Source organism: Nocardia sp. NBC_01377, from assembly GCF_045040005.1.
Lineage (GTDB): Bacteria > Actinomycetota > Actinomycetes > Mycobacteriales > Mycobacteriaceae > Nocardia > Nocardia noduli.
This window is the reverse complement of sequence record NZ_CP109566.1, coordinates 1,497,266-1,612,608: the sequence shown is the minus strand read 5'-3', so window position 1 is coordinate 1,612,608 and position 115,343 is coordinate 1,497,266. Positions and strand designations below refer to the sequence as shown.

Sequence of the window (115,343 nt, the reverse complement as noted above, 5' to 3'; positions counted from 1 at the left end):
GATTCCGCGCGCGCGGCCGCGCTGTGGCCGGACTGGTGGTTCACCGTGTCGGTGATGGGGATGCTCGCCGCCCTCGCGGTGTGGATCGGTCACAGCGCCGTGGCCCGCCACGAAGCGATCGCCCTGCATCTGGCCCGCCGCCACGCCGACCGCGCCACCGACACCGCCGCATCACTGGCCGCCGACCACGCCGACGCCCGGCGGCGCTACGACACCCAGGCCGCCACCGCCCACGACCGGGGCCTGCGCGCCGAGCGCGTGCACGCCGCCCTCAACGACCGATTCGCCCGGGCACGACAGGTCGTGCGCCACCACCTGGCCCGCGCTCACGCACGCCCCGACGCCACCACCGAACTCCTTCCCCGCCACAACGATATGCCCCCGACATGAACGCCGAGCACACGAAGACACCCGCCCACGCACAGTCAGGAACTCCGATGACACAACGCATTTCGCATGCCCTCCGACTCGCGGTCGCCGTACTGCTCGGTCTGTCCGCTCTTCTCGGATGCGGCTCCCCCGCGCCCTCCCACAATCCGGTGACGTGCCCGATCGACAGCGGTTCACTCGCGCTGGCCGCCGCCGGACGCGCCAACTCGGCCACGCCCCGTCTCGACGGGGATTTGCGCACTGTGATCGCACACGCCCTCGGCGCGGGTGCGGGCCTGCACCTGATCCGTGTCGACGGCGCACCCGAAACGATGTGGCGGCGAGCATCCTTGGATCTCGCCGGTAACAGCGCCGCCCGCGAACAGCAGGTCGAGCAGACACTCGGCGACCTCACCGGCGCGCTGACCCGCGCCCGCGCCGTCACCACCCAAGCCGACGATCTCACCGCGCTCGCCGTCGCCGCCCGCGCCGCCCGCGGCGACTCCCGGCACGGCAGCCCCGTGGTGATCCTCGCCGATTCCGGTCTGCAAACCTCCCCGCCCCTGGATTTCCGGCAGCCCGGGGTCCTGTCGGCCGAACCCGCCGAGATCGCCAACTACCTGCAACGCACCGGGCAGTTGCCCGACCTGTCCGGTGTCACCGTGCTCTTCGCCGGACTCGGCGCCACCACCACACCCCAGACACCGCTCACCGACACCCAGATCAACCGCCTCACCACCACCTACACCGCGATCGCCACCGCCGCGGGAGCGACCTGTGTCGCCGTCCTGGCCACCACACCCGACACCCGGCCCCGCACCGACGTCCCCGAAGTCGACCAGGTCCCGGTACCTCCACCGGTCACCTTCACCACCAGCGACCCGCTGATACTCGGTAACGACGTCATCGGATTCGCCCCCGACACCGCCCAATTCCTCGACCCCGCCGCAGCCACGACCGCGCTCGCCCCCGTCCTCGCGCACCTGCGCACCCATCCCCACTCCACCGTCACCGTCACCGGCACCTGCTCGAGCGGCGTGCTGGGCCACTACCCCGACCGCATCGCCCTGTCCCTGGCACGGGCCCGAGCCGTCGCCGGACTCCTCACCGACGCCGGGATCAGCCCCGACCGGATCATCACCCACGGCGCGGGCACCGACTTCCCCGACTTCGTCCCCGACCTCGCCCCCGACGGAACACTGCTGCCCGGCCCCGCCGCCCACAACCGATCCGTCCGACTGACCATCACCACCTGACCGGAGACCACCCATGGCCCACCTCGTCAACTGCACACCACATCCCGTACTCCTGCACACCACCACCGGCGGCCCTGTCCTGCTTCCCGCCGCCGACCCGCCCGCCCGAGTCACCGACCACCCCACCACCGGATATCCACCGCTACCACTACCGATCCCGGTACACGACCGCGTCCTCGGCGACACCGTCGACAACCTGCCCCCACCACACCCCGACGTCTACTACATCGTTTCCCGCGCGGTCGCCACCACCTGCGGTGACCGCACCGACCTGCTCGTACCCGGCCCACTGCACCCACTACCACCCACCAACGCACCCGGCGCCACGATCCTGATCCGCTACCACCACAGCACCCCGTACCCACACACCTAGAGTCGGTCAAATGCGCACCTGGACCTTCGATCTCACCTACCGACGCGGACAACTCACCGGAAACCGCATGCGCCCACCCCGCGGCACCCAGATCCGGGAAATGGGACTCGAACTACTCGGCGAGCACGCCACCCACAACACCAGCCACGACAACGACCTCAAACCCCGCGCACTCTGGTTCGATCCCCCCGGACCGCACACCCCCGGCACCCTCCAACTCACCTGGCTGTCCGACCACTGGCCACCACCACGCACCCCACCAGCCACCGGCCGACTCAACTGGGGCCAAGGCACCAGCATCATCGAATTCGCCTCCCGCGCAACCCCAACCACCATCACCGCCATTGCCCTGCACCACCACTTCACCCACCACACCGACACCGAAACCTGGACAACCGCGCGCCTGCGCACCCGATCCGGAGTCCTGTTCAAACGCGACCACACCCACTACCTCACCGCCACACACCTCCTCGACGCCATCACCAACCGCTGGACACTACTCACCACCTGGACACCACCCGGTCTCGCCGAAACCCCCACCCCCCTCACCATCCCCCCCGACACCCTCGACCAACTCCGCGACAGCGTCACCCTGCACACAGTCCGCCACTGCGCCCCCGCCACCGCCCACCAGATCGCGACCCGACTCACCCACACCACCGCCGCCGTCATCCAACAAACACCCCTCGAATTCGACATCGACCTCCGATGCCACCACCACCACCCCGACACCCTCGCCTGGTTCCGCACCCTGTGCACCTTCACCGAAATCGCTTCCCTCGGCCGCTACACCCCCACCGGACTCGGATCCATCACCACCACCCCACAACCCTGACCCCGCCCCCACTCCACCTCTTCCCAAAAACCGCGCAGACAAAGCCCGCCACGAGCCCAGAAAGTTCCGCAGCAAACCAGCCATGACAAAGACCCGGCAAAACGGGGTCGCCGTAGTATCGGCGGAAAATACAACACATATGCTGGTCAAGGTGCATTTTCTACTACTCGATCAGCCTCTGGCACACCGAAGTAGGAGGAGCCGCAACCAGGGCTACCACCCCGCCGTTAGCTGCGGGACCTCAAATCCGCCCGAAATTCGGGGAGTTCTACGGGAACCCCGAACGGCGAGACCGCCGAGTCGGTCTGGACGCGTTTCCTGACGTCGCTCACCTGCGCCGTTCGTTGCTGGTCGACATCGGTCTCGCCTTGGCTCGAACCGTTCCGGCGACTGGCCACCTCGTTGCTGTTCCAGTCGGCGGCCTGCTCTATCACTGAGCGCCACCGCCTCGGTCGCCACGCCGGACACCGACCCGGCACTGCTGCACCGTGAACCGGCCGCGCGGGCACGCGACACTTCGCATGAGACGAGGCGGGCAACCGAGCAGGCTCGCTACAGACCGGGACGACTCCCGCGGGCCCCCGATCGGCCATTCTCGTCGTGGTCGCCGATCACCGGGTAGCAGCATCTTCTCCGTGCGAGGGTCGGCGCGCAGACCGAGCACGAATTCCTCTCGGCCCGAATGTGTTGGCGGGCGGACCTCATAGTTCGCGATCGAACCAGATCTGGTCCCGTAGCGGGATTCCGTCGATGACGGTCGGTTCGGGGTATCCGGTGTCCGGGCCGAAGGCGTCGCGTATGACATGGCTCATGCGGAAGCCACAGCGTTGGTAGAACCGCAGATTGCCGATGTCCGCAGTGGCCGTGGCGAGTTCGATCCGGCGTGCGCCGGCTCGGCGTGCCTGCTGTATCGCCCGCTCGAGAAGGCGTGTGCCGATGCCGTTTCCGCGCTGATGCTCGGCGACCGCGGTATTGAGGACTTCCCAGCGTGATCCGTCCGGATCCGCTACTGCTTGGAGGTGGCCGACGATCTCACCGTCGGTTGCGACCGCTACCCATACCTGGCCGTGATCGATGTAGTCGCGCAGTCTCGCTTCGGAGTCCTCGGCCTGCCGGAACAACCATTCGATTTCCCGGCGTGGGCCGGTGAACAGATCGATTCGCACTGTCTTCTCATTCCTGTCTCATCGGGGCCAGGTCGGCGGGGGTGGCGGCACGCACGGCAGGAACTGAATCGTTCATCTGCGTAGTACATTCGATCGCGCCCGGACCGGACAATCGAATCATCCCCGCGAGTACCTGGCCGACCTCGTCGGCCTGCTCGTAGGTGACCGCGGACGCCGAGTCGCTGGACCTCACCGGTGTGCTGTCGGTACTGGCCGAGTGGCGGGTGGTCGCCGACCTCACCCAGCGCCAGGGCACCGCCGCCCACGAGCGGATGCTCGCGGTGGTGGCCGACCTGGAACAGGGCCGCCCGGTGCCGACCACCGGCGCCGCCGAGGTCCGCGCCATGATCGCCGCCCCGCTCGCCCAGTAGCCGCTTGTACTGCCGAGCATCTTGCGGATCAGCTCGACCTGGGCACGTACCGCGGTGTTGCCGACCTTGGCCGCCGCGGTCACCAGCGTGGCGGCCTGGTAACCCAACGATGTCTCCACCGTGCTCGGGGCCTGGCAGACAGCGGTCACGGAATTGACGATGTCCATCGACGGCAGCGATGACGGCAACGGGCTGAGCACCGCACGGGCATCGGTCGGCGCCCGCTGGAACGGCACCGCCAAGGACGCTGCGGTCGAATACCTCGACCTGCTGCTGGAATTGACGCCCACCAGCAAACCGCCGCGCAACTCGGAGCGCCCGGCGCGTTCTCCCGGGTCATCTTCCGAACCCGCAACCTCGAGGTCAAAGTCACCGCCGCCGGCGACAGCCTCGCCCCCCGGCACCCGATGTGTACAAGCACGCGGAGAAAACAGCGCTCAGCGTCGCCACAGCGGTAGAAGCCCACATCGACGACCTCATGCCCTGGCCCGAATAGAGCCTCCGAACAGCACCCCTCGTCCCGACCGCTCAGCGGGACGTTTCGCCTTGCGAAAAATACCTGGACACGATCTGGGCCATGCCGATGACTTTCGGGTGAATCTATCGTCGATACCTCTGGGCGTACCGACCGATAGGAGTCCAGGTATGACGAGACCGTTTGGGTTGGGCACGACCTCGGTGCGGGCGAACGGTGTGGATCTGGGCATCGAGAGCTTCGGCGACGACGATGATCGGCTGATCCTGCTGGTCGGTGGCACCACAATGTTGTCCTGGCCCGACGCGCTGTGCGAGCGGCTCGCCTCGGACGGACGGTGCGTGGTCCGCTACGACCTGCGTGACTCCGGCGAGTCGACGACCCTCGACCCGGAGAATCCGGCCTACGACCTACGTGATCTCGTCGCCGACGCGGCCGCGCTGGTCGAGGTTCTCGGTGCCGGAACCGCCCATCTCGGTGGAATCGGCGTCGGCGGGATGGTCGCTCAGATCGCCGCGCTGGACCACCCGGACATCTTCTCCGCACTGACCCTGGTCGGCACCCGGCCGGTGGCGCCGGGCCCGGTCGACGAGGACCTACCCGACCACGACCTCGCAATCATGGGCGCGCTGTTCTCCCGCTCACGGCCGGACTGGACCGACCGAGACGCTGTTGCGGCGTTCGCCGCCTCGGGGGCCCTGCCGATGGGCAACGATCCGGAGGACGCGCGGGCGACCGCGGCCCGGATCTGGGACCGGACACCGTCGAGCGATCCCGCGGTACACCAGGCGAACCAACTCGGGATGGTGTTCTCTCGGATCGACTGCGCCCCGCGCTGGCGGGATCGGCTCGGTGAGCTCGACATACCCACGCTCGTGGTGCACGGCCGCGCTGACCCCTTCTTCCCGGTCGGCAACGGCGAGGTCCTCGCCGCCGAAATCCCCGGGGCACGACTGCTCGTCCTCGACGACATGGGTACCGCTCTGCCCCAGACCGCGGCCGACCAGGTCGCTGCCGCCATGCTCGCCCTGTCACCGCTCGAACGCTGACGGTGTGACCTGCAGAGCTATCTTGCGGTGTTCTCGCAGGGATTCTTGGTGTATATGACTGTCAATTGGACGCTATCCGGTGAGGCGAAGTTCGGTGGTCAGGACTGCGGCTCGATTCTCGATCTCGACCGCTTCGGCATTGAAGTCGAAGTACGCGTGCAGGGTCGCTGTCACCAGGTCGCCGGAAACGGGCCCGAATTCGATGCGTGTCACCTCTACCGGGCAGTGCCCGCCGCCGATGTAGACGCTGGCATCGATGAATCCGTCCTCAGGATTGACCGGGAAGGTGAATGTCTGCTGGTCCAAGCCCTGCAGGGTGGACCCTCGTAGCTCGATGAAGTCGAGCCGTACTGCGGTATCGATGATCTCCGGACCCTCCGATCCCAGCTGGAACGTGAGTGGGTCGTATATATCGGCGGCCGAGAAGGTCGCCAGCGGAACGGCAACGCTCCAGGTCTCTGCTTGCGGATCGTTCGGATCCGCGTGCCAGTATCGGATCGTTCCCTGCTGTGGCATGAGGAAGTCGTCGGAGAAGGTCAACACAGATCGACACCCTGTCATGTCCTCAATGCACTCGCCGAGGAGGTAGCGGCGTGACGAACGCGACGTCATGTCTCACCAACGATCGTTGGTGAGACGCCTGCCGTGCCTTCCCCGGATCTCCCGTAGCGGCGCGCGAGACACTGTTGTTTCACAGAAACAACCTTTATAGTTGTTTCATGGAAGCAAACATTACGGAGGTTGCGCGGCTGGCCCGTACTGTCACCCGCTTCGCCGAAGCGATGCGGCAGGGTACCTCGCGCGCGTTCGACCCGGTGCGAGTCGGCGTACTGCAGGCGGCGGTGGAGTCGGGTCCGTTGCGGGCGGGCGATATCGCCGAGCGCGTGGACGCGTTGCCCTCGTCCATCACCCGACACGTCCAGGCACTCGCCGAGTCCGAGCTGGTGAAGACCCTGCCCGACCCGAACGACCGCCGCGCGGTACTGATCGAGGCGACCGAGGCAGGCCGTGCCGAACTCGCCCAATTCATCGAAACCGGCGATCAAGTGTTCGCCGCGGTGATCGCCGACTGGTCCGAACGCGACATCGTCACCCTGACCGAGCTTCTCGACCGGATGATCGAGAACTGGTCGGCGGTGGGTGCCACACAACAGCAGAAAGCGCACAAGCGCGGTCCGGGACGATTCGGCTGGAGCCGAATCTGACACACGAAAGAAGTGTCATGGCAACGAACCAACCCTTGCATGTGATCGTCGCGGGCGGCGGAATCGGCGGGCTCGCACTCGCCAACGGATTACACCGCGCCGGCGTCAGCGTCTCGGTACACGAACGCGAGGTAGAACGCACCGACCGCCTGCAAGGCTTCCGCATCCATATCGACCCGCACGGCAGCACCGCACTCGCCGAGCTGCTCTCACCACGGCTGTACTCGTTCTTCGCCGCCTGCGCGGGAAAGGGCGGCAACGGATTCGGCTTCATCACCGATCAGATGAAGCAAATCCTGCAATTCGACCCGCGAGAGCAGCCGTTCGATCCAGCCGGCGGTGGCCACTACGGCATCAGCCGCATCACCCTGCGCCGGATCCTGCTCGCCGAACTCCACGACACCGTGCGCTTCGGCAGTGTGTTCGACCACTACGAGCGCCGCGCGGACGGCCGAGTCGTCGCACACTTCGCCGACGGCGCCACCGAGGTAGGCGACGTACTCGTCGGCGCCGACGGGGGCACCTCACGCGTGCGCGCCCAGTATCTGCCCCATGCCGAACGTATCGACACCGGCATCGTCACGATCGCCGGTAAATACGCCTTGACCGAACAGGCACGCGACCGACTGCCCCCACTGCTGCTGGCCAACCCGCTCACCGTGATACCGCCACGCGGCTGCGGCATGTTCCTCGCGCCGCACGAATTCACCCTCCCCACCGACGCCACCAACGTGCTCGGCGGCGAAGACCGACCGGTGCCCGAATCGCTGTTCGACGACACCCAGCCCTACGTGTTCTGGGCATTCGGTGCCAAACGCGAACGTTACGACACCGACCCGGAAACACTGAGCACCACCGACCTGCATCAACTCGCTGTCCGCATGACCACCGGCTGGGCGCCCGAACTACGCACCCTCGTCAACGATTCCGACCCCGAGACAGCAACAGCGATCCCGATCAAGACGTCGGTACCGATCCCGGCCTGGGAATCCACCAACGTCACCCTGCTCGGTGACGCCATCCACAGCATGACTCCCTACGGCGGAATCGGCGCCAACACCGCCTTACGCGACGCGCGTCTGCTGTGCCGAAACCTCATCGCCGCCGAGAACCGTAAACGAGGGCTGCTCGAATCCATCCACACCTACGAGGCCGAAATGACCGACTACGGCTTCGCCGCGGTTCGCCACTCGCTCACGGTCGCCGAACAGTCGGTCTCCGACAACCCGATCGCCCGAACCGCGGGAAAACTAGCATTCCGGGCCGCTCGCGCCATCCCCGCGCTCCAGCGAAAGATGTTCGCCGACATCCTGTCCTGACCACTCCCATGGGTACGCAGATCTCCATACGACCTCGAGCGAATCGGTACCGGCATCGGCTCACCCCGGCATAGGTGCGCCACCTGACAACGCGAAATCACCGCCATCTAGCGCTGCGAGTCACAAGCAGGCTCGCCGTTCCCACAGGAGGGGATGTTCGGAAACCCGTTCGACTACCGACAGTCCACCCCACCGGTTGCCAGCGGAGATGTCCCGCGCACGAAGTTTGCGGCAATGACCCGGGTATCAGTCGAATTCGAAGTCGGCGACGACGGGCGCGTGGTCGGATTCGGGGTACTTGGTATCGACAGCGAAGGCCCCCGATTCGTCGTGGAGGATCTCGTTGTGGATCTCTGATCCGCGATAGGCGGCCAGCAGATTTCGAGTGACCAACAGATGGTCGAGCATCTGGCCTCGGCCCTCGTGGAAGAGCGTGTACCGCGCCGATTCCGGGACCGTTTTCTCGATCGGCACGAGCACCCGGCCCGCCAGAGCGCCGTTGCCTGTGTCCTCGACATCACCTCGGATCGCGAGCACAGGCACATCGTCCGGTTCAGCATTGAAGTCGCCGGCCACCACGATCCGGGCGCCGGGATCGGCGTCGAGGATCTGATCGACAAGCCGACGCACCTCCAATGCCTGGGACATGCGCTTGAGTGAGGACAGGAAGTACCCTTCGGCCCAGCCGTCGGCGGAACGCCAGGTGAAGTTGTCGATCTTCTGGCCGGGAATGGTGGTGGGGATCTTGGATTTGAGGTGCACATCGATCACGTGCAGGACCCCGACGCCGACGATGTCGACCTGCACGTGCAGAATCGGCCGCTCCACCCCGATCTCGATCGCCGTGGTGTCGGGCGGGACAGCCGTCAACCGCTTGTAGGTGGGCTTGGCGACCAGGTCATTGAGCAGCTGCTGGTGCTCGAGCACGGGAAGGTGGGTGGCGACGACCAGATTGCGTTCGTCGTAGACGGCATCGTTGTCGGGTTTGCTGCTAACCAGCGTGGCGCCATCGAGGTTCGTGTCGGCCAACAATTCCCGGAGCGCCAGCAGGGCTCGCGGCTGGCCCGGCCGTTCCTGGCCATGAACTTCCTGGAAGCACACGATATCGGCGCGGAGCCGGTGGATCTGGGGTTTCATGAGGGCGATGCGTTCGGTGAGCGAGGGCCGCACATCGGCGGGGGTCTCGTCGAAGTTCTCAAGGTTGAACGTTGCGATCCGCAGCCCGGTCATGGATCTCCTCCTCGTCGATGTGGACCCACAGCGCGGGTTTCGCTGCTCGGGGTTCCCGCCCGTGCATGTTCAATCTTCGACGATCCTCGCTGGGGATCCGGTATAACTCGCCGAAATTGCAACGGAAATGCTGGTCAGAGCCTTTTCCGGGCTGATAGTCGGTGGGACTGGAGTCCGCCTCGGCAGAGAGACGGAGACAGGCCAGTCTGACACGACCAAGACCATAGCTTCGCCCGCCGCCTCTACCCGGCGAGCCTGCTCGTTGGGTAGGAGCCGACGCGCGAGCCGAACATCATGACTGCGAACCCGCGCAGCGAGTCGGCCTCTCTTGGTCCGGTCAATGTGCTATCTCGTCAACGCCTTCGCGACGATATCCCCCGTAGCGGCCTTGACGAGATAGTGAGTCGAGTCGTGTGGCGCGGCGCCGTTGTCGAGTGCGGCCGCGGTCACAGGAACGACGGTGGCACCGTGGGCAGGCGGAAAGAATGGCGCTAGGTCGAGGTGGGCGGCGACCAAGTCATCACGGTCGACGAGATTGTCCCAGCGTGTCACTGCGGTCGGCACCGAGACAGGCTGGGGCCGCAGGCGGTCGTACACAACGGTGCGCAGCCCAAGAGGCGAGCCCATCGTGAGCAGCGCGACCTCATGGTCGCAGCGGTGCAGAGCCTCATAAGCGACAACCGAACCGAGTGAGTGGCCGATGACCAGGCGTGTGTCGGGTCCGATGTGTGCGAGCACTTGATCCTGGGCGTACTGTCGGACGGCGTCGTCGGTGAAGTAGCGGGCGACTTGGGAGAGTGCCCGCCACACGAACTTCTCGGCAAGTCCGATGCCCAACGGCGCAAACCAGCGAAGCTGTGTCAGACCGTTGAGCACAGGGCGCATCGTGGCCTTGATTCCCTGCGCGCGGGCATTCGGCGGAACCGCAGTCAACTGCTGGGCGGTGCGTCGATCCCTGTCGTAGCTCGCATGCTTGGCTGCAGTGGTCAGCCATTGCTCAGCGAGCTGACCCATGAGTTCAAGTTGAGCATCGTCCACTTGTCCTGGGACGGTGCCTTGTGCGCCTTTCACTAGAAACTGGTTGCCGTAGAACGCCATGCGAGTGCTCACCTCGCCCGGTACTCCGTTGCGCCATAATCGATCAGCCAATTCCAGGTCTCCATGGTTGCGCACCCCACCGGCCAGGCCAGGCAACCATTTCGCCTCCAAGGTGTCGGCCGACTCCTGTTCCTGTGCGATGCCATGAACCAGGACGATGGTTGCCACGTGCGAATCCTTTCGACGTCGGTACACGATCGTGCCCCGCGAAGTTCGAGCTCACAAGAAAGTCTTACCTATGGCAGACAGAGTGGCCCTAATTATCGGGTCGGAAAGCGCGGAGTTCGGGCACCTCGGCTTCACCAGCGAACTCGCCACAGCGCTCTACTCGACTCTTACCACCAACGGCCGGTGGCTGCCGCTCAGTGATGGGCCGGTGCTCGACCCGACGATAGGCCAGTTCAAGCGTCTCTTGAAGGCGGCGTTCCGGCAGGCTGACAACTTCCGCGCCACATTGCTTGTAGCGTTCATCGGTCACGGCTTCACCACAGGTGATGACGACTTCTACTTGCTTGCCAGCGATTCCGAGCAGCCTATCGACTCGGATGCTGGCCTGCATCTTGTCAATGTGGTTGCCGAACAGTTGGGCCTGACCCAGACACTGGACGGGCTGATCGTGCTTGTAGACGCCTGCGAGGCGGGGAGCGGGTCGCTTGGCGCGGGCAACCGCTGGGTGCGGATCATGGAGAAAGCCGCAGGACGTTGGGAGTTGCTGGTGGCTTCGGATCGCGGCAATGCCTACGACGGCTGCTTTACCCAGACTTTGTTACGAACCTTCGATTCCGGTCTCGACACCAGCGGCACCAACCTGCTGTGCGGTGACCTGACCCCCGCGATCAACGCAGCCTGCCAGTGGCAGACACCGCGCCACCTGTCGTTCAACGGCGCCCGAGTAGAGCGAGGCGATCTCGGACTATGGCTCGTACCGAATCGGGCTCGCAGCCGTGACGCGGCAACCGGAAGACCCTCTGCAGGTTTGGTGGACCACCTGCTGTACTCGGTTACGCCGACCACGGCAGTGGAGGAGATCCTCGCGGCGATGGTCGAATCCGCAGGCGACCGTTTGCAGGCGGTCGTGGGTCCGGCGGGATCGGGCAAGTCCACCATCATGGCGCTGCTTCTGCGCCCAGCGCTGGTACCAGCGCTGGGCGGACTGAGCCCGGAATTCGTCACCGCCGCAGTATTTCTCGATCTGACCAGCTCGGTTGAGACGATGATCGCCGAGGTCACGGCCCAATTGGATACCAGATTCGGCACCGAATTCAGTTCTGCACGCGCGAGAGTGCTCGAAGCGCTGACCGATAACGAACGATTCAGCGAATTCGAGATCGCCATCGTTCGCCCACTGCAGCAACTTCGCGCACCCGGCCGACGCATCCGATTGCTCATCGACGGACTCGATCAACCAGAGGAAGCCGGCCGCGACGGCATTGTCGCCGCGGTGGCCACGCTCAGCACCGACGAACGGCTGCCTCACGTGCGGGTCATTATCGGTATTCGCTCCGGAACTGGTGTGGAAACCCGCTCCGAACTCGCCCACGCGCGGGTCTTCCCGGTGCTGTCACCGTCGCTACCGGAGGTGATTGCCGCACTTGCCAGCGCCGACAGGGAACTGCCTGCCGGCCTCGACGCGATGCTGGCAGGGATCGCCGTTGATGTGACAGGAGGCGGCTGGCTGATACCCCGGCTCCTCGCCGAGATCGACTGGACCTCCGATCAGGACCATATGATGAACCTCGACAGGTTGGTGGAGCGTCGTTTTCACACCACCGCCGGTCGTCCTGCTCACGCGGCGGTATCTGGGCCGCTGGTGGCGCTGCTCACGGCAGTTGGCGTCGGACCGGCCGCCCCGCTACTACTGCTCAGCGCTGCCCTGCGAACACTGGGCGTTTCGACCCCACTGCCCCATCTGCACAATGTCATCGTCGATCTCGGCATCCTGGTCGCTCGCGGGCATCCGGGCCAGCAGGACGAGAAAGTCGGCTTGGCGCATCTCGCATTCACCCAACCGCTGATGACCGCTGTCGGCGGAGCCGAAGTGGTGCGCACTGCCCATGTCGTGCTCGCGAACCTCCTCGCCCCCGAAACGGGACAGAAGCCCGCACACGAACCCGACATCGACGCATACGCGCTCGCCGCAGCACCACGTCACCTTTTGTCGAGCGGAAGCCCCGAGCGTGCCTTGGAATTCCTCGACCACCTCGACACCCGAAGGCGGCCGGTAGACAACCGCGATTCGTGGACCGGATGGCTGATGACCTTCGAAGAAGCACTGCCCCCCGACAACACCTACCTTCTCGCGGCCAGATCGCGGCTAGCGCACTGGACCGGACAAGCAGGAGACCCCCACACCGCCAGGGATATGTTCGCCGCGCTCGCGGCGCATTGCACGAATGTTTTCGGACCGGAGCACCAGGAAACCATCGCCGCGCGACAACAACTCGCCGACTGGATTGGCCAGCTCGGCGACGCAGAACAGTCCGTCGCGATTCTGACCGAACTGCTGTCGCTGCAGACTCGGATCACCCACCCTGAACATCGCAAAGTCGTCCAGCTGCGGGCCGACCTGGGTTTCTGGATCGGGCAGACCGGTGACATCGTCGGCGCACGCGACCAGTACACCGAATTCCTGCCCGCGCTCGAACGGGTACTGGGACCGACACATGCCGACGTGGTGCGTGCCCATGACCAGTACGCACGGTGGGTCGGCGAGGCCGGTGATCCTGCCGCGGCATTACAGATATCCACGGAGTTGGTGCCCGTCTTCGTCGAAGCGCTGGGCCCCGAGCATTCGGATACCCTGTGGGCCAGACTTAACCTGGCCTGGTGGATGGGGCGTTGCGGTGACCTCCCCGGCGCTATCGAACTCAACCGCGCAGTGGCGTGGGACCGGGAGAGAATCTCCGGCGTGGAACATCCAGCGACGCTGGTGACCAAGGCGAATCTGGCCTACTGGCTCGGGGAGAACAGAGAGTACGCGGCCGCTCGCGACCTGTGCGCAGAACTGCTGCCGATCCGGCTGCGCCTCTACGGTAAGGAAAATCTTCTTGAGACGCACATCCTCCAGGACAACCTGGCCGAATTCACTGGTCGCGCCGGTGATCCCGCAGGGGCGCGAGACGGCTACGCCGAACTGCTCCGCGAGCTCGAACAGCTGCCCGAATCCGACCACCCTGACCATCCGAGTACAGCGAAGATACGCACAGCACTAGCCTTCTGGACCGAAGCCGCCATCAGCAGCTGATCGGGGGTCCGGGAACATCGGCGAGAGAAGTCACGCTAAGGAGTTACTGCAGATAACGGCCTGTTATCCGTGAATGTTTCGATCCAGCAGTGGCCGTGCCTTTGGCGACCGGCTCGCCGGAGTGACCCGAAGTGTTGGTCGAGTGTCGGATTCGCCGGTGGTGATGGGCGGGGCCAGCGGGCCCGGTCCTGCGCCATTTTGGGACGCGCTGAAGGTGGGCAGGTGAGGACGCTATTTGCCGTGTCTGGCGTCGAGGTCGATGCGGATGGTGTCAGCCCGCGGGATGAGGAGGACTCGTTCGTGTCCGGGTTTCCACTGTTGGGGGATCAGGAAGTAGGTGTCGGCGGTTTGGTGGAGAAGTCGTATCCCGCTGTAGTAGTAGCGGTATTTCTCGCCGGGAACGTCGATGTCTCTGGTCTGTACTCCGGTGCCGGTGATGCCCAGTCCGTCGACGCTGAACACCACGACCGACGGGAGATCGCGGAACCCGGAATCGGTGGTGCTGCGGGCATCGTCGAGTCCTTGCTCGGAGGCGTATTGCCCGACGGTCCAGAACGAGCCTGCTAATCCGATTGTGAACAGCGCGATCATGATGACGACCGTGCTCGACCGGTTCGCTTCCCGGGTCCGTCGGCGTGTCAGACGGCGCGGTCGTCGCGGTGGAGTGCGCCACAGGTCGGGGTTGTTCGAGTACAGGGTGGTGGCGTAGCCCAACAGCACGCTGCCGATGACCAGAGATCCCGGCAGGAGGTAGTTGTTGTGCGGGAACCATGACGGCACACCGAGGATTCTGATGATCGGGGGCAGTGCGACCATCGCAGCGCCGAACACGATCGCTACCACATGCCAGACCTGAAGGACGCGGCGCTCGTGGCGTGTCCTGCGGGCGAGTATCACCGGCGCCTCGCGCGCCGACACCAGAACCAGCAGTGTCACCATTCCGACCACGACCGGCCAGAAGACGGGAGTGATCGAGCGTCGGAGAAAGTCGGTGACCGAGAACCCGAGCAGTCCCGGGTCGATTCCGAAATAGCCGTACCACGCCCGTGTGTAGACCGACCCGAAGTAGTACAGGACCGGCACGAGCACCGCTGCCTGCGATACCAACGCACCCCCCACCGTCAACGCAGACCGCAACGACGATGGCTCCTGCTGTCCCGTACCGCTCGGCTCGCCCTGCCCGTGTTCGATGGATTCGAGCGACCGACCGGGATGTGAAAGGGGTTGCGCGGCAGGGTCTGTAACGATCGGGGGCGTGTATGCGGCATTCGGGGTGAACGGGGCCGGTTGTCGTGGTGTGGGATGTGAGGATCGGTCCGGCAAGTATTTCGGTGGGGAGGTCGGTGTGGTTTCAGGACGGTCGGTGTGGTCGCGGGTGGTAGCGCCCACGGCGGTGACGGCGGTGTTGTCGACGGCGTTGGCGGTCGCGGTGAACATCGCGACCGGCGGCGGCCCGTGGTGGGTGTGGGCGCTGGTGGCGGTGTTGACCGTCGCGGTGTTCGCGGTGTCGTTGTGGATACAGCTGACCGGATCCGCACCGGCGGCGGGGACGCCACCGGTGGCGGGTGTCGATCTGCGCAATGCCCGTTCGGACGGGGCGATGCGGTTCGAGGGGATCCGAGCGCCGGGCCCGGCGGTGCGGGCGCGTGATCTGGCCTCGAAGGGGGACATGTCGTTCAAGGACCTCGACGCCGGGCACGGCGGTGGTGCCTCACACCCGTGAGCGGAAAGTGGGGGCGGCGGGGCGGGGGACCCGAGCGGGATGGGTCGCCGGTCTATGACCTGGACGGGGTGAACGCCGGTCGCGACTTCTCGATCACCCATACCGATAATTCCCGGCCGGTGACCATGATCAACAACTGGTATCCAGGCGCGCCGCCTCCGCTGGTGCCGGTAGCGCCGCCGTCGCCGGTGAACGACCCGGAACTAGATCCCGCGCCGACCAACAGTTTGGTGGCGCGGGTCAAGGCCTGGCTCGGGCTCGCGGCCTCGATCGGGTTGGTGCTGGTGCTGGTGCTGGTGGCCGGGGTGGTGGTGGCGTGGCTTCGCTCGGCTGACGATCCCTGTGTTGCGGATGGGCTGTCGATGCAAAGCCCGCCTGCGGAGCCCGGAAAGCCCGCAGAGCCCGCAGAGTGTGTCGGGGTCACCGGGTCGGAGTTGTCCGACCAATTCGATCCCGAGCTGAACGAGGCCATCGAAAGAATCGCGACCCAGAATCGAGCAGCGACCTACAGCGACAGCGGTAGCTACGTCGACGTCGCGCTTCTCGGTCCACTGAGTCCACCGAAACAACAGCAACCGGGGCAGCCGGAGCAGGTTAGACCGATGACCAGCGAACAGGTGCGTCAGATGCTCATCGGCGCCGCCGTCGCCCAGCAGCGGGTCAACGAGTCAGGCTCGGGGGCGGGCGAACGGTTCCCACCAATACGGTTGTTGCTGGCCAACTCCGGCCGTCGGCAGAACCTATGGGAGACCGCGTTTGAAAAGCTGGGCCGGCTGGCCGATGGCCGGCTGGTCGCGGTGATCGCTCTGGGAACCAGCGTGGACTACACCCAGGAAGCCGCGAAGAAGTTGACGGCTAAGGGAATCCCCGTCATCGGCGCGACCGTCACCGCCGACGACTTCGACCACACCAAGATCGACGGGATGATCCGCGTGGCACCCGACACCCACGACTTCGTCGCCGCGCTCGCCGACTACCTGGGACCCCGATACGGGCGCGGCTCCGCCCAGGTCGTGTGGGACAAGAATTCCCATAATGGTCGAGGCGACCTCTACGCCGGTTCGCTGAAAGGGAACTTCGAGGACCAACTCAAAACATGGATCAGAGAAGGCGAAGCCCTCGGGTTCGACGGGGAATACAACCCCAGCCCCGGACAGCCGCCCAGTAAGTTCTTCCATATCGTCGAAGGCATCTGCAAGAACCCTCCCCGCGTCATCCTCTACGCCGGCCGCGTCCCCGACCTGAAGCATTTCATCGCCGACCTCCTTGCCCGCACCTGCAAGAAAACAGAGCCCCTGGTCGTCATGACCGGTGTTCTGGCGCTGACCGACATCGACAACGACAACGACATGGTCAAAGAGCTACCCGACGCCAACCTCACGATCGTCACCGCCGGCGTCCTCGACCCCCACAATCCCGACGGCGAACGCGACGGATTCCTCCGATACCTCCAAGCCCTCAACGGATCCGGACTCCTGAACAAAAAACCCGACCACCCCGACCACCCCGACCACCCCGACCAGCCCGATGCCTACACCTGCCTGGCCCATGACGCCGTCTTCACCGCCAGACGGGCCATCTACACCGCCATAACCGCCGGCCGTGCCTCCGAGAAATACCCCACACACGACGAGGTCCGCAGCCAACTCCTCAGACTCGGCGAAATCCCCGGCTGCAGCGGCACCTTCTCCTTCGACGAACACGGCAAACCCCTAGGCACACCTACACCGATCGTCGTCATCCCCGCCGCCGCCGACCCCGCCGCCAAGACCACCCGGTTGACCACCACCCATCCGCCGCGATAACCCCACCGCCTCCGCACCACTCCACGCACCGGCTCTGGGAAACGCAGCACTGGATTGTCGATCCGGGGTGAGTTCCGCGGGGCAGGTGGCCCTCGGCGACCCGCAGCACCACCCTACGACAATGCCCAACTGAGGTAGAGCCCAAACTGACACCGCTCACGGGGAACGAACTTCGTCAGAATAGAGTCCGTTTTTCCATTACTTGACACTTGTCTGCTGGATTCTTAGAGTCCAACCTGACATATCGGATGCGGGAAGGACTTTCGGGGATGCGCGTCGGCTACATCAGGGTCTCGACCGTCGATCAGAACACCGTCCGGCAGCTCGACGGGATCGAGGTGGAGCGCACCTTCACCGACAAGGCCTCCGGGAAGGACACCGCGCGACCGCAACTCGACGAACTCCTCGCCTTCGTCCGCGCCGGCGACACCGTCCTCGTACACTCCATGGACCGACTCGCCCGCAACCTCGACGACCTGAGGCGGCTCGTGCGGCTGCTCACCGGCAAGGGCGTGCGGGTCGAATTCGTGAAGGAGTCGCTGACTTTCACCGGGGAGGACTCGCCGATGGCGAACCTGCTCCTGTCGGTGATGGGGGCCTTCGCTGAGTTCGAACGCTCCCTGATCCTGGAGCGTCAACGTGAGGGTATCGCCGCGGCCAAGACTCGCGGTGCCTACACCGGTCGCAAACCCGCCCTCACCTCCGAACAAGCTGATCAGTTGCGCGACCGCGCTGCTGCCGGAGCACCGAAATCCCTGCTCGCTAGGGAATTCGGGATCAGTCGCGAGACTGTCTACGCCTATCTGCGCGCCTGAGTCACCTGTCGGGAACCCGGGAGTGAGTGCTCCTGACTATGGCTGCCTACTCCGGCCTGGTCATCTTGCCTGGCCTCAGGCCGGGACGGTGCCCTGCACAGCCTCAGACACCGGACATGCCGAGTAACCTCGGCAAGAGAGAATTCCCGGATCGTGTGTTAGCTGGTTCCTGGCGTGGACGGAGCTGTGAAGACGGCTGCTTCGCGTGTGGGCTCGAGATAGCCGACGAAGTACTCGGTTTCCCAGGGAACACCCAGTACGAGAACGAAATCGGCATCGCCGAAGTCTTTGGCGATCTGCTTCCAATTTCGTACGAGGTACTCCACGGCGAGACAGGACGTGTCGGCTCGAACGCCGTGGCAGAAGAAGTTGACGTGACCGCCTGTGCGGTTCACCTTCTCGATCACGGCCAGGTTCTTGCATGCTTTGATCTGCTGCAGGTTGCCGTCACCGTGGCGGATCGTGACCGTCACCTCCTCGCCGGGGATGGGCACCGGTTGCTGTGGGAAGCCTTCGCCGGCAAGCGTGGCCTTCGCTGTTGCATCCTCAAGTCCGTACTTACGGACGGAGTTGCGGGAAGCCCCGCCAACGACAATGCAGCTCTTTGCCAGGGCGGTCTCCGCAGCAATGGAAGACGAGGTGTTCGGGCTGACATCGACCTGGCACTGGACTTGTCGGTGTAGCCAGATTCCATCGACCAGCCCACGCACCAGTTCGGGAAGCCGCAGGGGTGCGGCGCCGAACAGTTTGTGCACGCTCTGGGCCGCCTGAAACTCGTGAAGCGACAGGGAGTACCGGGGCCTGCCGTCGGGGTAGGGTTCCGCAAGATTTGAGAGCAACACCTGGATTTGGCGGCTTCGGCCCAAGCCGAAGAAGCGGACCATCTTGCTTTCAACGGTACGGCTGCCCATGAAGAAGAGAAATCCAAGTAGCAGCCAAAAGACAATATTCGCAAGGAGGTTCGTGGCTACCTCAAGCAGGAACGACACCCCGGGATCGTAGCTCCATGAGACTGTTACGAGCACTCAACACATCGAATACAGCCTCATCCGACCTGTGATCAGGACCGCTGCCGCGTGACGGGACCGGGTGTCTGTGGGCGATGCGGCCAGCGGTTCACCTATGCGGCAGGGCAGGGCGGCGAGACTCGTTGGGCGAATCGGTACCCCAGCCCCACACCAGTGGCGCTTCGCGCACCGTTCCACCCGCGGATCAGAGGCGTAAGAGATCATCCGGACACCGTCCGGAATTGTGTCGAGTGACTTCAGCCTGACGTCGTTCATGCCCGCGGCCCACGTCTAGATGGGCTCTACCCCAAACCGACAGCAGAAGTCCCCTTGTCGGATCTGGGCGGGTCGCTGGCTTCCATGAGCCGACTGGTCCGAGGAGTCCGTGCAGGTTCACTGTCCCCCCGACACCGCATTTACTACAGCGACGCCGGGCAGTCTGCTGTGTAGCCGCTCATGCATGCACGACGCCTGGTCTGTGGTGGCGGTGAAGGTGTCGAGGGAACTGTTTCTGACACGAATCGTCTGGTCATCAACCATTACCCTCGCCTCTTCTTTCCACGAGTTGGGCTTCCACCTTTCTTCGCGTGCCGCCGTTCTGCCCGGTTTGTTGGCTGGTACTGGACGGCGGCGAGGTTGTTGCGGGTGGTCAGGGTGTTGGGGTGATCGGCACCCAGGACCCGCTCGCTGTCGGCGAGGGTCCGCTCCAGCAGCGAGATCGCCTCGCGCACCCGCCCCGCCGCCTGGTAGGCGCTGGCGAGGTTGTTGCGGGAGGTCAATGTGTCGGGGTGATCGGCACCCAGGACCCGCTCGCTGTCGGCGAGGGTCCGCTCCAGCAGCGAGATCGCCTCGCGCACCCGCCCCGCCACCTGGTAGGCGCTGGCGAGGTTGTTGCGGGAGGTCAATGTGTCGGGGTGATCGGCACCCAGGACCCGCTCGCTGTCGGCGAGGGTCCGCTCGTGCAGCGAGATCGCCTCGCGCACCCGCCCCGCCACCTGGTAGGCGCTGGCGAGGCTGCCGCGGGAGGTCAATGTGTCGGGGTGATCGGCACCCAGGACCCGCTCGAAGTCGGCGAGGGTCCGCTCCAGCAGCGAGATCGCCTCGCGCACCCGACCCGCCGCCTGGTAGGCGTTGGCGAGGCTGCCGCGGGAGGTCAGAGTGTTGGGGTGATCGGCACCCAGGACCCGCTCGCTGTCGGCGAGGTTCTGCTCGTGCAGCGGGATCGCCTCGCGCACCCGCCCCGCCGCCTGGTAGGCGTAGGCGAGGCTGCCGCGGGAGGTCAATGTGTCGGGGTGATCGAGACCGAGGACCCGGTCGAAGTCGGCGAGGTTCTGCTCCAGCAGCGGTATCGCCTCGCGCACCCGACCCTCCGACTGGTGGGCGCTGGCGAGGTTGTTGCGCGACCGCAGGGTGTCGCGGTGGTCGGCGCCGAGGGTCCGCTCGCGGTCGGCAAGGTTCTGCTCGTGCAGTGGGATCGCCTCGGATACCCGTCCCGCCGACTCGTAGGTCAAGGCGAGGTTGTTGCGGGTGGTCAGCGTGTCGGGGTGGTCGGCACCGAGGGTCCGCTCGCGGTCGGCGAGGTTCTGCTCGTGCAGTGGGATCGCTTCTGCTGTCCGGCCTGCGGACTTGTAGGCCTCTGCAAGATCGTTCCGGGACTCCAAGGTGCTGGAATGGTCGGCACCGAGCACCTGATCGAAGTCGATGAGGGCCTGATGATGGTAGGCCAGCGCGCTCACGTGCACGCCTTGGTCGAGCAGAAACCGCCCGGCGAGGCTGCGGATCTCCGCGACAAGTAGATCCGGGGTGGCGTCGCTATGGATGTAACTGGTGAGAGCGGCGATGTGCGGCACCAATGCGCGCCAGATCGGCCAGGTGGCCGGATCCTCATGGTCGGGTAGGCAATTGCGTAATGTGCCGGTCGCGCTGGTGCGGGCCCGCTCGATCGCGGCAGGGTCGCGGTGCGGGTCGGTGGTGTCGGGGGTGCGGGCCACTGCTTGGACCAGTCGGTGGATCGACAGCCCGCTACCGCTGGGGTCGGGGGTGATCATGCTGTAGACCGCCAGCAGGCCGAGTGCGGCGTCGCTGGTCGCCGGATCGGTCGTGCTGCGGCAGAGGGTGAGGGGGATGTTGTCGGGTGCGTACCAGGCCAGGGTCCGTAGCAACTCCACCGCTGCGGGTTCGGTTTCGGCGATGCGGTCCAGGGTGACCCGCCAGATCCGGGCGATCGTGCGCTGCGGCTCGGTCCCTGCCGCGACCCGGTCGAAGGTAGGCCCGGGCTGGTCGATCAACAACTGCAGGTAGGCGCGTGGGGTGGTGAAGCGTGCCTGCGCCAGATACGCCCCGGCCTGCTGGACCGCCAGCGGCAGATACCCCAACGCCTCACACAACTCCGCGACACCATCGAGATCACGCGGGCCGCCCGCGGTGATCAACCCGGTCAACAAGCGCTGGGCTTCGTCGGAGGTGAGGACATCCAGTGAGATCACCACCGCGTCGGCCTGCCACGGCACCGAGAGACGACCGGTGATCAACACCCTGCCCGTCCGGGCCCGCGCCAATATGGCGGCGATGTCAGCGGGGTCTTCCACGTTGTCGAGGATCAGCAGCCACCCGGTATGGCTGGCCAGCCACTGCAACCCCCGCTCCGCCAGGTCCTCGACGGTCAGCGCCTCGGCCAGTGCGGGCTGCAGCCGGGCCGCGAACCCGGCCAACCCCTGCTCGACCCCTGCCGGGGAGTCCGCGCGGATCCACACGATCGGCGCGCACCCGTGCGGGCGGGTGCCGGCCCAGTAGGCGGCCAAGCTGGATTTGCCGACCCCGCCCAGACCGTGCACCGCAGCCACGACCACCGGCCCGCCAGCGGTGACCGCGGTATCCAGCTGATCGAGTTCGTTCTCGCGGCCGACGAACCATCCCGGCCACGACTCCAGATTATCGATCCCCGCGGGCGCCTCGACCTCGGCGATAGGTCGGTACGCCTCGACCGGCACCTGCATTACCCGCGTCTGGGTGATGAAATCGCGGCCGACCGCGACATCGGTGGCCGAAAGAACAGGATGGTGCGCGGTGGGTGTGGGCCCGGGTACCGCCGCGCCTACCGAGGGTCCGGCAGCTCCGAAGCGACCTGGACATCGGTCACCGAGAATTTCCCGGTCACCTTCACCTGATCGGCGATCACGCCACTGGCACCGGCGGCTTTGATACCGCGGATCTCGAGTTCCCCGGCCTCGACGCGGGTCAACTTCACACCCACGAGGTCGGCGGCCTTCGGGGAATGTTGCTCGATGACATGCCACAGCTGCTGTACCAGCGCGGTGAGTTCGGTATCGGTGTCGGCGCCGGCGGCGGTGAGTTCCTCGGCGAGCACCAGTTGCCGCGACTCCACCTGCGGGCGTGATTCGACGATCTCGACATCCACCGACGGATACTTGCGGGTCAGTACACCTTTCACCTTCTGATAGGCGTCGGTGACCGCCTGTTGCGCGGTCGCGGTCACCCCCGCCACCAGACCAGCCGACACTGCTGACGCGGCAGCTGTCGCTGCCGCCATGATCGTCGGATCCACCCCGCCGAACCTCCCACTCGGTTACCCGCTCGTTGCCGCCTGGTCGCGGCGGTCAATTGCACAACCTATCCGAACCCCTGTCTCAAAACGACATTCACCCACATGGACGCAATCGCTATAAATTCAAGCAGCACAACTTCTTTCACATCCTGGTCGGTCTCTCAGTTGGAGAGTCCCGCACCGTGACCCCGAAATTCGTCGACACACCCCAGCCCCCGCCCCGGCACATGACACCAAAGACCCCGCAGGGTCTAGCCTCCGATTCCCTGCCCTTATCGGCGGCCAGGATCGGCTGTGGGCGGTGTCGGCCGGTCGAGTCGCACTCGCGAGGAAGCTGTCCGGTCCAGAGGAGTCAACTGCAGCGATCTCTAGCCGTGGGGTGACGGCATCGGGATCTTTCTTCGCTCCGATATCGGTCGAGGTCGTCTGTCAGTACCTGTCGGTATCGTCGCCCTCGGCGCTATGGCTGTAGCGCCGAGGGCGATGGAGGGGAATCCCATGCTTGGTCTCGAGACTCGTACTCGGTTGTTCGGTGTCGCTGTTAGTGGGGCGGCAGCGGCGCTCGTGCTGGCCGCGCCTGGTGCGTCAGCGGACATCACCAACGGAAAAGTGACTGTCGCGGGCAACACTCACACTGTGGGGCAGACGTACGCCGTGTCGGCGACAGCTCTGCTTGCGGGCACCTCGGTGCGGTTCATCGACCGCAAGACTGGGAGTAACGCCGATATCACCGAAATCGGGATCGCGCCCGTAGGCCCGAATCTGGTCGCGACGATCGACTGGACACCGACTGCCACTGGATCGCGCAGTGTCATCGCCGAGCAACTCAACTTCAGCGGCGGTGTGTATTCGGTCATCGGGTCGGTCGTGGTCCCGGTCAGCTGAGAGCTGGCCTTCGCATAGTGAACGTGATGCCGGAAAGTTCAGTGCGGCAACGCAACGCTTTCCGGCGGTGCGTGCGGGCAAACCGGATCCGCTTGCACAGCATCGGTTGACAGCGGTGTATCCGCCGTCGAATAACCAGTAAGGGCCCCTGCCGAGACGATCCGGCAGGGCCCTTTCTGTGCAGTCGTCGACCACGGGCCGTGCAGGTGGATCTGGTCAGGCCGCGAGGCGAACAAGAAGACCACCTCGGCAGCTACCGCAGTGCGCTGCTCGGCGCGCTGTCAGCCGGTCGATTCGGCCGTAGACCGACACCACTGATCAACAGTCGGCTGCTTCGCGACGCAGGGACCCCGGGTGGGGAAGCAGAAGTTCTACCATTGAACTACATCGGCGTGCGTCCCACCGCACCACGAGGCGCCGATCGGGGGAGGGATCGAGATGGACAGTCTGGAAAGACGATTCGCGGACCTGCTCGAACATTTGAGGCTGCTCGACCTCGGCAAACTCACCATCGAGCACCTCGATGAACTCGAGCGCCACTACACCGCGCTGAACAACGAGCTACGAGCCACGGTCGCGGCGAACTCGGATCGTCATGACACGTTGAGCAACCTCAGCGTCCGGGCTCGCTCCCAGATCGTCGACACGCGTGCGAGGTTGTTGATCGCGCGTGAGACCGCCAGGATCGCGGCCCAACGCGAAGCACACGCGGCCCAGCACCCGACCGTGCTTGACCGCCCGGTCCGGCGCCGCGGCATCTCCCGCGGCCGGTAACAGCGCGCAGGTTCCTTCGCCGCGCAGTACCGCTCTTGTTTCTCTGTCAAGGTCGGTACCGCAGGTTGTCAGGCGGTGCGGCGGGGTGGGATGGAGGCCAGGGCGCGCATGGCGTCGGCGCGGGAGATGGGTTGGTCGTCGGACAGGGCGGCCAGTTCGATGGCGGCCCAGTCGCGGAGGAGTTCGGACCAGGTGACGCCGCGGGCTTCGGCTTCGGCGCGGATGCGTCGGTCCAGCTCCAGTGGCATGCGCAGGGACCGGACCACCATCACCTCCTCGGCGTCGGCTTCGGTGAGCACGGGTGGTGCTTCGGTGGCGGGGACCTCTTCCCAGGTCAGGTCGGGGTTGTCCATGAGGGCGTCGACCTGATCGGGTGTCGGTACCGGGTAGTGCTGTTGTTCGGTCATCGGCGGGTCTCCTCCCACTGTTGGAATTCGGCCAGTTCGGCGGGGGTCATGTCTCGTGCCGAGGCGATATGCCATTGCCAGGCCGACACCTGGTAGACGCCTACTTTCAGCGCTCTACCGGCGTTGGTGCGGCCCCATATGGTCAGGATGGACGCGCCGGTGCCGTCGCGGCCGCGGCGCGGCCAGCGTGGACGTTTCCCGGTCAGCACCTGCATCACCTCCCACGGCTGCATGCCGCGCAGACGATCCAGAGCCCATTCCGGCCAGTCGTAACCCACAACTAGGCATAATACGCGCGTCATACGCGCCAGTCGTGCAGGATGAGACCACCCAACCGACCAGACTGCGGGCGGGCAGTGCCGCACACCGGTGCTGTCCCGAGTCGATGCTTGGGACTATCCGATGAACCGTGGAGGAGCCTGATGTTGCGTCGTCGGCCCACTGTCGAGCAACTGCGTGCCAGCTTCGATCTCGAGCTCGCGAACTCGATAACGGGAGATGGTCCCCGCAGGGGATCGGGGCTTTGCTCGGAGGTGGACGACCTGATGTGGGAAATCGCCGACGCCCACCCCGACATCCCCCAGCACCTGATCGATGCGGCGCGTACAGAGTTCGAACGACAAGTGCAACGCCTGCAGAGCTACCGAGCAACCCCCGCCGCCGTCCGGGTCGAAGCCTCGAATTCCACCCCGACCGAGGAGAACCCGAGATGAGGTATCCCAAACCCACCGCCGAGGAAAAGCGGGCCATCTTCGATCACCAGCTCGCGAAGGCGATGTCGGGGCAGGGGCAGTGCATCGATCTGGGGTTTCCCGGCGACGTGGACGATCTACTGTGCGACATCATCGACGCCTACCCCGACATCCCCCAGCACCTGATCGACGCGGTACATGCCGAGTTCGAACACCCAGCGCAGACCTTGCGGGGCCCTCGAGCACGCCCGGTACCGCCCGACCCGGCAGACGAAGTGCGGGGATAAGCCCAGCCCACCCCAGGTAGGCAGCTGACTTTCCCCGCTGCATCTCGCGGTGGAACCGATTAGCGGCGACCGTGCGCTCCCGGGCCGCCGCTAATCGTCACCGGCGTATCTGTCGGTCGTCCCTGTCATCCTAGAGTTTCGATACCGGTCGGCTCGGGAGGACAGCAAGTGGTGAGGGTGGTCGCCGATCAGGCGCCGGGCGAGTTGTCGAGCGTGCAGATCGCGGCGTCGCCCATCCTGACCAGGTTCACCGCGGCCTTGGCCGACCGCGACGACCTCGCTGCCCGGTCCCGCGAAACCTACCGCGAACGCGTCGGCCACTACCTGAACTGGCTGCGCGACACCGGCGGCTTCGACGACGCCCTGCACTCGACCATCGGCCGTGACCGCGCGGTGGACGCCTACCTCGCCATCGCGGTCGCCGAACGCGGGATCGCCGGGCGCACCGTCAATCTCACCCTCACCGCGCGGTGACCGGTGAACACCTGGCCGGCGGCGGGCACGTGCAGGACCTGGACATCACCATCGTGTCCCGCACCCCCGCCACCGACTGAACCGCGCCCGGCTCTGCGAAATCCGGCCCCCCGGCGGCGGGAATCCGGGTGGCTGTCGGCACCGAATCATGGTCATGGGCGATCGGGGGAATGTCGTGGAGTTGTGGCCGAAACCGGTAGGCACCAACGACCGGTGGAAGGCCGCGCAGTTACGGATCACGCTGCAACTGGTCTACGGCCGCCCCAGCGAATACCGGCGCGCTCGCCGCCGGATCCGGGCGGGCAACGCCACCAACGGCTGAGACGTTCAGGCCGCGACGTCGAACAGCGTCAGCTCGACGGAAGCAGCGGCACGCAGTTCGGCACGTTCCCGGATCGCGCATGTCGGCCCGATACCCTCGGCGACCGAACGCGGCGAGAGCAGGCAGCCGTGGCAACGGCGGCAGTGCGCGACCAACCGCACCTCGGGGCGGTCATCGACGGCGGCCATCTGTTTCTCCCTCTGGCCAGACAGCTGTTGAACCGCAGTGTCACACAAGGTACCGACACCGCCGCCGGATCTCTCCACGGGAACGAGGCGGCGCGGGTCCACCGGAGACGGGTGTCTACTTCCTCGATCTGGACCACCAGGTGCGCAGCAAGGCGTCGAGTACGGTCGCGGCGTCGCGGCGTCGCGGCGTCGCTTCGCGTCCGGGTGTAGGACGGCATAGATTCCGGCGAGCATCAGGAGCAGTGCCCGCAGACCCACGGCGGCCGCGACCGTCCACCCGAGGACCGCGCCGTCGACCTGGGCGGGCAGCTCGGTCAGCATCGCGCACCGTTACCCGTGCGGAGCAGCGGTATTGAATTGCTGACCTTGTAAGCGAAAGGTCGTCGGTTCAATCGATCGCGTTGTGCACTGGTTCATCATCGTTAGATGAGGTCTTGCTATTCGAGGATGTCGAGCCACGACCACGGCTGGGCAGGGGTGTGCTCCTGCGGCTCCCCGCCAAAGCGAAACGCCTCTCGATCAGGCGCAACCTTTAGGAACTGATCGAACATGCCCGCTGCAGGTAGTCGAGTGGAGAGCTTCTCGACCTGTTCGTGTGCCCCGACCTCCCCCAACTCGGTCAGCAACTGCGCCACCCAGGACCGGTCGGCGAGGGTCGTGTGTGCGGCGGGATCGCGGTCCAGTAGCGCCTGTACCTGTTCGTGTAGCCCAGCGTCCTGCAACTCGGTCAGCAGCCACGCCACACCACCTGGGTCAGCAAGGGCGACCTGCGCGATGGGATCGCGGGCCAGCAGAACCTGCACCTGATCATGTGCCCCGACCTCCCCCAACTCGCCCAGCAGACAGGCCACACCACCTGGGTCAGCAAGGGCGGCGTGCGTTGCGGGGTCGCGGGCCAGCAGCACCCGTACCTGATCATGCGCCCCGACCTCGCGAAACTCGGCTAACAGCCCGGCCACGCCGAACGGGTCGTCGAGCGTGGCGTGCGTTGCGGGGTCGCGGGCCAGCAGAACCTGCACCTGTTCCTGTGCCCCGGCCTCGCCCAATCGGTGCAGCAGCCCCCTCACTTGGTCTGGGTCGGTGAGAGTGATGTTCGTCGAGGGATCGCGGGCCAGCAGGATCCGTACCTGATCATGCGCCCCGACCTCTCGCAATTCGCGCAACAGCCAGGTCACCCCGGTTGATTCATCGAGCGTGGCGTGCGTTGCGGGGTCGCGGGCCAGCAGAACCTGTACCTGATCGTGCGCCTCGGTCCTTCGCAGCTCGCGCAATAGCCATGCGACCCTGACCGGGTCGCTGAGAACAGCGTGTGCGGCGGCGCGCTCGGCCAACGCCCGCACCTGTTCAGGTGTCCCGGTCTCCCGCAATTCGGCCAGCAGCCAGGCCACCCCGAGCGGGTTGTCAAGGGTGGCGTGCGCGGCGGGGTCGCGGGCCAGCAGAACCTGTATCTGTTCGTGCGCTCCAGTCTTCTGTAACCCGCCCAAGACCCGAGCCACATTGCCTGGGTCGCTAAGAGCGGCGTGCGTGGCAGGGTCGCGGGCCAGTAGCGCCTGTATCTGTTCGTGCGCTCCGATCTCCCACAACTTCTCCAGCAGCCCAGCCACCCCACCTGAGTCGAGGGCTGTGTGTGCGACTGCCCAGGCGGCAGGTTGCGGGTCGTCAGGAAACAGGGTGTTCATAGCGGTGACGAGTGCTTGGGCGGAGCGTGGGTGGCCATGGCGGGTGGCGTTCTTCCACAGTTGGGCGGCGTCGCGGTAGATCCCGCGGTCCCAGGCAGCTTGGGCGAGGGTGTGCTGGTGGGTGTGGTGGGCGTGGGCGGCGGCTTCCCATAACCCGATCGGCGGGATCAGATGAGGGCGGGTGCGTCGGCCGTGCTGATCGAGGTAGTCGGCCAGTTGATACACCGGCTCCCCTTCAGCATCACCGACACGGTCCCGCCGCTCCCGCCCACTGCGTGCGCCCGGGGGACGAGAGCGGATAGGAGTGATCGGGCCGCGTGCTCCCTTACACGATCGGCTGGTCTCGGCCAGGGCGGCCTCGAACCAGTTCTGTTCCAAACAATCCCAGGTAGCGTCGCTGAGATAGCCGGCGGCGGCATCGCGCAGCAGCGTGAACGGCAACACGTTGGGATGCCCCATCCGCACCGCGTCCATCGCCGCCTCGATCACCGCCCGCCCCGTCGCGCTCGCCTCCTTGTCGTAGAAGTGGATCAGTTCCGGCCCACCGGCCAGATACTGGGTGATCTGCCCGTCCTCGGCCCGCCTGCATGCCAGTTTCAGCCGCAGATCCCCGTCTGCAGCGGCACGCATCGCGGTCAGATCGGCACCGGTAAATCTCGCAGGTACCTTGATCACGGCCGGATCGAACAGTTTGCGGGTCGCCGAGCCGGGATCGTTGCACAAGGTGCTGTAGTGCTCGTGCCACAAGCTGCCCAGTATCAGTACCGGCGCCCGTCGGGGATCGGCAAGGACCATGCGCAACTGCTCGGCCAGACGGCCGCGTTCCTGCTCGCTCGCGGGCAGGAAGTAGCGTTGGGTCTCGTTGAGCCACACCACCGTTCGCGGCCCGACGCGTTCCAATTGTTCGCTCAGTTCCGCGCGGCGAGACGACGATGGATGCCACAACCGCCACCCACTCCGCCCACGCAGCCGGTCCAGTGCCTCCCACAACGCGCGGGTCTTGCCGGTCGAGGAATCCCCGAGCAGGACCGCGATCCCGCTGTTCCCTTCCAGTGCCAGCTCTACCACTGCGGCCAGACGATCATCGTGGGCGCGGCCGATGTAGGGCGGCAACATCTCCATTCCGCCACTGACGTCGGTGACGGTGATCGGTTCGTGCACTTCCAGCGCGAATGGATCCCGCACCTGGGTCAGCCATACCCCTGACCGGTCCCGGGAGTCATCACCGACCCGGGTGTGTGCAGCCTTCCACGTTCGCAGTGACCCGGGCTCTGTGATGCCCCAGGCCTGCAGGACCGGAGCCAGGTTCGCCCACTGCGGGAAGGTCTTGCCGTGCACCCAGTCGTGGATCGTGTTGTGGGAGGCCGTGACTCCGACAGCCACTGCAAGTTTCTGGTAGCTGATGGCGGCGCCGGTGTGGAGCGCCCGCAGTGCCTGCTGCAAGTCTTCCCGGGTGTGGATGTCGTGCGGGTCTGTCACCACCACTCCCTCCTTTTCCTCGGGCCATGTTCGGTGTTGTTCGGCAGACTATGCTCGCCCCGGTCCGCCAACCTCGGCTTGGGCGCGATCTGCCCGCACCGGATGCACCGAATCCGACGATCGAGCCACGCTGACCAGCATGATTACCGAGATCCTCGCCAGCATCGCCGTCATCGTGCTTATCCTGCAGCACGCCGCCCGAATCCCCGCCGCGCTCACCGAACTCCTGAATGCCTGTCAGCCGCTCGTCCACGCCGCCTACGCCCTCGCTGCCACCCTCGACACAGCTGACGCCGACCCCCGCGATCCCATCCCGCCGACCCCCGATCAGCATCAGGCCCCGACCGGACCGCCTGATGCCTCTTCCAGCTAGCACAATTGGATGGTCCCGGCCAAGGTGTGGAAGCGAATTCCGCTGCCGCCGATGGGGTCTTGGAAGACCCACCACCAGCACCGACCTGATACCGCCTACTTCCTCTCATTCACACACTCTGTGTGCCTTCCTCCGCTACTCTGCTCACCGCGCTTCTACTGTCCCTAATATGGTCTCTACCTGCACGTTTCACTATGTTGATTTTGAAATGAGCACACTGTTTGCATTTAGGGTGTTAAGCAGGATGATGCTGAGGACGCCGCGCCGTTCGGCCAAGGCGCATGAGGAGGGGACCCCACGGTGAGCGATGCGCACGAGCAGATGAAGCGACTTCGAGTACAACGCGATCAGGAAGCTGGAGCCAAGGCCGCTCAAGCGACGAAAGCACAGCAGCAGAGAGAAGCCGACGAGATCAGGCAGGCCGAGATCTTGAGCGAACTCGTCATGATTCTTCGTGCTGAAGGCCGTGTTCCCTCATGCCCGCTCTACGAAGACGGCGGTATCGTTCGCAGCCGAGTACTCAAGATCATGAAAGGGCACAACTTCCGATTCATCGGCATGGTGTGGAACCTCGCAGCTGGCTGGGGCAATGTTGAGTTCTTCCCGACCTTTCCTGCACTCACGGCTGAGCAGGAACTCATTTCCGTCAGCCGGGAGGCGATGCAGTCCGATTATCGCCAGCCGCCACCCCGAGCCCTCGACCATGGTCCGGGCGTCATCATCCAACAGCAACGACGGGACGACCGCTTCGTCCACGTGCACGTCCCGGCGGGGAATCGGGCAGGTGGCGATGTTCGGCTGGTCGACCTCGACAGAGAAGGACTCGCTGGTTACTACCTCGGAGCGGTCGACAGCAATCCACGACGGATTTGAGTCCCGAGCACGGCGTCGTATCCTCCTCGAGGCGATGCCTAGTGGGCCGTATTTGAAGTTCTTCGGCGGTCGGCCTTGGCCAAGATCTGCTCTGCGGTCTTGGTCCAGACGAAGGGCTTCGCTCTAGGGTTCCAGCCGTTGATGAACTCACGGATCTTGGTCGTCAGCTCGCGGACGTTTCGGAAGGTGCCGCGGTGGATGGCTTGGCGTTCGATGATGCCGAACCACACCTCGACCAAGTTCATCCACGACGCCGAGGTCGGGGTGAAATGCACTCGGATACGTGGGTTCTCGGCGAGCCAGGCGCGGACCTCGGCCTTCTTGTGGGCGGCGTAGTTGTCCATCACCAGGTGCAGCTCACGGTCGGGATAGGCGCGGGCGACGTGGCGCAGGAAAGCGAGGAATTCCTGGTGGCGGTGCCGGGGTTTACAAACGCCGGTCACCTTGCCGGTAGCGATTTCCAGGGCCGCGAACAGGGTCGTGGTGCCGTTGCGGACGTAGTCGTGGGTTTGACGTTCAGGCAGGCCGATCTGCATCGGCAACGTCGGTGCGGTCCGGTCGAGGGCCTGGATCTGGGACTTCTCGTCCACGCAGAGCACGATCGCGTTCTCTGGCGGGTTCAGGTAGAGCCCGACGATGTCGGTGACTTTGCCGGCCAGTTCCGGATCGGTGGAGAACTTGAACGTCTCGGCTCGCCACGGTTGGACCCCGTACTCGCTCCATACCTTCGACACGGTCCCGTGCGCGATACCGAGGTGATCGGCCAGCAGGCGTGAACTCCAGTGTGTGACACCGTATTTGCGTGGCGGTGGGGTCAAGGTGGTGGTGATCAGTTTGTCCCGGTCCAGAGTCCGCGGACGTCCTGAACGGTGCTCGTCGTGCAGGCCGTCGATCCCGTGCGTCTGGTAGCGGGATCGCCAGTTGATCACGGTCTGGCGCGAGATATCGAACCGGCGAGCGATCTCGGCGTGGGCCACACCGTCGGCGGCCAGGGTGATGATCCGGGCTCGTAGAACGAGTCCGGACTTCATCGTCGTGGACCGGATCCAGGCTTGCAGGATCTCTCGGTCACCGTCACGCAACACCAGAGGGGCAGCTCGCACGTACCGATTCAACCAGATCGCTTACTGCCCAACTACTTTGGAATCAACCCACTAGTGTCGCGCGTCAGGCATTGTGGCAGGGCCCGCTGTTTGCGGGTTTGACCAGTGAGAGAGTCTGAATCATGGCGAAACCGTCGGCTGTTGCGGCCGAGGAGAAGGCGAGGATCGTGTTGTCGGTCCTGGCTGGTGAGTTGACCGTGGCCGAGGCGGCCCGGCGGGCGAAGGTGTCCGAACAGTCGGTGGGCAACTGGAAACGGCAGTTCCTCGAGGCGGGCCGTGCCGGTTTGACAGCCGGCAAGTCCGGGTCCTCGACCCGAGAGCAGCAGCTCGAAGCCGAGATCGCTGATCTGACCCAGGCGTTGGGACAGGCGCATCTGGCGACGCCGGTGTGGAAGAAGTCCGCGCAGGGCCGGTTGGGCCCTTCGAGGACCTCGAGGTGATCCGCGTCGAGGCGGGCATGCCGACCACGAGGTTCTGTGCGGTGGTCGGTGTGCCCGAACGGACGTGGCGCCGTAAGCAGGCCCGCGCCCGAGCAGGGGTCCCGGCTATCGGAGCGTGGCCTCGCCCCCGTACGGGAGAAGGCCCGTGAGGCGGTGCGCCGGCACGCGTTGGCGCATCCGGCGTGGGGACACCGCAAGGTGTCGGCGATGTGCCGCTACGACGGGCACCGGGTGTCGCAGGCCACGGTGCTGCGGTGCCTGCGTGAGGAGGGCCTGCTGCTGCCGGCGGCGTATCAGCGGGAGCGCCGCCGGCTCGCCGCCCGCCGCAAGGCCGTGTTCGCTGTCGAGCCGAACGGACCGAATCAGGTGTGGCAGTTGGATTTGCGCGAGTTCGAGACCGCCGCCGGCGGGACGTGGAGGATCGCCGGATGCCGGGACTACTGGTCGAAATATGAGTATCCCTGGCATGTGTCGCCGACGGCGAACCAGCACGACGCGATCACCGCGATCGAGCTCGCCCTCGCCGACTACGAGCAGAGGTTCGGGCACCCGCTGTCCGCGACGGTCGGCCGCGACGCCGAGAGCGTCCCGGTGCCCACGGTGACGATCGTGACCGACAACGGCGGCCCTTTCCGTTCGTTCCGTTTCGAGGCGTTCATCGCCGCGCACCCCGAACTGCGCCACGTCCGCACCCGGGTCAGGTCACCGGGCCAGAACGGTTCGCGTGAACGCGGTTTCGGTTCGTTGAAGTACGAGCGGCTGTTCCTCGAGGAGATCGACGACGTCCTGGACCTGGTGGAGCACGCCGATGCCTACCGAGTCGAGTACAACACGCTCCGCCCGCACGAGGCCATCTCCTGGAACCAGCTCCTGGCCGTCCACCTCGGCACCGCCGACCCCTTGACCCCCAACTTTCCCGAGACCGAAAACCTGCCGACTACTTGACGCGGGACAGCCGCGACAGCACGGACGACTTCTCTGATCTCGTCCACTGTCACGCCAGGATCAGCCATGACCTCACGAACGATCTCCGCGACAGCCCCACGACGCTCGTGTGACGACAAGAACGGCAACAGCGCGACACGTAGCGACATGGCGCAGTCGACCGTCGCGCTTCTCGCTCTAGCGCACACCGATCACCGCAACCACGATGCGCAAACCAGCGACAGTGACGCTGATAAACACCCCCTCCCGGTGATCGAACCCGTCAACGACCGGTTTTAAGCCTCGACCGGCAACGCTTTCCAACCTGTGACGATCCGACCGACGGTGTGATGTCGTAGGGGTCGGTTAGGGTGGACAGGTCGTACACGTTTCGTCACATCTCACACACAGCGCCAGGCAACGCTCTGGCATGCCGGGTGGGGCCGTCCATGGAGGTCGTGATCGCGCTGATGCCGGTCGAAGAAGAGGTGCCCGGCACCGTTGACCCCGCGCCACCGATCCTGTGGATGAAGATCTGCGACCCCGACACGGTGGTTCCGATCCCCCCGGCCGGAACCGACATACGCGTGTTGATCCCCGCCGACCCGAGATTCGCCAGACTGCGGGAATCTCTTCTCGCACAGCGGATCCCCTACCGCGCAGTACGATACCTGCGCGAGCAAGAGCTCATCAACGATCTGAATCCACCACGGCGACTGAGCGTCACGATAGCCATCGCCGGTCGCAGCGCGCGATCGTCGCACCCGTTGACCGGGCCCGCGGCCCAAGCCGCACGCGACGGGTTCGACCTTATGTGGCACGACCACGCCGACACCGAGGCCGGTCCGATGCGCTCGGTTCGCGCCGAAACGGTCGTTCCTGCGGAGTGGGTGCGTTTTCTTCCCTATCCGGTCATGAATCCCGCACAGGCCGAGGCGATTCCACGCATCATCCACGATGACGACCATCTGATCGTCGTCGCTCCGACCGGTGCCGGCAAGACCGTCATCGGAATGGTCGGGGTCCTGCGCACGGTCCTCGAGCAGGGTAAGAAGGCGGCATGGCTGGTACCTCAGCGCTCGCTCACCGAGGAACTCAACCGCGAGCTCGACAGCTGGCGCAGTCGAGGACTGCGTGTCGAACGGTTGTCCGGAGAACATCGCGTCGACGCCGAACGGATTCGGGCTGCGGATCTGTGGGTCACCACGACCGAGAAGTTCGAAGCCCTCAGCAGGACCGCGTCCATGCGCGAGGCCCTCGCCGAGGTCGGATGCCTCGTCGTCGACGAGATCCACCTGTTGGGCGACGGTTCTCGCGGGTCGTTCCTCGAGGCGATCCTGGCGCGCGTACGCGACGACGGATCCCGAGTCCGCATCGTCGGCTTGTCCGCGACGGTCGCCAACGTCGATCAGTTGGCGTCCTGGCTTCAGGCCAGCACGGTGCGCGTGCGATGGCGACCCACCCGATTGACCTGGCAGCTGCCGATGGTGGCCGACCACGCCGACTGGGGCGTCACCGAAGCTGCCAAGATCCGCGTGACCGCAGCGATCGTCGATGCCGTGTCCAAGGGCGAGGGCAGTGTCCTGGTGTTCTGCGGCAGCAAACGCAGCGTCCGGCGCACCGCGCTGATCATCGCCGCCAACCGCGGCGTGAACGTGTTCGACGTGGACCCCGACGACGCCGACGCCGTGCACGCCGCATGTCAGGCCGCCCGCATAGGCCTGCACTACAAGGGCTGGGAACACAAGCGCGAGGCCGAAAACGGTTTCCGCGCGCGCGAGTTGGACGTTCTCGTCGCGACCTCCACTGTCGCGGCGGGCGTGAACCTGCCGGCGCGTGCCGTGGTGGTCCAAGACACCGAGGTCGGCATGAAACCGATCGATGTCGCGACCGTGCAACAGATGTTCGGCCGAGCCGGACGCTTGGGCGCCGGCGAACGTCAAGGGTGGGCGTTTCTTTTGGTGAACGAAACCGAGCGCGCGATCTGGCAACGCCAACTCCTAGCGGGATTTCGCGTCGACTCCCAAATCCACTCGAGTGTGGCCGAACATGTCCTGGCAGAAGCGATCCAACACCGCATCGGCTCGGTCGCCGACGCCCACAGATGGTGGAAAAACACCCTGTCCTACCATCAGGGCAGCCACGACATTACACCGCTGCGCCAGGCCGTCGGATTTCTCCTCGACACGGAATTCCTTCGCCGAGTCCCCACCGGCGAGGGCGACGACGGATTTCTCGCCACCGAGCTCGGTATGGTGACCGGTCGATTGATGGTGTCCCCCACCGTCTGCCACGACCTTCGCGAGCACCTGTCCTCGATCGATCTTCCCGAATCGGCCGAGGACGCCGAGCGCCTTCTCATCGACGCCCTGGCCACGCAGGTCCCGAAACTCTCCCACGCCGCGGTGAGTGAGGCGATCAAACCCCATGTACTCCATTTGAAATGGGCACGAGGAATCGTGAGCCGCGACCATGGCGCGTTCAACGACCAGCAGCCCCACGACCTCACGACCGCGGCGTACGGTCCCGGCGACCTGGCTCGCGCGGCGATGCTCGCGGTCGCGAACTCTCCCGCCGCCTTTCGCGCCGACGCCCGCACCATCGGCGGAGTCCCCTATTCGACGATGTCGCCGGTGCTCGAGGAAGCCCCTCGATACCTGCACTGGCTGGGATGCCAGGGATTCCTCGCCACCGTCCATCCGTGGGTCGCGATCGTCGCCGCCGATCTGGGCCGACGCATCCGATGGCGTCGAGTTCAGCCGCCTCGCGGCGCGGGTCGATTGCTGTGGATGTGCGAACAGATGGCCACGGCGGCCTACGCCGAGGAGATCGTCCTGGACCTGTGGACCGCAGCCACCACTCGCGGCTTGGCGGGTCCGGACTGGAGTGAAACCGGACGCCCACGGGGGTGCCAGCTCGATCCCGCCGAATACGCGACGCTGCTCAGGGACCGCACCACCGGAAGCGTGCTCACCGACAACGACGGCACCGTCACAGCACGCAGCACCACGGCGGCCACACTCGTCACCTGGTCGGGATCGAACTTTCGCGCCGTCTCGGCACCTCACGGCCAGGACGCGACCACCACGACGCCGTCCGCGGACCAGGACAGACGAGGCGCGGCGCTGTTCACCCGCCGCGGTGACTACCGCTCGACCGGGTGGCTCAGCGACTATCACCTCCTGCGACCGCATCAGACCAGCGATCCGGTACCGGCGCCACCGTGACCCACACCATCCGCCGCCGACGCCTCCTCGCCCATCGCTCACGACGGGTGACTTCACCACATCGGCTTTGACGTCGACCGTTCACCCGACGTGCACATGCGCATCCTGATCCGCCTGATCGCCCACTGGGTGGGCCCGCCCCGGCGCGCCAACCGCGTCCGCAGGACCTGCGTGATGTCCACAGGGGCCTGCTCTCCATCTCGCCGCGACTCTGATCTCCGGCCGGGGCGAAGTGGATCTCGAGACTTGCGCGCTGTTCGCGGCGCAGCGCGCCACTGAATCCGATGACGACCGACGCGATATCGCGACGCGCCACGATCTGGGCGACCCAACCGTGCGCGTCGTCGGCGATAGCGGTCACCAGGCTCTGCAGGTCGGCGGTGCCCAAGGGCACCGCCTGGCGGGGACGTTCCTCCGGCTTCGACCCGACGGCGGAGAACATCAGGCAAAGTCTGGATCACCACGGGATCGGTACCCGGGTGCTGGTAACCCTGGGCGCTGTGACGGTCGCCGATAGCCGCCAGCCACGCCCCGAAAGTCGAGCTCTTGTCTACCGCGCCCCAAAGGCGCTAGCAGGAGTGCCACCCTTCGAGCCGAAATGGATGTCATGACCGAGTCTGTGAGCGACCCACGCTCTGCTTCCGGCCTACAGGAACCGATCCAGACGACGTCGATTCGTCCGGTTCGGGTTATGCCAGATCGCGAAGATCGGTCAATTTCGTCCAGCGGTGATGTAGTAGTACATGGGATCGATCATGTCGATGAGCTGTTCGATTTCGGTGTCAGTGAAACGATCGCGGCGGCTGATAGTGATCAGGACGAGGTCGTTGATCGCTTCGGCGATGGTGTCGAATTCGCTGATGGGTGGCGCGGCTGCACTATCGGTCACACTGCGCGACGAGTTTGCCCTCTTTAGGTCGGTGCTAGCGTGGGCTGCCCTGGTGCGGAGAATGCCGCTGGCGCCGCGTGGGCTCGCCGAAGCCGTGTGGTCGTAGAACTGGATCGCGGCTTGGAACAGCGCCGCAGGGTGCGGGTGGACAAGGGAGTGGCCGATGCTCTTGCATTTGGCCGGCTCGCTCACCGTTTCCTCGGGCTCGGCCAGCGACCGCGCTTTCACGATCAGATAACGCGCGACCAGGATGTCTCGGAAGGTGCCGTATTCGGCGGTTCGGAGCAGATCGATCGCCGCCTGTTCGTAGGCTTCTCCGGTCGAGCGGATCCGGTCTAATTCGTCGGTCGAGTCGTGGAGATCGAAACGGCGACTGAGATCGTTGAGGCGCAGTAGCGCCCGGACGTTGCCTTCGTGGCGGTGCCGTTCAGTCGTGGTTGCGGGAAAGCAAGCCAACAACTTTCGAGTTTGGTGGTCGATGTCGTCACCGAAGATGGTGGTGTACAGCTGCCGATGTTCGGGATGGGTAGCGTAGGCCATGTGGATTCGGCGTAGCCCGACGATCACGTCGGCGAGTTCGTGTGCTCGGAGAGAGTCTTGCGGCTCCCGGGTGATGCTCGGGGTGGGGCCGCACAGCTCGATCAGCGTTGTGGCGATCATGTGGTGCGCGCGCATCTCACGGTCTGGGTCTTCTTCGGCGAGAGCGCGGGCGTGCTCGGCGTGGAATCGCGCCAGTTCGTGGTGTAGCCGCCAGCCGAGGGCGGCGGCGAAGCCCATCTCGGTTTCCTTGATGGACCGGATGCGGCTCAACCCTGTGGGCTCGTAGTCGAGTTTCCGACACAACGCCATCTCGGCGGCTGCCGCCGCGCGTGTGCAGCGTATCCCCATCATGGAATCCAGTCGGACGACCGGATCGACCAAGGCGATTCCCCGGCGTGCCCAGTCGCGGGCCGCGACGACCGGTTGCTGATCGCCGCGGCGTCGATGTTGCAGGTGGCGTTCGGCCAGCTCGGCTGCCCAGAACAGCATGTCGGAGTGCTCATCGCTGGTCGACGCGTGCTCGAACTGCGCTTCCAGACGAACGATGTCGTAGTGGCGGGCAGAGAACCGCGCCTCGAATCGTTGCGCATCGACCCTGTCGTTCTGCATGCCGATGTGTTCGCCGCGCGCCGCGATGGCTGCGATCTGCTCGGGGACCGGCCGGTTGTCGGCTGTCAAGTTCTCGATGACCGCAGCGACCAGAGCGTCGAAGGACTTGAAGTGTTTCCACATGGTGGCTTTCGGGATCGGGCCCTCCGTGCCGTCGCGTCGAACATACCCTCGGGCATTGGCGCACACGTCGGCGAGAGTGAGCCGCTCGATCGGGTTGCCCGGGCGGGGCGCGGCGATCCTGTCCATAAGCACCTGCTCGGCGGCGGCCACGATCATCGCCCTGGTGTGCTGTTCGAGCGCGCGGCCGGCTCGCGCCTGGTAGCTCGAGGCGCCGCGGTGCATTGCTGTAGACGACACGGCCTTCAGTCTATTGCAGTACACATAGTTGTGCACTCGTTTATTACGGCTAATGTCGGCCATGAGGGTGAAACCGGCAACCCGTACGAGGGAGGACTCATCGGTGGAGACGACGGGGGCGAAACTTGCTCTGCTGCAACAGCATTTGGCGGCAGCGCGCGAACCTACAGGGGCGGCGGGCATCGCCAAGCGCGCTGCGAAGAACATTCGCAGCCCGCGTGAGCGTATCGAAATGCTGTTGGATCCAGGTAGTTTCATCGAGGTCGGGGCGCTCGTGCGCCAACCTGGACATATCGATGCCCTCTACGGTGACGGCGTGGTCACCGGCCGGGGCACGGTCGATGGGCGTCCGGTCATGGTGATCTCGCACGATCAGACGGTGTACGGCGGCTCGATCGGGGAGATGTTCGGGCGCAAGGTCGCGGCGGCGATGGATTTGGCGGCCGACGTCGGGTGCCCGTTCGTTGCGATCAACGACTCCGGCGGCGCCCGAGTACAGGACACGGCGACCTCGCTGGCCTGGTACGCGGCACTGAGTCGTCGTCAACTACGCATGTCCGGCGCGGTGCCACAGGTGTCTTTGATGCTGGGCAAATGCGCTGCGGGAGCAGTCTATTCACCGATCAACACCGATGTGCTGATAGCGACCGAATCCGCCTACATGTTCGTGACCGGTCCCGATATCATTCAGGAGACCACAGGTGAGGAGGTCACCCTCGAAGAGCTCGGTAGCGCGTTCAACCAGGCCCAGAACGGCAACATCCACCACATCGCTGTCGACGAGCGCGCGGCATTCGCTTGGGCGCGCGACTATCTGAGCTTCATGCCGTCCAACTGCTTCGACCAGGCACCGGTGGTGAATCCTGGTCTCGAACCCGCGCTCACCGACAGCGATCGCGAGTTGAATTCGATCATTCCCGATTCCGATCGAGCCGGCTACGACATGTACGACATCCTGGCCAGGATCTTCGACGACGGCGACTTCCACGAGGTCGGTGATGCCGCCGCCCGCAACATGATCACCGGCTTCGCGCGCGTCGATGGCCGCAGCGTCGGTGTGGTCGCCAATCAGCCACTGGTGGCCAGCGGGGCGATCGACGCCCGGTGCTCGGACAAGGCGGCGCATTTCATCCGACTCTGCGACGCCTTCGGACTCCCGCTGGTCTTCATCGTCGATACTCCGGGTGTGCTGCCCGGCGTCGAGGAGGAGAAGATCGGCGTCATCAAGCGCGGTGGCCGATTCTTCTACGCCGTCACCGAAGCCACGGTGCCGATCGTCACTGTCATCGTGCGCAAAGCCTACGGTGGCGCCTACGCCGTCATGGGATCCAAACAACTCGGTGGTGACATCAACCTCGCGTGGCCCACCGCGCGCATCGCCGTGATGGGCGCCGAGGCCGCAGTCAGCCTGACCCAGCGCCGCCAACTCGCCGCCGTCCCGGAAGACGAGCGGCCCGCCCTACGCCAGCAGATGATCGACTTCTACAACGCCACCATGGCCACCCCCTGGACTGCCGCCGAACGCGGCTACATCGACACGGTCATCGAACCGGCCCACACCCGACTGGAAATCCGCAAGGCGCTGCGTCTGCTCCGTGACAAAACCGTGTCGCACGCTCCCCGCAAGCACCATCTCATGCCGCTCTAGTGCTCGACTGGTCCGGACATCCGGTCCGCCTAGTGTCGGAACGGACGCCGACGCCGGACCAGTGCGACCAAGGCACCCTCCACCTCGAATGGGGTAGGGTGCCCGTGGGGCGTGGCGCTGAAAGCAACTGGGCCACAACGACTATCAAGATGAATTGCCGAAGGGACGCACCGATGTCCAAACCCACAGCGCCACGCTCATCCGATCCTCCCGCTACGCGGCCGGTCATACGGTCGATGCCCAGCCCTCGGGTGCTGCGTCGCATGATGAACGTGTATCCGCCGTTCCTGGGTTCCGGAATCCACGTCACTCATGTCGCGCAGGACTGGACACGAGTGGAGGTCACCCACCGCATTCGCCCATGGAACCGCAACCCGAACCAGGCGGCCTACGGCGGCACGCTCTACGCGATGACAGACCCATTCTTCGGGATGATGGCAGGCGGTCAGCTCGGCGCCGGGTATCGCATCTGGACCAGTGGCGCGAGCATCGAGTTCGTCGCACCGGGCCGCGAATCGGTGACCGCCACGATGTCGCTCTCCCCCGAGGAGGCGGCCGCGATCCGTGCCGCTACCGACCACGGCAACAAGTCGATCACCTCGCACAGCACTGAAATCATCTCCAGCGCAAACGTTCTCGTCGCACGAGTCACTCAGCAGCTATTCGTGCGCCGCGCCGCGTAAGGGGCCTGCCACGATCCTGCCCACCGCCGGAATTCGGACCGCGCCTGGCCGATGACCTGGTCGGTCAGCGGGGAGCATCGAGCGCGCCGGCAAAATGCGTGGAAGGCCACGCAGTTGCCGATCGACCGCGTAGCGGCTCAGCGCGCGCACGCGAGCGTTCTCGCCGAGTCGCCGCCTACGCGCGGAGTCGTCAAGGCCCTGCAGAGCGGCGATACAGGCGCTGATATCGGGCCGGGTCGTCGAGGAGTAGTCCATTGTGATCGTGTTCGATTTGCGCGGAGATGCCACCGCCCCGGCTCGCGAGGACCGGTTTGGCGCGCATAATGGCTTCGGTTACGGTGAGACCGAAGCCTTCCTGCAAGCTCCTCTGCACGATGATGTCCGCCGCCGACTGGGCCCAGTCACCGGCAGTGCGCCAGTTCGCTACTCTCACTGTCGGATTAGGCGACGGTGCCCACAACTAGTCCATGGAAGCGGTCGTGTGTCCGCGCGTGCGCGCAGAACGCGCGCATGACTCCGCCAATGTCCTTCAGAAGGTCCCAGCGGGGAATCTGAACCGCGCACAGCGAGTTCGCCGTGATCCCCGTCGGGTCGCCGGTGTCTCGCTCGACGATGGTTGAGACAGGTCCCGGGTAACGAATAGCGCACGCGGCGGTTGCGAGGGTGGCGCTCTTGGCGGAGCTGGGATCGATGGCGGGCAGTGCGGTGCGGCTGTTGCAGACCAGCTGCGGGGGTGCGTATTCGTTGAGGTAGAAGATGCAGCGGTCGGCGTGGCTGAGCGAGGGGCGGACAGCGATAGTACTGGTCGGCCAGCTCTTTGCGCAGACGGCTGCCGACGTGACCGTGCCATATCACCGGGTGGCCGGCTGCCGCGAGGGGTGCCGCAAGCAGCGCGGTTTGGGTGTCATGCAGTACCACGACGTCGGTGTGGTGGAGGTAGCGTGAAACCGGTGCGGCTCTCGCGAGCCGCGCAACGGTTCAATCGACTGCCCCGGTTCCTCAAACCGCGGACGCTGCTGCCAGCACCGGATTCACACAAGCCTGTCGAAAAACCTCGGCGGCCTTGGAGTTCGGTGGTCCGCCTAATACTGCAACGGCACTCGGCGCTCAGGTAAGTGGATGTCCGCGTCGCCGGTAGTGGCTGAGGCGGGCTTGGTGCTGGCGTCGTCGTCGCCAGGTCGACCATGACCAGATGTGATCGGCGGCATGGCGTGGGGTGAGGACGAACGCGATGAGCAGGCGGCGGATCTCCGGTAGCGTGAGAGCGATCATGCCCTCGTCGAGGTCACTGGTTCCCCTTTTGCAGCAAGGGTTTTCGACGCGGCGAGCCATGCCAGGGCGAGCATCGACAGGGTGATGTGGGCGTGCCAGGCCCGCCAGCTGCGGACTTGGTAGTGATCGAGTCCGGCTTCCCCTTGGCCTGCTGGAACGCCTCTTCCACATGCCAGCGTGACCCGGCCGTCCAGGCCAGATCGACCAGCCGGGCGGTGGCGGGGCCGTAACAGATGTAGTAGGCGATCTCGAGTTCGCCTCTGCTGTTGGGTGTGAGCGAACGTCGCGCCAGCAGCCAGTGTCCTCGCCCGGCGGCCCAGGTGCCCTCGATTTGGCGGCGCGCCCAGTCGTATTCGCGCGGTCCGTGCGCGCCGGCGCCGACCGAGAGCCGCTGCCAGGTGCGGCCGCCGAACTCGGCGACCAGATCATCGGCGCGCGCGACACGGTCGGCGCGGGTGGCCATCTGGTGGTCGCAGCGGGTGGCCATCACGTAGAACACGTCGTGGTCTTCGCACCAGTCCCGTAGGTAACCGGCCTGCCCGTAGGCCTCATCGGCGGTGAACCACCCGAACGGCACCTTCGCGGCCAACGCGCGTTCGAGCATGGCGATCATCAGCCGGGGTTTGGTGGCGAACTCGACCTCGTCGGGAATCCCAGCGTCGCGGCAACGCTCGCGATCGCTGGTCCACGACTCGGGAACATAGAGTTCCCGATCGATCAGCGCGTGCCCCTGCTTCGACGCGTACGCCAGGAACACCCCGATCTGACAGTTCTCCGTACGCCCGGCTGTGCCCGAGTATTGGCGTTGCACCCCAGCAGATTTGGTGCCCTTCTTCAAGAACCCGGTCTCGTCACCGGCCAGCACAGCGTCAGGGTCGCCGAGGTGTTCGACCACGTAGTCCCGCACATCGTCACGCACCCCCTCGACATCCCAATCGGCTTTGCGCAGCAGCCGCTGCATCCCGTCCGGGCACCCCTCACCAGCGCGTTCGGCCAGAGTCCACCCGTTCTTGCGTTCCAAACCGGCCAGCAGGCCCGACACGTACTCCCGCGCCCGCTGCCGCGGCTCGGACCGCGCGAACCGGGAACCTATCCGAGACATCAACGAATCCAACTCGGCCACAACACGATCCAACACCACATGCCAGATCTACCAGCACACACTCAACCGAGTGCCGTTGCAGTACTAACTCATGGGCAATAGCTGGCTTCGTCGCCTGTCGCCGGTGTCTGGAGACGGTGCGCACATCTTGATTCGCTACCCCACCTGGCGGCTCCGCGATCTCCTCCGGCCCGTTGGCCAAGGCCGTCGGCCCGGAATACGATGTTTTCTCGATGCAATACCCAGGTCGGCAAGACAGAAGACTCGAACCTCTCCTGGGAAGTATCGCTGATCCTGTCGATGGCCTGCTCCCAGAGCTGATGGAAACGGTTGGTGGGCGCAACTTCTCGTTGTTCGGACGCAGCATGGGTTCGGTCGTGGCCTTCGAGACATGTCGGCGACTCGAACGACACACCGAAGCGCGACCTCGGATGCTTCCGATCGACGTGCGCCCTCTGCGGCGATCCCGGGAGTTGACGGCGCTCACTGAATTTCCCCGCTGAGGCTCACCGAAATTCCCCATTTGTCCGTGTGGCTCCGCCGTGAAGGGCGGGCCTCCTCCAATGCTGATGGTTACCACACCTGACCAGCGCTTTCGATCGGAGGAGGCCCGCTTTTCCATGTTGACACGTGAGGAAGATGTGGAAATCAGTGCCCTACGCGCCCGAGGCTGGACGATCTCCCAGATCGCCCGCCATACCGGTCGTGACCGTAAGACGATTCGAGCTTATCTGGCCGGGGAACGCACCCCAGGGATACGGAAACGGCATCTACCGGACCCGTTCGAACCGTTCCTCGACTACGTGAGCGCCCGCCTGACCGAGGACCCGCACTTGTGGGCGCAGACGTTGATGGACGAGCTCGAGCCCCTCGGTTTCCCGTTGTCGTATCAGTCGCTGACACGCAACATCCGCGCCCGCGAACTGCGGCCGGTCTGCCAGGCCTGTCGGACCGCGACCGAACGCCCCAACGCGGTCATCCCGCATCCACCGGGTGGTGAAACCCAATGGGACTGGGTCGATCTGCCGAATCCGCCCGCCTCCTGGGGGTGGGGCGCCAACGCGCACCTGCTGGTCGGGTCACTGGCCCACTCGGGCCGCTGGCGCGGCTATCTCGCACCATCGACCGACCAGCCACACCTGATCGAAGGGCTCGACCGCGTCGCTCGCGGTCTGGGCGGGGTGACAGGGTCGTGGCGGTTCGACCGCATGTCCACGGTCTGCCATCCCTCCAGCGGTCAGCTCACCGCATCGTTCGCCGCGGTCGCGAAATATTACGCCGTGGTTCCGGTGATCTGCCCGCCCCGGAGCGGGAACCGCAAAGGCGTGGTCGAGAAAGCTAATCACACTGCCGCGCAACGCTGGTGGCGCACACTCGCCGACGAAACAACCGTCGAGCAAGCCCAAACAGGGCTGGACAAGTTCTGTTCGCTGCGCGGTGACACCCGGCTTCGGCCGACCGCCGACGGACGCGCCAGCGTCGCGACCGTCGCCGCCAGGGAACCGTTGCGACCGTTACCCGCCGAACCCTATCCGGCGATCCTCGCCGAACCTCGGGTCGCCTCGCGGCAGGCGATGATCTCCTGGCGCGGCAACCGCTACTCGGTGCCACCGGAACTGGCGTCGGCGACCGTTGTCGTCGCACAACCGCTGCGCGGCAACCACATCGACATCGCCACCACCGGCGGCATCGTGATCGCCCGCCATCAACGCGCCGCCGACGGCCTGGGCGCCACGGTCCGCGACCACGGCCACGTCGTCGCACTCGACGCCACCGCGATGGCCGCGGCCAACACCAGCCGACCCCACCGCCGCAAGCAACGCATCCCACCCGGCGCCACTGCCAGAGCCGCCGCCGCGGCGTTACGAGCCACCGCCGACCCCTCGAACGCCGCGACGGCTGCCGCCGATGCCACCCTCACCGATCTGGCCGCCTACGAGCGCGCCGCCACCGCCAGGAGCCGCAAATGAGCGCCCCCGCGCCGAAGAAGACAGCCCGCCGCACCACCAAAGCCGTCGGCGCCGACGAGACCGCGACCCGCTACCAACAACTGCGATCACATCTGGCCACTCTGAAGCTGCATGCCGCCGCCGAAGCACTGCCCTCGGTCCTGGACGACGCCACCACACAGAACCTTTCGGCCACAGCGACACTGGAGAAGCTGTTACGGATCGAGGTCGATGACACCGAAGCCCGGCGCCTGGCCGGACGGCTGCGGTTCGCGAACCTACCCACCCCGGCCTCGCTATCCAATTTCGACGTCGACGCCGCCTCCGGCATCGACCGACCACTACTCGACGAACTCGACACCTGCCGCTACCTCGAAACCGCCACCAACGTTCTACTCATCGGCACCCCCGGCACCGGAAAAACACACCTGGCGACCGGCCTCGCCCGCGCGGCCGCGCACGCCGGCTACCGCACCTACTTCACCACCGCCGCCGACCTCGCCGCCCGCTGCCACCGCGCAGCGATCGAGGGCCGCTGGGCCACCACCATGCGCTTCTACGCCGGCCCCGCCCTGCTCGTCATCGACGAACTCGGCTACCTACCCCTCCCCGCCGAAGCCGCCTCCGCGTTGTTTCAGGTTGTCTCGCAACGATATTTGAAAACCTCGATCGCGATCACCACCAACCGCGGCGTCGGCTCCTGGGGCGAAATCCTCGGCGACAACACCGTCGCCGCCGCCCTACTCGACCGACTCCTACACCGGTCCATGGTCATCAACCTCGACGGCGACTCCTACCGACTCCGCGACCACCAAGCCACCGCCGACCACCTCCGCCGAGCCACCACCGGCAACCGCCAACCCCTATAATCGACACCGCTCACGGGCGAGGAATTTCGGCGAGCACAGGTGGGGAATTTCGGCGAGCGCCGTCAGAGTGCGTAGACATCTGTTGAGCGATAGGGAACTCGCCACGCATCTGGTGGAGTTCGGTGGTGCACCATCGGCGCTGCTGGAGAATCCGGAGTTCCGCGCGTTTATCCTGTCGACCGTCAGGAACGACTACTGGGCTATCGAGACCTACCGTTGCGGGCATCGACGACAAGATCGACAGCCGAATCGTCGCGATGGTTGGCGATCACGATCCCGACGCGAGCTTCGAACAGATGCAGCGGTGGGGCTCGCACCTCCGGCGGCTTCCTACTGAAGTCCTTTCCGGGCGGGCACTTCTTCATCGACGCGAATCGCCAACCGACCAGTCGAGTGATCCGCGATACTCGCATGCTATTGAAGTGAGCCGTAGCGACTGGGTGAGCCACTCGCCCGCCCGGTCGCATGTGATTGCTCCAGTGTCCGGTTCTCGAATAGTGGCGGGTCTCGATCGCCGCGCCGACTGGCTACGAAATCGATCTCCACATCGCGGGGGATTCGCAGACCCGGCCTGCCACCCAACCTTGCAGCGGTGTGGAGAGTCTCATCGGGATCGGCCTCGCCGTGCTGCCCGGTTTTCTGCGCGGACGCCCACTGCGCGTCCGCTACTGGATCACACCGTCCAGAACGCCCGATTCAGCTCCGACCACCCTCCCGACGGTCGGCTACCGAGCATCTCAACGCTGACCCGATCCACTGCATTTCGCGCATCGGCGTCGTCCTGCGGCCACCGTCCTACAACGTCTTTCGGATACCGCGCTGAGCCTCATCGGAAACGATCGAATGTCATGCATCCTTCCTGGCGAGGATCTGGCCGAACGTGTCGAAGTCCGCACCGCGTCGGCCCCTTCACGGCCTTGGGTCGTGGAGGGGCCGATTGAGCAGATCGCCGAATGCGCGTTTCCGCCGCCCAACGTTCATGTTCCACGAGCGGCACGCCTACGTTCCTGTCGTCCTGCCCCGGATACGTTCGAATCACATGCCGGGTCGCTCCGAGATCATCGTTAGCCAATCGTCAACGATTCGTGCGGCAGATTCGGAATCATCGGACATGATCGAAAAATGATCCGCTTCGATAGTACGCACCTCATGAAATTCATTCCAGGGTTCCGCCAATGTTTGCGCGCCGTCACCTACATCAGAATTTCCGTAACCAGTAGATGAAGTAAGGCATTTCACAAAAAGCACGCTTGTATCTATGGGTCCATTATGGAACTCCGGCAGCATCTCGAACCATGTCGCTACCGCGGTCAATCGAGAATCATCAAACCCTCCGAATGCTTGCTCCTCACTCAGCGTGAATTGCACCATAGCTTCGAGAGGGAATTCGATTCGACCGCCTTCCACATTGAAGCTATCCATCAGGAGAACACCTTGCAGACCCATCTCGCCGCTCTTCGACAACAGGTGGTCGGCGATCGCATAGGCGACATTGCCGCCCGTGGACACTCCACCCAGAACAAACGGCTGGTTACCGACAACTCTTCCGACAGCCGTGGCCATCGCCTCTATGGCCGCCGATGGCGAATCGGGTAGAGACTCATCGGATTTGAACCCTGGCAATGGAACCGCCGTAACTTTACGTTTGCCGCCAAACGCGGAGGCGAACCGCACGTACTGTTGAACCCCCCCGGTAAGCACGGGCGAACATATCAGAACGATTTGCGGCGCATTTGAGCCGTCACTAAGCGAGGCCGTCGTCACCGGCACCTCAGCGGAGCCGGAAAGGGCAGTCCGTAGTCGCGCTGCAGAACGCAGGAGGTGCATACCTTCGCGAGCGCGCCCCGCGAGTACCGCTCTCTTGAACCAACCGTACAACGTCTCTTTCCCTGCGCCATCCGACATCGAGAGATCCGAAGCGGTTCCATTGTTCCCGGATTCGCTTTTCGCTCCATCGATGTCCCGTCGAGAATTCAGCTCCGAGAGGATATATCTCGCCAAGGATTTGGCGTTGTCGAAATAGAATACAGCCTCGATCGGCAACTTCAGATTGGTCGCCGAGTTCAGAAGGTTCCTCACCTCCAAGGCCGCGAGGGAATCGAACCCCAAGTTCGCGAACGGCGTATCGGTGATTGCATCTGGCTCATATCCCAGAATCTTCCCGACCGAATTGGTAACCAGTCCTGTCAGTAGCGCCTCCTGCTGACCCTCGTCGAGGCCATTCAGACGATCGAGCAAGTCGCTGACTCTTTGGTCACCGCCGCGGCGTCTGCGAGGTTTCGTAGTCAGCGTGGAGCGGTCCAGGCGCGCCGCGACCACGGCCGGTTCGTCGCCGGTGATCGCGGTGTCGAACCAGGCCAGGCCCTGCTCGGTCGACAACCCCAGCACACCGCTACGGCTCATCCGGTCGAGGTCGGCATGGTCCAGGGCTCCGGTCATCCCGGTGTCGGAGTCCCACAGGCCCCACGCGATCGAGGTCGCGGGCAACCCGTGCGCTCGCCGGTGGGTGGCCAGTCCGTCGAGGAACGCGTTGGCCGCCGCGTAGTTGCCCTGTCCCGGCGCACCCAGCACACCCGCGATCGAGGAGAACAGGACGAACATCGCCAGATCCTTGTCCCGGGTCAGTTCGTGCAGATGCGCGGCGGCGTCGAGTTTGGGCGCGAACACCCTCGCCATCCGGTCCGGGGTCAGTGACGCGATCACGCCGTCGTCGAGCACGCCCGCGGCGTGCACCACACCGGCCAACGGGAAGTCCTCGGGTACCGCGGCCAGCAGCCGGGTCACCTCGTCACGACGCGACACATCACACGCCACGACCCGTACCGTCGCGCCCAGCCCGGTCAACTCCGCCACCAACTGCTCGGCGCCGGCCGCGTCCATGCCCGAGCGACTGGCCAACACCAGCGATCCGACACCGTGTTCGAGGACCAGATGCCGAGCCAGCACCGCACCCAGACCACCGGTACCACCGGTCACCACCACCGTCCCCGAACCCGACACACCCGCCGAATCCGAGTCGGTCCGTTCCGACCCGGTCGATGCGGTCTCGGGCAGGCGTACCAGTCGGGCCGCGTGCAGGATCCCGTCACGGACCACGACCTGTGGTTCGCCCGATGCCACAGCCGCCGCGACCATCCCGATCCCGACTCCGGTGTCGATCCCGGAATCGGTGTCGAGCAACACGACCCGGCCCGGGTCCTCGGACTGCGCCGAACGAACCAAACCCCACACCGTGGTAGCGCCCAGATCGGTGGGCGCCTCCCCAGTCGCACCGACCGCGCCACGCGTGAGCACGACCAACGTGCTCGACGCGAACCTGTTCGAGATCAGCCAGGCCTGCACCGCGACCAACACCTCACACGCCAACACATGCGCACGAGCCACCACACCGGTGTCGGTGTCGGTGTCGGTGAGGTCGAGGACCACGATCGAAGGCATATCGCCGGGGGCGTCATCAAGCCGGTCGGTGAACGCCCGGGCTCCGGTGAACACCTCCACGGCCTCGGTGCTCGCGGTCGAGCCGAGCGCGAGTTGTCCGGTCGTGAGTGGGTTCCAGCGCACGACGTGCAGAGGGTCGCTGGTCGTGGCGGCGACCAACTGTGCGGGGTCGACGGTGCGTGTGACCAGGGACCCGACCGTGAGCACGGGCTGGCCGGTGGTGTCGGTGACCAGGATCGACACACCGTCGGAGCCGTCGGTGGCGGGACGGATACGGGCTCGTACCGCGCCGGCGCCCTCGGCGTGCAGAGCCACCTGCAGCCACGAGAACGGCAACCCGAGACCGGTGCCGGTGTCGGTGTGGGGATCTCGGATCGTGTCGAACGCCACCGCGTGCAACACCGAGTCCAGCAACGCCGGGTGCATCCCGTAACGGGACCCGTCTCCCCCGGTCTCGGGCAACACCGCCTCGACGAACAACTCCTCCCCACGCCGCCACACCGACCGCAAACCTTGGAACACCGGCCCGTACCCGTAGCCGTGATCGAGCAGGAACTCGTAGGCATCGGTCGCATCGACCGCGATCGCCTCGTGCGGCGGCCACACCGCCAACTCGTTGTCGTGATGTCCCAGATCGTCTGCCCGATCACCGATCAGGCCTTGGGCGTGCATCACCCATTCCCCGGACCCGTCGCGACCGTCCAACCGCGAGTGCACCGACACCGCCCGGTCACCGGATTCGTCGGGACCCGACACCACGATCTGTAGCTGGACCCCACCGGTGGCCGACACCACCAACGGCGTGAGCAGGGTCAGCTCACGCAGTACCGCGCAACCCACCTCGTCACCGGCACGCAGCACCATCTCCACGAAACCGGTACCCGGCACCAACACCACACCACCCACGGCATGATCGGCCAGCCACGGATGCGTCGACAACGACAACCGCCCGGTCAACACCACCCCGTCGGTCTCGGGCAAGACCAGCACCGCCCCGATCAACGGATGATCGGCACCCGACAACCCCAACGACACCGCATCGGTGCCACCGGTGGTGGCCGCGTCGAGCCAGTACCGTCGGCGTTGGAACGCATACGAGGGCAACGACACTCGCTTCGCACCGGGGTAGAGCGTGGTCCAGTCGACCGCGACCCCGGAGGTCTCCAGTCGTGCCAGCGTCATCGACAAGGTCGAGGCTTCGTCGCGCCCCTTGCCCAGCACCGCGGTCACGGTCGTTTCCACCGGCGATACCGCCGGTTGTCCCGCGTCACCGATGGCGGTGTGGTGGTGTTCGAGGCAGCGATCGATCAGAACGCTGAGCCCACCATCGGGACCGGCCACGACATAGGTGTCGACTCCCGACGCGCGCAGGGTGTCGACACCGTCGCCGAACCGGACCGCTTCCCGCACGTGCCGCACCCAGTACTCGACCGTGCCGGCACGCTCACCCACGAGCCGCCCGTCCAGGTTCGACACCCACGCGATGGTGGGGTCGGTGAAGGAGATCGTGGCCAGGACCGCCGCGAACTCCTCCAACATCGGAGCCATCAACACCGAATGGAACGCATGCGAGACCGGCAGCCGGTTCACCCGCCGCCCGGCCTCACCCAACCGTGTCACGACCCGCTCGACCGCGATGGTGGTGCCGGAGACCACGACCGCGTTCGGGGCGTTGACCGCCGCGATCTCCACACCGTCCTCCAGCAGCGCGGTGACCTCGGCCTCGGTGGCCTGCACCGCGACCATCACCCCACCCTCGGGCAGAGCCTGCATCAACCGGCCCCGCGCGGCGACCAGACGCGCGGCATCGGACAGGGTCAACGCCCCGGCCACATGCGCGGCCACGATCTCACCGACCGAATGCCCGATCAGATGATCCGGACGCAGCCCATGACTCTCGAGCAACCGCGCCACCGCCACACCCACCACGAACAACCCACCCTGCGCATACAGGGTCCGACTCAACACCGCCTCGTCCTCACCCCACACCACCTCCCGCAACCCCACACCAGCACCCACCCCGGCAGGGCTCCCGCCGGCAGCGGTCAAAGCCTCCTCGAACGCGGTGACGGCCTCGTCGAACGCGGCCCGGAACACCGGAAACACCTCGTACAGACCCCGACCCATCCCCGTCCACTGCGCGCCCTGACCCGGGAACACCCACACCGTTTTCCCCACCGCACGCACCACACCCGACACCACACTCGCGGAAGGAGTGTTCTCCACCAGCGCGTCCAGGCCCGCGACCAACTCCGCGGTATCGGTGCCGGTAACGACCGCCCGATGCTCGAACCGCGACCGCGACAACAACGACCAGGCCACATCGCCCGGCACCGACTCCGGACGCACCGACACCCACTCCCGCAACCGGGACGCCTGAGCCAGCAACGCCTCACGACTACGACCCGACACCACCCACGACACCACACCCGAACCGGTGTCGGAATCACCGCCGGCATCGGTGTGACTGTGGTTGTGATCCGTACCGTCGTGGCCGGTGACGCGCGGTTCGTCGGCCCGCTCAGGGATTTCGGGTGCTTGTTCGAGGATGACGTGGGCGTTGGTGCCACTGACACCGAAGGAGGACACCCCCGCCCGACGCGGACGACCCCGCCGCGTGGTCCATTCACGGTCCTCGGTCAACAGTCGGACCTGCCCGGCGTCCCAGTCCACGTGCGAGGACGGCGCGTCCACATGCAACGTCCGGGGCATCAGGCCGCGACGCATCGACTCGACCATCTTGATCACCCCGGCCATACCGGCCGCGGCCTGGGTGTGACCGATGTTGGACTTGATCGACCCCAACCACAACGGATCGTCCGCGGGCCGGTCCTGACCGTAAGTGCCCAACAAGGCCTGGGCCTCGATCGGATCACCCAACCGGGTCCCGGTGCCGTGCGCCTCGACCACGTCGACCTCGGTAGCCGCGACCCCGGCGTTGGCCAACGCCTGCCGGATCACCCGACGCTGCGAGGGACCGTTCGGCGCGGTCAACCCGTTACTGGCACCGTCCTGATTGACCGCGGTACCCCGCACCACCGCCAACACCTCGTGCCCACGACGACGCGCCTCCGACAACCGCTCCACCAACAGCACACCCACACCCTCGGCCCAACCCACACCGTCAGCGGCCTCGGCGAAGGATTTGCATCGCCCGTCCGAGGACAGTCCGCGCTGGCGTGAGAAATCCACGAACGTCGCGGGTGTCGACATCACCGTGACACCGCCGACCAGTGCCATCGCGCATTCGCCCGCGCGTACCGCGGCCACCGCCTGATGCAACGCGACCAGCGAGGACGAGCAGGCGGTGTCGATCGACACCGCCGGGCCCTCCAACCCCAGCACATACGACACACGACCCGACACCACGCTGGCCAGGGATCCGGTCAACAGGTATCCCTCCGCCCCGGAATCCTCACCACCACCGAACAGTGCGTAGCGTGCGTCGCCGACGCCCATGAAGACGCCGGTGTTGCTGCCGCGCAACGTCTCCGGGGCGATCCCGGCGTGTTCCAGGGCCTCCCACACCGTCTCGAGCAACAGCCGCTGCTGGGGATCCATCGCGAGCGCCTCACGCGGGCTGATCCCGAAGAATCCCGCGTCGAACTCGCCCGCCTCGTAGAGGAACCCACCACTACGGGTGTAGGACTTACCCGCCACCCCAGGTTCGGGATCGAACAGTCCCTCCACGTCCCAGCCACGGTCCGCCGGGAAGTCGGCGATCGCGTCCCGTCCCGCGGCCACCACGTCCCACAGCGAATCCGGCGAGGACACCCCACCCGGGAACCGGCACCCCATACCCACGATCGCCACCGGCTCCGACACCGACGATTGCAGTTTTCTCTTCTCTGCTTTCAGAACCGCGTTGTCACGCGCCGAAATCCGTAGCGCTTCAGTAAGTTTGTCAATCGAGACAGACATAACCATGATCCTTATCGAGAACTTACGCTATTTTGAATGACGTGCTTAATCAAGCTTTCAGAGTCCATCGAATCTACGAGATCATAGTCCATTTCTTCAGTTGGATACCACTCTTCGATATCGACAGTCAATTCGAGCAAGGAAGTCAGTATTCCTTTTTCTCGAAGCACACTTAACGGCACGGATGCGAGACGACGACGAATCTCTCCCTCATCGATATCACTGAAACTTTCCGCGTTCGGGTTTATTTGTTGTTGGATGTGTTGGGCGAGTGTGTGGGCTGTGGGGTAGTCGTAGACCGTGGTCGCCGGGAGGCGGAGTCCGGTCGCGGTGTTGAGTCGGTTGCGGGTCTCGACCGCGGTGAGGGAGTCGAATCCCAGTTCCTGGAAGTTGCGTTCGGGGTCGATCGCGTCGGGCCCGTCGTGTCCCAGGACGACCGCGACCTGGGCGCGGATCGTGTCGAGGATGAGCTGGAACTGTTCGGCTGCCGTCAGTCCCTCGATCCGTGCCCGGAGTCCGTCGTGACCGCCGGTGGTATCGGTGACCGCGAGGCGACGCGTGGGTGGGGCCAGTTCACCCAGCAACGGTGCCACCGCCCCGGCACGCGCTCGTGCCGCCAGCACCGACCGGTCCAGGCGCGCCGCGACCACGGCCGGTTCGTCGCCGGTGATCGCGGTGTCGAACCAGGCCAGGCCCTGCTCGGTCGACAACCCCAGCACACCGCTACGGCTCATCCGGTCGAGGTCGGCATGGTCCAGGGCTCCGGTCATCCCGGTGTCGGAGTCCCACAGGCCCCACGCGATCGAGGTCGCGGGCAACCCGTGCGCTCGCCGGTGGGTGGCCAGTCCGTCGAGGAACGCGTTGGCCGCCGCGTAGTTGCCCTGTCCCGGCGCACCCAGCACACCCGCGATCGAGGAGAACAGGACGAACATCGCCAGATCCTTGTCCCGGGTCAGTTCGTGCAGATGCGCGGCGGCGTCGAGTTTGGGCGCGAACACCCTCGCCATCCGGTCCGGGGTCAGTGACGCGATCACGCCGTCGTCGAGCACGCCCGCGGCGTGCACCACACCGGCCAACGGGAAGTCCTCGGGTACCGCGGCCAGCAGCCGGGTCACCTCGTCACGACGCGACACATCACACGCCACGACCCGTACCGTCGCGCCCAGCCCGGTCAACTCCGCCACCAACTGCTCGGCGCCGGCCGCGTCCATGCCCGAGCGACTGGCCAACACCAGCGATCCGACACCGTGTTCGAGGACCAGATGCCGAGCCAGCACCGCACCCAGACCACCGGTACCACCGGTCACCACCACCGTCCCCGAACCCGACACACCCGCCGAATCCGAGTCGGTCCGTTCCGACCCGGTCGATGCGGTCTCGGGCAGGCGTACCAGTCGGGCCGCGTGCAGGATCCCGTCACGGACCACGACCTGTGGTTCGCCCGATGCCACAGCCGCCGCGACCATCCCGATCCCGACTCCGGTGTCGATCCCGGAATCGGTGTCGAGCAACACGACCCGGCCCGGGTCCTCGGACTGCGCCGAACGAACCAAACCCCACACCGTGGTAGCGCCCAGATCGGTGGGCGCCTCCCCAGTCGCACCGACCGCGCCACGCGTGAGCACGACCAACGTGCTCGACGCGAACCTGTTCGAGATCAGCCAGGCCTGCACCGCGACCAACACCTCACACGCCAACACATGCGCACGAGCCACCACACCGGTGTCGGTGTCGGTGTCGGTGAGGTCGAGGACCACGATCGAAGGCATATCGCCGGGGGCGTCATCAAGCCGGTCGGTGAACGCCCGGGCTCCGGTGAACACCTCCACGGCCTCGGTGCTCGCGGTCGAGCCGAGCGCGAGTTGTCCGGTCGTGAGTGGGTTCCAGCGCACGACGTGCAGAGGGTCGCTGGTCGTGGCGGCGACCAACTGTGCGGGGTCGACGGTGCGTGTGACCAGGGACCCGACCGTGAGCACGGGCTGGCCGGTGGTGTCGGTGACCAGGATCGACACACCGTCGGAGCCGTCGGTGGCGGGACGGATACGGGCTCGTACCGCGCCGGCGCCCTCGGCGTGCAGAGCCACCTGCAGCCACGAGAACGGCAACCCGAGACCGGTGCCGGTGTCGGTGTGGGGATCTCGGATCGTGTCGAACGCCACCGCGTGCAACACCGAGTCCAGCAACGCCGGGTGCATCCCGTAACGGGACCCGTCTCCCCCGGTCTCGGGCAACACCGCCTCGACGAACAACTCCTCCCCACGCCGCCACACCGACCGCAAACCTTGGAACACCGGCCCGTACCCGTAGCCGTGATCGAGCAGGAACTCGTAGGCATCGGTCGCATCGACCGCGATCGCCTCGTGCGGCGGCCACACCGCCAACTCGTTGTCGTGATGTCCCAGATCGTCTGCCCGATCACCGATCAGGCCTTGGGCGTGCATCACCCATTCCCCGGACCCGTCGCGACCGTCCAACCGCGAGTGCACCGACACCGCCCGGTCACCGGATTCGTCGGGACCCGACACCACGATCTGTAGCTGGACCCCACCGGTGGCCGACACCACCAACGGCGTGAGCAGGGTCAGCTCACGCAGTACCGCGCAACCCACCTCGTCACCGGCACGCAGCACCATCTCCACGAAACCGGTACCCGGCACCAACACCACACCACCCACGGCATGATCGGCCAGCCACGGATGCGTCGACAACGACAACCGCCCGGTCAACACCACCCCGTCGGTCTCGGGCAAGACCAGCACCGCCCCGATCAACGGATGATCGGCACCCGACAACCCCAACGACACCGCATCGGTGCCACCGGTGGTGGCCGCGTCGAGCCAGTACCGTCGGCGTTGGAACGCATACGAGGGCAACGACACTCGCTTCGCACCGGGGTAGAGCGTGGTCCAGTCGACCGCGACCCCGGAGGTCTCCAGTCGTGCCAGCGTCATCGACAAGGTCGAGGCTTCGTCGCGCCCCTTGCCCAGCACCGCGGTCACGGTCGTTTCCACCGGCGATACCGCCGGTTGTCCCGCGTCACCGATGGCGGTGTGGTGGTGTTCGAGGCAGCGATCGATCAGAACGCTGAGCCCACCATCGGGACCGGCCACGACATAGGTGTCGACTCCCGACGCGCGCAGGGTGTCGACACCGTCGCCGAACCGGACCGCTTCCCGCGCGTGCCGCACCCAGTACTCGACCGTGCCGGCACGCTCACCCACGAGCCGCCCGTCCAGGTTCGACACCCACGCGATGGTGGGGTCGGTGAAGGAGATCGTGGCCAGGACCGCCGCGAACTCCTCCAACATCGGAGCCATCAACACCGAATGGAACGCATGCGAGACCGGCAGCCGGTTCACCCGCCGCCCGGCCTCACCCAACCGTGTCACGACCCGCTCGACCGCGATGGTGGTGCCGGAGACCACGACCGCGTTCGGGGCGTTGACCGCCGCGATCTCCACACCGTCCTCCAGCAGCGCGGTGACCTCGGCCTCGGTGGCCTGCACCGCGACCATCACCCCACCCTCGGGCAGAGCCTGCATCAACCGGCCCCGCGCGGCGACCAGACGCGCGGCATCGGACAGGGTCAACGCCCCGGCCACATGCGCGGCCACGATCTCACCGACCGAATGCCCGATCAGATGATCCGGACGCAGCCCATGACTCTCGAGCAACCGCGCCACCGCCACACCCACCACGAACAACCCACCCTGCGCATACAGGGTCCGACTCAACACCGCCTCGTCCTCACCCCACACCACCTCCCGCAACCCCACACCAGCACCCACCCCGGCAGGGCTCCCGCCGGCAGCGGTCAAAGCCTCCTCGAACGCGGTGACGGCCTCGTCGAACGCGGCCCGGAACACCGGAAACACCTCGTACAGACCCCGACCCATCCCCGTCCACTGCGCGCCCTGCCCCGGGAACACCCACACCGTTTTCCCCACCGCACGCACCACACCCGACACCACACTCGCGGAAGGAGTGTTCTCCACCAGCGCGTCCAGGCCCGCGACCAACTCCGCGGTATCGGTGCCGGTAACGACCGCCCGATGCTCGAACCGCGACCGCGACAACAACGACCAGGCCACATCGCCCGGCACCGACTCCGGACGCACCGACACCCACTCCCGCAACCGGGACACCTGAGCCAGCAACGCCTCACGACTACGACCCGACACCACCCACGACACCACACCCGAACCGGTGTCGGAATCACCGCCGGCATCGGTGTGACTGTGGTTGTGATCCGTACCGTCGTGGCCGGTGACGCGCGGTTCGTCGGCCCGCTCAGGGATTTCGGGTGCTTGTTCGAGGATGACGTGGGCGTTGGTGCCACTGACACCGAAGGAGGACACCCCCGCCCGACGCGGACGACCCCGCCGCGTGGTCCATTCACGGTCCTCGGTCAACAGTCGGACCTGCCCGGCGTCCCAGTCCACGTGCGAGGACGGCGCGTCCACATGCAACGTCCGGGGCATCAGGCCGCGACGCATCGACTCGACCATCTTGATCACCCCGGCCATACCGGCCGCGGCCTGGGTGTGACCGATGTTGGACTTGATCGACCCCAACCACAACGGATCGTCCGCGGGCCGGTCCTGACCGTAAGTGCCCAACAAGGCCTGGGCCTCGATCGGATCACCCAACCGGGTCCCGGTGCCGTGCGCCTCGACCACGTCGACCTCGGTAGCCGCGACCCCGGCGTTGGCCAACGCCTGCCGGATCACCCGACGCTGCGAGGGACCGTTCGGCGCGGTCAACCCGTTACTGGCACCGTCCTGATTGACCGCGGTACCCCGCACCACCGCCAACACCTCGTGCCCACGACGACGCGCCTCCGACAACCGCTCCACCAACAGCACACCCACACCCTCGGCTAGCCCGGTCCCATCAGCGGCCTCGGCGAAGGATTTGCATCGCCCGTCCGCGGACAACCCCCTCTGCCGCGAGAACTCCAGATAAGTACCCGGCCTCGACATCACCGTGATCCCGCCGACCAGTGCCATCGCGCATTCGCCCGCGCGTACCGCGGCCACCGCCTGATGCAACGCGACCAGCGAGGACGAGCAGGCGGTGTCGATCGACACCGCCGGGCCCTCCAACCCCAGCACATACGACACACGACCCGACACCACCGCGCCGGCCGCCTCGCTACCGGGATAGTCGTGATACATCACGCCGGTGAACACGCCGGTGTTGCTGCCACGCAACGTCTCCGGGGCGATCCCGGCGTGTTCCAGGGCCTCCCACACCGTCTCGAGCAACAGCCGCTGCTGGGGATCCATCGCGAGCGCCTCACGCGGGCTGATCCCGAAGAATCCCGCGTCGAACTCGCCCGCCTCGTAGAGGAACCCACCACTACGGGTGTAGGACTTACCCGCCACCCCGGGTTCGGGATCGAACAGTCCCTCCACGTCCCAGCCACGGTCCGCCGGGAAGTCGGCGATCGCGTCCCGTCCCGCGGCCACCAACTCCCACAACGCATCCGGCGAGGACACCCCACCCGGGAACCGACACCCCATACCCACGATCGCCACCGGCTCCGACAACTTGCCGCTCTCGAACCGGAGCTCTTCAACCTCTAGCGCAGATATACGCAACGCTTCGACAAGACGCGTTCGTGAATTATCCATAACGATCAATTAGCCTGTTCAGTAGAGTTGATCAAGATTTTCCAGTTGAGCAGCAACGAATGCGACCGTCGCCGCTCCTAATCACCAAGAATTCGGCTAATCAAGGCTTCTTCCTCCATCGCAGCTATCGCCGCGATAGCCTGAGAGTGCTCAGAATCTTGGGATATCCCCGTTTCAGCCATAGCCAGAAGAACATTCAGAATTCCATTCTCTGTTAATTTAGATATAGGAATCCCGTTGATAATCTCTCGAATATTAATCTCGCCATCTGCAAGATCTGCTGGAGCATTTCCGCTGATTTGTTGTTGGATGTGTTGGGCGAGTGTGTGGGGTGTGGGGTAGTCGTAGACCGTGGTCGCCGGGAGGCGGAGTCCGGTCGCGGTGTTGAGTCGGTTGCGGGTCTCGACCGCGGTGAGGGAGTCGAATCCCAGTTCCTGGAAGTTGCGTTCGGGGTCGATCGCGTCGGGCCCGTCGTGTCCCAGGACGACCGCGACCTGGGCGCGGATCGTGTCGAGGATGAGCTGGAACTGTTCGGCTGCCGTCAGTCCCTCGATCCGTGCCCGGAGTCCGTCGTGACCGCCGGTGGTATCGGTGACCGCGAGGCGACGCGTGGGTGGGGCCAGTTCACCCAGCAACGGTGCCACCGCCCCGGCACGCGCTCGTGCCGCCAGCACCGACCGGTCCAGGCGCGCCGCGACCACGGCCGGTTCGTCGCCGGTGATCGCGGTGTCGAACCAGGCCAGGCCCTGCTCGGTCGACAACCCCAGCACACCGCTACGGCTCATCCGGTCGAGGTCGGCATGGTCCAGGGCTCCGGTCATCCCGGTGTCGGAGTCCCACAGGCCCCACGCGATCGAGGTCGCGGGCAACCCGTGCGCTCGCCGGTGGGTGGCCAGTCCGTCGAGGAACGCGTTGGCCGCCGCGTAGTTGCCCTGTCCCGGCGCACCCAGCACACCCGCGATCGAGGAGAACAGGACGAACATCGCCAGATCCTTGTCCCGGGTCAGTTCGTGCAGATGCGCGGCGGCGTCGAGTTTGGGCGCGAACACCCTCGCCATCCGGTCCGGGGTCAGTGACGCGATCACGCCGTCGTCGAGCACGCCCGCGGCGTGCACCACACCGGCCAACGGGAAGTCCTCGGGTACCGCGGCCAGCAGCCGGGTCACCTCGTCACGACGCGACACATCACACGCCACGACCCGTACCGTCGCGCCCAGCCCGGTCAACTCCGCCACCAACTGCTCGGCGCCGGCCGCGTCCATGCCCGAGCGACTGGCCAACACCAGCGATCCGACACCGTGTTCGAGGACCAGATGCCGAGCCAGCACCGCACCCAGACCACCGGTACCACCGGTCACCACCACCGTCCCCGAACCCGACACACCCGCCGAATCCGAGTCGGTCCGTTCCGACCCGGTCGATGCGGTCTCGGGCAGGCGTACCAGTCGGGCCGCGTGCAGGATCCCGTCACGGACCACGACCTGTGGTTCGCCCGATGCCACAGCCGCCGCGACCATCCCGATCCCGACTCCGGTGTCGATCCCGGAATCGGTGTCGAGCAACACGACCCGGCCCGGGTCCTCGGACTGCGCCGAACGAACCAAACCCCACACCGTGGTAGCGCCCAGATCGGTGGGCGCCTCCCCAGTCGCACCGACCGCGCCACGCGTGAGCACGACCAACGTGCTCGACGCGAACCTGTTCGAGATCAGCCAGGCCTGCACCGCGACCAACACCTCACACGCCAACACATGCGCACGAGCCACCACACCGGTGTCGGTGTCGGTGTCGGTGAGGTCGAGGACCACGATCGAAGGCATATCGCCGGGGGCGTCATCAAGCCGGTCGGTGAACGCCCGGGCTCCGGTGAACACCTCCACGGCCTCGGTGCTCGCGGTCGAGCCGAGCGCGAGTTGTCCGGTCGTGAGTGGGTTCCAGCGCACGACGTGCAGAGGGTCGCTGGTCGTGGCGGCGACCAACTGTGCGGGGTCGACGGTGCGTGTGACCAGGGACCCGACCGTGAGCACGGGCTGGCCGGTGGTGTCGGTGACCAGGATCGACACACCGTCGGAGCCGTCGGTGGCGGGACGGATACGGGCTCGTACCGCGCCGGCGCCCTCGGCGTGCAGAGCCACCTGCAGCCACGAGAACGGCAACCCGAGACCGGTGCCGGTGTCGGTGTGGGGATCTCGGATCGTGTCGAGCGCCACCGCGTGCAACACCGAGTCCAGCAACGCCGGGTGCATCCCGTAACGGGACCCGTCTCCCCCGGTCTCGGGCAACACCGCCTCGACGAACAACTCCTCCCCACGCCGCCACACCGACCGCAAACCTTGGAACACCGGCCCGTACCCGTAGCCGTGATCGAGCAGGAACTCGTAGGCATCGGTCGCATCGACCGCGATCGCCTCGTGCGGCGGCCACACCGCCAACTCGTTGTCGTGATGTCCCAGATCGTCTGCCCGATCACCGATCAGGCCTTGGGCGTGCATCACCCATTCCCCGGACCCGTCGCGACCGTCCAACCGCGAGTGCACCGACACCGCCCGGTCACCGGATTCGTCGGGACCCGACACCACGATCTGTAGCTGGACCCCACCGGTGGCCGACACCACCAACGGCGTGAGCAGGGTCAGCTCACGCAGTACCGCGCAACCCACCTCGTCACCGGCACGCAGCACCATCTCCACGAAACCGGTACCCGGCACCAACACCACACCACCCACGGCATGATCGGCCAGCCACGGATGCGTCGACAACGACAACCGCCCGGTCAACACCACCCCGTCGGTCTCGGGCAAGACCAGCACCGCCCCGATCAACGGATGATCGGCACCCGACAACCCCAACGACACCGCATCGGTGCCACCGGTGGTGGCCGCGTCGAGCCAGTACCGTCGGCGTTGGAACGCATACGAGGGCAACGACACTCGCTTCGCACCGGGGTAGAGCGTGGTCCAGTCGACCGCGACCCCGGAGGTCTCGAGCGAGGCCGCCGATTTCTGGAACCGGTCCATCCCTCCCTCGTCGCGACGCAGCGAACCGACCACGATGGGAACGGCCCCGTCGTCGCGCTGTTCACCGGCCTCCTCGATGCTGGCCATCAGCAGAGGATGTGGACTGGCCTCGACGAACACGCCGTAGCCGTCGTCGAGCAGGGCTCGCACCGCACGGTCGAAACGCACCGGTTCACGAAGATTCCTGAACCAGTACTCGGCGTCGAGCCCACTGGTGTCGTGTGCCGCACCAGTCACGGTGGAGTAGAACGCCATCTCCGATCGGCGCACCTCGATGTCGGCGAACATGCCGATGAGCCGGTCACGAAGCCGCTCGACCTGCGGGGAATGCGAGGCATAGTCGACCGAGATACGACGCGCACGGATTCCGTCACGCTCACAGTCGGCCAGCAAACTCTCGAGTCGAGCGGTCTGTCCGGATACGACGGTCGTGGTCGGGCCATTGACCGCGGCGACCGCGAGCCCCTCATAGGCACCCAGTCGCTCTTCCACGGCTTCGGCCGGCATCGACACCGACACCATGCCGCCATCCCCGGCCAACTCCACCAACGCTGCCGAGCGCAGGATCACCACGCGGGCGGCATCGTCCAACGACAACACCCCGGCGACATGCGCGGCCGCGATCTCGCCCTGGGAATGGCCTACCACCGCGTCGGCGACGACCCCGACCGATCGCCACAACTCGGCCAACGACACCATCATCGCGAACAGCACCGGTTGCACCACGTCCACCCGATCCAGCGGCGGAGTGTCCGGTTCCCCCCGGACCACCTCGATCAGCGACCAGTCGACCAGCCGGGCGAACGCCTCGTCGCATTCGGCCATCTTTCGCGCGAACACCGGTGCCGAGTCCAACAGCTGCCGACCCATCCCCGTCCACTGCGCGCCCTGACCCGGGAACACCCACACCGTTTTCCCCACCGCACGCACCACACCCGACACCACACTCGCGGAAGGAGTGTTCTCCACCAGCGCGTCCAGGCCCGCGACCAACTCCGCGGTATCGGTGCCGGTAACGACCGCCCGATGCTCGAACCGCGACCGCGACAACAACGACCAGGCCACATCGCCCGGCACCGACTCCGGACGCACCGACACCCACTCCCGCAACCGGGACGCCTGAGCCAGCAACGCCTCACGACTACGACCCGACACCACCCACGACACCACACCCGAACCGGTGTCGGAATCACCGCCGGCATCGGTGTGACTGTGGTTGTGATCCGTACCGTCGTGGCCGGTGACGCGCGGTTCGTCGGCCCGCTCAGGGATTTCGGGTGCTTGTTCGAGGATGACGTGGGCGTTGGTGCCACTGACACCGAAGGAGGACACCCCCGCCCGACGCGGACGACCCCGCCGCGTGGTCCATTCACGGTCCTCGGTCAACAGTCGGACCTGCCCGGCGTCCCAGTCCACGTGCGAGGACGGCGCGTCCACATGCAACGTCCGGGGCATCAGGCCGCGACGCATCGACTCGACCATCTTGATCACCCCGGCCATACCGGCCGCGGCCTGGGTGTGACCGATGTTGGACTTGATCGACCCCAACCACAACGGATCGTCCGCGGGCCGGTCCTGACCGTAAGTGCCCAACAAGGCCTGGGCCTCGATCGGATCACCCAACCGGGTCCCGGTGCCGTGCGCCTCGACCACGTCGACCTCGGTAGCCGCGACCCCGGCGTTGGCCAACGCCTGCCGGATCACCCGACGCTGCGAGGGACCGTTCGGCGCGGTCAACCCGTTACTGGCACCGTCCTGATTGACCGCGGTACCCCGCACCACCGCCAACACCTCGTGCCCACGACGACGCGCCTCCGACAACCGCTCCACCAACAGCACACCCACACCCTCGGCCCACCCGGTCCCATCAGCGGCCTCGGCGAAGGATTTGCATCGCCCGTCCGCGGACAACCCCCTCTGCCGCGAAAACTCCACGAAAGTACCCGGCCTCGACATCACCGTGACACCCCCGGCAAGAGCCAGATCACATTCATTCGAACGCAATGCCTGTACGGCTAGATGCAGCGCCGTTAGTGACGACGAGCAGGCGGTGTCGATCGACACCGCCGGGCCTTCCAACCCCAGCACATACGACACACGACCCGACACCACCGCGCCGGCCGCCTCGCTACCGGGATAGTCGTGATACATCACGCCGGTGAACACGCCGGTGTTGCTGCCACGCAACGTCTCCGGGGCGATCCCGGCGTGTTCCAGGGCCTCCCACACCGTCTCGAGCAACAGCCGCTGCTGGGGATCCATCGCGAGCGCCTCACGCGGGCTGATCCCGAAGAATCCCGCGTCGAACTCGCCCGCCTCGTAGAGGAACCCACCACTACGGGTGTAGGACTTACCCGCCACCCCGGGTTCGGGATCGAACAGTCCCTCCACGTCCCAGCCACGGTCCGCCGGGAAGTCGGCGATCGCGTCCCGTCCCGCGGCCACCAACTCCCACAACGCATCCGGCGAGGACACCCCACCTGGGAACCGACACCCCATACCCACGATCGCCACCGGCTCCGACACCAATTCATTCAGTCGCCTTTGAGTGTCATAAAGCTCGGCAGTAACCCACCGCAAGTTTTCGAGAATCTTCTCTTCAGTAGCCATTTCGCGCCTTCTGGATTTTCTAACGACTTTTGAATTGAGCGTTAATAAAGTCAAGCAACTCATCTCCTGAACCAGAAGACATGATCGCTCGAGCATCCCTTTCCTCAGGCCGATCTTCGATTTCTCGATATTTGTCAATCAAAGTCTCGAGGCGGCGCACAACGCTTCTCGCCGTAGCAGCGTCAAGTGAGAATTGCGCCGATGCAATTTCTATTCGCTCCAGATGCTGAATTACGTTGTAGGAAACAAACTCTGCATCGGTTCCGATTTGTTGTTGGATGTGTTGGGCGAGTGTGTGGGGTGTGGGGTAGTCGTAGACCGTGGTCGCCGGGAGGCGGAGTCCGGTCGCGGTGTTGAGTCGGTTGCGGGTCTCGACCGCGGTGAGGGAGTCGAATCCCAGTTCCTGGAAGTTGCGTTCGGGGTCGATCGCGTCGGGCCCGTCGTGTCCCAGGACGACCGCGACCTGGGCGCGGATCGTGTCGAGGATGAGCTGGAACTGTTCGGCTGCCGTCAGTCCCTCGATCCGTGCCCGGAGTCCGTCGTGACCGCCGGTGGTATCGGTGACCGCGAGGCGACGCGTGGGTGGGGCCAGTTCACCCAGCAACGGTGCCACCGCCCCGGCACGCGCTCGTGCCGCCAGCACCGACCGGTCCAGGCGCGCCGCGACCACGGCCGGTTCGTCGCCGGTGATCGCGGTGTCGAACCAGGCCAGGCCCTGCTCGGTCGACAACCCCAGCACACCGCTACGGCTCATCCGGTCGAGGTCGGCATGGTCCAGGGCTCCGGTCATCCCGGTGTCGGAGTCCCACAGGCCCCACGCGATCGAGGTCGCGGGCAACCCGTGCGCTCGCCGGTGGGTGGCCAGTCCGTCGAGGAACGCGTTGGCCGCCGCGTAGTTGCCCTGTCCCGGCGCACCCAGCACACCCGCGATCGAGGAGAACAGGACGAACATCGCCAGATCCTTGTCCCGGGTCAGTTCGTGCAGATGCGCGGCGGCGTCGAGTTTGGGCGCGAACACCCTCGCCATCCGGTCCGGGGTCAGTGACGCGATCACGCCGTCGTCGAGCACGCCCGCGGCGTGCACCACACCGGCCAACGGGAAGTCCTCGGGTACCGCGGCCAGCAGCCGGGTCACCTCGTCACGACGCGACACATCACACGCCACGACCCGTACCGTCGCGCCCAGCCCGGTCAACTCCGCCACCAACTGCTCGGCGCCGGCCGCGTCCATGCCCGAGCGACTGGCCAACACCAGCGATCCGACACCGTGTTCGAGGACCAGATGCCGAGCCAGCACCGCACCCAGACCACCGGTACCACCGGTCACCACCACCGTCCCCGAACCCGACACACCCGCCGAATCCGAGTCGGTCCGTTCCGACCCGGTCGATGCGGTCTCGGGCAGGCGTACCAGTCGGGCCGCGTGCAGGATCCCGTCACGGACCACGACCTGTGGTTCGCCCGATGCCACAGCCGCCGCGACCATCCCGATCCCGACTCCGGTGTCGATCCCGGAATCGGTGTCGAGCAACACGACCCGGCCCGGGTCCTCGGACTGCGCCGAACGAACCAAACCCCACACCGTGGTAGCGCCCAGATCGGTGGGCGCCTCCCCAGTCGCACCGACCGCGCCACGCGTGAGCACGACCAACGTGCTCGACGCGAACCTGTTCGAGATCAGCCAGGCCTGCACCGCGACCAACACCTCACACGCCAACACATGCGCACGAGCCACCACACCGGTGTCGGTGTCGGTGTCGGTGAGGTCGAGGACCACGATCGAAGGCATATCGCCGGGGGCGTCATCAAGCCGGTCGGTGAACGCCCGGGCTCCGGTGAACACCTCCACGGCCTCGGTGCTCGCGGTCGAGCCGAGCGCGAGTTGTCCGGTCGTGAGTGGGTTCCAGCGCACGACGTGCAGAGGGTCGCTGGTCGTGGCGGCGACCAACTGTGCGGGGTCGACGGTGCGTGTGACCAGGGACCCGACCGTGAGCACGGGCTGGCCGGTGGTGTCGGTGACCAGGATCGACACACCGTCGGAGCCGTCGGTGGCGGGACGGATACGGGCTCGTACCGCGCCGGCGCCCTCGGCGTGCAGAGCCACCTGCAGCCACGAGAACGGCAACCCGAGACCGGTGCCGGTGTCGGTGTGGGGATCTCGGATCGTGTCGAACGCCACCGCGTGCAACACCGAGTCCAGCAACGCCGGGTGCATCCCGTAACGGGACCCGTCTCCCCCGGTCTCGGGCAACACCGCCTCGACGAACAACTCCTCCCCACGCCGCCACACCGACCGCAAACCTTGGAACACCGGCCCGTACCCGTAGCCGTGATCGAGCAGGAACTCGTAGGCATCGGTCGCATCGACCGCGATCGCCTCGTGCGGCGGCCACACCGCCAACTCGTTGTCGTGATGTCCCAGATCGTCTGCCCGATCACCGATCAGGCCTTGGGCGTGCATCACCCATTCCCCGGACCCGTCGCGACCGTCCAACCGCGAGTGCACCGACACCGCCCGGTCACCGGATTCGTCGGGACCCGACACCACGATCTGTAGCTGGACCCCACCGGTGGCCGACACCACCAACGGCGTGAGCAGGGTCAGCTCACGCAGTACCGCGCAACCCACCTCGTCACCGGCACGCAGCACCATCTCCACGAAACCGGTACCCGGCACCAACACCACACCACCCACGGCATGATCGGCCAGCCACGGATGCGTCGACAACGACAACCGCCCGGTCAACACCACCCCGTCGGTCTCGGGCAAGACCAGCACCGCCCCGATCAACGGATGATCGGCACCCGACAACCCCAACGACACCGCATCGGTGCCACCGGTGGTGGCCGCGTCGAGCCAGTACCGTCGGCGTTGGAACGCATACGAGGGCAACGACACTCGCTTCGCACCGGGGTAGAGCGTGGTCCAGTCGACCGCGACCCCGGAGGTCTCCAGTCGTGCCAGCGTCATCGACAAGGTCGAGGCTTCGTCGCGCCCCTTGCCCAGCACCGCGGTCACGGTCGTTTCCACCGGCGATACCGCCGGTTGTCCCGCGTCACCGATGGCGGTGTGGTGGTGTTCGAGGCAGCGATCGATCAGAACGCTGAGCCCACCATCGGGACCGGCCACGACATAGGTGTCGACTCCCGACGCGCGCAGGGTGTCGACACCGTCGCCGAACCGGACCGCTTCCCGCGCGTGCCGCACCCAGTACTCGACCGTGCCGGCACGCTCACCCACGAGCCGCCCGTCCAGGTTCGACACCCACGCGATGGTGGGGTCGGTGAAGGAGATCGTGGCCAGGACCGCCGCGAACTCCTCCAACATCGGAGCCATCAACACCGAATGGAACGCATGCGAGACCGGCAGCCGGTTCACCCGCCGCCCGGCCTCACCCAACCGTGTCACGACCCGCTCGACCGCGATGGTGGTGCCGGAGACCACGACCGCGTTCGGGGCGTTGACCGCCGCGATCTCCACACCGTCCTCCAGCAGCGCGGTGACCTCGGCCTCGGTGGCCTGCACCGCGACCATCACCCCACCCTCGGGCAGAGCCTGCATCAACCGGCCCCGCGCGGCGACCAGACGCGCGGCATCGGACAGGGTCAACGCCCCGGCCACATGCGCGGCCACGATCTCACCGACCGAATGCCCGATCAGATGATCCGGACGCAGCCCATGACTCTCGAGCAACCGCGCCACCGCCACACCCACCACGAACAACCCACCCTGCGCATACAGGGTCCGACTCAACACCGCCTCGTCCTCACCCCACACCACCTCCCGCAACCCCACACCAGCACCCACCCCGGCAGGGCTCCCGCCGGCAGCGGTCAAAGCCTCCTCGAACGCGGTGACGGCCTCGTCGAACGCGGCCCGGAACACCGGAAACACCTCGTACAGACCCCGACCCATCCCCGTCCACTGCGCGCCCTGACCCGGGAACACCCACACCGTTTTGCCCGGCCGCTCGAATCCCGAGAACACAGTGGTATCGGTCGTGCCCGCCGCCAGTGCCGCCGCCCCCGCCACCAGGGTTGCGCGATCGGCGCCGATGATCACGGCACGATGGTCCATTCGTGCGCGTCCTGACGCCAGTGACCAGCCCACATCGCGAGGATCGAGCTCCGGGTTCGCGTTGATATGGGACACCAGGCGAGCCGCCATCGCTCGCAACGCAGGCTCTGAGCGCGCCGACAGGACCCACGGCGCGACTGGGATGGAATTTGAATCATTAATGTGTGCTGGCGATTCCGACTCGATATCGACAGCGATGAGGGGCTGTTCAATGATCACGTGGGCGTTGGTGCCGCTGATACCGAACGAGGACACACCCGCGCGGCGTACGTGGTCGGTCTTTGGCCACGGCATCGCCGATATCGTCAGCTGGACCTGCCCGGTGTCCCAGTCCACCCGCGACGACCGCTCGTCCGCGTGCAATGTCTTCGGCACGATGCCGTGGCGCATCGCCAGTACCATCTTCATCACACCCGCTACACCCGAAGCCGCTTGTGTGTGACCAATATTCGATTTCAACGCGCCCAGCAACACCGGACGATCCAGCGGGCGATCCTGACCGTAGGTTGCCAAGATTGCCTGCGCCTCGATTGGATCACCCAGACGTGTACCAGTCCCGTGTGCCTCCACGACATCCACATCCACCGACGACAGTCCGGCATCGGCAAGACTCCGGCGAATTACTCGCTGCTGCGAGGGACCATTGGGTGCGGTCAATCCATTCGAGGCGCCGTCCTGATTGACGGCCGTACCGCGGATAATCGCGAGTACCTCGTGCCCGCGTCGTCGCGCATCCGACAACCGCTCCAACACCAGCACACCCGCGCCCTCGGCCAACGCGGTGCCATCGGCGCCCTCGGCGAAGGGCTTGCACCGGCCATCCGCGTCCAGGCCGCGTTCCTGGGCGAACCATACGATCTCATCCAGGCTCGCCATCACGGTCACACCGCCCGCGAGTGCCATCGAGCACTCATCCGCCTGCAATGCCCGCACCGCCTGATGCAGAGCCACCAAGCTTGACGAGCACGCGGTATCCACCGATACCGCCGGTCCTTCCAGCCCTAGGACATACGACACACGTCCCGACGCCACACTCAACGGCGTACCGGTCAACTCGTATCCCGACGATTCAGCGTGGACCGACACGCCGTATCCCATGTTGCCTATGCCGACGAAGACGCCGGTATCGCTGCCGCGCAACGAATTCGGGTCGATTCCGCCGTGCTCCAGCGCCTCCCACACCGTCTCGAGCAGAACCCGCTGTTGCGGATCCATCCCCATCGCCTCCCGCGGGGAGATCCCGAAGAAGCCGGCATCGAACCAGCCCGCGTCGTGCAGAAATCCGCCTTCGCGTACGTAGGACTTGCCGGGAACTCCAGGCTCCGGGTCGAACGTGCTCTCAATATCCCAGCCGCGATCGGTCGGGAGCACGGAGATCGCGTCGACTTCGTCGATCAGCAACTGCCACAGGCCTTCTGGAGAGGCGACCCCTCCGGGAAGACGACAGCCCATTCCCACGATGGCCACCGGATCCTCGGACCCCACCACGTGGGTAGCGGGGGCCACCGGTTCGGTCGCGCCGAATGCCGGATCGCTGCGCAATTCGCTCGCGATGAATCGCGCGACCGCCTCTGGTGTCGGGTAATCGAATATCAGTGTCACCGGCAACCGCGCACTCGTCACCAGGTTGAGCCGGTTCCGCATTTCGACTGCGGTCAGCGAATCGAACCCCAGCTCGCGGAAGTTCTGATCCACCTTCACCTCCGAACCACCGTCGAACCCCAGCACCGATGCCACCTCAGCTCGAACCAAGTCCAGGACGGCGGAGATTGCTTCGGCTTCGGTCGCCCTCGCGATTCGCTGCTGGAGTGCGGGCAGGTTGGAGCCCGAGACGGCGGCGGAACGTCGTGGCTGCGGGAACAGTGCACCTAGGAGAGGGGCCAACGTGCCCGTGCGAGCGCGTGACCCCAGGGTTCTGGTGTCGAGTTCGGCTGCGGTCACGCTCGCGCGATCCTGGATTAGGGCGGCATCGAACCATGCGAGGCCCTGTTCGACGCTCATCCCCGTCAAGCCGCCGCGCGCATAGCGGCTGGTGTCTTCAGCACGGAGTCGTGCGCCCATCCCAGAACCGGAGTCCCACACCCCCCATGCAATCGATACCGCTGCCGCGCCCTGCTCTCGCCGGTGCTGCGCGAGCGCGTCGAGGAAGGTGTTGGCGGCAGCGTAATTGCCTTGTCCCGCACCACCGAACACACCAGCGGTCGAGGAGTACAGCACGAACAAAGACAGATCCAGGCCTTGGGTGGCCTCATGCAACCACCACGCGGCATCAGCCTTGGCCGCCAACACAGTATCCAGGCGTTCCGGCGTCAATGTCGACACCATGCCGTCGTCGATCACGCCCGCGGTGTGCACAACTCCCGCCAGCGGTGCCTCTCGCGGCACCGCCGCCAAAACCGCTTCCACCCCGGCCCGGGTCGACACATCACAGGAGACCACCGATACATGGGCACCCAAATCGGTCAGTTCCGCGACCAAATCCTCTGCTCCGGGTGCGGATTTGCCACGGCGTGAGGCCAGAACCAGTGAATGAGCACCGTGAGTGAGTACCAGATGCCGTGCGATCAACGCGCCCAGTCCGCCAGTGCCACCGGTAATTAGGACCGAACCGCTCGACAGTCGCATATCCGGCTCGGCATCGGCGATGGTCGCGGCGGGCAGCCGCGTGAGACGTGCCACATGAATCGCGCCATCACGCACGGCCACCTGCGGCTCTCCGCAATTGAGAATCCGCACGAGGGCAGCGGGGGGCATCTCGGAGGTGCGAGCACCATCGATGTCTGCCAATACGATTCGATCGGGGTCCTCCGATTGCGCCGAGCGCACCAGCCCCCACACCGCAGCGGCCGCCACATCGGTCACCGGCTCATCTGCCACCGCTACCGCTCCGGCGGTCACCACCACCAGCCGACTGTCGGCGAAACGCAGCTCACCAGACCATGCCTGCACGACAGCGAGCGCTTCACGTACGAGACGGTGCGCTCGGTCCGTTTCGTCCTCGCCGGGTTTCCTGCCGCGCAAGTCCAGGACCGCTGCCGAGGGAATCGTCTCCGTGTCGTCGGCCCAAGCCTCGAACGAGGGGAGCGAGTCAAAAGCGAGGATCGTCACCTCGGCCGTCGCGGGTTGATTGGTGTGGTGTGGGATCCAGCTCACCTCCAACAGCCGCTCGCTCTGGGCGCGGACGTCGTCTGGTCGAACCGGGCGCGTTGTGAGTGAGCCAACTGTCAGTACGGGTTGCGTGGCCTCGTCCACGACGCGGATCGACACCGCGCCGGGACCGGATTCCGTGCGTGGGCCGAATGCCAGGTGTGCGCGGACCGAGGTGGCACCCACCGCGTGTAACTCGATGTCCTGCCATGCGAACGGCATGCCTGGTCCGTCGGTGGGATCGTCCGGACTCGAGTCGGCCGCCGTGCTGGCCATCGCCATGCCCTGCAGGACCGCGTCGAGAAGTGCTGGGTGCAGCGCGTAGCCGTCGGTATCCGATCCCGGATCAAGCAAAGCGGCTTCGAGGTAGAGGTCATCGCCTCGCCGCCAGGCCGCCCGCAGACCCTGGAATGTAGGTCCGTAGTCGTATCCGGCGTCGGCGAGGCGATCGTAGTGCTCGTCGAGTTCGATACGCACCGCACCTGTTGGGGGCCAAACACTCAAATCGCCGGCGTGCAAGGTACCGGCGGGGGCCTCTGGAGTAGTGGTCGCTTCGGCGTGCAGGATCCAGGTCGTATCGCTGGACAGGTCCATAGTCACCGCATCCGGACGCGAGTACACCCGAACCGTATGGGCATCGTTGCCGGCCACCGCTCCCACAACGATCCGCACCGCCACCGCGCCCTGCGCGGGCAATACCAACGGTGCATAAATCATCAACTCGGGCACCGCATTGCTACCCATGTGGTCACCGACTACCGACATCCACTCCACGAACACCGCACCCGGGACCACCACCTGTCCGGATACCCTGTGATCGGCCAGCCATGGATGCGAAACCACCGACAGACGAACTGAGAACACGGTGACATCGGAACCGGGCATCGTCATCACCGCCCCCAGCAGCGGGTGCGACGAACCTACCAAGCCCAATGCTTCCAAGTCAGCGATGCCGCTGGGATGCTGCCAGTACCGTCGGCGTTGGAACGCATACGAGGGCAACGACACTCGCTTCGCACCGGGGTAGAGCGTGGTCCAGTCGACCGCGACCCCGGAGGTCTCGAGCGAGGCCGCCGATTTCTGGAACCGGTCCATCCCTCCCTCGTCGCGACGCAGCGAACCGACCACGATGGGAACGGCCCCGTCGTCGCGCTGTTCACCGGCCTCCTCGATGCTGGCCATCAGCAGAGGATGTGGACTGGCCTCGACGAACACGCCGTAGCCGTCGTCGAGCAGGGCTCGCACCGCACGGTCGAAACGCACCGGTTCACGAAGATTCCTGAACCAGTACTCGGCGTCGAGCCCACTGGTGTCGTGTGCCGCACCAGTCACGGTGGAGTAGAACGCCATCTCCGATCGGCGCACCTCGATGTCGGCGAACATGCCGATGAGCCGGTCACGAAGCCGCTCGACCTGCGGGGAATGCGAGGCATAGTCGACCGAGATACGACGCGCACGGATTCCGTCACGCTCACAGTCGGCCAGCAAACTCTCGAGTCGAGCGGTCTGTCCGGATACGACGGTCGTGGTCGGGCCATTGACCGCGGCGACCGCGAGCCCCTCATAGGCACCCAGTCGCTCTTCCACGGCTTCGGCCGGCATCGACACCGACACCATGCCGCCATCCCCGGCCAACTCCACCAACGCTGCCGAGCGCAGGATCACCACGCGGGCGGCATCGTCCAACGACAACACCCCGGCGACATGCGCGGCCGCGATCTCGCCCTGGGAATGGCCTACCACCGCGTCGGCGACGACCCCGACCGATCGCCACAACTCGGCCAACGACACCATCATCGCGAACAGCACCGGTTGCACCACGTCCACCCGATCCAGCGGCGGAGTGTCCGGTTCCCCCCGGACCACCTCGATCAGCGACCAGTCGACCAGCCGGGCGAACGCCTCGTCGCATTCGGCCATCTTTCGCGCGAACACCGGTGCCGAGTCCAACAGCTGCCGACCCATCCCCGTCCACTGCGCGCCCTGACCCGGGAACACCCACACCGTTTTCCCCACCGCACGCACCACACCCGACACCACACTCGCGGAAGGAGTGTTCTCCACCAGCGCGTCCAGGCCCGCGACCAACTCCGCGGTATCGGTGCCGGTAACGACCGCCCGATGCTCGAACCGCGACCGCGACAACAACGACCAGGCCACATCGCCCGGCACCGACTCCGGACGCACCGACACCCACTCCCGCAACCGGGACGCCTGAGCCAGCAACGCCTCACGACTACGACCCGACACCACCCACGACACCACACCCGAACCGGTGTCGGAATCACCGCCGGCATCGGTGTGACTGTGGTTGTGATCCGTACCGTCGTGGCCGGTGACGCGCGGTTCGTCGGCCCGCTCAGGGATTTCGGGTGCTTGTTCGAGGATGACGTGGGCGTTGGTGCCACTGACACCGAAGGAGGACACCCCCGCCCGACGCGGACGACCCCGCCGCGTGGTCCATTCACGGTCCTCGGTCAACAGTCGGACCTGCCCGGCGTCCCAGTCCACGTGCGAGGACGGCGCGTCCACATGCAACGTCCGGGGCATCAGGCCGCGACGCATCGACTCGACCATCTTGATCACCCCGGCCATACCGGCCGCGGCCTGGGTGTGACCGATGTTGGACTTGATCGACCCCAACCACAACGGATCGTCCGCGGGCCGGTCCTGACCGTAAGTGCCCAACAAGGCCTGGGCCTCGATCGGATCACCCAACCGGGTCCCGGTGCCGTGCGCCTCGACCACGTCGACCTCGGTAGCCGCGACCCCGGCGTTGGCCAACGCCTGCCGGATCACCCGACGCTGCGAGGGACCGTTCGGCGCGGTCAACCCGTTACTGGCACCGTCCTGATTGACCGCGGTACCCCGCACCACCGCCAACACCTCGTGCCCACGACGACGCGCCTCCGACAACCGCTCCACCAACAGCACACCCACACCCTCGGCCCACCCGGTCCCATCAGCGGCCTCGGCGAAGGATTTGCATCGCCCGTCCGCGGACAACCCCCTCTGCCGCGAAAACTCCACGAAGTTGATAGGCGTCGACAGCACGGTGACACCGCCGACCAGTGCCATCGCGCATTCGCCCGCGCGTACCGCGGCCACCGCCTGATGCAACGCGACCAGCGAGGACGAGCAGGCGGTGTCGATCGACACCGCCGGGCCCTCCAACCCCAGCACATACGACACACGACCCGACACCACACTCACGGCCCCCCCTGTGAGCCGATACCCCTCCGACCCGGAATCCTCACCGCCATGGGCATACCCGTAGTAAGTATCGGCCACGCCCATGAAGACGCCGGTGTTGCTGCCGCGCAACGTCTCCGGGGCGATCCCGGCGTGTTCCAGGGCCTCCCACACCGTCTCGAGCAACAGCCGCTGCTGGGGATCCATCGCGAGCGCCTCACGCGGGCTGATCCCGAAGAATCCCGCGTCGAACTCGCCCGCCTCGTAGAGGAACCCACCACTACGGGTGTAGGACTTACCCGCCACCCCGGGTTCGGGATCGAACAGTCCCTCCACGTCCCAGCCACGGTCCGCCGGGAAGTCGGCGATCGCGTCCCGTCCCGCGGCCACCACGTCCCACAGCGAATCCGGCGAGGACACCCCACCCGGGAACCGGCACCCCATACCCACGATCGCCACCGGCTCCAACACCCGCGACGTGAGCTCATGATTCTCTGAGCGAAGCTGTTCCAACTCAACTACGGATGCCCGCAGCGCCTCAACAAGCTGTTCGCGCGTAAGCACTAGGTTCCCCTCAAGATTTTGGATAAATTTGGCAGTTATTGGCTTCACAACAGGCCTGAGCGGCGCCTCAATTTCGCCTGTTGAAAATCCGGCCAACCAGGTCTTCCTCATCCATTTCTGCGACAATTTCGGCAGTTACGAGAGCCGAATTTGGGCCGTCCCAATCCAGCTCGCTGTCAAGCCTTAAAAGGGTTTCCAACAGTCCGGCATCTCGCAGTCTGGAAATCTGGATTCGGCCAAGAACCTTGCGAATATGAGCTTCATCTCGCACATCGACTACTTGTTCCATGCCGGTTCCGATTTGTTGTTGGATGTGTTGGGCGAGTGTGTGGGGTGTGGGGTAGTCGTAGACCGTGGTCGCCGGGAGGCGGAGTCCGGTCGCGGTGTTGAGTCGGTTGCGGGTCTCGACCGCGGTGAGGGAGTCGAATCCCAGTTCCTGGAAGTTGCGTTCGGGGTCGATCGCGTCGGGCCCGTCGTGTCCCAGGACGACCGCGACCTGGGCGCGGATCGTGTCGAGGATGAGCTGGAACTGTTCGGCTGCCGTCAGTCCCTCGATCCGTGCCCGGAGTCCGTCGTGACCGCCGGTGGTATCGGTGACCGCGAGGCGACGCGTGGGTGGGGCCAGTTCACCCAGCAACGGTGCCACCGCCCCGGCACGCGCTCGTGCCGCCAGCACCGACCGGTCCAGGCGCGCCGCGACCACGGCCGGTTCGTCGCCGGTGATCGCGGTGTCGAACCAGGCCAGGCCCTGCTCGGTCGACAACCCCAGCACACCGCTACGGCTCATCCGGTCGAGGTCGGCATGGTCCAGGGCTCCGGTCATCCCGGTGTCGGAGTCCCACAGGCCCCACGCGATCGAGGTCGCGGGCAACCCGTGCGCTCGCCGGTGGGTGGCCAGTCCGTCGAGGAACGCGTTGGCCGCCGCGTAGTTGCCCTGTCCCGGCGCACCCAGCACACCCGCGATCGAGGAGAACAGGACGAACATCGCCAGATCCTTGTCCCGGGTCAGTTCGTGCAGATGCGCGGCGGCGTCGAGTTTGGGCGCGAACACCCTCGCCATCCGGTCCGGGGTCAGTGACGCGATCACGCCGTCGTCGAGCACGCCCGCGGCGTGCACCACACCGGCCAACGGGAAGTCCTCGGGTACCGCGGCCAGCAGCCGGGTCACCTCGTCACGACGCGACACATCACACGCCACGACCCGTACCGTCGCGCCCAGCCCGGTCAACTCCGCCACCAACTGCTCGGCGCCGGCCGCGTCCATGCCCGAGCGACTGGCCAACACCAGCGATCCGACACCGTGTTCGAGGACCAGATGCCGAGCCAGCACCGCACCCAGACCACCGGTACCACCGGTCACCACCACCGTCCCCGAACCCGACACACCCGCCGAATCCGAGTCGGTCCGTTCCGACCCGGTCGATGCGGTCTCGGGCAGGCGTACCAGTCGGGCCGCGTGCAGGATCCCGTCACGGACCACGACCTGTGGTTCGCCCGATGCCACAGCCGCCGCGACCATCCCGATCCCGACTCCGGTGTCGATCCCGGAATCGGTGTCGAGCAACACGACCCGGCCCGGGTCCTCGGACTGCGCCGAACGAACCAAACCCCACACCGTGGTAGCGCCCAGATCGGTGGGCGCCTCCCCAGTCGCACCGACCGCGCCACGCGTGAGCACGACCAACGTGCTCGACGCGAACCTGTTCGAGATCAGCCAGGCCTGCACCGCGACCAACACCTCACACGCCAACACATGCGCACGAGCCACCACACCGGTGTCGGTGTCGGTGTCGGTGTCGGTGTCGGTGAGGTCGAGGACCACGATCGAAGGCATATCGCCGGGGGCGTCATCAAGCCGGTCGGTGAACGCCCGGGCTCCGGTGAACACCTCCACGGCCTCGGTGCTCGCGGTCGAGCCGAGCGCGAGTTGTCCGGTCGTGAGTGGGTTCCAGCGCACGACGTGCAGAGGGTCGCTGGTCGTGGCGGCGACCAACTGTGCGGGGTCGACGGTGCGTGTGACCAGGGACCCGACCGTGAGCACGGGCTGGCCGGTGGTGTCGGTGACCAGGATCGACACACCGTCGGAGCCGTCGGTGGCGGGACGGATACGGGCTCGTACCGCGCCGGCGCCCTCGGCGTGCAGAGCCACCTGCAGCCACGAGAACGGCAACCCGAGACCGGTGCCGGTGTCGGTGTGGGGATCTCGGATCGTGTCGAGCGCCACCGCGTGCAACACCGAGTCCAGCAACGCCGGGTGCATCCCGTAACGGGACCCGTCTCCCCCGGTCTCGGGCAACACCGCCTCGACGAACAACTCCTCCCCACGCCGCCACACCGACCGCAAACCTTGGAACACCGGCCCGTACCCGTAGCCGTGATCGAGCAGGAACTCGTAGGCATCGGTCGCATCGACCGCGATCGCCTCGTGCGGCGGCCACACCGCCAGGGCCGGGTCGGTCTCGGCGAGGGCCACCACCACACCCAACGATCCGTCGGCGTGCAACGTCCACGGGGTGGCCGTGTCACCTTCCAGGCGGCTGTACACACGTACCGGCCGCGTACCCGATTCGTCGGCTTCACCGACCCGCACCTGTATCTGTATCCCGCCAGTGGTGGGAAGCAGCAACGGAACGGACAGTGTCAGCTCCAGCACCGTCGAGCAGCCCACCTCGTGGCCGGCCGCCAAGGCCAATTCCATCAGGCCCGTGCCCGGCACCAACGTCACACCACTCACGGTGTAGTCGGCCAGCCACGGATGCGTCGACAACGACAGCCGTCCGGTCAACACCACCCCGTCGGTCTCGGGCAAGACCAGCACCGCCCCGATCAACGGATGATCGGCACCCGACAACCCCAACGACACCGCATCGGTGCCACCGGTGGTGGCCGCGTCGAGCCAGTACCGTCGGCGTTGGAACGCATACGAGGGCAACGACACTCGCTTCGCACCGGGGTAGAGCGTGGTCCAGTCGACCGCGACCCCGGAGGTCTCCAGTCGTGCCAGCGTCATCGACAAGGTCGAGGCTTCGTCGCGCCCCTTGCCCAGCACCGCGGTCACGGTCGTTTCCACCGGCGATACCGCCGGTTGTCCCGCGTCACCGATGGCGGTGTGGTGGTGTTCGAGGCAGCGATCGATCAGAACGCTGAGCCCACCATCGGGACCGGCCACGACATAGGTGTCGACTCCCGACGCGCGCAGGGTGTCGACACCGTCGCCGAACCGGACCGCTTCCCGCACGTGCCGCACCCAGTACTCGACCGTGCCGGCACGCTCACCCACGAGCCGCCCGTCCAGGTTCGACACCCACGCGATGGTGGGGTCGGTGAAGGAGATCGTGGCCAGGACCGCCGCGAACTCCTCCAACATCGGAGCCATCAACACCGAATGGAACGCATGCGAGACCGGCAGCCGGTTCACCCGCCGCCCGGCCTCACCCAACCGTGTCACGACCCGCTCGACCGCGATGGTGGTGCCGGAGACCACGACCGCGTTCGGGGCGTTGACCGCCGCGATCTCCACACCGTCCTCCAGCAGCGCGGTGACCTCGGCCTCGGTGGCCTGCACCGCGACCATCACCCCACCCTCGGGCAGAGCCTGCATCAACCGGCCCCGCGCGGCGACCAGACGCGCGGCATCGGACAGGGTCAACGCCCCGGCCACATGCGCGGCCACGATCTCACCGACCGAATGCCCGATCAGATGATCCGGACGCAGCCCATGACTCTCGAGCAACCGCGCCACCGCCACACCCACCACGAACAACCCACCCTGCGCATACAGGGTCCGACTCAACACCGCCTCGTCCTCACCCCACACCACCTCCCGCAACCCCACACCAGCACCCACCCCGGCAGGGCTCCCGCCGGCAGCGGTCAAAGCCTCCTCGAACGCGGTGACGGCCTCGTCGAACGCGGCCCGGAACACCGGAAACACCTCGTACAGACCCCGACCCATCCCCGTCCACTGCGCGCCCTGACCCGGGAACACCCACACCGTTTTCCCCACCGCACGCACCACACCCGACACCACACTCGCGGAAGGAGTGTTCTCCACCAGCGCGTCCAGGCCCGCGACCAACTCCGCGGTATCGGTGCCGGTAACGACCGCCCGATGCTCGAACCGCGACCGCGACAACAACGACCAGGCCACATCGCCCGGCACCGACTCCGGACGCACCGACACCCACTCCCGCAACCGGGACGCCTGAGCCAGCAACGCCTCACGACTACGACCCGACACCACCCACGACACCACACCCGAACCGGTGTCGGAATCACCGCCGGCATCGGTGTGACTGTGGTTGTGATCCGTACCGTCGTGGCCGGTGACGCGCGGTTCGTCGGCCCGCTCAGGGATTTCGGGTGCTTGTTCGAGGATGACGTGGGCGTTGGTGCCACTGACACCGAAGGAGGACACCCCCGCCCGACGCGGACGACCCCGCCGCGTGGTCCATTCACGGTCCTCGGTCAACAGTCGGACCTGCCCGGCGTCCCAGTCCACGTGCGAGGACGGCGCGTCCACATGCAACGTCCGGGGCATCAGGCCGCGACGCATCGACTCGACCATCTTGATCACCCCGGCCATACCGGCCGCGGCCTGGGTGTGACCGATGTTGGACTTGATCGACCCCAACCACAACGGATCGTCCGCGGGCCGGTCCTGACCGTAAGTGCCCAACAAGGCCTGGGCCTCGATCGGATCACCCAACCGGGTCCCGGTGCCGTGCGCCTCGACCACGTCGACCTCGGTAGCCGCGACCCCGGCGTTGGCCAACGCCTGCCGGATCACCCGACGCTGCGAGGGACCGTTCGGCGCGGTCAACCCGTTACTGGCACCGTCCTGATTGACCGCGGTACCCCGCACCACCGCCAACACCTCGTGCCCACGACGACGCGCCTCCGACAACCGCTCCACCAACAGCACACCCACACCCTCGGCCCACCCGGTCCCATCAGCGGCCTCGGCGAACGCCTTACACCGCCCGTCGGGAGACAATCCGCGCTGCCTCGCGAACTCGACGAAGGTAGTGGGGCTGGCCATCACCGTGACACCGCCGGCGAGAGCCAGATCGCACTCGCCTGAACGCAGCGCTTGAGCGGCCAGATGCAGTGCCACCAGCGACGACGAACAGGCGGTATCGACGGTCACGGCAGGACCTTCGAACCCAAAGGTGTAAGCGACTCGACCGGACACGACGCTGCCCGAATTGCCGGTGCCAAGTAGCCCTTCCAGTTCTCCTGGCACGTCGGACAACTGAGGGAGGTAGTCGTGGTACATCATTCCCGAGAAGACCCCGGTTCGACTGCCCCGCAAGCTCATCGGGTCGATACCCGCGTGCTCCAACGCCTCCCACGAGGCCTCCAACAGCAACCGTTGCTGGGGGTCCATCGCGGTCGCTTCACGCGGGCTGATCCCGAAGAACCCCGCGTCGAAATCACCCGCGTCGTGTAGGAACCCACCATCACGTGCATACGACGTACCTCGTGCCTCCGGATCGGGGTTGTATAGGCCTTCGAGGTCCCATCCACGATCGATCGGGAAACCGCTCACCGCGTCCACACCGTCGGCAACCAGCGCCCACAGGTCCTCCGGCGACAGCACTCCACCGGGGTATCGGCACCCCATACCCACGATCGCGATCGGCTCATGGCTCGTACCGGTCACTACGGCGGAGCCTGTGTACTCGGCCGATCCTGTCAGCTCACGATCGATAAAATCTGTCACCGCCTCGGAATTCGGGTGGTCGAAGACCAGTGTCGCCGGCAGTCGCAAGCCTGTCACCGTGTTCAATTCGTTGCGCAGCTCCACCGCAGCAAGCGAGTCGAATCCGAGTTCCTGGAACGCCTTCGTTGCCTCGACCGCAGTTGCCGAATCATGCCCGAGCACCGTGGCGACCTTGGTTCGTACCAGCTCCAGCAGAAGCGCGCGACGTTCAGCGGGGTCGAGCCCAGCCAATTCGCGGCCGAGTCCCGACGTCTGGTCGGCGCGGGGTAGCGCCCGACGAGAGGAGATCGGCACCAGTCCTAGCATCAGCGCCGGAAGATCGGTTCGTGCGCGCAACGCGATGGGGTCTGTTCGCAGCGACAAGAGGGTCGCCGTGCCTGATACTGCGTGTCCGAGTGCTAGGCCTGCGTCGAAGCCGGCGAGTCCCTCCTGGATCGAGAGCGGGGGCAGACCCTGCCGACGCATCCGTTCCACATCCGCGGCACTCAACCCCGACGACAGACCGGTCTCGGTATCCCACAGACCGAACGCCAACGACGAGGCCACCAAACCCAGACCGCGACGATGCGCCGCCACCCCGTCCAAGAACACATTCGCGGCCGCGTAGGAACCCTGCCCCGCGGTCAGCACCAACCCACCAGCCGACGAGAACAACACGAACGCCGCCAAATCCGCCCCGGCCGTCAACTCGTGCAGATACCACGCCGCGTCCGCCTTCGCCGCCAGCACCACATCCATCCGATCCGGAGTCAACGAACCCACCAGACCGTTGTCGGCCACACCCGCCGCATGCACCACACCGATCAGCGGATACGCCACCGGAATCGCGGCGAGCAGCCCCGCCAGCGCGGCACGATCGGCCACATCACACGCGGCCACCACCACCTCGGCACCCAACGCCGCGAGCTCGGCCACCAACTGCGGCGCGCCCACCGCCTCCAAACCACGACGGCTGATCAACAACAGGCGACGCACACCGTGCTCGGCCACCAGATGCCGAGCCACCAACGCGCCCAAACCACCCGTACCACCGGTGATCAACACCGTGCCCTCGGGATCGAACACCGGACCCGACCCAAGATCGACGACGGCACGAGCCAACCGCGGCACCAACACCTCACCGGACCGGATCGCCAACTCGGTCTCGCCCACGGCCACCACCCGCGACAGCGTCTGCCACGACTCGTCCGTGCCATCCACGTCGACCAACACGATCCGATCCGGATTCTCCGCCTGCGCGGCCCGCACCAAACCCCACACCGGCACCTGGGCCAGATCCACCACATCCGCCGCGTCCGCCACGACCGCACCCTGCGTCACCACCACCAAACGCGTCCCAGCGAACCGATCATCACTCAGAAATCGCTGTATCTGTGCCAGTACGCCCAGCAGCGTGTCGCGGAGAGCATGGGGGAGCTCCGGGGCCGCGGTGTTCGCGCAGTACACCACCCAGGCGGGTGTTCTCGCCGCCGCCGCGACGGACTGCAGGTCATCGAAACGCGTTGGCGTGAACCTCTCCGTCCGGTTGGCGAGCGGTTGCGAGCCAACTAATACGATCTCCGCCCGGGCCGCGGCGGCCCCCGTAAGACGCGTCCACTCCACCTGCCAGAGTGTGTCGTCGGAGCGACGCACCGACGCAAGTTGTTCAAAGGCGATCGGGCGCAGACTCAATGTGCGCGCATGGAGAACCGGAGCACCTGTGGCGTCCGCGACGGAGAGAGTAATCGTGTTCGGTGAGTGGGATCCGCTCACGCGCACTCGAAGCGTGGTGGCACCTGTGCGGTGTAGGCGGACATCGCACCAGACGAACGGCAGGCACGGCTGATCGACGGCGTCCGCGGTGACGAACTGGCCGAGTGCGATCGTGTGCAGGGCGGCGTCCAGCAAGGCTGGGTGTACCGCGAATCCAGCGGCGTCATGATGTATTTGCTCGGGTAGCACGATCTCGGCGTAAACGTCTGTCGCCGAGCGCCATGCAGAGCGCAGGCCTTGGAACATTGGGCCGTAATCCAGTCCACGAGCGGCCAGTCCGTCGTACAGTGCTGTCACATCGATTTCGGTCGCATCGGCCGGAGGCCATGCACCGAGGTCCGGCGGGGTCGCATCCGCCAATGCGGGACTGAGGATGCCCGTGGCGTGCAGTGTCCACGGTGCATGGTCGTCGCCGCCACCGCGACTGTGGATGCGTAGGGCTCGGGAGCCGAATTCATTGCGTCCGCCCACGCTGACCTGGACTTGTACCGCGCTGTCGGCGGGAAGCACCAGGGGCGTCTGCAGAGTCAGTTCCTCGACGACGGGGCAGCCCACCTCCTGGCCGGCGGCCAACGCGAGCTCGAGCAGACCGGATCCAGGCACCAGCACCGTGCCAAAAACGGCATGGTCGGCGAGCCAACCATGAGTCGCCACCGATAGGCGCCCGGTCAGGACCATGCCACCGGAGTCGGCGGTGTGGATCGCCGCGCTCAACAGCGGGTGCGCGAAGGCGCCCACCCCGGCCGCCGCGAGGTCGCCTGTCCCGGCGGTGGCGGTGATCCAGTAACGCTGTCGTTGGAACGCATACGTTGGTAGTTCCACCCGGGTAGTGCCCGCGCCGAAGTATTCGCTCCAGGTCACCGACACACCGGTGGTATGTAGTTGCCCCAGCCCCTCCACCAGCCCCCGTACTTCATCACGATCACTTCGCACTAGTGCGACGAAGACCTCCCCACCCGTCCTATCTTCGATACACTGCTGCGCCAACCCCGTCAACACTCCATCGGGGCCGATTTCCACAAACGTCCGTATGCCCGATGCCCATGCTGCGGCTACTCCGTCGCCGAAGCGCACCGCCCGCCGCACATGTTCAACCCAGTATTCCGGCACGCACAACTGCCCCGCTTCGGCGATCGAACCGGACACGTTCGACATCATCGGAACAACTGGCTCGTGATAGGTCAGCCTGCCGGCCAGTTCCCTGAACTCCGCCAGCATCGGTTCCATCAACGGCGAATGGAACGCATGCGACACTCGCAGCCGGTGCGTCCGTACCCCGCTAGTCTCGAACATCTCCGCGGCGGTGTCCACCGCGGTCACATCCCCGGACAGCACCAGGGCTTTGGGAGCGTTGACCGCGGCGATACCGATCACGCCGTCGGTGATCTCCGCCAGCACAGCCGAGACGTCGGCTTCGGAAGCGGCGACGGCCAACATGGCACCACCACGTGGCAACGTTTGCATCAAGCGCGCGCGACCGGCCACCAGGGCACACGCGTCGGCCAACGACAACACCTCGGCGACGTGCGCGGCGGCCAGCTCACCGACCGAATGGCCTATCAGCGCATCCGGGGTCACACCCAGCGACACCAACAGTCGGTACATCGCCACTTCGAACGCGAACAGGATGGGCTGCGCGACACCGGTGTCGTCGAGGGCCAGTTCCGACTCGTCGGCGGCGAACATCACCTCACGAACATCGAAACCCACCAACGGATCCAGCACTTCCGCTATCGCGGCCAGCGCGGACGCAAACACGGGGAACGCGGACGCGAGCGCCCGGCCCATCCCGGCCCGCTGTGAGCCTTGACCGGCGAACAAGAAGGCACGACGACCGGCGATACCCGTGCCCGTGGGCTGGTTGGGCACCATCGTCAGCGCCTGCAGCAACTCCTCGCGATCGGTACCCAGCACGACCGCGCGGTGATCGAACATCGCGCGGTGGGCCGCCAACGAAGCGCCCACTGCCGCGATGTCGAGGGCGGGGCGCTCAGCGACCCACGATCGCAGCCGCTGTGCTTGTTCGGCCAGTGCCGTCGTGGTCGCACCGGAGATCACCCACGGCACGATCGCGGGCTGGGGCGCCGACTCCGGTTTCGACTCGGCCACCACCAGTGGGGCCTGCTCGAGGATCACGTGCGCATTGGTTCCACTGATGCCGAACGAAGAAACGCCTGCGCGACGCGGCCGTCCGGTGGCCTCCCATTCTCGCGCTTCATGCAGCAATTCGACTGCGCCGGCGGTCCAGTCGACGTACGGCGACGGCTCGTCGGCGTGCAGAGTGCGGGGCATGCGGCCATGGTTTATGGCCTGCACCATCTTGATGACGCCGCCGATACCGGCGGCTGCTTGGGCATGCCCGATGTTGGACTTGAACGATCCCAGCCACAGCGGTCGGTCCTGCGGCCTGTTCTGGCCGTAGGTCGCGAGCAAGGCTTGGGCTTCGATGGGGTCGCCCAAGGATGTCCCGGTGCCGTGGGCTTCGACGACGTCCACGTCGGCGGTCGTCAATCCGGCGTTGGCCAGGGCTTGGCGAATCACACGCTGTTGCGAGGGACCGTTGGGCGCGGTCATTCCGTTGCTAGCGCCGTCTTGGTTGATCGCCGTTCCCCGGAGCACGGCCAAGATCGGATGGCCGTTGCGTTGGGCGTCGGAAAGCCGCTCGACCAGCAGCACGCCGGCACCTTCCGCCCACCCGGTGCCGTCCGCGTCGGCGGAGAACGCGCGACACCGCCCGTCCGGTGACAGTCCTCGTTGTCGGGAGAATTCGATGAACATGCCCGGTGTCGACATCACCGTTACGCCGCCGGCGAGCGCCAGGTCGCATTCGCCCGAACGCAGGACCTGGACGGCCCAATGCAGTGCCACCAGCGATGACGAGCAGGCCGTATCGACCGTGACGGCGGGGCCTTCGAATCCGAACGTGTAGGCGATCCGACCCGACACCAGGCTGCCGCCGCTGCTCGAGGCGGGTGCGGCGCCCAGTCCGTAGTCGTGATACATGACGCCGGCGAAGACCCCGGTTCGGCTGCCTCGCAGTGTCGCCGGGTCGATTCCGGCGCGCTCCATGGCTTCCCAGGAGGTTTCGAGCAGCAAACGCTGCTGGGGGTCCATCGAGACCGCTTCGCGGGGCGAGATACCGAAGAACGCGGGATCGAACTCCGCGGCGCCGTCGAGGAATCCACCGCGTCGTACGTAGGTTTTTCCGACTGCGCCCGGCTCGGGGTCATAGAGTCGCCCGATATCCCAGCCGCGGTCGGCCGGAAAATCCGTAACGGCGTCGACGCCATCGATGACCAGCTGCCACAGCTCCGACGGAGAGGTGACTCCGCCTGGGTAGCGGCATGCCATCGCAACGATCGCGATCGGCTCGTCGTTGTCGTGACGGGTCGCCACCGTCGAGGCCGACGGCACGGTGCTACCGGTGAATTCCGCTGCCAGATGCTCAGCGACGGCATTGGCGTTGGGATAGTCGAATATCAGGGTGGCGGGGAGCCGCAGCCCGGTCGCCTCGTTGAGACTGTTGCGCAGTTCGATGGCGGTCAGTGAGTCGAACCCCAGCTCGTTGAATGCCCGGTCCCGTTCGATCGCCTCAGCTCCGCTGTGGCCGAGGATCGTGGCGACCTTGTCCCGTACGAGGTTCAGCAACACTCGTCGACGTTCCGCGGGTTCTTGTCCCAGCAGTTGCCTGCCCAATCCGGACGTGTTCGAGGCCGAAGTCGTGGACGTTTTTGCTCGCCGGGCGGGTGTGGGCACCAGCCCGCGCAGCAACGCCGGCAGATCCGACCGTGAACGTAACGCCGCCACGTCTGCCCGCAACGCCACCGTCACCGCGTCCGACTCGGCCACTAGGCCTGCGTCGAAGCCGGCGAGTCCCTCCTGGATCGAGAGCGGGGGCAGACCCTGCCGACGCATCCGTTCCACATCCGCGGCACTCAACCCCGACGACAGACCGGTCTCGGTATCCCACAGACCGAACGCCAACGACGAGGCCACCAAACCCAGACCGCGACGATGCGCCGCCACCCCGTCCAAGAACACATTCGCGGCCGCGTAGGAACCCTGCCCCGCGGTCAGCACCAACCCACCAGCCGACGAGAACAACACGAACGCCGCCAAATCCGCCCCGGCCGTCAACTCGTGCAGATACCACGCCGCGTCCGCCTTCGCCGCCAGCACCACATCCATCCGATCCGGAGTCAACGAACCCACCAGACCGTTGTCGGCCACACCCGCCGCATGCACCACACCGATCAGCGGATACGCCACCGGAATCGCGGCGAGCAGCCCCGCCAGCGCGGCACGATCGGCCACATCACACGCGGCCACCACCACCTCGGCACCCAACGCCGCGAGCTCGGCCACCAACTGCGGCGCGCCCACCGCCTCCAAACCACGACGGCTGATCAACAACAGGCGACGCACACCGTGCTCGGCCACCAGATGCCGAGCCACCAACGCGCCCAAACCACCCGTACCACCGGTGATCAACACCGTGCCCTCGGGATCGAACACCGGACCCGACCCAAGATCGACGACGGCACGAGCCAACCGCGGCACCAACACCTCACCGGACCGGATCGCCAACTCGGTCTCGCCCACGGCCACCACCCGCGACAGCGTCTGCCACGACTCGTCCGTGCCATCCACGTCGACCAACACGATCCGATCCGGATTCTCCGCCTGCGCGGCCCGCACCAAACCCCACACCGGCACCTGGGCCAGATCCACCACATCCGCCGCGTCCGCCACGACCGCACCCTGCGTCACCACCACCAAACGCGTCCCAGCGAACCGATCATCACTCAGAAATCGCTGAAGTACCTCCAACACCTCGCCCGTCACGAGGCGAATAGCCGCCGGCATCTCGAGATCGGCTGTGTCGGTGGAAATCGTGGCCTGAAGCCAAGGCGGCAGCGGCTGACCTGACGGCAACGTTGCCGCGATGTTTATCTCGACGAGTGCGACGGACACGTCGGCGGTACTCGACCGCGGTGTCCACTCGATTCGGAAGAGAGAGTCGGTACTCGCGTTCAGTTGGGCGGGCGACACTGGCCGCGAGGCCAGGTTGTCGACGGTGAGAACAGGTCGACCGGCTGAGTCGGCGATCCGCATCGAGATCGCGTTGTCGCCGGTACGGGTCAAGTGCACCCGAATCTGCGATGCTCCGCTGGCGTGCAGCGTGACACCGGACCAGCTGAACGGCAGAACCGTGTCCTGCGGTCCGCTGTCGTCGAGGAGCACCGAATGCATGGCCGAGTCGAGTAGAGCTGGGTGAATACCGAATCGGGTCGCCTCGACGTGTGCCTGTTCGGGCAGCGCAACCTCGGCGAAGACCTCCGCACCACGACGCCACACCGCCTGAAGTCCCTGGAATACCGGTCCGTAGACGTATCCGCGATTCAGCAAGAACTCATAGGCATCAGCGATGTCGACCTCGACGGCGTCGACCGGCGGCCATGCCGCTGATGACTCCACGGCCAAGGTGTCGAGAACCACGGCACTCAGCAACCCCTCGGCATGCAGCGTCCACGGGGTGGCCGCATCATCTCCCGGGCGACTGTGCACACGAACCCACCGCGCACCCGAGCCGTCGGCTTCGCCGACCCACACCTGTATTTGCACCCCGCCGACGGCGGGCAGCACCAATGGGGCCTGCAGCGTCAGTTCCGACACGGTCGGGCAGCCCACCTCGTGGCCGGCCGCCAACGCCAACTCCAACAATCCGGTACCCGGCACCAACACCACACCACCCACGGCATGATCGGCCAGCCACGGATGCGTCGACAACGACAACCGCCCGGTCAACACCACCCCGTCGGTCTCGGGCAAGACCAGCACCGCCCCGATCAACGGATGATCGGCACCCGACAACCCCAACGACACCGCATCGGTGCCACCGGTGGTGGCCGCGTCGAGCCAGTACCGTCGGCGTTGGAACGCATACGAGGGCAACGACACTCGCTTCGCACCGGGGTAGAGCGTGGTCCAGTCGACCGCGACCCCGGAGGTCTCCAGTCGTGCCAGCGTCATCGACAAGGTCGAGGCTTCGTCGCGCCCCTTGCCCAGCACCGCGGTCACGGTCGTTTCCACCGGCGATACCGCCGGTTGTCCCGCGTCACCGATGGCGGTGTGGTGGTGTTCGAGGCAGCGATCGATCAGAACGCTGAGCCCACCATCGGGACCGGCCACGACATAGGTGTCGACTCCCGACGCGCGCAGGGTGTCGACACCGTCGCCGAACCGGACCGCTTCCCGCACGTGCCGCACCCAGTACTCGACCGTGCCGGCACGCTCACCCACGAGCCGCCCGTCCAGGTTCGACACCCACGCGATGGTGGGGTCGGTGAAGGAGATCGTGGCCAGGACCGCCGCGAACTCCTCCAACATCGGAGCCATCAACACCGAATGGAACGCATGCGAGACCGGCAGCCGGTTCACCCGCCGCCCGGCCTCACCCAACCGTGTCACGACCCGCTCGACCGCGATGGTGGTGCCGGAGACCACGACCGCGTTCGGGGCGTTGACCGCCGCGATCTCCACACCGTCCTCCAGCAGCGCGGTGACCTCGGCCTCGGTGGCCTGCACCGCGACCATCACCCCACCCTCGGGCAGAGCCTGCATCAACCGGCCCCGCGCGGCGACCAGACGCGCGGCATCGGACAGGGTCAACGCCCCGGCCACATGCGCGGCCACGATCTCACCGACCGAATGCCCGATCAGATGATCCGGACGCAGCCCATGACTCTCGAGCAACCGCGCCACCGCCACACCCACCACGAACAACCCACCCTGCGCATACAGGGTCCGACTCAACACCGCCTCGTCCTCACCCCACACCACCTCCCGCAACCCCACACCAGCACCCACCCCGGCAGGGCTCCCGCCGGCAGCGGTCAAAGCCTCCTCGAACGCGGTGACGGCCTCGTCGAACGCGGCCCGGAACACCGGAAACACCTCGTACAGACCCCGACCCATCCCCGTCCACTGCGCGCCCTGACCCGGGAACACCCACACCGTTTTCCCCACCGCACGCACCACACCCGACACCACACTCGCGGAAGGAGTGTTCTCCACCAGCGCGTCCAGGCCCGCGACCAACTCCGCGGTATCGGTGCCGGTAACGACCGCCCGATGCTCGAACCGCGACCGCGACAACAACGACCAGGCCACATCGCCCGGCACCGACTCCGGACGCACCGACACCCACTCCCGCAACCGGGACGCCTGAGCCAGCAACGCCTCACGACTACGACCCGACACCACCCACGACACCACACCCGAACCGGTGTCGGAATCACCGCCGGCATCGGTGTGACTGTGGTTGTGATCCGTACCGTCGTGGCCGGTGACGCGCGGTTCGTCGGCCCGCTCAGGGATTTCGGGTGCTTGTTCGAGGATGACGTGGGCGTTGGTGCCACTGACACCGAAGGAGGACACCCCCGCCCGACGCGGACGACCCCGCCGCGTGGTCCATTCACGGTCCTCGGTCAACAGTCGGACCTGCCCGGCGTCCCAGTCCACGTGCGAGGACGGCGCGTCCACATGCAACGTCCGGGGCATCAGGCCGCGACGCATCGACTCGACCATCTTGATCACCCCGGCCATACCGGCCGCGGCCTGGGTGTGACCGATGTTGGACTTGATCGACCCCAACCACAACGGATCGTCCGCGGGCCGGTCCTGACCGTAAGTGCCCAACAAGGCCTGGGCCTCGATCGGATCACCCAACCGGGTCCCGGTGCCGTGCGCCTCGACCACGTCGACCTCGGTAGCCGCGACCCCGGCGTTGGCCAACGCCTGCCGGATCACCCGACGCTGCGAGGGACCGTTCGGCGCGGTCAACCCGTTACTGGCACCGTCCTGATTGACCGCGGTACCCCGCACCACCGCCAACACCTCGTGCCCACGACGACGCGCCTCCGACAACCGCTCCACCAACAGCACACCCACACCCTCGGCCCAACCCACACCGTCAGCGGCCTCGGCGAAGGATTTGCATCGCCCGTCCGAGGACAGTCCGCGCTGGCGTGAGAAATCCACGAACGTCGCGGGTGTCGACATCACCGTGACACCGCCGACCAGTGCCATCGCGCATTCGCCCGCGCGTACCGCGGCCACCGCCTGATGCAACGCGACCAGCGAGGACGAGCAGGCGGTGTCGATCGACACCGCCGGGCCCTCCAACCCCAGCACATACGACACACGACCCGACACCACCGCGCCGGCCGCCTCGCTACCGGGATAGTCGTGATACATCACGCCGGTGAACACGCCGGTGTTGCTGCCACGCAACGTCTCCGGGGCGATCCCGGCGTGTTCCAGGGCCTCCCACACCGTCTCGAGCAACAGCCGCTGCTGGGGATCCATCGCGAGCGCCTCACGCGGGCTGATCCCGAAGAATCCCGCGTCGAACTCGCCCGCCTCGTAGAGGAACCCACCACTACGGGTGTAGGACTTACCCGCCACCCCGGGTTCGGGATCGAACAGTCCCTCCACGTCCCAGCCACGGTCCGCCGGGAAGTCGGCGATCGCGTCCCGTCCCGCGGCCACCACGTCCCACAGCGAATCCGGCGAGGACACCCCACCCGGGAACCGGCACCCCATACCCACGATCGCCACCGGCTCCAACGCTCGCGTTGTGAGCTCATAGTTCTCCGACCTGAGTCGTTCCGCTTCGCTTACCGCGGAGCGCAACGCATCGATAAGGCGTTCCCGGCTGTTCTCCATATCAAAATCCTTCTTTACCATTATTCAAAAAGATCGATTATTGAGCGTCAAAGTAGCGTCAATATTCAAGCGCACGATTAATCAGCTCGAGCTCGTTCATGATCGCAACGGAATCCGACGCGTCGACCGGCCCGCTGTCGCGTTCCAGCACTTCGCAATCAACCAGTGTCAACAAAGTGTCCAGAGCACCCGATTTACGCAATTTGGAAATCGGTATGCTGGTCAACATGTTTCGAATAACCGAATCGGTAATCGATAGTTCGTCTGGTCGAATTTCTGCCGACGCAGATAAATCGACTCCGAACAAATCTTGTTGGATGTGTTGGGCGAGTGTGTGGGGTGTGGGGTAGTCGTAGACCGTGGTCGCCGGGAGGCGGAGTCCGGTCGCGGTGTTGAGTCGGTTGCGGGTCTCGACCGCGGTGAGGGAGTCGAATCCCAGTTCCTGGAAGTTGCGTTCGGGGTCGATCGCGTCGGGCCCGTCGTGTCCCAGGACGACCGCGACCTGGGCGCGGATCGTGTCGAGGATGAGCTGGAACTGTTCGGCTGCCGTCAGTCCCTCGATCCGTGCCCGGAGTCCGTCGTGACCGCCGGTGGTATCGGTGACCGCGAGGCGACGCGTGGGTGGGGCCAGTTCACCCAGCAACGGTGCCACCGCCCCGGCACGCGCTCGTGCCGCCAGCACCGACCGGTCCAGGCGCGCCGCGACCACGGCCGGTTCGTCGCCGGTGATCGCGGTGTCGAACCAGGCCAGGCCCTGCTCGGTCGACAACCCCAGCACACCGCTACGGCTCATCCGGTCGAGGTCGGCATGGTCCAGGGCTCCGGTCATCCCGGTGTCGGAGTCCCACAGGCCCCACGCGATCGAGGTCGCGGGCAACCCGTGCGCTCGCCGGTGGGTGGCCAGTCCGTCGAGGAACGCGTTGGCCGCCGCGTAGTTGCCCTGTCCCGGCGCACCCAGCACACCCGCGATCGAGGAGAACAGGACGAACATCGCCAGATCCTTGTCCCGGGTCAGTTCGTGCAGATGCGCGGCGGCGTCGAGTTTGGGCGCGAACACCCTCGCCATCCGGTCCGGGGTCAGTGACGCGATCACGCCGTCGTCGAGCACGCCCGCGGCGTGCACCACACCGGCCAACGGGAAGTCCTCGGGTACCGCGGCCAGCAGCCGGGTCACCTCGTCACGACGCGACACATCACACGCCACGACCCGTACCGTCGCGCCCAGCCCGGTCAACTCCGCCACCAACTGCTCGGCGCCGGCCGCGTCCATGCCCGAGCGACTGGCCAACACCAGCGATCCGACACCGTGTTCGAGGACCAGATGCCGAGCCAGCACCGCACCCAGACCACCGGTACCACCGGTCACCACCACCGTCCCCGAACCCGACACACCCGCCGAATCCGAGTCGGTCCGTTCCGACCCGGTCGATGCGGTCTCGGGCAGGCGTACCAGTCGGGCCGCGTGCAGGATCCCGTCACGGACCACGACCTGTGGTTCGCCCGATGCCACAGCCGCCGCGACCATCCCGATCCCGACTCCGGTGTCGATCCCGGAATCGGTGTCGAGCAACACGACCCGGCCCGGGTCCTCGGACTGCGCCGAACGAACCAAACCCCACACCGTGGTAGCGCCCAGATCGGTGGGCGCCTCCCCAGTCGCACCGACCGCGCCACGCGTGAGCACGACCAACGTGCTCGACGCGAACCTGTTCGAGATCAGCCAGGCCTGCACCGCGACCAACACCTCACACGCCAACACATGCGCACGAGCCACCACACCGGTGTCGGTGTCGGTGTCGGTGAGGTCGAGGACCACGATCGAAGGCATATCGCCGGGGGCGTCATCAAGCCGGTCGGTGAACGCCCGGGCTCCGGTGAACACCTCCACGGCCTCGGTGCTCGCGGTCGAGCCGAGCGCGAGTTGTCCGGTCGTGAGTGGGTTCCAGCGCACGACGTGCAGAGGGTCGCTGGTCGTGGCGGCGACCAACTGTGCGGGGTCGACGGTGCGTGTGACCAGGGACCCGACCGTGAGCACGGGCTGGCCGGTGGTGTCGGTGACCAGGATCGACACACCGTCGGAGCCGTCGGTGGCGGGACGGATACGGGCTCGTACCGCGCCGGCGCCCTCGGCGTGCAGAGCCACCTGCAGCCACGAGAACGGCAACCCGAGACCGGTGCCGGTGTCGGTGTGGGGATCTCGGATCGTGTCGAACGCCACCGCGTGCAACACCGAGTCCAGCAACGCCGGGTGCATCCCGTAACGGGACCCGTCTCCCCCGGTCTCGGGCAACACCGCCTCGACGAACAACTCCTCCCCACGCCGCCACACCGACCGCAAACCTTGGAACACCGGCCCGTACCCGTAGCCGTGATCGAGCAGGAACTCGTAGGCATCGGTCGCATCGACCGCGATCGCCTCGTGCGGCGGCCACACCGCCAACTCGTTGTCGTGATGTCCCAGATCGTCTGCCCGATCACCGATCAGGCCTTGGGCGTGCATCACCCATTCCCCGGACCCGTCGCGACCGTCCAACCGCGAGTGCACCGACACCGCCCGGTCACCGGATTCGTCGGGACCCGACACCACGATCTGTAGCTGGACCCCACCGGTGGCCGACACCACCAACGGCGTGAGCAGGGTCAGCTCACGCAGTACCGCGCAACCCACCTCGTCACCGGCACGCAGCACCATCTCCACGAAACCGGTACCCGGCACCAACACCACACCACCCACGGCATGATCGGCCAGCCACGGATGCGTCGACAACGACAACCGCCCGGTCAACACCACCCCGTCGGTCTCGGGCAAGACCAGCACCGCCCCGATCAACGGATGATCGGCACCCGACAACCCCAACGACACCGCATCGGTGCCACCGGTGGTGGCCGCGTCGAGCCAGTACCGTCGGCGTTGGAACGCATACGAGGGCAACGACACTCGCTTCGCACCGGGGTAGAGCGTGGTCCAGTCGACCGCGACCCCGGAGGTCTCCAGTCGTGCCAGCGTCATCGACAAGGTCGAGGCTTCGTCGCGCCCCTTGCCCAGCACCGCGGTCACGGTCGTTTCCACCGGCGATACCGCCGGTTGTCCCGCGTCACCGATGGCGGTGTGGTGGTGTTCGAGGCAGCGATCGATCAGAACGCTGAGCCCACCATCGGGACCGGCCACGACATAGGTGTCGACTCCCGACGCGCGCAGGGTGTCGACACCGTCGCCGAACCGGACCGCTTCCCGCGCGTGCCGCACCCAGTACTCGACCGTGCCGGCACGCTCACCCACGAGCCGCCCGTCCAGGTTCGACACCCACGCGATGGTGGGGTCGGTGAAGGAGATCGTGGCCAGGACCGCCGCGAACTCCTCCAACATCGGAGCCATCAACACCGAATGGAACGCATGCGAGACCGGCAGCCGGTTCACCCGCCGCCCGGCCTCACCCAACCGTGTCACGACCCGCTCGACCGCGATGGTGGTGCCGGAGACCACGACCGCGTTCGGGGCGTTGACCGCCGCGATCTCCACACCGTCCTCCAGCAGCGCGGTGACCTCGGCCTCGGTGGCCTGCACCGCGACCATCACCCCACCCTCGGGCAGAGCCTGCATCAACCGGCCCCGCGCGGCGACCAGACGCGCGGCATCGGACAGGGTCAACGCCCCGGCCACATGCGCGGCCACGATCTCACCGACCGAATGCCCGATCAGATGATCCGGACGCAGCCCATGACTCTCGAGCAACCGCGCCACCGCCACACCCACCACGAACAACCCACCCTGCGCATACAGGGTCCGACTCAACACCGCCTCGTCCTCACCCCACACCACCTCCCGCAACCCCACACCAGCACCCACCCCGGCAGGGCTCCCGCCGGCAGCGGTCAAAGCCTCCTCGAACGCGGTGACGGCCTCGTCGAACGCGGCCCGGAACACCGGAAACACCTCGTACAGACCCCGACCCATCCCCGTCCACTGCGCGCCCTGACCCGGGAACACCCACACCGTTTTCCCCACCGCACGCACCACACCCGACACCACACTCGCGGAAGGAGTGTTCTCCACCAGCGCGTCCAGGCCCGCGACCAACTCCGCGGTATCGGTGCCGGTAACGACCGCCCGATGCTCGAACCGCGACCGCGACAACAACGACCAGGCCACATCGCCCGGCACCGACTCCGGACGCACCGACACCCACTCCCGCAACCGGGACACCTGAGCCAGCAACGCCTCACGACTACGACCCGACACCACCCACGACACCACACCCGAACCGGTTGTGTCCGAAACGGATTCAGGGGAGCTGTCCCCACCCCGACCGGGGAGATCGGGTTCGGGTGCTTGTTCGAGGATGACGTGGGCGTTGGTGCCACTGACACCGAAGGAGGACACCCCCGCCCGACGCGGACGACCCCGCCGCGTGGTCCATTCACGGTCCTCGGTCAACAGTCGGACCTGCCCGGCGTCCCAGTCCACGTGCGAGGACGGCGCGTCCACATGCAACGTCCGGGGCATCAGGCCGCGACGCATCGACTCGACCATCTTGATCACCCCGGCCATACCGGCCGCGGCCTGGGTGTGACCGATGTTGGACTTGATCGACCCCAACCACAACGGATCGTCCGCGGGCCGGTCCTGACCGTAAGTGCCCAACAATGCCTGGGCCTCGATCGGATCACCCAACCGGGTCCCGGTGCCGTGCGCCTCGACCACGTCGACCTCGGTAGCCGCGACCCCGGCGTTGGCCAACGCCTGCCGGATCACCCGACGCTGCGAGGGACCGTTCGGCGCGGTCAACCCGTTACTGGCACCGTCCTGATTGACCGCGGTACCCCGCACCACCGCCAACACCTCGTGCCCACGACGACGCGCCTCCGACAACCGCTCCACCAACAGCACACCCACACCCTCGGCCCACCCGGTCCCATCAGCGGCCTCGGCGAACGCCTTACACCGCCCGTCGGGAGACAATCCGCGCTGGCGGGAGAATTCCAGGAACAATCCCGGCGTCGACATCACCATCACACCGCCGACCAGTGCCATCGCGCATTCGCCCGCGCGTACCGCGGCCACCGCCTGATGCAACGCGACCAGCGAGGACGAGCAGGCGGTGTCGATCGACACCGCCGGGCCCTCCAACCCCAGCACATACGACACACGACCCGACACCACGCTGGCCAGGGATCCGGTCAACAGGTATCCCTCCGCCCCGGAATCCTCACCACCACCGAACAGTGCGTAGCGTGCGTCGCCGACGCCCATGAAGACGCCGGTGTTGCTGCCGCGCAACGTCTCCGGGGCGATCCCGGCGTGTTCCAGGGCCTCCCACACCGTCTCGAGCAACAGCCGCTGCTGGGGATCCATCGCGAGCGCCTCACGCGGGCTGATCCCGAAGAATCCCGCGTCGAACTCGCCCGCCTCGTAGAGGAACCCACCACTACGGGTGTAGGACTTACCCGCCACCCCGGGTTCGGGATCGAACAGTCCCTCCACGTCCCAGCCACGGTCCGCCGGGAAGTCGGCGATCGCGTCCCGTCCCGCGGCCACCACGTCCCACAGCGAATCCGGCGAGGACACCCCACCCGGGAACCGGCACCCCATACCCACGATCGCCACCGGCTCCGACACCAGCTCGTGAAGCTGTTGCTTGGCTTCGTACAGCTCCGATGCAGCCCACCTCAATCTTTCGACGAGAGCATCTTGCGTTGTCATCAAATTTCCTAACCGCTTAAGGACCTACTGGATTACGGAGCTGAGCCACAACCGCCCAGAATGTCGCGCTATAACGACATCGACTTCGCTATCGCATAAGTGTCGTATCGATAAAGTTCAGTAGCTCATCCGTAGACCCCGAGCGCAGGATCTCACGCGCCCCAGCACGTTCCGAAGGCTGAGTATTGCTTCGGTATTTTGCAATGAGTTTCTCAAGTCGAGTGATGATTTCTACATCAGATACCTGACCCGTCAAGTTATCCGAAACTGCTTCAAGTCCATCTAGGTAATAGGCCGCGCTACTCTCTGTAGGCCGTTCGTTCCGGACTATCCCACTTCGAATGTGTTGGGCGAGTGTGTGGGGTGTGGGGTAGTCGTAGACCGTGGTCGCCGGGAGGCGGAGTCCGGTCGCGGTGTTGAGTCGGTTGCGGGTCTCGACCGCGGTGAGGGAGTCGAATCCCAGTTCCTGGAAGTTGCGTTCGGGGTCGATCGCGTCGGGCCCGTCGTGTCCCAGGACGACCGCGACCTGGGCGCGGATCGTGTCGAGGATGAGCTGGAACTGTTCGGCTGCCGTCAGTCCCTCGATCCGTGCCCGGAGTCCGTCGTGACCGCCGGTGGTATCGGTGACCGCGAGGCGACGCGTGGGTGGGGCCAGTTCACCCAGCAACGGTGCCACCGCCCCGGCACGCGCTCGTGCCGCCAGCACCGACCGGTCCAGGCGCGCCGCGACCACGGCCGGTTCGTCGCCGGTGATCGCGGTGTCGAACCAGGCCAGGCCCTGCTCGGTCGACAACCCCAGCACACCGCTACGGCTCATCCGGTCGAGGTCGGCATGGTCCAGGGCTCCGGTCATCCCGGTGTCGGAGTCCCACAGGCCCCACGCGATCGAGGTCGCGGGCAACCCGTGCGCTCGCCGGTGGGTGGCCAGTCCGTCGAGGAACGCGTTGGCCGCCGCGTAGTTGCCCTGTCCCGGCGCACCCAGCACACCCGCGATCGAGGAGAACAGGACGAACATCGCCAGATCCTTGTCCCGGGTCAGTTCGTGCAGATGCGCGGCGGCGTCGAGTTTGGGCGCGAACACCCTCGCCATCCGGTCCGGGGTCAGTGACGCGATCACGCCGTCGTCGAGCACGCCCGCGGCGTGCACCACACCGGCCAACGGGAAGTCCTCGGGTACCGCGGCCAGCAGCCGGGTCACCTCGTCACGACGCGACACATCACACGCCACGACCCGTACCGTCGCGCCCAGCCCGGTCAACTCCGCCACCAACTGCTCGGCGCCGGCCGCGTCCATGCCCGAGCGACTGGCCAACACCAGCGATCCGACACCGTGTTCGAGGACCAGATGCCGAGCCAGCACCGCACCCAGACCACCGGTACCACCGGTCACCACCACCGTCCCCGAACCCGACACACCCGCCGAATCCGAGTCGGTCCGTTCCGACCCGGTCGATGCGGTCTCGGGCAGGCGTACCAGTCGGGCCGCGTGCAGGATCCCGTCACGGACCACGACCTGTGGTTCGCCCGATGCCACAGCCGCCGCGACCATCCCGATCCCGACTCCGGTGTCGATCCCGGAATCGGTGTCGAGCAACACGACCCGGCCCGGGTCCTCGGACTGCGCCGAACGAACCAAACCCCACACCGTGGTAGCGCCCAGATCGGTGGGCGCCTCCCCAGTCGCACCGACCGCGCCACGCGTGAGCACGACCAACGTGCTCGACGCGAACCTGTTCGAGATCAGCCAGGCCTGCACCGCGACCAACACCTCACACGCCAACACATGCGCACGAGCCACCACACCGGTGTCGGTGTCGGTGTCGGTGAGGTCGAGGACCACGATCGAAGGCATATCGCCGGGGGCGTCATCAAGCCGGTCGGTGAACGCCCGGGCTCCGGTGAACACCTCCACGGCCTCGGTGCTCGCGGTCGAGCCGAGCGCGAGTTGTCCGGTCGTGAGTGGGTTCCAGCGCACGACGTGCAGAGGGTCGCTGGTCGTGGCGGCGACCAACTGTGCGGGGTCGACGGTGCGTGTGACCAGGGACCCGACCGTGAGCACGGGCTGGCCGGTGGTGTCGGTGACCAGGATCGACACACCGTCGGAGCCGTCGGTGGCGGGACGGATACGGGCTCGTACCGCGCCGGCGCCCTCGGCGTGCAGAGCCACCTGCAGCCACGAGAACGGCAACCCGAGACCGGTGCCGGTGTCGGTGTGGGGATCTCGGATCGTGTCGAGCGCCACCGCGTGCAACACCGAGTCCAGCAACGCCGGGTGCATCCCGTAACGGGACCCGTCTCCCCCGGTCTCGGGCAACACCGCCTCGACGAACAACTCCTCCCCACGCCGCCACACCGACCGCAAACCTTGGAACACCGGCCCGTACCCGTAGCCGTGATCGAGCAGGAACTCGTAGGCATCGGTCGCATCGACCGCGATCGCCTCGTGCGGCGGCCACACCGCCAGGGCCGGGTCGGTCTCGGCGAGGGCCACCACCACACCCAACGATCCGTCGGCGTGCAACGTCCACGGGGTGGCCGTGTCACCTTCCAGGCGGCTGTACACACGTACCGGCCGCGTACCCGATTCGTCGGCTTCACCGACCCGCACCTGTATCTGTATCCCGCCAGTGGTGGGAAGCAGCAACGGAACGGACAGTGTCAGCTCCAGCACCGTCGAGCAGCCCACCTCGTGGCCGGCCGCCAAGGCCAATTCCATCAGGCCCGTGCCCGGCACCAACGTCACACCACTCACGGTGTAGTCGGCCAGCCACGGATGCGTCGACAACGACAACCGCCCGGTCAACACCACCCCGTCGGTCTCGGGCAAGACCAGCACCGCCCCGATCAACGGATGATCGGCACCCGACAACCCCAACGACACCGCATCGGTGCCACCGGTGGTGGCCGCGTCGAGCCAGTACCGTCGGCGTTGGAACGCATACGAGGGCAACGACACTCGCTTCGCACCGGGGTAGAGCGTGGTCCAGTCGACCGCGACCCCGGAGGTCTCCAGTCGTGCCAGCGTCATCGACAAGGTCGAGGCTTCGTCGCGCCCCTTGCCCAGCACCGCGGTCACGGTCGTTTCCACCGGCGATACCGCCGGTTGTCCCGCGTCACCGATGGCGGTGTGGTGGTGTTCGAGGCAGCGATCGATCAGAACGCTGAGCCCACCATCGGGACCGGCCACGACATAGGTGTCGACTCCCGACGCGCGCAGGGTGTCGACACCGTCGCCGAACCGGACCGCTTCCCGCACGTGCCGCACCCAGTACTCGACCGTGCCGGCACGCTCACCCACGAGCCGCCCGTCCAGGTTCGACACCCACGCGATGGTGGGGTCGGTGAAGGAGATCGTGGCCAGGACCGCCGCGAACTCCTCCAACATCGGAGCCATCAACACCGAATGGAACGCATGCGAGACCGGCAGCCGGTTCACCCGCCGCCCGGCCTCACCCAACCGTGTCACGACCCGCTCGACCGCGATGGTGGTGCCGGAGACCACGACCGCGTTCGGGGCGTTGACCGCCGCGATCTCCACACCGTCCTCCAGCAGCGCGGTGACCTCGGCCTCGGTGGCCTGCACCGCGACCATCACCCCACCCTCGGGCAGAGCCTGCATCAACCGGCCCCGCGCGGCGACCAGACGCGCGGCATCGGACAGGGTCAACGCCCCGGCCACATGCGCGGCCACGATCTCACCGACCGAATGCCCGATCAGATGATCCGGACGCAGCCCATGACTCTCGAGCAACCGCGCCACCGCCACACCCACCACGAACAACCCACCCTGCGCATACAGGGTCCGACTCAACACCGCCTCGTCCTCACCCCACACCACCTCCCGCAACCCCACACCAGCACCCACCCCGGCAGGGCTCCCGCCGGCAGCGGTCAAAGCCTCCTCGAACGCGGTGACGGCCTCGTCGAACGCGGCCCGGAACACCGGAAACACCTCGTACAGACCCCGACCCATCCCCGTCCACTGCGCGCCCTGACCCGGGAACACCCACACCGTTTTCCCCACCGCACGCACCACACCCGACACCACACTCGCGGAAGGAGTGTTCTCCACCAGCGCGTCCAGGCCCGCGACCAACTCCGCGGTATCGGTGCCGGTAACGACCGCCCGATGCTCGAACCGCGACCGCGACAACAACGACCAGGCCACATCGCCCGGCACCGACTCCGGACGCACCGACACCCACTCCCGCAACCGGGACGCCTGAGCCAGCAACGCCTCACGACTACGACCCGACACCACCCACGACACCACACCCGAACCGGTCACACTCGAATCGGATTCCAATTCGGCGAGCACATAGAAAGGCAACGACACTCGCTTCGCACCGGGGTAGAGCGTGGTCCAGTCGACCGCGACCCCGGAGGTCTCCAGTCGTGCCAGCGTCATCGACAAGGTCGAGGCTTCGTCGCGCCCCTTGCCCAGCACCGCGGTCACGGTCGTTTCCACCGGCGATACCGCCGGTTGTCCCGCGTCACCGATGGCGGTGTGGTGGTGTTCGAGGCAGCGATCGATCAGAACGCTGAGCCCACCATCGGGACCGGCCACGACATAGGTGTCGACTCCCGACGCGCGCAGGGTGTCGACACCGTCGCCGAACCGGACCGCTTCCCGCACGTGCCGCACCCAGTACTCGACCGTGCCGGCACGCTCACCCACGAGCCGCCCGTCCAGGTTCGACACCCACGCGATGGTGGGGTCGGTGAAGGAGATCGTGGCCAGGACCGCCGCGAACTCCTCCAACATCGGAGCCATCAACACCGAATGGAACGCATGCGAGACCGGCAGCCGGTTCACCCGCCGCCCGGCCTCACCCAACCGTGTCACGACCCGCTCGACCGCGATGGTGGTGCCGGAGACCACGACCGCGTTCGGGGCGTTGACCGCCGCGATCTCCACACCGTCCTCCAGCAGCGCGGTGACCTCGGCCTCGGTGGCCTGCACCGCGACCATCACCCCACCCTCGGGCAGAGCCTGCATCAACCGGCCCCGCGCGGCGACCAGACGCGCGGCATCGGACAGGGTCAACGCCCCGGCCACATGCGCGGCCACGATCTCACCGACCGAATGCCCGATCAGATGATCCGGACGCAGCCCATGACTCTCGAGCAACCGCGCCACCGCCACACCCACCACGAACAACCCACCCTGCGCATACAGGGTCCGACTCAACACCGCCTCGTCCTCACCCCACACCACCTCCCGCAACCCCACACCAGCACCCACCCCGGCAGGGCTCCCGCCGGCAGCGGTCAAAGCCTCCTCGAACGCGGTGACGGCCTCGTCGAACGCGGCCCGGAACACCGGAAACACCTCGTACAGACCCCGACCCATCCCCGTCCACTGCGCGCCCTGACCCGGGAACACCCACACCGTTTTCCCCACCGCACGCACCACACCCGACACCACACTCGCGGAAGGAGTGTTCTCCACCAGCGCGTCCAGGCCCGCGACCAACTCCGCGGTATCGGTGCCGGTAACGACCGCCCGATGCTCGAACCGCGACCGCGACAACAACGACCAGGCCACATCGCCCGGCACCGACTCCGGACGCACCGACACCCACTCCCGCAACCGGGACGCCTGAGCCAGCAACGCCTCACGACTACGACCCGACACCACCCACGACACCACACCCGAACCGGTGTCGGAATCACCGCCGGCATCGGTGTGACTGTGGTTGTGATCCGTACCGTCGTGGCCGGTGACGCGCGGTTCGTCGGCCCGCTCAGGGATTTCGGGTGCTTGTTCGAGGATGACGTGGGCGTTGGTGCCACTGACACCGAAGGAGGACACCCCCGCCCGACGCGGACGACCCCGCCGCGTGGTCCATTCACGGTCCTCGGTCAACAGTCGGACCTGCCCGGCGTCCCAGTCCACGTGCGAGGACGGCGCGTCCACATGCAACGTCCGGGGCATCAGGCCGCGACGCATCGACTCGACCATCTTGATCACCCCGGCCATACCGGCCGCGGCCTGGGTGTGACCGATGTTGGACTTGATCGACCCCAACCACAACGGATCGTCCGCGGGCCGGTCCTGACCGTAAGTGCCCAACAAGGCCTGGGCCTCGATCGGATCACCCAACCGGGTCCCGGTGCCGTGCGCCTCGACCACGTCGACCTCGGTAGCCGCGACCCCGGCGTTGGCCAACGCCTGCCGGATCACCCGACGCTGCGAGGGACCGTTCGGCGCGGTCAACCCGTTACTGGCACCGTCCTGATTGACCGCGGTACCCCGCACCACCGCCAACACCTCGTGCCCACGACGACGCGCCTCCGACAACCGCTCCACCAACAGCACACCCACACCCTCGGCCCACCCGGTCCCATCAGCGGCCTCGGCGAAGGATTTGCATCGCCCGTCCGCGGACAACCCCCTCTGCCGCGAAAACTCCACGAAGATTCCGGGAGACGACATCACCGTGACACCGCCGACCAGTGCCATCGCGCATTCGCCCGCGCGTACCGCGGCCACCGCCTGATGCAACGCGACCAGCGAGGACGAGCAGGCGGTGTCGATCGACACCGCCGGGCCCTCCAACCCCAGCACATACGACACACGACCCGACACCACGCTGTTGCTCAGTCCGGTCAGCGCGTAGCCCTCGTAGCCAGCCGGAACCTCGTGCAAACGCGGACCGTAGTCCGTAGCCATCGCTCCCACGAAGACACCGGTCCGGCTGCCGCGAATCGACTCCGGAACCACGCCCGCGTTTTCCAGCGCTTCCCATGCGCATTCGAGGAACAGTCTTTGCTGAGGATCCATTATCGCAGCCTCGCGTGGGCTGATTCCGAAGAATTCGTTGTCGAATAGGAATGCATCGTCCAAGAAGCTTCCGCGCTGCACGAGCTCAGCACCATGGCTTTGTTGCCATTGTTCCGCCAGGCCCCTCAGATCCCATCCTCGGTCGATCGGAAACTCCTCTACGACGTTTTGTCCTTCAGCAATCAAACGCCACAGATCTCCAGGGTTCGCGATTCCTCCCGGGTAACGGCATGCCATTCCCACGATTACGATTGGATCATCGATGCGTCCTGTCACGGGTGCGGGACCTGCATCATCTCGCTGCCCTGAGAGAAATCGCGCCAATTTTTCCGGGGTCGGATAGTCGTACACTATTCCGGATGGAAGGTTCATTTGGGTCGCGTCGACTAGTTTATTACGCAATGCCAGCGCGCTTACCGAATCGAATCCCAAATCTTTGAATGTCCGACGAGAGTCGACCGCCCCACCCGAGGCGTATCCGAGGAGATCTGCGATGTATGTATTCATCAGAGTGTTCAGATTCGACGTCTTCGAGGAATCTGGGTCAGCATGGTCGATCCGTTCGAGCGATTCCTTCGCATGTCCCGTGTCTTCGTTAGGCCAGTACCGAGCCCTCCGAAAGGGATAAGCGGGAAGTATCAACCGTGCTGGCGAAACCGGCACCACGAGCGTCTCCACGATTTGGGCCCAGTCAACAGTATGCCCTCTCACTCCGAGCTGGGAGACAGAGGTTAGGAGAGACCGGCGGATGCTGTCGCTCTGCGCGGTCGGGTCGTCGTGTGATTCCATACGTCCGATTGCCGCGATGCCACTCACAGCTGGTTCGAGGAAAGTCCGTCGTGAGTTTATTTCGACAATCATCGCTCGATCTCTCGCTTCTACCGAATCAACGAGATTCGAGAGATCCAGTGGAGTTCCCAGGTTCTTGAAGGCCTCGAACCCGTCCAAAGTGTCTGTATCGAGGATGGATCCTGTCGACGAAAGGTAGAATCCACGAACTTCTGGCCGCCAATTGATGTCACCCGACGGCTCGTCGTCCCTCTTGCCTCGGCTGTCCTCATCAGGTCTGTAGAGAACTCGATTGGACCGGAGCAGGATGTTCCTTGCGGCGTCCGCCAACGACAGTATCCCCGCGATATAGGCGCCGGCGTATTCTCCTTCCCGATCTCCCGCGACGATGGATGGATTGATTCCTATCGACATGTAAATTCGTGCAAGACCGGTCGCGAACGTGAACAGCGCAGCCTGTCGAACGTCGAGGCGATCGGAAAGAGTTGGTTCGGAACCATCGAGTAGGGCGCTCAGAAGCGAGGTCTCGGTCAATGGATCGAAAATTCTCGCGCAGGCATCGAGGTGCTCACGGAAGACGGTCCAATCGCGTGCGAGCGTCGTCGACAGTGGGCCTATATCAGCAATCTCCGAGGGAAACACGAAGATGACATCCGTATCGGCCGCGCATGTCCCGCCTACGATGTTCGTTGCCGACGACGCCGTGGAAACGTATTCCAGCCCGCGCAGCAATTCGCTCCGATTCTCGGCGAGAATCATGGCCCGGCAATCGAAGGTTGACCTGTGCTTTGCGAGTGACCAGGCAAGGCCTACGTGGTCCACGCGCGGGTCGTCCGCTTCCAGGATCATCCGGTGCAGGTCGAGCGCGGACTGCCTGAGCGCGAGCGGATCCTTCGCGGACAGCAGTATCGGCAATGAACCAGTCGTTGGATGAACGACACCGACCGTCGTCGCCTCGCCGGTACGCGAATCACTCACGACTACATGGCAATTAACGCCCCCCATGCCGAACGAGCTGACGCCCGCGATAAGAGGTGCCTCGGGGTTCGGCCAATTCGTGAGTTCGGTTTGCACCTTCAGGCCGAGCGCCTCCAGCGGAATCTTCGCATTGGACGAATAGTTCAGACTTGCGGGGAGCCTCCGGTGCAGAATGCTGAGTACGACTTTGAGCAGACCAGCCAGACCTGATGCGCCTTCGAGATGTCCCAGATTCGTTTTGATGGAGCCGACGCGGAGGTTATCGGAACCATCGCGAGCCGTACCGATCACTTTTCCCAGCGCTTCAGCCTCTACTGGGTCTCCAACCGGTGTGCCGGTACCGTGTAGCTCCACGTATTGAATATCGGTGTTCTCGACACCAGATTCACGCAGAGCCGAGGCTATCGCTTCTGATTGGGCATCACTGTTGGGTGATGCCAATCCGTTCGTGGCTCCGTCGTTGTTGACTGCGCTGCCGAGTACGACACTGAAGACGTGATCGCCATCCGCTATCGCGTCGGAGAGTCGCTTGAGGACGAGGACGATACCACCCTCGCTTCGTACGTACCCGTCCGCCCGATCGTCGAATGTATAGCATCGCCCGTGTTTGGATAGCCCCCCGAAATCGACAGAATGCTTAGCGCTCTGGGCTCCGACCATCAAATTCACTCCGCCGACGAGCGCCAGATCGACTTCTCGAAGGAGAAGGCTTTGCCTCGCGAAATGCAAGGCGACGAGTGAGGACGCCTGCCCGGCATCCATGCAGAGGCTCGGCCCTTTCGCGTCCAGATAGTGGGAGACGCGATTGGCAATGACTGCACGGCTGGTTCCAGCCATGGCGTGCCTCGCCACCTTCCCGACATCGTCTCGACCCAGGACTTCGCCGTACTCGTCTCTCATCGCACCGACGAATACCCCGGTCCTACTGCCCGCGATGCTTTCCGGGACGATGCCGCCGTGCTCCAGAGCGGTCCAGCACAGTTCGAGCATGAGACGTTGTTGCGGATCCATGCCGATGGCCTCGTACGGCGAGATATTGAAGAATCCCGCGTCGAAAGCATCGATCTCGTCCAATAGGCCGGCGAACTGAAGGTCGGCGACTTCAGGGCGAACCAGTTTCACATCGTCGCGCACCGGGCCGACGGCGTCTGAGCCCTCGGCCAGCAATCGCCACAGCGCCGACACGTCGGACACTTTCGGCAGTCGGCACGACATGCCGACGATGGCGATACGATCGTCGTTGGCGGCACTTCTGGTCGCCGATCCGGTCATAGTCAACTCCTAGGCCTTTGTACGGGCGGAACCATCAGCGCTTCGAGTGCAGTTCTTTTCCGAGGTGACCGGCGATGGCACCGGGTGTCGGGAATTCGAAGATGAGTTCCGCCGGCAGGTCCACCCCCGTCGTCTTCCTCAGACGGTTCCTGAGTTCGATCGAGGTCACCGAATCGAAGCCCAGAGTGTTCAACTCTGCGTTTCGATCCAACGTGGCGGGCGGATCGTCGTATCCCAATACGGCGCATACCTTCTCGACAACAAGCTCGTCCAACACGGTCTGCCGGGCCGCTTCCGGGGTCGAGAAGAACATCTCACGGAACGTGTCGGCCGCTCCGTACTGAACTTCCAGTTCGAGGGATGCGAAGGTGTCAAGGTTTCGATCCGGTGAATGGGATGCTCCCGAATGCCCCACCAGTTCCAGTTCGTCGATCGAACTCATCGGTGCTGCGGATAGTTCGCGTAGCTCGAAGACGTCGAGCGCTCGGGTGGTCAGCTCGGAAATCGATGCCACCCGCGCACCGGACAGTGTATAGAGACTGATATCCCAGTCGTTAGTATCCGTCTTTCGACCCGATACCCTCAATTCCGATACTCCGGACTGCGAAAGGCTGATCTCTTCCCACGCGAAGGGATAGTGTTCGATTTCGGTGCTGTCCGCGCCGAACAAGCCGTGGAGCGCGGCATCCAACAGCGCGGGATGGATTCGATATTTCTTCGCGTCGGGGTCCATGTCGGCTAGTCCGACCTCGACGTAGATATACGACCCTCGCCGCGATACGTGTCGGATACGCGCGAGACCTCGTCGAACCGGAGTATCCGCGGATTCGTCGACGGGCCAGTGCGCCTGGCTGGGCGATTGGACATCCAGATCGATTCCGGCCCGGGAGGGCAGGGACCCTCGCGCATGGGAAGTCCATGGTCCGGTATCTGTTTTCGAGTGCAATTCAATCGGTCGGTTGCCGGTGTCGTCGATGGCCCCGACGCGTACCTGCAGAGTGACCGAGCCGGCGGCCGGGATCACCAAGGGCACCGACAACGTCAACTCGCGAACACCGTCGCAACCAGCCTCCTCGGCGGCGCGCAACGCGAGTTCGACGAACGCCGCACCCGGCAGCAACACAAACCCGGCGACCGCGTGATCGGCCAACCACGGGTGCGACTGCAACGACAAGCGGCCCGTGAACAACCACCCCTCGTCACCGGGTAGTTCCACCACCGCGCCCAGCAGCGGATGATCGGCGGACACCAAACCCAGACCTGCCGCGTCACCGGTCGAGGCCTGCGCCCCGGCCAGCCAATACCGTTGACGTTGGAACGCGTACGTCGGTAGATCCACCCGACGACCCTGCCCCCGCAGCACCCGATTCCAGTCCACCGCACCACCAGCGACCTCGATCGCCGCGACAGCCTCGAGCGCCGACCTCGGTTCCTCGTGCCCTTTGCGGAGAACCGACACACACGCCACTTCGGACGAGACCGTCGATTGTTCGACCACACTGGTCAAACCGCTGGCCGGGCCGACCTCCACGAAATTCGTCACGCCCAGCTGTTCGAGACACCGGATCGCGTCACCGAATCGAACCGGCATCCGGACGTGGTCGACCCAATGGCGCGACGAACGAAAACCGGTGTCGGCAAGTTCACCGTTGAGCGTGGACACGATCGAGATCTCGGGCTGCTCGTAGGAGATGCCGTTGGCGATGGTCTCGAACTCCGCCAACATGGGTTCCATCAACGGGGAATGGAACGCATGAGAAACCGCCAACTGTTTCACGTGCCGCCCCAGCGCACGGAGTTTCGCCGCGATCTCGAGTACGGCGGTCTCCACACCCGACACCACGACCGACTCCGGTCCGTTGATCGCGGCCACGCCGACCTCGTCGGTCAACAGCGGCGCCACCTCGAACTCACTGGCCTGCGCGGCCACCATCGCCCCACCCGCCGGCAGCGCGTCCATCAACCGGCCACGCGCGGCGACCAGGACAGCGGCATCCTCGAGTGACAAGACCCCCGACACGTGAGCCGCGGCCAGCTCACCCACCGAATGCCCCGCGACGTAGTCCGGGCGCACACCCCAACTGGCGAGCAACCCGAACAACGCGACCTCGACCGCGAACAACCCCGCCTGCGTGAACAACGTCCTGTTCAACCGCGCATCGTCATCACCCCAGACGACCTCACGCAACGAGCACCCCAACTGGGCATCGAGCTCCGCGACCACGGCGTCGAACCCCACGGCGAACTCGGGGAAAGCCTCATACAACTCCCGCCCCATGCCCAACCACTGCGCGCCCTGGCCCGGAAAGACGAACGCCGTCTTACCGCTACCGGCCACCCCCTCGACCACACCGGCCACCGACCGACCCTCAGCCACCGCGACCAAACCGGCGAGCAAGTCCTCGCGGGCTCGGCCCAGTACGACGGCCCGATGTTCGAACCGTGATCGCGCCGACAACGATGGTCCGATATCGACGTGATGGAGCTCGGCTCGTTCGTTCACGAACCGCGTCAATCGGGCCGCCTGCCCCGCCAAGGCCTCCCGGCTGCGACCCGACACCACCCACGCAACCAGCGGCGCCGCCGCCGAGGGCCCGACTGCCTGGGCGAGGTCGGGTTCCTCCGGCTGAGCTGGTTCTGGCGCCGGCGCTTGTTCGAGGATCACGTGGGCGTTGGTGCCGCTGATACCGAAGCTGGACACCGCCGCTCGTCGTGGGCGATCCACCTCTGGCCACGGCTGCTGCTCGGTCAACAACGCGACCGACCCCGAGGACCAATCCACGTGCGGGGACGGCGCGTCCACGTGCAGCGTGCGCGGCAACACACCCCCGCGCAACGCCATGACCATCTTGATCACGCCTGCCACGCCCGCCGCCGCTTGCGCGTGTCCGATGTTGGACTTGATCGACCCCAGCCACAGCGGACGATCGTGCGGACGGTCCTGACCGTAGGTCGCCAACAACGCCTGCGCCTCGATCGGATCACCCAGCGTCGTGCCGGTCCCGTGCGCCTCCACCACGTCGACCTCCGACGCCGCCACCCGCGCGTTGGCCAACGCCTGACGGATCACCCGCTGCTGAGCCGGTCCGTTCGGCGCGGTCAAACCATTCGACGCACCATCCTGATTCACCGCCGAACCGCGAATCACCGCCAACACCTCGTGCCCGTTGCGTTCGGCGTCGGACAAGCGTTCGACCAGCAGTACGCCGACACCTTCACCCCATCCGGTGCCGTCGGCGGCCGCGGCGAACGACTTGCAACGTCCGTCGGCGGCCAGACCCCGCTGGCGAGAGAATTCCACGAACGTCGTCGGTGTCGCCATCACCGTCACACCACCGGCCAACGCCAGCGTGCACTCCCCCGCGCGCACGGCGGCCACCGCCTGGTGCAACGCCACCAATGACGACGAGCACGCGGTGTCCACCGTCACCGCGGGCCCTTCCAGTCCCAGCACGTAGGAGACGCGGCCCGAGGCCACGCTGCCGGCGTTGCCGGTCAGCACCGAACCTTCCGCTGCTCCCTGCAACCCGTAGTCGTGGTACATATGCCCGATGTAGACGCCGGTGTCGGTGCCTTTCAACGCGGCGGGGTCGATGCCGGCGTGCTCCAGGGTTTCCCACACCACTTCCAGCAGCAACCGCTGCTGGGAGTCCATCCCCACCGCCTCGCGGGGGCTGATACCGAAGAACCTCGCGTCGAACTGTGCGGCGTCGTGGAGGAACCCGCCCTCTCGCGCGTAACTCTTCCCCGCCGCGTCCGGGTCCGGGTCGTACAGGTCGGTCGGCCACCCCCGGTCGGTCGGAAATCCCGACACCACGTCCACTCCGTCGGCGACCATGCGCCACAGGTCTTCCGCGGACCCCACACCCCCGGGAAACCGGCACCCTATGCCCACCATCGCGATGGGTTCATGGGCGGCCGACTCCAGTTCGTGCACACGATTTCGCGCGTCCTGAAGGTCCGCGGCGGCGCGCTTGAGATAGGAGAGCAATTGTTCTTCGTTAGGCATTTCTTGATCCTTATGACCTGAGTTCCAAACCCGCCCTCGGCGGGCAGAGCGTGACCGGCGCCGTGCCGAGGTCCCTCTATTTCGAATTGTCGAAGAAGGCGAACAGATCCTCGGCGGATGCTTCCGCGAAATCCGTAACGCCACCCGCATGGCCTGGAATCGTGTCCTTCGTCAGATTCTTCACGAGTTCTTCGAGCTTTCCGACGAGCTCGAACTTGACCGCGGGGGTCATCGTCTCGCTGTCGAGACCTCTCTCGAACCTGTCGAATTCGACGAGTTCCCCTCGCCTGAGGTTCGACGCATTTCGAGATATTTCCCGCATGACATGGTGGGCGAGCGACTCGACGGTCGGATAATCGAATATCAAGGTCGCTGGAAGAGGGAGGCCGGTGACGCGCTTCATCCGGTTCGTCATCTCGACCGCGGTGAGGGAATCGAATCCGAGCTCCTGGAATTTCTGGTCGTTTTCGATGGTCGAGGTGTCTTTGTGTCCCAGTACCGTCGCGATCTGCTGGCATACGACGTCGACAACCAGTTCCAATCGTTCTGTCTCCCCGAGACCGACGATCCGCTGCGCCAGATCCGCGGCGCCGCTCTCGCGATGAGTACTACGTCCAATCGTGGGAAGCAGACCCGATAGAAGCGGTGGAACCGTCGCGGCCTGCATCCGTAGCGTCGCCGAGTCGAACCGCGCGGCCACCAGGTTGTTTCCGCCCTCGAGGAGGGCGCGATCGAGCAAGTTCAATGCGTATTCCGATGACATCGGCGCCATGCCGATACGACTCATGCGTACCGCGTCCGTGTCTCCCAGATGGCTGGTGATGCCGCTGGCTTCGGCCCACAGCCCCCAGGCCAGGGACTGCGCGGGCGATCCGTTGGCTCGGCGATGAGCAGCCAAACCGTCCAGGAAACTGTTGGCCGCCGCGTAGTTGCTCTGTCCGGGGCTTCCGATCACACCGGCTACCGACGAGAACAGCACGAACGCCGACACGTCGCGGCCGATCGTCGCCTCGTGCAGATGCAACGCGGCATCGACTTTGGGCTTCAGCACGACCTCGACGCGATCTCGTGTCAACGATCCGAGCACACCGTCGTCGAGTACGCCCGCTGCGTGGATCACCGCCAATGGCCCGTCGGCGGGAATGTTCGCGATCAATGCGTCGACGGCGGCCCGGTCGGCGACATCGCAGGCCACCACATCCACCCGGGCCCCCGATCTGCACAGCTCGGTGACCAATTCCTCGACGCCCGGTGCACTCATCCCTCGACGACTGGTCAACGTCAACCAGCGCACCCCGTGCTTGACCACCATGTGCCGGGCGACCATCGCGCCCAACGTTCCGGTGCCACCGGTGATCAACACGTGCCCGATCTCGGGCAGGGTGTCGACGGTCTGCGGGTCCTTCGCGACGCGCGTCAGGCGGGGAGCGTGCGTGGTCCCCGATCGGACGGCGGTCTGCGGCTCACCCGTGACGAGCACGCGGCCGGGGTCGATCGAAGAGTCGCAGTCCACCAGCACTACTCGACCGGGGTTTTCCATCTGTGCCGAACGCACCAGTCCCCATACCGCGGAGCCAGCCAGGGAGGTGATGTCCTCACCGTCGACAGCGACCGCACCGCGAGTGACGATCAGCAACGTCGACGCGTGGTAACGGGCCTCGACCTGCCATCGCTGCAGGACCTCCAGGGTCTCCGCGACAGCGGCGTGGACCGACTCAGCGTCGTCGCCGTCGGGGCATGCGTATACGACGACATCGGGCACGGCGTCGGTTCGCTCGAGCTCTCGCCAGAAACCGGTCGAAACCTCGCGTGGCTCGACCAGCACGGGTGTCCACTCCACGCGGAACAGCCCGTCCCGGTTGGCCGCCGACCCGACCGTGGCGAGCTCGCGGGCGGATACGGGTCGCGATATCAGCGACTCGACCGACAGTACGGGTCGGCCTGCCTCGTCGGCGGCCTCCAGTGAGACCGAATCGGCACCCGTGGTGGCGATTCGTGCTCGCACCGAGCCCGTGCCCGCACCGTGAAGAGTCACACCGCTCCACGCGTACGGCAGGACCAGCTCCTGAGTTAGGCCACTCGCGAACACCGCGTGCAGCGTCGTGTCGAGAAGCGCGGGGTGAATCCCGATGTTCTCGGCGGCGGTGTCGGGTAAACCGGGCAGGGCGGCTTCGACGAAGATTTCGTCGTTTCGGCGCCACACCGCGCGAAGTCCCTGGAATGTGGGGCCATAGTCGTATCCCCTGTCAGACAATCGGTCGTACAGCCCGTCGATATCGACGGAGGTCGCGTCGGCCGGGGGCCATGGTGCCGTTTCGACGGTTCGTGTCGTGGCCTGGGAGGACAACAGGCCTTGTGCGTGTACCGTCTGCAACGCGAGCTGGGAATCGTCTCTGGACCAGAGCGTGATCGGTCGGTTGCCGGTGTCGTCGATGGCCCCGACGCGTACCTGCAGAGTGACCGAGCCGGCGGCCGGGATCACCAAGGGCACCGACAACGTCAACTCGCGAACACCGTCGCAACCAGCCTCCTCGGCGGCGCGCAACGCGAGTTCGACGAACGCCGCACCCGGCAGCAACACAAACCCGGCGACCGCGTGATCGGCCAACCACGGGTGCGACTGCAACGACAAGCGGCCCGTGAACAACCACCCCTCGTCACCGGGTAGTTCCACCACCGCGCCCAGCAGCGGATGATCGGCGGACACCAAACCCAGACCTGCCGCGTCACCGGTCGAGGCCTGCGCCCCGGCCAGCCAATACCGTTGACGTTGGAACGCGTACGTCGGTAGATCCACCCGACGACCCTGCCCCCGCAGCACCCGATTCCAGTCCACCGCACCACCAGCGACCTCGATCGCCGCGACAGCCTCGAGCGCCGACCTCGGTTCCTCGTGCCCTTTGCGGAGAACCGACACACACGCCACTTCGGACGAGACCGTCGATTGTTCGACCACACTGGTCAAACCGCTGGCCGGGCCGACCTCCACGAAATTCGTCACGCCCAGCTGTTCGAGACACCGGATCGCGTCACCGAATCGAACC

At 66.0% G+C, this 115,343-nt stretch carries 50 protein-coding genes and 6 pseudogenes (2 of these 56 running past the window's edge); 28 read left to right on the top strand and 28 right to left on the bottom strand.

Annotated elements, in window-relative coordinates; genetic code table 11:
* The 4 genes in view from OG225_RS07125 to OG225_RS07110 are tightly spaced (at most 47 nt apart) and all read left to right on the top strand, a layout consistent with a single transcriptional unit that may run on beyond the window.
* Nucleotides 1-390, top strand: the final stretch of a protein-coding gene (locus OG225_RS07125) for a hypothetical protein (protein ID WP_405180938.1). 552 nt of this gene lie to the left of the window's left edge; the window shows 390 of its 942 coding nt (coding positions 553-942); the start codon falls outside the window, past its left edge; it ends in the stop codon at nt 388-390.
* Between the two features lie 47 nt (nt 391-437).
* On the top strand, nt 438-1,625 hold the full coding sequence (locus tag OG225_RS07120; protein WP_405180937.1) for an OmpA family protein: 1,188 nt from the start codon (nt 438-440) through the stop codon (nt 1,623-1,625).
* A 13-nt stretch (nt 1,626-1,638) separates the two neighbouring features.
* Entirely contained in the window at nt 1,639-1,998 is a 360-nt protein-coding gene (locus OG225_RS07115; RefSeq protein WP_405180936.1) for a hypothetical protein, read from the top strand.
* A gap of 10 nt (nt 1,999-2,008) precedes the next feature.
* Nucleotides 2,009-2,833 carry a hypothetical protein gene (locus OG225_RS07110; protein ID WP_405180935.1) on the top strand — a complete coding sequence of 275 codons (825 nt, stop codon included), beginning with the start codon at nt 2,009-2,011 and terminating at the stop codon, nt 2,831-2,833.
* Between the two features lie 701 nt (nt 2,834-3,534).
* Here the strand turns inward: OG225_RS07110 and OG225_RS07105 are convergent.
* The gene (locus OG225_RS07105) at nt 3,535-3,999 is read right to left on the bottom strand and encodes a GNAT family N-acetyltransferase (RefSeq protein WP_405180934.1); all 465 of its coding nucleotides are present in this window, start codon (nt 3,997-3,999) and stop codon (nt 3,535-3,537) included.
* Between the two features lie 161 nt (nt 4,000-4,160).
* On the opposite strand from OG225_RS07105, the gene OG225_RS07100 reads away from it, so the two are divergent.
* Together OG225_RS07100 and OG225_RS07095 are read left to right on the top strand one after the other, a co-directional pair.
* Nucleotides 4,161-4,370 carry a DUF6247 family protein gene (locus tag OG225_RS07100; RefSeq protein ID WP_405180933.1) on the top strand — a complete coding sequence of 70 codons (210 nt, stop codon included), beginning with the start codon at nt 4,161-4,163 and terminating at the stop codon, nt 4,368-4,370.
* 645 nt (nt 4,371-5,015) lie between these two features.
* Nucleotides 5,016-5,894 (top strand): alpha/beta fold hydrolase, encoded by an 879-nt coding sequence (locus OG225_RS07095; protein ID WP_405180932.1) that lies wholly within the window; start codon nt 5,016-5,018, stop codon nt 5,892-5,894.
* Between the two features lie 72 nt (nt 5,895-5,966).
* Here the strand turns inward: OG225_RS07095 and OG225_RS07090 are convergent, their stop codons facing one another.
* Nucleotides 5,967-6,437, bottom strand: a complete 471-nt coding sequence (locus tag OG225_RS07090) for a hypothetical protein (RefSeq protein WP_405180931.1) — start codon at nt 6,435-6,437, stop codon at nt 5,967-5,969.
* A 176-nt stretch (nt 6,438-6,613) separates the two neighbouring features.
* On the opposite strand from OG225_RS07090, the gene OG225_RS07085 reads away from it, so the two are divergent.
* On the top strand, nt 6,614-7,099 hold the full coding sequence (locus OG225_RS07085) for a MarR family winged helix-turn-helix transcriptional regulator (protein ID WP_405180930.1): 486 nt from the start codon (nt 6,614-6,616) through the stop codon (nt 7,097-7,099).
* A 17-nt stretch (nt 7,100-7,116) separates the two neighbouring features.
* Nucleotides 7,117-8,418, top strand: coding sequence for an FAD-dependent oxidoreductase (locus OG225_RS07080; protein ID WP_405180929.1), 1,302 nt, complete (start codon nt 7,117-7,119; stop codon nt 8,416-8,418).
* A 246-nt stretch (nt 8,419-8,664) separates the two neighbouring features.
* Here OG225_RS07080 and OG225_RS07075 read toward each other — a convergent pair whose 3' ends face one another.
* A complete protein-coding gene (locus OG225_RS07075) occupies nt 8,665-9,648 on the bottom strand; it encodes an endonuclease/exonuclease/phosphatase family protein (RefSeq protein ID WP_405180928.1) in 984 nt (327 codons plus the stop codon).
* Nucleotides 9,649-9,993: 345 nt separating this feature from the next.
* A complete protein-coding gene (locus OG225_RS07070) occupies nt 9,994-10,914 on the bottom strand; it encodes a hypothetical protein (RefSeq protein ID WP_405180927.1) in 921 nt (306 codons plus the stop codon).
* Nucleotides 10,915-10,984: 70 nt separating this feature from the next.
* Between OG225_RS07070 and OG225_RS07065 the strand changes: the two genes are divergently transcribed.
* The gene (locus OG225_RS07065; protein WP_405180926.1) at nt 10,985-13,990 is read left to right on the top strand and encodes a tetratricopeptide repeat protein; all 3,006 of its coding nucleotides are present in this window, start codon (nt 10,985-10,987) and stop codon (nt 13,988-13,990) included.
* 231 nt (nt 13,991-14,221) lie between these two features.
* On the opposite strand, the gene OG225_RS07060 is transcribed toward OG225_RS07065, so the two are convergent.
* Nucleotides 14,222-15,127, bottom strand: coding sequence for a hypothetical protein (locus OG225_RS07060; RefSeq protein WP_405180925.1), 906 nt, complete (start codon nt 15,125-15,127; stop codon nt 14,222-14,224).
* Between the two features lie 208 nt (nt 15,128-15,335).
* Here OG225_RS07060 and OG225_RS07055 point away from each other — a divergent pair, with 208 nt between their 5' ends.
* Nucleotides 15,336-15,713, top strand: coding sequence for a hypothetical protein (locus tag OG225_RS07055; RefSeq protein WP_405180924.1), 378 nt, complete (start codon nt 15,336-15,338; stop codon nt 15,711-15,713).
* Nucleotides 15,714-15,765: 52 nt separating this feature from the next.
* Here the strand turns inward: OG225_RS07055 and OG225_RS07050 are convergent, their stop codons facing one another.
* Complete coding sequence (locus OG225_RS07050) at nt 15,766-15,957, bottom strand: hypothetical protein (RefSeq protein WP_405180923.1); 192 nt, start codon at nt 15,955-15,957, stop codon at nt 15,766-15,768.
* Between OG225_RS07050 and OG225_RS07045 the strand changes: the two genes are divergently transcribed.
* Nucleotides 15,944-17,518, top strand: a complete 1,575-nt coding sequence (locus OG225_RS07045; RefSeq protein ID WP_405180922.1) for a hypothetical protein — start codon at nt 15,944-15,946, stop codon at nt 17,516-17,518. The genes OG225_RS07050 and OG225_RS07045 overlap by 14 nt on opposite strands.
* 248 nt (nt 17,519-17,766) lie before the next feature.
* The gene (locus OG225_RS07040) at nt 17,767-18,333 is read left to right on the top strand and encodes a recombinase family protein (RefSeq protein WP_405180921.1); all 567 of its coding nucleotides are present in this window, start codon (nt 17,767-17,769) and stop codon (nt 18,331-18,333) included.
* 158 nt (nt 18,334-18,491) lie between these two features.
* Here the strand turns inward: OG225_RS07040 and OG225_RS07035 are convergent, their stop codons facing one another.
* The 3 genes from OG225_RS07035 to OG225_RS07025 form a co-directional block, all read right to left on the bottom strand.
* On the bottom strand, nt 18,492-19,322 hold the full coding sequence (locus OG225_RS07035) for a hypothetical protein (protein WP_405180920.1): 831 nt from the start codon (nt 19,320-19,322) through the stop codon (nt 18,492-18,494).
* Between the two features lie 557 nt (nt 19,323-19,879).
* Nucleotides 19,880-22,336 carry a tetratricopeptide repeat protein gene (locus tag OG225_RS07030; RefSeq protein WP_405180919.1) on the bottom strand — a complete coding sequence of 819 codons (2,457 nt, stop codon included), beginning with the start codon at nt 22,334-22,336 and terminating at the stop codon, nt 19,880-19,882.
* Between the two features lie 98 nt (nt 22,337-22,434).
* Nucleotides 22,435-22,905, bottom strand: a complete 471-nt coding sequence (locus OG225_RS07025; protein ID WP_405180918.1) for a hypothetical protein — start codon at nt 22,903-22,905, stop codon at nt 22,435-22,437.
* A gap of 636 nt (nt 22,906-23,541) precedes the next feature.
* Here OG225_RS07025 and OG225_RS07020 point away from each other — a divergent pair.
* Nucleotides 23,542-23,790, top strand: a complete 249-nt coding sequence (locus tag OG225_RS07020; protein WP_405180917.1) for a hypothetical protein — start codon at nt 23,542-23,544, stop codon at nt 23,788-23,790.
* A gap of 438 nt (nt 23,791-24,228) precedes the next feature.
* Nucleotides 24,229-24,564, top strand: a complete 336-nt coding sequence (locus OG225_RS07015; protein ID WP_405180916.1) for a hypothetical protein — start codon at nt 24,229-24,231, stop codon at nt 24,562-24,564.
* Between the two features lie 68 nt (nt 24,565-24,632).
* Here OG225_RS07015 and OG225_RS07010 read toward each other — a convergent pair whose 3' ends face one another.
* On the bottom strand, nt 24,633-24,971 hold the full coding sequence (locus OG225_RS07010) for a hypothetical protein (RefSeq protein ID WP_405180915.1): 339 nt from the start codon (nt 24,969-24,971) through the stop codon (nt 24,633-24,635).
* Nucleotides 24,968-25,249, bottom strand: coding sequence for a hypothetical protein (locus OG225_RS07005; RefSeq protein ID WP_405180914.1), 282 nt, complete (start codon nt 25,247-25,249; stop codon nt 24,968-24,970). Before OG225_RS07005 ends, OG225_RS07010 begins: the two co-directional genes overlap by 4 nt.
* Nucleotides 25,250-25,393: 144 nt before the next feature.
* Here OG225_RS07005 and OG225_RS07000 point away from each other — a divergent pair, with 144 nt between their 5' ends.
* The 4 genes from OG225_RS07000 to OG225_RS06985 all read left to right on the top strand — a co-directional run bounded on the left by OG225_RS07000 (nt 25,394) and on the right by OG225_RS06985 (nt 26,746).
* Nucleotides 25,394-25,684 carry a hypothetical protein gene (locus OG225_RS07000; protein WP_405180913.1) on the top strand — a complete coding sequence of 97 codons (291 nt, stop codon included), beginning with the start codon at nt 25,394-25,396 and terminating at the stop codon, nt 25,682-25,684.
* Nucleotides 25,681-25,950, top strand: a complete 270-nt coding sequence (locus tag OG225_RS06995; protein ID WP_405180912.1) for a hypothetical protein — start codon at nt 25,681-25,683, stop codon at nt 25,948-25,950. The genes OG225_RS07000 and OG225_RS06995 overlap by 4 nt, the downstream gene beginning before the upstream one ends.
* Before the next feature lie 168 nt (nt 25,951-26,118).
* Nucleotides 26,119-26,424: a hypothetical protein gene (locus OG225_RS06990; protein WP_405180911.1), complete on the top strand. Its 306-nt coding sequence runs from the start codon at nt 26,119-26,121 to the stop codon at nt 26,422-26,424.
* A 154-nt stretch (nt 26,425-26,578) separates the two neighbouring features.
* Nucleotides 26,579-26,746: a hypothetical protein gene (locus OG225_RS06985; RefSeq protein ID WP_405180910.1), complete on the top strand. Its 168-nt coding sequence runs from the start codon at nt 26,579-26,581 to the stop codon at nt 26,744-26,746.
* 5 nt (nt 26,747-26,751) lie between these two features.
* Here the strand turns inward: OG225_RS06985 and OG225_RS06980 are convergent, their stop codons facing one another.
* Both OG225_RS06980 and OG225_RS06975 read right to left on the bottom strand, forming a co-directional pair.
* Nucleotides 26,752-26,934, bottom strand: a complete 183-nt coding sequence (locus OG225_RS06980) for a DUF6011 domain-containing protein (RefSeq protein WP_405180909.1) — start codon at nt 26,932-26,934, stop codon at nt 26,752-26,754.
* 437 nt (nt 26,935-27,371) lie between these two features.
* A complete protein-coding gene (locus OG225_RS06975) occupies nt 27,372-30,056 on the bottom strand; it encodes a hypothetical protein (RefSeq protein WP_405180908.1) in 2,685 nt (894 codons plus the stop codon).
* Nucleotides 30,057-30,231: 175 nt separating this feature from the next.
* Between OG225_RS06975 and OG225_RS06970 the strand changes: the two genes are divergently transcribed.
* Entirely contained in the window at nt 30,232-30,465 is a 234-nt protein-coding gene (locus OG225_RS06970; RefSeq protein ID WP_405180907.1) for a hypothetical protein, read from the top strand.
* A gap of 300 nt (nt 30,466-30,765) precedes the next feature.
* A complete protein-coding gene (locus OG225_RS06965) occupies nt 30,766-31,338 on the top strand; it encodes a hypothetical protein (protein WP_405180906.1) in 573 nt (190 codons plus the stop codon).
* Nucleotides 31,339-31,376: 38 nt separating this feature from the next.
* Here OG225_RS06965 and OG225_RS06960 read toward each other — a convergent pair whose 3' ends face one another.
* Nucleotides 31,377-32,441, bottom strand: a complete 1,065-nt coding sequence (locus OG225_RS06960; RefSeq protein WP_405180905.1) for an IS630 family transposase — start codon at nt 32,439-32,441, stop codon at nt 31,377-31,379.
* Nucleotides 32,442-32,563: 122 nt separating this feature from the next.
* Here OG225_RS06960 and OG225_RS06955 point away from each other — a divergent pair, with 122 nt between their 5' ends.
* The 3 genes from OG225_RS06955 to OG225_RS06945 all read left to right on the top strand — a co-directional run bounded on the left by OG225_RS06955 (nt 32,564) and on the right by OG225_RS06945 (nt 37,032).
* The gene (locus OG225_RS06955) at nt 32,564-32,881 is read left to right on the top strand and encodes a transposase (protein WP_405180904.1); all 318 of its coding nucleotides are present in this window, start codon (nt 32,564-32,566) and stop codon (nt 32,879-32,881) included.
* 153 nt (nt 32,882-33,034) lie between these two features.
* Complete coding sequence (locus tag OG225_RS06950) at nt 33,035-33,826, top strand: transposase (RefSeq protein ID WP_405180903.1); 792 nt, start codon at nt 33,035-33,037, stop codon at nt 33,824-33,826.
* Nucleotides 33,827-34,254: 428 nt separating this feature from the next.
* On the top strand, nt 34,255-37,032 hold the full coding sequence (locus OG225_RS06945; protein ID WP_405180902.1) for a DEAD/DEAH box helicase: 2,778 nt from the start codon (nt 34,255-34,257) through the stop codon (nt 37,030-37,032).
* 712 nt (nt 37,033-37,744) lie between these two features.
* Here the strand turns inward: OG225_RS06945 and OG225_RS06940 are convergent.
* Entirely contained in the window at nt 37,745-39,637 is a 1,893-nt protein-coding gene (locus tag OG225_RS06940; protein WP_405183531.1) for a hypothetical protein, read from the bottom strand.
* On the opposite strand from OG225_RS06940, the gene OG225_RS06935 reads away from it, so the two are divergent.
* The gene (locus tag OG225_RS06935; protein ID WP_405180901.1) at nt 39,534-41,078 is read left to right on the top strand and encodes an acyl-CoA carboxylase subunit beta; all 1,545 of its coding nucleotides are present in this window, start codon (nt 39,534-39,536) and stop codon (nt 41,076-41,078) included. The genes OG225_RS06940 and OG225_RS06935 overlap by 104 nt on opposite strands.
* 149 nt (nt 41,079-41,227) lie before the next feature.
* On the top strand, nt 41,228-41,761 hold the full coding sequence (locus tag OG225_RS06930) for a DUF4442 domain-containing protein (RefSeq protein WP_405180900.1): 534 nt from the start codon (nt 41,228-41,230) through the stop codon (nt 41,759-41,761).
* 190 nt (nt 41,762-41,951) lie between these two features.
* Here OG225_RS06930 and OG225_RS06925 read toward each other — a convergent pair whose 3' ends face one another.
* The 3 genes and pseudogenes from OG225_RS06925 to OG225_RS06915 all read right to left on the bottom strand — a co-directional run bounded on the left by OG225_RS06925 (nt 41,952) and on the right by OG225_RS06915 (nt 44,174).
* Nucleotides 41,952-42,194: a glycosyltransferase gene (locus OG225_RS06925; RefSeq protein ID WP_405180899.1), complete on the bottom strand. Its 243-nt coding sequence runs from the start codon at nt 42,192-42,194 to the stop codon at nt 41,952-41,954.
* A 674-nt stretch (nt 42,195-42,868) separates the two neighbouring features.
* Nucleotides 42,869-43,033, bottom strand: a complete 165-nt coding sequence (locus OG225_RS06920) for a hypothetical protein (RefSeq protein ID WP_405178874.1) — start codon at nt 43,031-43,033, stop codon at nt 42,869-42,871.
* Nucleotides 43,030-44,174, bottom strand: a pseudogene (locus OG225_RS06915) (IS701 family transposase). Before OG225_RS06915 ends, OG225_RS06920 begins: the two are co-directional and overlap by 4 nt.
* Nucleotides 44,175-44,329: 155 nt before the next feature.
* Here OG225_RS06915 and OG225_RS06910 point away from each other — a divergent pair.
* The 3 genes from OG225_RS06910 to istB all read left to right on the top strand — a co-directional run bounded on the left by OG225_RS06910 (nt 44,330) and on the right by istB (nt 46,953).
* Nucleotides 44,330-44,638: a thioesterase II family protein gene (locus tag OG225_RS06910; RefSeq protein ID WP_405180898.1), complete on the top strand. Its 309-nt coding sequence runs from the start codon at nt 44,330-44,332 to the stop codon at nt 44,636-44,638.
* Between the two features lie 117 nt (nt 44,639-44,755).
* Entirely contained in the window at nt 44,756-46,105 is a 1,350-nt protein-coding gene (locus tag OG225_RS06905) for a Mu transposase domain-containing protein (RefSeq protein ID WP_331758426.1), read from the top strand.
* On the top strand, nt 46,102-46,953 hold the full coding sequence (gene istB / locus OG225_RS06900) for an IS21-like element helper ATPase IstB (RefSeq protein ID WP_331758428.1): 852 nt from the start codon (nt 46,102-46,104) through the stop codon (nt 46,951-46,953). The genes OG225_RS06905 and istB overlap by 4 nt, the downstream gene beginning before the upstream one ends.
* Nucleotides 46,954-47,988: 1,035 nt before the next feature.
* Here the strand turns inward: istB and OG225_RS06895 are convergent.
* The 10 genes and pseudogenes from OG225_RS06895 to OG225_RS06850 all read right to left on the bottom strand — a co-directional run.
* Nucleotides 47,989-54,228: pseudogene (locus OG225_RS06895) on the bottom strand (type I polyketide synthase); the annotation flags it as partial.
* A gap of 95 nt (nt 54,229-54,323) precedes the next feature.
* Nucleotides 54,324-59,948 carry a type I polyketide synthase gene (locus OG225_RS06890; protein ID WP_405180897.1) on the bottom strand — a complete coding sequence of 1,875 codons (5,625 nt, stop codon included), beginning with the start codon at nt 59,946-59,948 and terminating at the stop codon, nt 54,324-54,326.
* Between the two features lie 77 nt (nt 59,949-60,025).
* On the bottom strand, nt 60,026-65,575 hold the full coding sequence (locus OG225_RS06885; protein ID WP_405180896.1) for a type I polyketide synthase: 5,550 nt from the start codon (nt 65,573-65,575) through the stop codon (nt 60,026-60,028).
* 19 nt (nt 65,576-65,594) lie between these two features.
* On the bottom strand, nt 65,595-76,556 hold the full coding sequence (locus OG225_RS06880; RefSeq protein ID WP_405180895.1) for a type I polyketide synthase: 10,962 nt from the start codon (nt 76,554-76,556) through the stop codon (nt 65,595-65,597).
* Nucleotides 76,557-76,623: 67 nt separating this feature from the next.
* Nucleotides 76,624-92,763: an SDR family NAD(P)-dependent oxidoreductase gene (locus OG225_RS06875; RefSeq protein ID WP_405180894.1), complete on the bottom strand. Its 16,140-nt coding sequence runs from the start codon at nt 92,761-92,763 to the stop codon at nt 76,624-76,626.
* Nucleotides 92,764-92,821: 58 nt separating this feature from the next.
* Entirely contained in the window at nt 92,822-98,464 is a 5,643-nt protein-coding gene (locus OG225_RS06870; RefSeq protein ID WP_405180893.1) for a type I polyketide synthase, read from the bottom strand.
* A 352-nt stretch (nt 98,465-98,816) separates the two neighbouring features.
* Nucleotides 98,817-105,812, bottom strand: a pseudogene (locus OG225_RS06865) (SDR family NAD(P)-dependent oxidoreductase); the annotation flags it as partial.
* Between the two features lie 423 nt (nt 105,813-106,235).
* Nucleotides 106,236-108,233, bottom strand: a pseudogene (locus OG225_RS06860) (type I polyketide synthase); the annotation flags it as partial.
* Nucleotides 108,234-108,324: 91 nt separating this feature from the next.
* Nucleotides 108,325-112,299: pseudogene (locus OG225_RS06855) on the bottom strand (type I polyketide synthase); the annotation flags it as partial.
* Nucleotides 112,300-112,375: 76 nt separating this feature from the next.
* Nucleotides 112,376-115,343: pseudogene (locus OG225_RS06850) on the bottom strand (type I polyketide synthase) (its annotated part continues 2,474 nt past the right edge of the window); the annotation flags it as partial.

Coding starts and splice junctions, on each gene's coding strand:
- OG225_RS07120 (WP_405180937.1), top strand. CDS start 438: ATGACACAACGCATTTCGCATGCCCTCCGACTCGCGGTCGCCGTACTG.
- OG225_RS07115 (WP_405180936.1), top strand. CDS start 1,639: ATGGCCCACCTCGTCAACTGCACACCACATCCCGTACTCCTGCACACC.
- OG225_RS07110 (WP_405180935.1), top strand. CDS start 2,009: ATGCGCACCTGGACCTTCGATCTCACCTACCGACGCGGACAACTCACC.
- OG225_RS07095 (WP_405180932.1), top strand. CDS start 5,016: ATGACGAGACCGTTTGGGTTGGGCACGACCTCGGTGCGGGCGAACGGT.
- OG225_RS07085 (WP_405180930.1), top strand. CDS start 6,614: ATGGAAGCAAACATTACGGAGGTTGCGCGGCTGGCCCGTACTGTCACC.
- OG225_RS07080 (WP_405180929.1), top strand. CDS start 7,117: ATGGCAACGAACCAACCCTTGCATGTGATCGTCGCGGGCGGCGGAATC.
- OG225_RS07075 (WP_405180928.1), bottom strand. CDS start 9,648: ATGACCGGGCTGCGGATCGCAACGTTCAACCTTGAGAACTTCGACGAG.
- OG225_RS07065 (WP_405180926.1), top strand. CDS start 10,985: ATGGCAGACAGAGTGGCCCTAATTATCGGGTCGGAAAGCGCGGAGTTC.
- OG225_RS07040 (WP_405180921.1), top strand. CDS start 17,767: ATGCGGGAAGGACTTTCGGGGATGCGCGTCGGCTACATCAGGGTCTCG.
- OG225_RS07030 (WP_405180919.1), bottom strand. CDS start 22,336: ATGCAGGTGCCGGTCGAGGCGTACCGACCTATCGCCGAGGTCGAGGCG.
- OG225_RS07015 (WP_405180916.1), top strand. CDS start 24,229: ATGGACAGTCTGGAAAGACGATTCGCGGACCTGCTCGAACATTTGAGG.
- OG225_RS07010 (WP_405180915.1), bottom strand. CDS start 24,971: ATGACCGAACAACAGCACTACCCGGTACCGACACCCGATCAGGTCGAC.
- OG225_RS07000 (WP_405180913.1), top strand. CDS start 25,394: ATGTTGCGTCGTCGGCCCACTGTCGAGCAACTGCGTGCCAGCTTCGAT.
- OG225_RS06995 (WP_405180912.1), top strand. CDS start 25,681: ATGAGGTATCCCAAACCCACCGCCGAGGAAAAGCGGGCCATCTTCGAT.
- OG225_RS06985 (WP_405180910.1), top strand. CDS start 26,579: ATGGGCGATCGGGGGAATGTCGTGGAGTTGTGGCCGAAACCGGTAGGC.
- OG225_RS06980 (WP_405180909.1), bottom strand. CDS start 26,934: ATGGCCGCCGTCGATGACCGCCCCGAGGTGCGGTTGGTCGCGCACTGC.
- OG225_RS06970 (WP_405180907.1), top strand. CDS start 30,232: ATGATTACCGAGATCCTCGCCAGCATCGCCGTCATCGTGCTTATCCTG.
- OG225_RS06955 (WP_405180904.1), top strand. CDS start 32,564: ATGGCGAAACCGTCGGCTGTTGCGGCCGAGGAGAAGGCGAGGATCGTG.
- OG225_RS06945 (WP_405180902.1), top strand. CDS start 34,255: ATGGAGGTCGTGATCGCGCTGATGCCGGTCGAAGAAGAGGTGCCCGGC.
- OG225_RS06940 (WP_405183531.1), bottom strand. CDS start 39,637: ATGTTCTTCGCAGCGCGCTTGGCGATGCCCGCCGCCCCTGTAGGTTCG.
- OG225_RS06930 (WP_405180900.1), top strand. CDS start 41,228: ATGAATTGCCGAAGGGACGCACCGATGTCCAAACCCACAGCGCCACGC.
- OG225_RS06920 (WP_405178874.1), bottom strand. CDS start 43,033: ATGATCGCTCTCACGCTACCGGAGATCCGCCGCCTGCTCATCGCGTTC.
- OG225_RS06905 (WP_331758426.1), top strand. CDS start 44,756: ATGTTGACACGTGAGGAAGATGTGGAAATCAGTGCCCTACGCGCCCGA.
- istB (WP_331758428.1), top strand. CDS start 46,102: ATGAGCGCCCCCGCGCCGAAGAAGACAGCCCGCCGCACCACCAAAGCC.
- OG225_RS06890 (WP_405180897.1), bottom strand. CDS start 59,948: ATGGATAATTCACGAACGCGTCTTGTCGAAGCGTTGCGTATATCTGCG.
- OG225_RS06885 (WP_405180896.1), bottom strand. CDS start 65,575: ATGGCTACTGAAGAGAAGATTCTCGAAAACTTGCGGTGGGTTACTGCC.
- OG225_RS06875 (WP_405180894.1), bottom strand. CDS start 92,763: ATGGAGAACAGCCGGGAACGCCTTATCGATGCGTTGCGCTCCGCGGTA.
- OG225_RS06870 (WP_405180893.1), bottom strand. CDS start 98,464: ATGACAACGCAAGATGCTCTCGTCGAAAGATTGAGGTGGGCTGCATCG.